Origin of the sequence: Micromonospora sp. NPDC050495, from assembly GCF_040655175.1 — a bacterium.
In the GTDB taxonomy this organism is placed as follows: domain Bacteria; phylum Actinomycetota; class Actinomycetes; order Mycobacteriales; family Micromonosporaceae; genus Micromonospora.
Genome location: NZ_JBFAJK010000001.1, coordinates 423,461 through 535,306 on the forward strand (window position 1 = coordinate 423,461; position 111,846 = coordinate 535,306).

110 protein-coding genes, 1 tRNA gene and 3 pseudogenes (1 of these 114 running past the window's edge) are annotated in these 111,846 nt (G+C 72.5%); 66 read left to right on the forward strand and 48 right to left on the reverse strand.

Annotation, left to right across the window (positions count from 1 at the left end):
* Positions 1-335 precede the first annotated feature (335 nt).
* The 4 genes from AB0I11_RS02050 to wrbA form a co-directional block, all read right to left on the reverse strand.
* A complete protein-coding gene (locus AB0I11_RS02050; protein ID WP_357309159.1) occupies positions 336-656 on the reverse strand; it encodes a hypothetical protein in 321 nt (106 codons plus the stop codon).
* On the reverse strand, positions 653-1,756 hold the full coding sequence (locus AB0I11_RS02055) for a hypothetical protein (RefSeq protein WP_357309162.1): 1,104 nt from the start codon (positions 1,754-1,756) through the stop codon (positions 653-655). The genes AB0I11_RS02050 and AB0I11_RS02055 overlap by 4 nt, the downstream gene beginning before the upstream one ends.
* Positions 1,753-2,085, reverse strand: coding sequence for a hypothetical protein (locus AB0I11_RS02060; protein ID WP_357309165.1), 333 nt, complete (start codon positions 2,083-2,085; stop codon positions 1,753-1,755). Before AB0I11_RS02060 ends, AB0I11_RS02055 begins: the two co-directional genes overlap by 4 nt.
* Before the next feature lie 254 nt (positions 2,086-2,339).
* Complete coding sequence (gene wrbA / locus AB0I11_RS02065) at positions 2,340-2,945, reverse strand: NAD(P)H:quinone oxidoreductase (RefSeq protein ID WP_357309168.1); 606 nt, start codon at positions 2,943-2,945, stop codon at positions 2,340-2,342.
* Between the two features lie 359 nt (positions 2,946-3,304).
* On the opposite strand from wrbA, the gene ssd reads away from it, so the two are divergent.
* The 7 genes from ssd to AB0I11_RS02100 all read left to right on the forward strand — a co-directional run bounded on the left by ssd (position 3,305) and on the right by AB0I11_RS02100 (position 8,488).
* Positions 3,305-4,408, forward strand: coding sequence for a septum site-determining protein Ssd (gene ssd / locus AB0I11_RS02070; protein ID WP_357309171.1), 1,104 nt, complete (start codon positions 3,305-3,307; stop codon positions 4,406-4,408).
* The gene (locus AB0I11_RS02075) at positions 4,405-5,616 is read left to right on the forward strand and encodes a TadA family conjugal transfer-associated ATPase (RefSeq protein WP_357309174.1); all 1,212 of its coding nucleotides are present in this window, start codon (positions 4,405-4,407) and stop codon (positions 5,614-5,616) included. The genes ssd and AB0I11_RS02075 overlap by 4 nt, the downstream gene beginning before the upstream one ends.
* Positions 5,613-6,746, forward strand: a complete 1,134-nt coding sequence (locus tag AB0I11_RS02080; RefSeq protein ID WP_357309176.1) for a hypothetical protein — start codon at positions 5,613-5,615, stop codon at positions 6,744-6,746. The genes AB0I11_RS02075 and AB0I11_RS02080 overlap by 4 nt, the downstream gene beginning before the upstream one ends.
* Positions 6,746-7,504: a type II secretion system F family protein gene (locus AB0I11_RS02085; protein ID WP_357309179.1), complete on the forward strand. Its 759-nt coding sequence runs from the start codon at positions 6,746-6,748 to the stop codon at positions 7,502-7,504. The genes AB0I11_RS02080 and AB0I11_RS02085 overlap by 1 nt, the downstream gene beginning before the upstream one ends.
* Positions 7,505-7,527: 23 nt before the next feature.
* Positions 7,528-7,695 carry a DUF4244 domain-containing protein gene (locus AB0I11_RS02090; protein WP_013283643.1) on the forward strand — a complete coding sequence of 56 codons (168 nt, stop codon included), beginning with the start codon at positions 7,528-7,530 and terminating at the stop codon, positions 7,693-7,695.
* An 80-nt stretch (positions 7,696-7,775) separates the two neighbouring features.
* Positions 7,776-8,093: a TadE family type IV pilus minor pilin gene (locus AB0I11_RS02095; protein ID WP_357310213.1), complete on the forward strand. Its 318-nt coding sequence runs from the start codon at positions 7,776-7,778 to the stop codon at positions 8,091-8,093.
* Positions 8,090-8,488 carry an Rv3654c family TadE-like protein gene (locus tag AB0I11_RS02100; RefSeq protein ID WP_357309182.1) on the forward strand — a complete coding sequence of 133 codons (399 nt, stop codon included), beginning with the start codon at positions 8,090-8,092 and terminating at the stop codon, positions 8,486-8,488. Before AB0I11_RS02095 ends, AB0I11_RS02100 begins: the two co-directional genes overlap by 4 nt.
* A gap of 102 nt (positions 8,489-8,590) precedes the next feature.
* Here the strand turns inward: AB0I11_RS02100 and AB0I11_RS02105 are convergent, their stop codons facing one another.
* From AB0I11_RS02105 to AB0I11_RS02115, 3 genes and pseudogenes are all read right to left on the reverse strand, one after another.
* Complete coding sequence (locus AB0I11_RS02105; RefSeq protein ID WP_357309185.1) at positions 8,591-9,169, reverse strand: hypothetical protein; 579 nt, start codon at positions 9,167-9,169, stop codon at positions 8,591-8,593.
* A 138-nt stretch (positions 9,170-9,307) separates the two neighbouring features.
* Complete coding sequence (locus AB0I11_RS02110) at positions 9,308-9,514, reverse strand: hypothetical protein (protein WP_357309188.1); 207 nt, start codon at positions 9,512-9,514, stop codon at positions 9,308-9,310.
* A gap of 657 nt (positions 9,515-10,171) precedes the next feature.
* Positions 10,172-12,706 (reverse strand): annotated as a pseudogene (locus AB0I11_RS02115) (DEAD/DEAH box helicase); the annotation flags it as partial.
* A gap of 47 nt (positions 12,707-12,753) precedes the next feature.
* On the opposite strand from AB0I11_RS02115, the gene AB0I11_RS02120 reads away from it, so the two are divergent.
* The 7 genes from AB0I11_RS02120 to AB0I11_RS02150 all read left to right on the forward strand — a co-directional run bounded on the left by AB0I11_RS02120 (position 12,754) and on the right by AB0I11_RS02150 (position 21,685).
* Positions 12,754-13,110 carry an STAS domain-containing protein gene (locus AB0I11_RS02120; RefSeq protein WP_357309191.1) on the forward strand — a complete coding sequence of 119 codons (357 nt, stop codon included), beginning with the start codon at positions 12,754-12,756 and terminating at the stop codon, positions 13,108-13,110.
* Positions 13,110-13,544, forward strand: coding sequence for an ATP-binding protein (locus AB0I11_RS02125; protein WP_046565836.1), 435 nt, complete (start codon positions 13,110-13,112; stop codon positions 13,542-13,544). Before AB0I11_RS02120 ends, AB0I11_RS02125 begins: the two co-directional genes overlap by 1 nt.
* Positions 13,545-13,860: 316 nt before the next feature.
* A complete protein-coding gene (locus AB0I11_RS02130; protein ID WP_357309194.1) occupies positions 13,861-16,209 on the forward strand; it encodes a sodium-translocating pyrophosphatase in 2,349 nt (782 codons plus the stop codon).
* A gap of 121 nt (positions 16,210-16,330) precedes the next feature.
* Positions 16,331-16,870 (forward strand): hypothetical protein, encoded by a 540-nt coding sequence (locus tag AB0I11_RS02135; RefSeq protein WP_357309197.1) that lies wholly within the window; start codon positions 16,331-16,333, stop codon positions 16,868-16,870.
* Positions 16,861-17,475: a hypothetical protein gene (locus AB0I11_RS02140; RefSeq protein ID WP_357309200.1), complete on the forward strand. Its 615-nt coding sequence runs from the start codon at positions 16,861-16,863 to the stop codon at positions 17,473-17,475. The genes AB0I11_RS02135 and AB0I11_RS02140 overlap by 10 nt, the downstream gene beginning before the upstream one ends.
* Positions 17,476-17,793: 318 nt before the next feature.
* Positions 17,794-20,622, forward strand: coding sequence for a type I DNA topoisomerase (gene topA / locus AB0I11_RS02145; RefSeq protein WP_357310224.1), 2,829 nt, complete (start codon positions 17,794-17,796; stop codon positions 20,620-20,622).
* A gap of 142 nt (positions 20,623-20,764) precedes the next feature.
* On the forward strand, positions 20,765-21,685 hold the full coding sequence (locus tag AB0I11_RS02150; RefSeq protein ID WP_357309203.1) for a DUF559 domain-containing protein: 921 nt from the start codon (positions 20,765-20,767) through the stop codon (positions 21,683-21,685).
* 66 nt (positions 21,686-21,751) lie between these two features.
* Here AB0I11_RS02150 and AB0I11_RS02155 read toward each other — a convergent pair whose 3' ends face one another.
* On the reverse strand, positions 21,752-23,059 hold the full coding sequence (locus AB0I11_RS02155; protein ID WP_357309206.1) for a D-arabinono-1,4-lactone oxidase: 1,308 nt from the start codon (positions 23,057-23,059) through the stop codon (positions 21,752-21,754).
* A gap of 224 nt (positions 23,060-23,283) precedes the next feature.
* Here AB0I11_RS02155 and AB0I11_RS02160 point away from each other — a divergent pair, with 224 nt between their 5' ends.
* Positions 23,284-23,859 carry a TetR family transcriptional regulator gene (locus AB0I11_RS02160; RefSeq protein WP_046565851.1) on the forward strand — a complete coding sequence of 192 codons (576 nt, stop codon included), beginning with the start codon at positions 23,284-23,286 and terminating at the stop codon, positions 23,857-23,859.
* 226 nt (positions 23,860-24,085) lie between these two features.
* Here the strand turns inward: AB0I11_RS02160 and AB0I11_RS02165 are convergent, their stop codons facing one another.
* Positions 24,086-25,294 carry an alanine racemase gene (locus AB0I11_RS02165; RefSeq protein ID WP_357309209.1) on the reverse strand — a complete coding sequence of 403 codons (1,209 nt, stop codon included), beginning with the start codon at positions 25,292-25,294 and terminating at the stop codon, positions 24,086-24,088.
* Positions 25,295-25,443: 149 nt separating this feature from the next.
* Between AB0I11_RS02165 and tmk the strand changes: the two genes are divergently transcribed.
* The 6 genes from tmk to ricT all read left to right on the forward strand — a co-directional run bounded on the left by tmk (position 25,444) and on the right by ricT (position 31,491).
* Positions 25,444-27,666 (forward strand): dTMP kinase, encoded by a 2,223-nt coding sequence (gene tmk / locus AB0I11_RS02170; protein WP_357309212.1) that lies wholly within the window; start codon positions 25,444-25,446, stop codon positions 27,664-27,666.
* Positions 27,667-27,668: 2 nt separating this feature from the next.
* Complete coding sequence (locus AB0I11_RS02175; RefSeq protein WP_357310234.1) at positions 27,669-28,883, forward strand: DNA polymerase III subunit delta'; 1,215 nt, start codon at positions 27,669-27,671, stop codon at positions 28,881-28,883.
* A 173-nt stretch (positions 28,884-29,056) separates the two neighbouring features.
* Complete coding sequence (locus tag AB0I11_RS02180) at positions 29,057-29,386, forward strand: YbaB/EbfC family nucleoid-associated protein (RefSeq protein WP_046564890.1); 330 nt, start codon at positions 29,057-29,059, stop codon at positions 29,384-29,386.
* Position 29,387: 1 nt separating this feature from the next.
* Positions 29,388-29,693 (forward strand): type VII secretion target, encoded by a 306-nt coding sequence (locus tag AB0I11_RS02185; protein ID WP_357309217.1) that lies wholly within the window; start codon positions 29,388-29,390, stop codon positions 29,691-29,693.
* Positions 29,693-30,361 (forward strand): hypothetical protein, encoded by a 669-nt coding sequence (locus tag AB0I11_RS02190; RefSeq protein WP_357309220.1) that lies wholly within the window; start codon positions 29,693-29,695, stop codon positions 30,359-30,361. Before AB0I11_RS02185 ends, AB0I11_RS02190 begins: the two co-directional genes overlap by 1 nt.
* A gap of 290 nt (positions 30,362-30,651) precedes the next feature.
* Entirely contained in the window at positions 30,652-31,491 is an 840-nt protein-coding gene (gene ricT, locus AB0I11_RS02195; protein ID WP_357309223.1) for a regulatory iron-sulfur-containing complex subunit RicT, read from the forward strand.
* Between the two features lie 107 nt (positions 31,492-31,598).
* Here ricT and AB0I11_RS02200 read toward each other — a convergent pair whose 3' ends face one another.
* Positions 31,599-33,302, reverse strand: a complete 1,704-nt coding sequence (locus AB0I11_RS02200) for a metallophosphoesterase (protein WP_357310239.1) — start codon at positions 33,300-33,302, stop codon at positions 31,599-31,601.
* A 167-nt stretch (positions 33,303-33,469) separates the two neighbouring features.
* Between AB0I11_RS02200 and AB0I11_RS02205 the strand changes: the two genes are divergently transcribed.
* Positions 33,470-33,543, forward strand: a tRNA-Thr gene (locus tag AB0I11_RS02205).
* A gap of 104 nt (positions 33,544-33,647) precedes the next feature.
* On the opposite strand, the gene AB0I11_RS02210 is transcribed toward AB0I11_RS02205, so the two are convergent.
* From AB0I11_RS02210 to AB0I11_RS02220, 3 genes are all read right to left on the reverse strand, one after another.
* Positions 33,648-34,061, reverse strand: coding sequence for a tyrosine-type recombinase/integrase (locus AB0I11_RS02210; protein WP_357310250.1), 414 nt, complete (start codon positions 34,059-34,061; stop codon positions 33,648-33,650).
* The gene (locus AB0I11_RS02215; RefSeq protein WP_357309226.1) at positions 34,054-34,455 is read right to left on the reverse strand and encodes a nuclear transport factor 2 family protein; all 402 of its coding nucleotides are present in this window, start codon (positions 34,453-34,455) and stop codon (positions 34,054-34,056) included. The genes AB0I11_RS02210 and AB0I11_RS02215 overlap by 8 nt, the downstream gene beginning before the upstream one ends.
* Before the next feature lie 383 nt (positions 34,456-34,838).
* Positions 34,839-35,429 carry a GrpB family protein gene (locus AB0I11_RS02220; protein WP_357309229.1) on the reverse strand — a complete coding sequence of 197 codons (591 nt, stop codon included), beginning with the start codon at positions 35,427-35,429 and terminating at the stop codon, positions 34,839-34,841.
* Positions 35,430-35,533: 104 nt separating this feature from the next.
* Here AB0I11_RS02220 and AB0I11_RS02225 point away from each other — a divergent pair, with 104 nt between their 5' ends.
* The 4 genes from AB0I11_RS02225 to AB0I11_RS02240 all read left to right on the forward strand — a co-directional run bounded on the left by AB0I11_RS02225 (position 35,534) and on the right by AB0I11_RS02240 (position 38,491).
* Entirely contained in the window at positions 35,534-36,541 is a 1,008-nt protein-coding gene (locus tag AB0I11_RS02225) for an RNA polymerase subunit sigma-70 (RefSeq protein WP_357309233.1), read from the forward strand.
* A 45-nt stretch (positions 36,542-36,586) separates the two neighbouring features.
* Positions 36,587-37,171, forward strand: a complete 585-nt coding sequence (locus tag AB0I11_RS02230; protein WP_357309236.1) for a dihydrofolate reductase family protein — start codon at positions 36,587-36,589, stop codon at positions 37,169-37,171.
* A gap of 149 nt (positions 37,172-37,320) precedes the next feature.
* On the forward strand, positions 37,321-37,953 hold the full coding sequence (locus AB0I11_RS02235; protein ID WP_357309239.1) for an MBL fold metallo-hydrolase: 633 nt from the start codon (positions 37,321-37,323) through the stop codon (positions 37,951-37,953).
* 175 nt (positions 37,954-38,128) lie between these two features.
* A complete protein-coding gene (locus tag AB0I11_RS02240) occupies positions 38,129-38,491 on the forward strand; it encodes a hypothetical protein (protein WP_357309242.1) in 363 nt (120 codons plus the stop codon).
* A gap of 240 nt (positions 38,492-38,731) precedes the next feature.
* Here the strand turns inward: AB0I11_RS02240 and AB0I11_RS02245 are convergent, their stop codons facing one another.
* Together AB0I11_RS02245 and AB0I11_RS02250 are read right to left on the reverse strand one after the other, a co-directional pair.
* Positions 38,732-39,217: a carboxymuconolactone decarboxylase family protein gene (locus AB0I11_RS02245; protein WP_357309245.1), complete on the reverse strand. Its 486-nt coding sequence runs from the start codon at positions 39,215-39,217 to the stop codon at positions 38,732-38,734.
* 511 nt (positions 39,218-39,728) lie between these two features.
* Positions 39,729-40,178, reverse strand: a pseudogene (locus AB0I11_RS02250) (SRPBCC family protein); the annotation flags it as partial.
* Positions 40,179-40,417: 239 nt separating this feature from the next.
* Here AB0I11_RS02250 and AB0I11_RS02255 point away from each other — a divergent pair.
* Both AB0I11_RS02255 and AB0I11_RS02260 read left to right on the forward strand, forming a co-directional pair.
* Positions 40,418-41,383, forward strand: a complete 966-nt coding sequence (locus AB0I11_RS02255) for a helix-turn-helix domain-containing protein (protein WP_357309248.1) — start codon at positions 40,418-40,420, stop codon at positions 41,381-41,383.
* 162 nt (positions 41,384-41,545) lie between these two features.
* Entirely contained in the window at positions 41,546-44,185 is a 2,640-nt protein-coding gene (locus AB0I11_RS02260) for a S8 family serine peptidase (protein WP_357309251.1), read from the forward strand.
* A gap of 59 nt (positions 44,186-44,244) precedes the next feature.
* Here AB0I11_RS02260 and AB0I11_RS02265 read toward each other — a convergent pair whose 3' ends face one another.
* Entirely contained in the window at positions 44,245-44,865 is a 621-nt protein-coding gene (locus AB0I11_RS02265) for a pyridoxamine 5'-phosphate oxidase family protein (RefSeq protein WP_357309255.1), read from the reverse strand.
* A gap of 162 nt (positions 44,866-45,027) precedes the next feature.
* On the opposite strand from AB0I11_RS02265, the gene AB0I11_RS02270 reads away from it, so the two are divergent.
* The 3 genes from AB0I11_RS02270 to AB0I11_RS02280 are packed head-to-tail and all read left to right on the forward strand — an operon-like array spanning position 45,028 to position 47,238.
* Positions 45,028-45,534 carry a DUF2231 domain-containing protein gene (locus AB0I11_RS02270; protein ID WP_046566382.1) on the forward strand — a complete coding sequence of 169 codons (507 nt, stop codon included), beginning with the start codon at positions 45,028-45,030 and terminating at the stop codon, positions 45,532-45,534.
* Complete coding sequence (locus AB0I11_RS02275) at positions 45,531-46,067, forward strand: Hsp20/alpha crystallin family protein (RefSeq protein WP_357309259.1); 537 nt, start codon at positions 45,531-45,533, stop codon at positions 46,065-46,067. Before AB0I11_RS02270 ends, AB0I11_RS02275 begins: the two co-directional genes overlap by 4 nt.
* Before the next feature lie 7 nt (positions 46,068-46,074).
* Complete coding sequence (locus AB0I11_RS02280; RefSeq protein ID WP_357309263.1) at positions 46,075-47,238, forward strand: glycosyltransferase family 9 protein; 1,164 nt, start codon at positions 46,075-46,077, stop codon at positions 47,236-47,238.
* Here AB0I11_RS02280 and AB0I11_RS02285 read toward each other — a convergent pair.
* Both AB0I11_RS02285 and rfaE2 read right to left on the reverse strand, forming a co-directional pair.
* Positions 47,219-48,085, reverse strand: a complete 867-nt coding sequence (locus tag AB0I11_RS02285; RefSeq protein WP_357309266.1) for a glycosyltransferase family A protein — start codon at positions 48,083-48,085, stop codon at positions 47,219-47,221. The genes AB0I11_RS02280 and AB0I11_RS02285 overlap by 20 nt on opposite strands.
* Complete coding sequence (rfaE2, locus tag AB0I11_RS02290; protein ID WP_357309268.1) at positions 48,082-50,115, reverse strand: D-glycero-beta-D-manno-heptose 1-phosphate adenylyltransferase; 2,034 nt, start codon at positions 50,113-50,115, stop codon at positions 48,082-48,084. Before rfaE2 ends, AB0I11_RS02285 begins: the two co-directional genes overlap by 4 nt.
* Before the next feature lie 128 nt (positions 50,116-50,243).
* On the opposite strand from rfaE2, the gene AB0I11_RS02295 reads away from it, so the two are divergent.
* A complete protein-coding gene (locus AB0I11_RS02295; protein ID WP_357309272.1) occupies positions 50,244-50,792 on the forward strand; it encodes a type 1 glutamine amidotransferase domain-containing protein in 549 nt (182 codons plus the stop codon).
* Positions 50,793-50,844: 52 nt separating this feature from the next.
* Positions 50,845-52,521 (forward strand): MDR family MFS transporter, encoded by a 1,677-nt coding sequence (locus AB0I11_RS02300; RefSeq protein WP_357309275.1) that lies wholly within the window; start codon positions 50,845-50,847, stop codon positions 52,519-52,521.
* Between the two features lie 122 nt (positions 52,522-52,643).
* Here AB0I11_RS02300 and AB0I11_RS02305 read toward each other — a convergent pair whose 3' ends face one another.
* On the reverse strand, positions 52,644-53,135 hold the full coding sequence (locus AB0I11_RS02305) for an NUDIX domain-containing protein (RefSeq protein ID WP_357309280.1): 492 nt from the start codon (positions 53,133-53,135) through the stop codon (positions 52,644-52,646).
* Positions 53,136-53,219: 84 nt separating this feature from the next.
* Between AB0I11_RS02305 and AB0I11_RS02310 the strand changes: the two genes are divergently transcribed.
* Complete coding sequence (locus AB0I11_RS02310; RefSeq protein WP_357309283.1) at positions 53,220-54,869, forward strand: fatty acid--CoA ligase; 1,650 nt, start codon at positions 53,220-53,222, stop codon at positions 54,867-54,869.
* A gap of 185 nt (positions 54,870-55,054) precedes the next feature.
* On the opposite strand, the gene AB0I11_RS02315 is transcribed toward AB0I11_RS02310, so the two are convergent.
* Both AB0I11_RS02315 and AB0I11_RS02320 read right to left on the reverse strand, forming a co-directional pair.
* Positions 55,055-56,071: an NADPH:quinone reductase gene (locus tag AB0I11_RS02315; protein WP_357309287.1), complete on the reverse strand. Its 1,017-nt coding sequence runs from the start codon at positions 56,069-56,071 to the stop codon at positions 55,055-55,057.
* Between the two features lie 164 nt (positions 56,072-56,235).
* On the reverse strand, positions 56,236-56,889 hold the full coding sequence (locus AB0I11_RS02320; RefSeq protein ID WP_357310262.1) for an HAD family phosphatase: 654 nt from the start codon (positions 56,887-56,889) through the stop codon (positions 56,236-56,238).
* 262 nt (positions 56,890-57,151) lie between these two features.
* On the opposite strand from AB0I11_RS02320, the gene AB0I11_RS02325 reads away from it, so the two are divergent.
* Together AB0I11_RS02325 and AB0I11_RS02330 are read left to right on the forward strand one after the other, a co-directional pair.
* Positions 57,152-59,350 (forward strand): hypothetical protein, encoded by a 2,199-nt coding sequence (locus AB0I11_RS02325; RefSeq protein WP_357309291.1) that lies wholly within the window; start codon positions 57,152-57,154, stop codon positions 59,348-59,350.
* 79 nt (positions 59,351-59,429) lie between these two features.
* The gene (locus AB0I11_RS02330) at positions 59,430-59,834 is read left to right on the forward strand and encodes a hypothetical protein (RefSeq protein ID WP_357309294.1); all 405 of its coding nucleotides are present in this window, start codon (positions 59,430-59,432) and stop codon (positions 59,832-59,834) included.
* A 93-nt stretch (positions 59,835-59,927) separates the two neighbouring features.
* Here AB0I11_RS02330 and AB0I11_RS02335 read toward each other — a convergent pair whose 3' ends face one another.
* The 3 genes from AB0I11_RS02335 to AB0I11_RS02345 form a co-directional block, all read right to left on the reverse strand.
* On the reverse strand, positions 59,928-60,785 hold the full coding sequence (locus AB0I11_RS02335; RefSeq protein WP_357310269.1) for a hypothetical protein: 858 nt from the start codon (positions 60,783-60,785) through the stop codon (positions 59,928-59,930).
* A gap of 138 nt (positions 60,786-60,923) precedes the next feature.
* On the reverse strand, positions 60,924-61,580 hold the full coding sequence (locus tag AB0I11_RS02340) for an FKBP-type peptidyl-prolyl cis-trans isomerase (RefSeq protein WP_357309297.1): 657 nt from the start codon (positions 61,578-61,580) through the stop codon (positions 60,924-60,926).
* A gap of 219 nt (positions 61,581-61,799) precedes the next feature.
* A complete protein-coding gene (locus AB0I11_RS02345) occupies positions 61,800-62,828 on the reverse strand; it encodes a Ku protein (RefSeq protein WP_357309300.1) in 1,029 nt (342 codons plus the stop codon).
* 85 nt (positions 62,829-62,913) lie between these two features.
* On the opposite strand from AB0I11_RS02345, the gene ligD (AB0I11_RS02350) reads away from it, so the two are divergent.
* The 3 genes from ligD (AB0I11_RS02350) (at position 62,914) to AB0I11_RS02360 (ending at position 65,932) form a co-directional block, all read left to right on the forward strand.
* A complete protein-coding gene (ligD, locus tag AB0I11_RS02350; protein ID WP_357309303.1) occupies positions 62,914-63,852 on the forward strand; it encodes a non-homologous end-joining DNA ligase in 939 nt (312 codons plus the stop codon).
* Positions 63,842-64,759, forward strand: a complete 918-nt coding sequence (ligD, locus tag AB0I11_RS02355; RefSeq protein ID WP_357309307.1) for a non-homologous end-joining DNA ligase — start codon at positions 63,842-63,844, stop codon at positions 64,757-64,759. Before ligD (AB0I11_RS02350) ends, ligD (AB0I11_RS02355) begins: the two co-directional genes overlap by 11 nt.
* 210 nt (positions 64,760-64,969) lie before the next feature.
* Positions 64,970-65,932: a zinc metalloprotease gene (locus AB0I11_RS02360; protein WP_357309312.1), complete on the forward strand. Its 963-nt coding sequence runs from the start codon at positions 64,970-64,972 to the stop codon at positions 65,930-65,932.
* Between the two features lie 130 nt (positions 65,933-66,062).
* Here the strand turns inward: AB0I11_RS02360 and AB0I11_RS02365 are convergent, their stop codons facing one another.
* Complete coding sequence (locus AB0I11_RS02365) at positions 66,063-66,434, reverse strand: DUF4267 domain-containing protein (RefSeq protein WP_357309316.1); 372 nt, start codon at positions 66,432-66,434, stop codon at positions 66,063-66,065.
* A 186-nt stretch (positions 66,435-66,620) separates the two neighbouring features.
* On the opposite strand from AB0I11_RS02365, the gene AB0I11_RS02370 reads away from it, so the two are divergent.
* From AB0I11_RS02370 to AB0I11_RS02390, 5 genes are all read left to right on the forward strand, one after another.
* Positions 66,621-67,367: a TIGR03089 family protein gene (locus AB0I11_RS02370; RefSeq protein ID WP_357309321.1), complete on the forward strand. Its 747-nt coding sequence runs from the start codon at positions 66,621-66,623 to the stop codon at positions 67,365-67,367.
* A 221-nt stretch (positions 67,368-67,588) separates the two neighbouring features.
* Complete coding sequence (locus AB0I11_RS02375; protein ID WP_357309324.1) at positions 67,589-68,638, forward strand: hypothetical protein; 1,050 nt, start codon at positions 67,589-67,591, stop codon at positions 68,636-68,638.
* A 19-nt stretch (positions 68,639-68,657) separates the two neighbouring features.
* Entirely contained in the window at positions 68,658-69,065 is a 408-nt protein-coding gene (locus tag AB0I11_RS02380; protein WP_357309328.1) for a YbaB/EbfC family nucleoid-associated protein, read from the forward strand.
* The gene (locus AB0I11_RS02385) at positions 69,062-69,715 is read left to right on the forward strand and encodes a hypothetical protein (RefSeq protein WP_357309332.1); all 654 of its coding nucleotides are present in this window, start codon (positions 69,062-69,064) and stop codon (positions 69,713-69,715) included. The genes AB0I11_RS02380 and AB0I11_RS02385 overlap by 4 nt, the downstream gene beginning before the upstream one ends.
* A gap of 235 nt (positions 69,716-69,950) precedes the next feature.
* A complete protein-coding gene (locus AB0I11_RS02390; protein WP_357309335.1) occupies positions 69,951-70,799 on the forward strand; it encodes a GNAT family N-acetyltransferase in 849 nt (282 codons plus the stop codon).
* A gap of 55 nt (positions 70,800-70,854) precedes the next feature.
* Here AB0I11_RS02390 and AB0I11_RS02395 read toward each other — a convergent pair whose 3' ends face one another.
* On the reverse strand, positions 70,855-71,760 hold the full coding sequence (locus AB0I11_RS02395) for an MBL fold metallo-hydrolase (RefSeq protein ID WP_357309340.1): 906 nt from the start codon (positions 71,758-71,760) through the stop codon (positions 70,855-70,857).
* Between the two features lie 91 nt (positions 71,761-71,851).
* Between AB0I11_RS02395 and AB0I11_RS02400 the strand changes: the two genes are divergently transcribed.
* The gene (locus AB0I11_RS02400; protein ID WP_357309344.1) at positions 71,852-72,271 is read left to right on the forward strand and encodes a MerR family transcriptional regulator; all 420 of its coding nucleotides are present in this window, start codon (positions 71,852-71,854) and stop codon (positions 72,269-72,271) included.
* Positions 72,272-72,343: 72 nt separating this feature from the next.
* On the opposite strand, the gene AB0I11_RS02405 is transcribed toward AB0I11_RS02400, so the two are convergent.
* A complete protein-coding gene (locus AB0I11_RS02405; RefSeq protein WP_357309348.1) occupies positions 72,344-72,613 on the reverse strand; it encodes a hypothetical protein in 270 nt (89 codons plus the stop codon).
* The gene (locus tag AB0I11_RS02410; RefSeq protein ID WP_357310279.1) at positions 72,610-72,876 is read right to left on the reverse strand and encodes a DivIVA domain-containing protein; all 267 of its coding nucleotides are present in this window, start codon (positions 72,874-72,876) and stop codon (positions 72,610-72,612) included. The genes AB0I11_RS02405 and AB0I11_RS02410 overlap by 4 nt, the downstream gene beginning before the upstream one ends.
* A gap of 392 nt (positions 72,877-73,268) precedes the next feature.
* Between AB0I11_RS02410 and AB0I11_RS02415 the strand changes: the two genes are divergently transcribed.
* The 5 genes from AB0I11_RS02415 to AB0I11_RS02435 all read left to right on the forward strand — a co-directional run bounded on the left by AB0I11_RS02415 (position 73,269) and on the right by AB0I11_RS02435 (position 79,772).
* Positions 73,269-73,478, forward strand: a complete 210-nt coding sequence (locus AB0I11_RS02415; RefSeq protein ID WP_357310284.1) for a winged helix-turn-helix domain-containing protein — start codon at positions 73,269-73,271, stop codon at positions 73,476-73,478.
* 538 nt (positions 73,479-74,016) lie between these two features.
* Entirely contained in the window at positions 74,017-75,405 is a 1,389-nt protein-coding gene (locus tag AB0I11_RS02420; protein WP_357309353.1) for an Eco57I restriction-modification methylase domain-containing protein, read from the forward strand.
* Positions 75,406-75,469: 64 nt separating this feature from the next.
* Positions 75,470-77,878 carry an ATP-binding protein gene (locus tag AB0I11_RS02425; protein WP_357309356.1) on the forward strand — a complete coding sequence of 803 codons (2,409 nt, stop codon included), beginning with the start codon at positions 75,470-75,472 and terminating at the stop codon, positions 77,876-77,878.
* 56 nt (positions 77,879-77,934) lie between these two features.
* Positions 77,935-79,146: a hypothetical protein gene (locus tag AB0I11_RS02430; protein ID WP_357309359.1), complete on the forward strand. Its 1,212-nt coding sequence runs from the start codon at positions 77,935-77,937 to the stop codon at positions 79,144-79,146.
* A 152-nt stretch (positions 79,147-79,298) separates the two neighbouring features.
* Positions 79,299-79,772, forward strand: a complete 474-nt coding sequence (locus AB0I11_RS02435; RefSeq protein WP_357309363.1) for a hypothetical protein — start codon at positions 79,299-79,301, stop codon at positions 79,770-79,772.
* Between the two features lie 90 nt (positions 79,773-79,862).
* Here the strand turns inward: AB0I11_RS02435 and AB0I11_RS02440 are convergent, their stop codons facing one another.
* Positions 79,863-81,542, reverse strand: coding sequence for a DNA repair helicase XPB (locus tag AB0I11_RS02440; protein WP_357309366.1), 1,680 nt, complete (start codon positions 81,540-81,542; stop codon positions 79,863-79,865).
* Positions 81,543-81,717: 175 nt separating this feature from the next.
* Between AB0I11_RS02440 and AB0I11_RS02445 the strand changes: the two genes are divergently transcribed.
* The 4 genes from AB0I11_RS02445 (at position 81,718) to AB0I11_RS02460 (ending at position 84,579) form a co-directional block, all read left to right on the forward strand.
* Complete coding sequence (locus AB0I11_RS02445; RefSeq protein WP_357309371.1) at positions 81,718-82,596, forward strand: L,D-transpeptidase family protein; 879 nt, start codon at positions 81,718-81,720, stop codon at positions 82,594-82,596.
* Positions 82,597-82,775: 179 nt separating this feature from the next.
* Positions 82,776-82,988 (forward strand): hypothetical protein, encoded by a 213-nt coding sequence (locus AB0I11_RS02450; protein WP_357309374.1) that lies wholly within the window; start codon positions 82,776-82,778, stop codon positions 82,986-82,988.
* A 71-nt stretch (positions 82,989-83,059) separates the two neighbouring features.
* The gene (locus AB0I11_RS02455; protein WP_357309377.1) at positions 83,060-83,626 is read left to right on the forward strand and encodes a sigma-70 family RNA polymerase sigma factor; all 567 of its coding nucleotides are present in this window, start codon (positions 83,060-83,062) and stop codon (positions 83,624-83,626) included.
* Positions 83,623-84,579, forward strand: coding sequence for a CU044_5270 family protein (locus AB0I11_RS02460; RefSeq protein ID WP_357309381.1), 957 nt, complete (start codon positions 83,623-83,625; stop codon positions 84,577-84,579). Before AB0I11_RS02455 ends, AB0I11_RS02460 begins: the two co-directional genes overlap by 4 nt.
* A 111-nt stretch (positions 84,580-84,690) precedes the next feature.
* Here the strand turns inward: AB0I11_RS02460 and AB0I11_RS02465 are convergent, their stop codons facing one another.
* On the reverse strand, positions 84,691-87,159 hold the full coding sequence (locus tag AB0I11_RS02465; RefSeq protein WP_357309385.1) for a helicase-associated domain-containing protein: 2,469 nt from the start codon (positions 87,157-87,159) through the stop codon (positions 84,691-84,693).
* A gap of 84 nt (positions 87,160-87,243) precedes the next feature.
* On the opposite strand from AB0I11_RS02465, the gene AB0I11_RS02470 reads away from it, so the two are divergent.
* Together AB0I11_RS02470 and AB0I11_RS02475 are read left to right on the forward strand one after the other, a co-directional pair.
* A complete protein-coding gene (locus tag AB0I11_RS02470) occupies positions 87,244-87,867 on the forward strand; it encodes an HAD hydrolase-like protein (protein ID WP_357309388.1) in 624 nt (207 codons plus the stop codon).
* 29 nt (positions 87,868-87,896) lie between these two features.
* Positions 87,897-88,283 (forward strand): cold shock domain-containing protein, encoded by a 387-nt coding sequence (locus tag AB0I11_RS02475; RefSeq protein ID WP_132184626.1) that lies wholly within the window; start codon positions 87,897-87,899, stop codon positions 88,281-88,283.
* On the opposite strand, the gene AB0I11_RS02480 is transcribed toward AB0I11_RS02475, so the two are convergent.
* Entirely contained in the window at positions 88,244-89,074 is an 831-nt protein-coding gene (locus tag AB0I11_RS02480; protein WP_357309393.1) for a 1,4-dihydroxy-6-naphthoate synthase, read from the reverse strand. The two genes, AB0I11_RS02475 and AB0I11_RS02480, sit on opposite strands and share 40 nt — an antisense overlap.
* Positions 89,075-89,846: 772 nt before the next feature.
* Here AB0I11_RS02480 and AB0I11_RS02485 point away from each other — a divergent pair.
* On the forward strand, positions 89,847-90,950 hold the full coding sequence (locus tag AB0I11_RS02485) for a GNAT family N-acetyltransferase (RefSeq protein ID WP_357309398.1): 1,104 nt from the start codon (positions 89,847-89,849) through the stop codon (positions 90,948-90,950).
* Here AB0I11_RS02485 and AB0I11_RS02490 read toward each other — a convergent pair.
* Positions 90,922-91,572, reverse strand: coding sequence for a futalosine hydrolase (locus tag AB0I11_RS02490; protein WP_357309401.1), 651 nt, complete (start codon positions 91,570-91,572; stop codon positions 90,922-90,924). The genes AB0I11_RS02485 and AB0I11_RS02490 overlap by 29 nt on opposite strands.
* Entirely contained in the window at positions 91,569-93,188 is a 1,620-nt protein-coding gene (locus tag AB0I11_RS02495) for an MFS transporter (protein WP_357309404.1), read from the reverse strand. Before AB0I11_RS02495 ends, AB0I11_RS02490 begins: the two co-directional genes overlap by 4 nt.
* Before the next feature lie 87 nt (positions 93,189-93,275).
* Between AB0I11_RS02495 and AB0I11_RS02500 the strand changes: the two genes are divergently transcribed.
* Complete coding sequence (locus AB0I11_RS02500; RefSeq protein ID WP_357309407.1) at positions 93,276-94,115, forward strand: DUF3027 domain-containing protein; 840 nt, start codon at positions 93,276-93,278, stop codon at positions 94,113-94,115.
* Positions 94,116-94,144: 29 nt separating this feature from the next.
* On the opposite strand, the gene AB0I11_RS02505 is transcribed toward AB0I11_RS02500, so the two are convergent.
* Positions 94,145-94,405, reverse strand: a complete 261-nt coding sequence (locus AB0I11_RS02505) for a DUF2530 domain-containing protein (protein ID WP_357309410.1) — start codon at positions 94,403-94,405, stop codon at positions 94,145-94,147.
* Positions 94,406-94,493: 88 nt separating this feature from the next.
* On the opposite strand from AB0I11_RS02505, the gene AB0I11_RS02510 reads away from it, so the two are divergent.
* The 5 genes from AB0I11_RS02510 (at position 94,494) to AB0I11_RS02530 (ending at position 99,287) form a co-directional block, all read left to right on the forward strand.
* A complete protein-coding gene (locus tag AB0I11_RS02510) occupies positions 94,494-95,975 on the forward strand; it encodes an NCS2 family permease (RefSeq protein WP_357309414.1) in 1,482 nt (493 codons plus the stop codon).
* Positions 95,976-96,093: 118 nt separating this feature from the next.
* Positions 96,094-96,543 (forward strand): MarR family transcriptional regulator, encoded by a 450-nt coding sequence (locus AB0I11_RS02515; RefSeq protein ID WP_357309417.1) that lies wholly within the window; start codon positions 96,094-96,096, stop codon positions 96,541-96,543.
* Between the two features lie 76 nt (positions 96,544-96,619).
* Positions 96,620-97,906 carry an MFS transporter gene (locus tag AB0I11_RS02520; RefSeq protein ID WP_357309422.1) on the forward strand — a complete coding sequence of 429 codons (1,287 nt, stop codon included), beginning with the start codon at positions 96,620-96,622 and terminating at the stop codon, positions 97,904-97,906.
* 118 nt (positions 97,907-98,024) lie between these two features.
* Positions 98,025-98,534 (forward strand): hypothetical protein, encoded by a 510-nt coding sequence (locus tag AB0I11_RS02525; RefSeq protein ID WP_357309425.1) that lies wholly within the window; start codon positions 98,025-98,027, stop codon positions 98,532-98,534.
* Positions 98,535-98,537: 3 nt separating this feature from the next.
* Positions 98,538-99,287 (forward strand): 2'-5' RNA ligase family protein, encoded by a 750-nt coding sequence (locus AB0I11_RS02530; protein WP_357309429.1) that lies wholly within the window; start codon positions 98,538-98,540, stop codon positions 99,285-99,287.
* Between the two features lie 183 nt (positions 99,288-99,470).
* Here the strand turns inward: AB0I11_RS02530 and AB0I11_RS02535 are convergent.
* Positions 99,471-99,905, reverse strand: a pseudogene (locus tag AB0I11_RS02535) (aldo/keto reductase); the annotation flags it as partial.
* 21 nt (positions 99,906-99,926) lie between these two features.
* Here AB0I11_RS02535 and AB0I11_RS02540 point away from each other — a divergent pair.
* From AB0I11_RS02540 to AB0I11_RS02550, 3 genes are all read left to right on the forward strand, one after another.
* On the forward strand, positions 99,927-100,112 hold the full coding sequence (locus AB0I11_RS02540; protein WP_357309433.1) for a hypothetical protein: 186 nt from the start codon (positions 99,927-99,929) through the stop codon (positions 100,110-100,112).
* Between the two features lie 75 nt (positions 100,113-100,187).
* The gene (locus AB0I11_RS02545) at positions 100,188-100,448 is read left to right on the forward strand and encodes a hypothetical protein (protein ID WP_357309436.1); all 261 of its coding nucleotides are present in this window, start codon (positions 100,188-100,190) and stop codon (positions 100,446-100,448) included.
* Positions 100,445-100,999, forward strand: coding sequence for a hypothetical protein (locus AB0I11_RS02550; protein ID WP_357309439.1), 555 nt, complete (start codon positions 100,445-100,447; stop codon positions 100,997-100,999). The genes AB0I11_RS02545 and AB0I11_RS02550 overlap by 4 nt, the downstream gene beginning before the upstream one ends.
* 112 nt (positions 101,000-101,111) lie before the next feature.
* Here the strand turns inward: AB0I11_RS02550 and AB0I11_RS02555 are convergent, their stop codons facing one another.
* The 13 genes from AB0I11_RS02555 to AB0I11_RS02615 all read right to left on the reverse strand — a co-directional run.
* Entirely contained in the window at positions 101,112-101,288 is a 177-nt protein-coding gene (locus AB0I11_RS02555; protein WP_357309442.1) for a hypothetical protein, read from the reverse strand.
* Positions 101,285-101,620, reverse strand: a complete 336-nt coding sequence (locus AB0I11_RS02560) for a hypothetical protein (protein WP_357309447.1) — start codon at positions 101,618-101,620, stop codon at positions 101,285-101,287. The genes AB0I11_RS02555 and AB0I11_RS02560 overlap by 4 nt, the downstream gene beginning before the upstream one ends.
* Positions 101,617-102,285: a hypothetical protein gene (locus AB0I11_RS02565; RefSeq protein WP_357309451.1), complete on the reverse strand. Its 669-nt coding sequence runs from the start codon at positions 102,283-102,285 to the stop codon at positions 101,617-101,619. Before AB0I11_RS02565 ends, AB0I11_RS02560 begins: the two co-directional genes overlap by 4 nt.
* The gene (locus tag AB0I11_RS02570) at positions 102,282-102,701 is read right to left on the reverse strand and encodes a hypothetical protein (protein ID WP_357309454.1); all 420 of its coding nucleotides are present in this window, start codon (positions 102,699-102,701) and stop codon (positions 102,282-102,284) included. The genes AB0I11_RS02565 and AB0I11_RS02570 overlap by 4 nt, the downstream gene beginning before the upstream one ends.
* 13 nt (positions 102,702-102,714) lie before the next feature.
* Positions 102,715-104,880 carry a hypothetical protein gene (locus AB0I11_RS02575; RefSeq protein ID WP_357309457.1) on the reverse strand — a complete coding sequence of 722 codons (2,166 nt, stop codon included), beginning with the start codon at positions 104,878-104,880 and terminating at the stop codon, positions 102,715-102,717.
* Entirely contained in the window at positions 104,873-105,934 is a 1,062-nt protein-coding gene (locus AB0I11_RS02580; RefSeq protein WP_357309460.1) for a hypothetical protein, read from the reverse strand. The genes AB0I11_RS02575 and AB0I11_RS02580 overlap by 8 nt, the downstream gene beginning before the upstream one ends.
* Positions 105,934-106,344: an HK97 gp10 family phage protein gene (locus tag AB0I11_RS02585; RefSeq protein ID WP_357309463.1), complete on the reverse strand. Its 411-nt coding sequence runs from the start codon at positions 106,342-106,344 to the stop codon at positions 105,934-105,936. Before AB0I11_RS02585 ends, AB0I11_RS02580 begins: the two co-directional genes overlap by 1 nt.
* A gap of 148 nt (positions 106,345-106,492) precedes the next feature.
* Positions 106,493-106,825, reverse strand: coding sequence for a hypothetical protein (locus AB0I11_RS02590; protein WP_357309467.1), 333 nt, complete (start codon positions 106,823-106,825; stop codon positions 106,493-106,495).
* Positions 106,826-106,835: 10 nt separating this feature from the next.
* Positions 106,836-107,240 (reverse strand): hypothetical protein, encoded by a 405-nt coding sequence (locus AB0I11_RS02595; protein ID WP_357309470.1) that lies wholly within the window; start codon positions 107,238-107,240, stop codon positions 106,836-106,838.
* 6 nt (positions 107,241-107,246) lie between these two features.
* Complete coding sequence (locus AB0I11_RS02600; RefSeq protein WP_357309473.1) at positions 107,247-107,591, reverse strand: hypothetical protein; 345 nt, start codon at positions 107,589-107,591, stop codon at positions 107,247-107,249.
* The gene (locus AB0I11_RS02605; RefSeq protein ID WP_357309478.1) at positions 107,588-108,187 is read right to left on the reverse strand and encodes a hypothetical protein; all 600 of its coding nucleotides are present in this window, start codon (positions 108,185-108,187) and stop codon (positions 107,588-107,590) included. The genes AB0I11_RS02600 and AB0I11_RS02605 overlap by 4 nt, the downstream gene beginning before the upstream one ends.
* 43 nt (positions 108,188-108,230) lie before the next feature.
* Positions 108,231-111,236, reverse strand: a complete 3,006-nt coding sequence (locus AB0I11_RS02610) for a phage portal protein (protein WP_357310293.1) — start codon at positions 111,234-111,236, stop codon at positions 108,231-108,233.
* A 39-nt stretch (positions 111,237-111,275) separates the two neighbouring features.
* Positions 111,276-111,846 carry the 3' portion of a hypothetical protein gene (locus AB0I11_RS02615; RefSeq protein WP_357309481.1) on the reverse strand. 971 nt of this gene lie beyond the right edge of the window, so only the last 571 of its 1,542 coding nucleotides appear in the window; its start codon lies beyond the right edge, outside the window; the stop codon is at positions 111,276-111,278.

A 111,846-nucleotide genomic window follows, 5' to 3' on the forward strand; every position in this document is an offset into this window, starting at 1 on the left:
TGGGTGGACCGAACACCACTCGACGTATAAGGGGTCGCTGCGGCATGCTAGTCCGCGACGAGATTTCACTTCTCGTCGCAGCGAGGCCCTCGGCGGTTGCACCCCCCGTAACCGCTGAGTTGGTTCGGCTCGACCCCCCCGGAGCCGAACCTCCGACGACCCCCGTCTCCCCCCGACGGGGGTCGTCCCTATCTGGGAGCGCTGCTCCGCAGCGGGTCACGGCAACTGGTCGGGACGAGGGCGAACGGCTCACACCGGACGAGCGTCGAGACCTTGCAAGCGGGAGGGCTACCCGTCGGCCGGGAACGCCACGGGGCGGCAGCGGACGCCTGGCGTCAGCCGCTCGACCGGACATCGTGTGCTCCGGGCCGCGCTTCGGCGTCCCGGTCGTCACCGTAGGCGGTGGCTTCGAGCTCCTGGCGTTCTTCCGGGTCGAGCTGGCTGTAGTAGGCCCAGAAGCTGCCGAAGGCTTCGCCGACCGCGCCGCCGTACGTGCTGGTGAGGGCGGCGGCCCGGAGCGAGATGTCACCCTTGAGGATCCCGCGCGCCAGCTCGCGGAGTTCCGGTTGGGGGCTGTCGGCGAGCCGGTGGAGGCTGTCGCGCAGGGCCTGGACCCGTCGCGGGTCGTTGCCGGCGATGTCCGCGATGTCGCTCATCGGGCAGCCCCGGCCCCGACGAGGGGATGGTCGTAGCCGTTGCTGCCGGGCAGCGCGGGCAGCTTGACGGATTCGAGGTCACCGAGCCGGTGCGTCAGCGCGGACCGGAACGCGAGGACGGCGGCGCTGGCGTGTTGGTAGAGCTGGGTGGCCTGGCCCCACAGCCGGAGCATGTTGGCGACTTCCACGGCGGCCACGCCGTACCCGATGACGGCGCCGACGCCGGTGGCCGCGGTGATGGTCCCGGCGGCGGCGGAGATGCCGGCGATGATGGCCGCGTCGATGAGGCCCTTGATGATGCCGCCGATCGATTCGCCGATCGACCAGACGGAATCCGCCATGGTCTTGTACTCGTTGCCGATGTCGTTGAGCGGCCCCCGCAGGGCGGCGGTGGCGCCGGCCAGCTGGGTGAAGTAGCTGTGCGCGGCGTCCCCCGCCTGGCCCTGCCACGTCTGGTGCAGCGTCGCGGCACCGGTCTGGACGTTGAGGGCCAGGTCGTGCAGGGCGTTGCCGGCGTTGGCGAGTACCGGCTGCATGGTGGCGAGGGCTTCCCAGTTGCCGAACAGGCGTTCCTGGAGCCAGGAGATCGGGTCGAAGCCGAAGACGGCGTCGAAGCCCTTCATGGCCCAGGACGCCGGGCTGATGTAGTCCATCCAGCCGAGCGCGTTCGGGGGTGAGTCCGGCTCCGGGGGCGGGGTGAGGCTGCCGGTCACATCGCGCAGGTCGACGAAGGGCGGTGGGGGGCAGGTGAGGGTGGTGAGTTCCTGCTCCAGCGCGGTCGGCGGCTGGCAGGGGGCCGCACCCGGGAGGGCGCGATCCAGATCGGACGCTGCCCCGAGGTCGGTTTTCCGGTAGTAGCCGGCGGCGGCCGACAACTCCGGGCCGGAGGCGTCGAGCAGGATGGTCAGCCGCTTCATCGTGTCCGCGATGACGGTGCTGGCGTGCCGGTGACCGTCGGCGGCGATGGCGATCAGTTCGCCGCCGCTGGCCTCTTTCGTGTGGCTACCGATGTAGCCCGAAATCGCGGTCGCGTCGCCGCTCGCGCGGTCCACCTGACGGGCGTAATTGACCAGCGCCGCTGGTTCGACGTGGAAGCTCACGAGTCGAGCACCGTGGCGACGAGAACCAGACCGGCCAGCCCGAGCACCACGAGCGCGCTCGACGCCAGCAGCAGCCTGACCGCCAGTGTGTGCTGGTGGCGGGCCGGGTAGTAGGCGGCCCCGACCAGGCCGGCGAGGACAAGAACGAGCATCGGGATCAGTCGCCGACCGTCCGCCTCGCCGATGACCGTGGCGAATACGCCGACGAAGCCGAAGAAGATCGCCACGTTGGCAATGGCGTTCCGGAGGTTGGCATATGCCGTGACCTGCAGGTCGGCGACCGCGCCCCGGATGTCCTGTTCGGCTTGTGCTCGCTCCTCGGCAGACATGGACTTGCGAGGCTTTCGCCGGCTCTTGTTACTCCCCGTCACGGCAGCGACGATAGCAACACCAGCCGGTGGAGACTGTCCCTGCGACTCGCGCACCAGGGCAGCGCGGAAGTGCCTCTGCGGCGGTGGTGCCCGGCCGGCATTCCGTCACGGCACGGCCATCGGAAGTCCGGGAATGCGGCCATGGTGCCCGCGACGAGATCTCCGCCGGTGCCCGGCTCGCGCGGCGGCGGGCCGGGCACCGGCGGGGCCGGTCACGCGTTGAGCTTGCCGGCGATCCGGACGACCCGCTCGGCCATGTGGTCGAGGGCGGCGAACTGCGCGTCGCCCAGCGGCGCGTCGTTGCTTCCGCCGGTGACGTGCGAGACGCCGTACGGGTTGCCGTCGGCGAACTTCAGCGGGTCGGTGTAGCCGGGGGCGACGACGAGGCCGCCGAAGTGGTGGATCGTGTTGTAGAGCGCGAGCAGCGTGGACTCCTGGCCGCCGTGGGCGGTCATGGACGCGGTGAAGCCCGCGTACACCTTGTCGGCCAGCAGGCCCTGCGCCCACTGCGGGCCGAGGGTGTCGATGAACTGCTTGAGCTGGCTGGCCACGTTGCCGTAGCGGGTGGGCGTGCCGAGCAGCACCGCGTCGGCCCAGACGATGTCGTCGGCGGTGGCCTTCGGCTCGTTCCGGGTGGCGTCGAAGTGCTGGCTCCAGGCGGCGTTGGCGGCGATGGCCTCCTCAGGGGCGAGTTCCGGGACCTGGCGCAGCCGCACCTCGGCGCCGGCCTTCTCGCCGGCCTCGGCGAGCCGCTTGGCCATGGCGTGGATCGTGCCGGTGGAGGAGTAGTAGATGACGGCGAGCTTGGTCTGTGCCATCGGGGCGTCCCTTCCGCAGGATAGTTGCTAGCGATAAATTTGCTCTGTCAACAATAGTGTAGCCCCTGGTCGGACCGGTGTTTACCGGGGTCCGAAAAAGATCACCGCCGATGGCCGGGCCCGTCCGGGCGTGCCGCGCCTTGCCGCGTACGCCCACCTGACCCGGCCCGGTGACATCCTCGGCGCCGTCGTGCGGGCGCCTCGGAGGGGCCGACCGCCCATAGCAGATCCACTCCGGCGGTGGCGGGCCGTCCACAGCCGCCCCCGTCGTCCACAGGCGCGGGCGGCGCGACCGCGGTCCGCCGCCCAGCCCGCCAGGCTTCCCCCAGCACCCCGAGCCCGACCGCTGGAGGCCGCCCATGCCGCCCCGTACGCCGCTCCCGCCGCACCGCCGTCTTCCCCTGCTCGTCACCGCCGACGGTGACCTCCTCGACGAACTGCTCCGGCTCGCCGCGGCCGGTGGCACGGAGGTCGAGCTGGCCGCCGACCCGGCCGGTGCCCGGGCCCGGTGGACCCCGGCCCCGCTGGTGCTCGTCGGCGCCGACCAGGCCCAGGCCTGCCTGCGGGCCCGCCTGCCGCGGCGACCCCGCACCGTGCTGGTCGGCCGCTCCGGCCACCTCGATCCGGGTACGCAGCTCGCCGAGCTGATCGGCGCCGAGCACGTCGCCACCCTGCCGGCCGCCGAGCCCTGGCTGGTCGACCGGTTCGCCGAGTGCGCCGCCGACCCGTCCGACAGCGGGCTCGCCCGGGTGGTGGCGGTGCTCGGCGGCCGGGGCGGCGCCGGCGCCAGCGTGCTCGCCGGTGGCCTCGCGGTCACCGCGGCCCGGGCCCGGCGGCGCACCCTCCTGGTGGACGCCGACCCGCTCGGCGGCGGCCTCGACCTGGTGCTCGGCTGGGAACAACTGGAAGGGCTGCGTTGGCCCAGCCTCACCGGCACCGACGGCCGGGTCGACCCGCCGTCGCTGGTCCGCGCCCTGCCCAGTCGGGGTGACCTCGTCGTCGTCTCCTGGGATCGGGGCGACCTGCTCTCCGTGCCCGCCGAGGCGATGGCCGCCACCATCGACGCCGGCCGCCGGGGCCGCGACGTGGTGGTGCTCGACCTGCCCCGGCACCTGGACGACGCGGCGGTCGTCGCGTTGCAGTCGGCGGACCGCGCCCTGGTGGTGGTACCCGCCGAGCTGCGGGCCACCGCGGCCGCCGCCCGGGTGGTCGCCGAGGCGGCCCCGCACTGCGCCGCCCTCTCCGTGGTGGTGCGGGGTCCCGCCCCCGGCCGGCTCAAGGCCACCGAGGTGGCCCGGGCGCTCGGCCTGCCCCTGGCCGGCGCGCTCCGCCCGGAGCCCGGACTGTGCCGCGGGCTCGAACGCGGCGAGGCGCCGGCCGCCGCCGGCAAGGGCCCGCTCGCCGCGCTCTGCCAGCGCCTCCTGGGCGAGCTGACCGGGTCGCCCGTGACGGGGGCGGCGTGACCGGCCCGGCCGACTCCGGGGAGCTGGCGGTCCGGGTGCGGCACCGCTTCGCCGCCGCGGCCACCCCGGTCACCCCGGCCGCGATCGTCACCGCCGTACGCGCCGAGTCGGGTGCCGCCGTGCTCGGCGACACCGCCCTGCTGCGCCTCGCCGACCGGGTGCACGACGACCTCGTCGGAGCCGGGGCGCTCGCCCCGCTGCTCGCCGACCCGCAGGTCACCGACGTCCTGGTGAACGGCAACCGGGTGTGGGTCGACCGCGGGCGAGGGCTCCACCAGGTGGCCGTGCCGCTCGGCACCGTCGACGACGTACGCCGGCTGGCCCAGCGGCTGGTGGCCGCCGCCGGGCGGCGGCTCGACGACGGGTCCCCGTACGCCGACGCCCGGCTGCCCGACGGCACCCGGCTGCACGCGGTGCTGCCGCCGGTCGCGACCGACGGGCCGTACCTGTCCCTGCGCACCTTCCGGCAGCGACCGTTCAGCCTCGACGAGCTGGTCGAGCGGGGCACCGTGCCGCGCCCGGTGGCGCCGGTGCTCGCCGCTCTCGTGGCGGCCCGGCTGGCGTACCTGGTCACCGGCGGCACCGGGTCCGGCAAGACCACCCTGCTCAACACGCTGCTCGGGCTGGTCCCCGCCACCGAGCGGATCGTCCTCGTCGAGGACGCCGCCGAGCTGCGCCCAATCCACCCGCACGTGATCGGGCTGCAGGCGCGCACGTCGAACGTGGAGGGTGCCGGCGCGGTGGGTCTGAGCGACCTGGTCCGTCAGGCGCTGCGGATGCGGCCCGACCGGCTGGTGGTGGGCGAGTGCCGGGGCGCGGAGGTGGTCGACCTGCTCGCCGCCCTCAACACCGGCCATGACGGCGGCGCGGGGACGCTGCACGCCAACACCCCGACCGACGTCCCGGCCCGGCTCGAAGCGCTCGGGCTGCTCGGCGGCCTGCCCCGGGCTGCCCTGCACGCCCAGGTCACCGCGGCGCTCCAGGTGCTGCTCCACCTGCGCCGCACCACCCAGGGCCGGGTCCTCGAGTCGATCGGCCTGCTGCTTCCCGAAGGCCCGGACCGGCTCGCCACGGTGGTCTCCGCCTGGGTACGCGGACGCGGCCTCGGCCTCGCCGCCCGGCCGCTCGGCGCGCTGCTGCGGGAGCGCGACGTCGCCGTGCCGCCGCTGCTCGGTGCGGCCTGGCCCGGTCCGGCAGGCCCGGCGTGACCGGGATGGCCTGGCTGGTGACCGTGCTCCTGATCGGCGCCGCGGCGGTCGTCGCCTGGCCGGTACGCACCGCCCGGACCCGCCGCCGCGCCGTCCTCGCCCCCTCGTACCGGCCCGGGACGGGCTCGGCGGCCCCGCTGGTGCGTGCCGGGCCGCCGATCGTTCCGCGCGTCCCGGCCGGCATGTCCGTGCTGGACCGACCGCCGGCCGGCCGGCCGCCGAACCGCCGAGACCCGGGCCACCCGGCCGCGGCGCTCCGGCTGGCGCCCGGGCCGGGCCGGTCCTGGACCGCGCGAGACCTGGCCGGTGCCTCGTCGCTGCCGGGCTGGACGGGCGCGCCGGCGGCCGGGCCGGCCCCGACGGCACGGTCCAGCGCACACCCCGGGGACCGGGTGGACCGGCCGGCCGTGAGCACCCGGCGGGACGAGCGGGCCGGTGACCTCCCGCGCGCCCCGGCGACGGGTGCCGGGCACGGCGGAGCCGGCTGGCCGGCAGCGAGCGCGGCGGCTGCCTGGTGGAGCGTGCGGGACCGGGTGGCTGCCCTGCCCGCCCGGCCGGTTCTGCTGGTGGTGGCCCTGCTGGGCGGGGTGACCGGGACGGTGCTCGGCGGCCCGGTGGGCGGGTCGGTGCTGGCCGCCTACGCCGTCCTGGGCGCCCGGGCCGTCCGTCGCCGGCGTGCCGGCGCGGCTGCCGACCGGGCCCGACGGGGCGAGCTGGACCGGCTCTGCGCCCTCGCCGCCGACCTGCGGGCCGGCCTGCCGGTGGCGTTCGAGCCGCTCGACGGTCCGACGCGGCTGGCCAGTCTGGGGCGGGCCGCCGTACGGCTGGCCGACCGCACCGGGGCGCCCCTGGCCGAACTGCTCGAACGGGTCGAGGCGGATGCGCGCGCCACCGACCGTGGCCTGGCCGCGGCTGACGCCCAGGCGGCCGGCGCCCGTGCCACGGCCTGGCTGCTCGCCGCGCTGCCGCTGGGTGGCATCGGGCTCGGCTACGCCATCGGCGTCGACCCCGTGGACGTGCTGCTGCACAGCACCCTCGGCGGCGGCAGCGCCCTCGCCGCCGTCGCCCTCCAGATCGGCGGGCTGCTCTGGGCGGAACGCCTCGGCGCGACCTCGGGACGGGCAGCCTGATGTCGGCCCGGGCGGTGGCCGCCGGCTGCCTCGCCGGAGCGGCGTTGCTCCTGGTCGTGCCGGGTCCGGTGGCCCGACCGGGACGGCGGCTGCGTCGGCTGGCGCCACGGCCGGGGCGCGGGTGGCGGTCCGGTTCGACGCGCGGGCGGCCCCGGCCGGGATGGTGGCCGGATGCGATCCGGCTCGCCTCCGTGGCTGCCGGCGTGGCGGCCCTCGTGCTGGTCGGCGGCGGGGCCGGGCTGATCACCGGGGCGCTGACGGGTGTGCTCGCGGACCGGCTGCTCCGGCGGGTCGAGCCGCCCGCAGTGCGGGACCGCCGCCTGCGTGAGGCGGCGGAGCTTCCACTGGCCGCCGACCTGCTCGCGGCCGCGCTGCGGGCCGGGGCACCGGTCGACCGGTCGGTGCTGGCGGTCGCCGAGGCGCTCGGCGGGCCGCTCGCGGACCGGCTCGGTCGGGTGGGCCGGACGTTGGAGTTGGGCGGCACGGCGGCCGAGGCGTGGAGCCACCTCGGCCCGGTGGCCGGCGCCGACCGGCTGGTGGCCGCCGCGATCCGCTCGGCCGACAGCGGCGCCGCACTGGCCGGCGCGCTCGCCCGCCTCGCCGACGATCTGCGGGCGGACCGGTCCACGGCGGCCGAGGCGGCGGCCCGCCGGGCCGGCGTCCTCATCGTGCTGCCGCTGGGGCTCTGCTTCCTGCCCGCCTTCATTCTCGCCGGTCTGGTGCCGGTGATCGTCGCCGTCCTCGGCGACGTGCTGTGATCCGCTGAGACAAGGAGTACGACATGCGCAAACTCCTCACCCGCCTGCGCGGTGACGCCGGGATGAACACCGCCGAGTACGCGGTCGGCACCCTCGCCGCGGTGGCCTTCGCCGGCATCCTGCTGAAGGTGCTCACCTCCGGCAACGTGCAGTCCGCCCTCACCGCCGTCATCGACCGGGCGCTGAAGTGACGGAACGCCGGTGGGCCGGGACTGTCCGCCCTGGACGGCAGGCCCGGTTCGACGCGGAGCGGGGCTCCTTCACCGCCGAGATGGCGGCCGGCCTGCCGGCGCTCCTGCTGCTGCTCCTCACCGGCCTCACCGCGGTCGACGCGGTGACCACGCGGGCCGGCTGCCTCGACGCGGCCCGGGAGGCGGCGCTCGCCGCCTCCCGGGGCGAGCCCGGCACCGCCGCCGGGACCCGGCACGCCCCCGCCGGCGCCGAGGTCTCGGTCAGCGTCGCGGGCGAGCAGGTCAGCGCCACGGTCCGGGCCCCGGTCCGGGCACTCGGGGCACGACTGCCCCGGCTCACCGTCTCGGCCACCGCGGTGGCCGTCGTCGAACCCGGCAACCCGGGGCCACGACCATGACGGATGGAGCTGCCTGGTCGGGGTCACGCCGGTCGGGGCTCGACCGGCGGGCGGCGGAGCGGGGTGGGGCAACCCTCTGCCTGCTCGCGGTCGGGTTGGTCTTCGTGCTGATCGGGCTCTTCGGCGCGGCGGTCGGTGCCGCCCGGCTGGCGCGACAGCAGGCCCGCGTCGCGGCGGACTTCGGCGCGCTGGCCGGCGCCGGCCAGGTGCTGGACGGGGACGTCGTCGCCTGCGCCCGGGCCGGCGAGGTGACCAGGGCGAACGGTGGGCGACTGATGGCCTGCCGGCTCGACGGGCTCGACGTCCTGATCACGGCACAGGTGGAGGTTTCTCCGCTGCCCGGATTGCGCCGTACCGCCACGGTCACCTCCCGGGCCGGCCCGATCCGCGGCTGACCCGCGGGGTCAGGGCTGGACGGTGCTGAACGTCCGCCCCGACCCCGTCACGTGACGTCGGCTCGGTTCACCGACGGGCCGCGGTGGATCATGTCGGCCGGGTCAGCGGCCCTGGAGGGCGTCCAAGCCGACGGCCATCGCGATCACCAGACGCCGGTCGATGTGCGGGCTCTGGATCTCCACCACGTAGCGGTCGCGCAGGCCCCACTTCTTGATGACCGAGAACACCGGCTGGCCGCCCGCGACGAAGTCGAAGTGGTACGGCAGCCAGGAGAGCGAGTCGACGAACCGCCGCAGCAGCGCCACCGGCATGCTGCGCTCCTGCCCGGTGATCTGCGGCAGGCCGGCCTGCTCGACGTGCCACGTCGAGCGCAGCAGCGACTGGGCGAAGTCTTTGCGGAACAGGCCGATCGGGGTGCCGGCGTGGTCGGTCACGTCGTACGTGGCGCCGAGGTCGAGCCGCTGGCGGGCCTTGAACCCGAGCAGCGGGTACTGCTTGGAGTCGTCGGTGTAGATGGTCACCTGCTCCTTGAACGCGAGGCGCTTCTGCTGCGCGAACGCGAGCAGCGGGCCCTCGGTGCCGTCCGGAGCGACCGCGCGGACCTCGTACTGGTTGACCATCATCCGGATCCGCTGCCGGATGAAGAACTGATGCTGGGTCTGCAGGCTGTCGAGCTGCATGGGATCTCCTTAGAGGGGGCGAACGCCGGAGTCTCGCACAGCCCGGCTCCCGACGTCCGCCCCGCCACGCCACCGGTCCACACCGCGCGACGCGTGACGTCCGCCCCGCCACCGGTCCGCGCGGCCGGCCGGCCGCTCTCAGCGGACGCCGTCGACCGTGGCCTTCATCGCCCAGGAGTTCAACACCTGGTGGATGCCGCGCAGACGCTCGTTGATCTGTTCCAGGCGTTCCGCCTGGGCCAGGTGGGCCATCGCGCTGCCCAGGGCGATCAGCTGGTCGGGGGTGAGGTTCTCCTGGTCGATCGTGTAGAGCAGGTCGACGGTCTCGGCGATGGTGTCGGCCATGGCATCTCCTCCGGCGGGAAGAATCTCAGCTCGGTCGGGGAGCGCCCAGCACGGCCAGGAAGCCATGGAAGCGCTCCCATACGTCAATGCCCACCCGATCACCCGCTCAACCACGCATCCCACCACCCAGACACCCGGCCGCCCCGACCGACCCGAGCACCCTTCCGACCCACACCACCCGCGCACCTGGCGGGCTCAGGCCGGGCAACTCGGCCGGCCCGACCGCCCCGACACCCGGCCGGCGACAACCGCTCGAATGTGTGCGGCACCGGTACCCCGGCTTGGCCGGGTGACGGATACGACGACAGCTACCTCAGCCCACCGAAGGCGGCGTGCTCACTCGGGCGCCGTTCGCTCGGTCGCCCGTTCGTCCTGCCGAGGAAGCACCCGACCACCACCGGCGCCGGCCGAAGCCCCGCCGCCCGAGCCGACCGCCCCGCCGCCCGAGCCGACCGCTCCGCCGCCCGAGCCGACCGTCCCGCTTCCCGAGCCGACCGCCCCGCCGACCGCTCCGCCGACCGAGCCGACCGTCCCACTTCCCGAACTGCCAACCCCGCTGCCCGAACCGGCAACCCCGCCTTCCGCGGGCGCAACCTCCGCAGCCTCCGCGCCGGTGCCGGCGGCCGGGACCGTCGCGCCGTCCGGAGTGGCCTTGGCCAGGTTGGCCAGGACCACGTCGAGGACCTTGACGGCGTCCGGCTTGGAGAGCGGGTTGTTGCCGTTGCCGCACTTCGGGGACTGGACGCAGGAGGGGCACCCCGACTCGCAGCCACACTCGGCGATGGCGTCCCGGGTGGCCCGCAGCCATCCCGCCGCCGTCGCGTACGCCCGCTCGGCGAAGCCGGCGCCGCCGGAGTGGCCGTCGTACACGAAGACGGTGGGGGCCTCGGTGTCCGGGTGCAGGGCGGTGGAGAGGCCGCCGATGTCCCAGCGGTCGCAGGTCGCCATCAGCGGCAGCAGGCCGATCCCGGCGTGCTCGGCGGCGTGCAACGCGCCCGGGATGTCGGCCGCCTCGACGCCGGCGAGCGCCAGCGACTCCGGGGAGAGGGTGAACCAGACCGCGACGGTGCGCAGTTCCCGCGCCGGCAGGTCCAGCGGCCGGGTGTCGATCACCTCGCCGGTGGCGATCCGCCGCCGCTGGTACGACACCACCTGGCTGGTCACGTCCACCTCGCCGAGGAAGAGCCCGACCGGGCCGGCGTCCACGTACGACCGGACGGACACCACCGACAGCGAGGTGACGTCCCGGGCGTGGGTGGACCAGTCCGGCTCCTCGGCGTGCACCAGCGCGCACCCGTCGGCCAGGTCCAGCGAGTCGACCACGTACGAGACGCCCTGGTGCAGGTAGACCGCGCCGGTGTGGAGCAGGAAGTGCGCGGAGCCGCCGTCGACGGTGCCGAGCAGCCGTCCGGTGGACTCCTCCACCACGCAGACCGGGGCTCCGCCCTCACCGCGCAGGTCGACCTCGGGACGTTCCCGGTGCCGCCAGTACCAGCCGGTGGGCCGCTGGCGCAGGGCGCCCGCCTCGACCAGCGAGTCGACCGCCTCCTTCGCGCCCTCGCCGAAGAGTTCCAGGTCGGCGGGGGTGAGTGGGGCCTCGTGCGCGGCGCAGGCCAGTTGCGGGGCGAGCACGTACGGGTTGGCCGGGTCGAGCACGGTCGCCTCGACGGGCCGCCCGAACAGCGCTTCCGGATGGTGCACCAGGTAGGTGTCGAGCGGGTCGTCCCGGGCCACCAGCACCGCGAGCGCCTCGTCGCCGGAGCGGCCGGCCCGGCCGGCCTGCTGCCAGAGCGACGCCCGGGTGCCCGGCCAGCCGCAGATCAGTACGGCGTCCAGCCCGACCAGGTCGACGCCGAGTTCGAGCGCGTTGGTGGAGGCGAGCCCGAGCAGGTCGCCGTGGAGCAGCGCGCGTTCCAGTTCGCGCCGCTCCTCGCGCAGGTAGCCGGCCCGGTAGGCGGCCACCCGGTCACCGAGCCCGGGCACCGCCTCGTCGAGCGCCCGCCGCGCGTTGGCGGCGACCACCTCGGCGCCGCGCCGGGACCGGACGAAGGCGAGCGTGCGTACCCCCTCGACGACGCTGTCGGTCAGCAGGTCGGCGGTCTCCCGCAGCGCCGACCGCCGGACGGACGCCAGGTCGGCGACCTCCTCGTCAGCGGAGGGCGGGGGCAGCAGCGGCGGCTCCCAGAGCGCGAAGGTCACCCCGCCGCGCGGCGAGGTGTCCTCGGTGACGGCCGCGACCGGCAGGCCGGTGAGCCGCCCGGCCGCCGTCGCCGGGTCGCCCGAGGTGGCCGAGGCCAGCACGAAGACCGGGGTGCTGGGCGGGCCGGCGAGCGCCTGACCGGGGGGCCGCCCGTAGCGGGCGCACTGCCGGCGCAGCCGCCGCAGCACGTGCGCCACGTGTGAGCCGAACACCCCGCGGTAGGTGTGGCACTCGTCGACCACCACGTAGGCGAGCCGGCGCAGGAAGCCCGACCAGTGCGCGTGCCCGGGCAGGATGCCGTGGTGCAGCATGTCGGGGTTGGTCAGCACGAACCGGGAGTGCCGGCGGATCCAATCGCGTTCGGCACGGGGGGTGTCCCCGTCGTAGGTGGCGGGGCGTACCCCGTCGAGTTCCAGGCCGGCGACGGCGCGTAGCTGGTCGGCGGCGAGCGCCTTGGTCGGGGCCAGGTAGAGCACCGTGGCGCGCGGGTCGGCGAGCAGCGTGGCCAGCGCCGGCAGCTGGTACGCCAGCGACTTGCCGGACGCCGTCCCGGTGGCCACCACGACGTGCTGGCCCGCGTACGCCAGCTCGGCGGCCTCGGCCTGGTGCCGCCACGGGGCGACCACGCCGCGCCCGGCGAACGCCGCCCGCAGCTCCGCCGGCGCCCAGTCGGGCCACGGCGCGGGCTCCCCGACGCGGGCCGGCACCCGCTCGACGTGGGTGACCGGGTCGGTGGCGTGCCGGAGCCGGAGCCGGCGCAGCAGCTCGGCCGGCGGGCGGCCGGCACGCCCCGGCCCGGGGCCGGTGGACGACGCCTCCCGGCCGGCGACCGGCGGCGCGGGGACGGTGGACGACGCCGTCCGGTCGGCGACCGGCGGCGCCGAGCTGGACTCGTCGAACGTCACGTCCTGCACTCTCGCACTGGTGTTCGGAATTGGGAACCCGGGGCCCTGGGTATGGGAGAGCCACCGCCGGTGACCCGAAGGGGCCACGTGCGGGGATGGTTAGATGCCCAGGAGAGCTTACCGAGGAGGGACCGATGGAGCTGTCGCTGGCGACCCGCACCGTGGGGGAGCACACGGTGCTCGAGGTCGGCGGTGAGGTGGACGTCTACACCGCGCCGCGCCTGCGGGAACGGCTCCTCGAACTGATCGACGGCGGGGCCCGCCGGGTCGTGGTCGACCTGGGCCGGGTGGACTTCCTCGACTCGACCGGCCTCGGCGTGCTGGTCGGGGCGCTCAAGCGGCTGCGCTCGGCCGGTGGCTCGTTCGCCCTGGTCTGCGACAAGGAGCCGCTGCTCAAGATCTTCCGGATCACCGCACTGGACCAGGTCTTCCCGCTGCACCCGACGGTCGACGCGGCGATCAGCGCCGACCCGACCGGTGCCAGCGCGTGATGGCGACCGTCAAGCTCTCCTTCTCGCCGGCGCCGGTGCACGTGCGGACCGCCCGCCTGGTCGGTGTCGCGGTCGCCCGGCGGGCGGGGGTACGCGAGGACCTGCTCGACGAGGTGCGTCTGGCCATCGGTGAGGCGTGCACCCGGGCGGTCGCCCTGCACCGGCAGTACGGGCTGCCCGACCCGGTGTACGTGGAGATGTCGGACAGCGGCGCGTACACGGTGCGGGTGGTGGACCGGGCCCCGATCGAGGCGGGCATCGGGCTTGCCGCGCTGGCCCCGGACGAGTTGGCCCAGGAGTCGCTGAGCGAGGACGCGCTGACCACCGGCGTCGGGTTCGCGCTGCTCGCCGGCTTCGTCGAGGACCTCCAGGTGCGCCCGGTGGAGGAGGGCGTGGGCACCGAGGTCCGGATGGTGTGGCCGGTCCGCCGCTGAGCTGAGGACGGCAGAGGCCGCGTTCCCCGAGGGGAGCGCGGCCTCGTCGTGCTGGTCGCCCCATATATCAGATTTTTTCGTATAGCACAGCGACGAAGATCATCGAGACCGGGTGCCACCTCGCTGTGACCCTCAACACGTCGGAGGGCTACAGTACGCGAGTTGTCAGCAAGTGACCTGTCCCGCAGCCAGCGGGAATGGGTGTTTATCGCTGGTCCGCCGGAGTGGGTTGGCGCACGCTTGCGAGTCCGCATTCCAGGCGTCGGTCCGTGCGTCTCCATGGGCCGGCGCGAGTGTTCGGTACAGGAGGACATAGATGTCCGGGACCTTGGCCGCCGACGGCGGCGCACTGTCCCTTACCGGAGCCAACGTGACGTATGTCGTCATCGCCGCGGTCATCGCGCTGGTGGCGCTCGTCTTCGCCGCCACCCTGACCAGGGCGGTGCTGGCAGCCGGTAAGGGCACCACCAACATGCAGGAGATTTCCGGGGCGGTGCAGGAGGGCGCGTCCGCGTACCTGCTGCGGCAGTTCCGTACCCTGGCGATCTTCGTGGTCGTCGCCGTCGTGCTGCTGTTCCTGCTGCCGGTGCACGACACCGACGGCAACGAGACCCTGGTGAAGATCGGCCGCTCGGCGTTCTTCGTGGTGGGCGCCGGGTTCAGCGCGTTCATCGGTGGCGCCGGCATGTGGCTGGCCACCCGCGCCAACCTGCGGGTGGCCGCGGCCGCCCGGGAGCGGGAAGGCGGGCGTGAGGGCGCCATGAAGATCGCCTTCCGTACCGGTGGGGTGGTCGGCTTCCTCACCGTCGGCCTCGGCCTGTTCGGCGCGGCGCTGGTCGTGCTGATCTTCCGGGGTGACGCGCCCACCGTGCTGGAGGGCTTCGGCTTCGGCGCCGCGCTGCTCGCCATGTTCATGCGGGTCGGCGGCGGCATCTTCACCAAGGCCGCCGACGTCGGCGCCGACCTGGTCGGCAAGGTCGAGCAGGGCATCCCCGAGGACGATCCGCGCAACGCCGCCACCATCGCCGACAACGTCGGCGACAACGTCGGTGACTGCGCCGGCATGGCCGCCGACCTCTTCGAGTCGTACGCGGTCACCCTGGTCGCCGCGCTGATCCTGGGCCGCGCCGCGTTCGGCGAGGACGGCCTGGTCTTCCCCCTGATCATCTCCACCATCGGCGTGCTGGTCGCGATCGTCGGCGTCTTCATCACCCGACTGCGCCCCAGCGACCGCAACGGCCTCACCGCGATCAACCGGGCCTTCTACCTCTCCGCGGTGATCGCCGCGGTGCTGGTCTCGATCGCCGCGTTCGCCTACCTGCCGGCGACCTTCGGCGAGTTCGACAGCGGGCTGACCGACGCCTCGGGCAACCCCCGGCTGGTGGCCATCGGCGCGGTGGTGATCGGCATCGTGCTGGCCGCCGCGATCCAGGCGCTCACCGGCTACTTCACCGAGACCAACCGGCGCCCCGTGCAGGACATCGGCAAGAGCTCGCAGACCGGCGCGGCCACCGTCATCCTCGCCGGCATCAGCGTCGGCCTGGAGTCGGCCGTCTACTCGGCGCTGCTGATCGGTGCCGGCGTGTTCGGCGCGTTCCTGCTCGGCGGCAGCTCCATCACCCTGTCGCTGTTCGCGGTGGCGCTGGCCGGCACCGGCCTGCTCACCACCGTCGGCGTCATCGTCGCCATGGACACCTTCGGCCCGATCTCCGACAACGCGCAGGGCATCGCCGAGATGTCCGGCGACATCGACGAGCACGGCGCGCGGACGCTGACCGAGCTGGACGCGGTCGGCAACACCACCAAGGCGATCACCAAGGGCATCGCGATCGCCACCGCGGTGCTCGCCGCGACCGCGCTGTTCGGCTCGTACACCGACACGCTGCGCGCCTCGTACGAGGACGCGGGTGTGGCCGACGCCGCTGCCGAGATCCTCAACTCGCTGAACGTGGCCAACCCGCGCAACCTGGTCGGCCTGATCATCGGCGCCGCGGTGGTCTTCCTCTTCTCCGGCCTGGCCATCAACGCGGTCTCCCGCTCGGCCGGCGCCGTGGTGATGGAGGTCCGCCGGCAGTTCCGTGAGCTGCCCGGCATCATGGACCGCACCCAGCGGCCCGAGTACGGCAAGGTCGTCGACATCTGCACCCGGGACGCGCAGCGCGAGCTGATGACCCCCGGCCTGCTGGCCATCCTGGCCCCGATCGCGGTCGGCTTCGGCCTCGGCCCGGGCGCGCTGGCGTCCTACCTGGCCGGTGCGATCGGCGCGGGCACCCTGATGGCGGTCTTCCTGGCCAACTCCGGTGGCGCCTGGGACAACGCGAAGAAGCTGGTCGAGGACGGCGCGTACGGCGGCAAGGGCTCCGAGTCGCACGCCGCGACCGTCATCGGCGACACCGTCGGTGACCCGTTCAAGGACACCGCCGGCCCGGCGATCAACCCGCTGATCAAGGTGATGAACCTGGTCTCGCTGCTGATCGCCCCGGCCGTGGTGGCCTGGAGCGTGGGCGACGACCGGAACACCCCGCTGCGCCTCGCGATCGCGATCGTGGCGGCGCTGATCATCGTGGCGGCCGTGGTGTTCAGCAAGCGCAAGGGCATCGCGATGGCCGAGTCCGGCACCGACGCCGGCAGCCCGGACCAGCACCCGGAGCGGGTCAACGCCTGACCCGGCACGGCAACGGCTCCCGGCCGGCGTTCCGCGCCGGCCGGGAGCCCCGCCCGTCGGCGGTCCCGGGCCGGAAACCTGACCGGTGGCACTTCCACCCGGAGGCCGTACGCTGCTTCGCATGCGTACGTGCCGGGCGGCAACCGCCGGAAAGCTCACGGTGGTCCTGGCCACGCTCAGCGTCCTCGTCGCCGGCTGCGGCGGCCCCAGCCCGCGGGCCTGGGCCACCTCGGTCTGCCAGGCGCTCACCCCGTGGCGCGCGGAGATCAACAAGCTGACCAGCAGCACCCAGCAGCAGATGACCGCGCAGACCACCCCGGCGCAGGCCAAGGAGAACCTGGTCCGGCTCTTCGCCGGGGCCGAGCAGGCCAGCGAGACCGCCCGACGCAAGGTAGAGGAGGCCGGCGTGCCGGAGACCGACCACGGCGCGGAGATCTCCGCCGGCTTCCGCGCCTCGCTGAGCAAGATGCGCGACGCGTACGGCCGGGCCCGGGACACCATCGACAAGCTGGACACCAGCCAGGCCGGGCCGTTCTACGCCGGCGTCCGCGCCGCGGTGGACACCCTCAACCGGGAGTACGACGCGAGCGCGCTGGACACCAGCCAGCTCAATTCGACCGAGCTCAAAGAGGCCTTCGACGAGGTCCCGGAGTGTCGCTGACGCCACCTTCCCCGCATCCGGTCCGGCAGCCCTCACTCTTCTCCACCGAGGCGGCCGACCCGGTCCTGCCCGATCTGGCCGGTCTGCTGGCCGGGCCGGGCGAGGTGGTGCGGATGGGTGGCACCGCCCGGATCTCCGTGGTGGTGGACGCCGCCTGGCGGGTGCACGTGCTGGTGGCCGAGTTCGGCGCCCGCGGGGTGCCGGCGAGCTGGGCCCCGACCGGGGACGGGCGGCACCTGGTCCGCACCGCGTACGCGACGACGCTCGCCCCGCTCGCCCGGGCCTGGCTGCTGCGCGGCACGGTGAAGCGGCCCCCGGCCGGGTTCCACCTCAACGGGCGGCGGCTGCGGCTCTGGCTGGCCGCCGCGGGGGCCGCCGACCCGGCCGGCTTCCTGCTCCGGCTCGGCGCCGCCGACGAGGACTGCTGGCCGGCGGTCCGGGCCGCGCTGGCCGCGGTGGGCCTGCCGGGCGCGTTCGTGGAGCCGGGCGAGGGCGGCCCGGCGTACCGGATCGCCGGCCGACGGCGGTTGGCCCGGCTGGCGGAGCTGGTGGGCGACCGCCCGCCCGCGGCGCCGCCCGCCGACTGGCCCGGCCCGCCGGCCTGACCGGCCGGGCCAGGCGCAATCGCACCGGCTGTCCGATCCCGGACACCTCCGGCCGGTGGTCGGCCCGGGAAAACGGCGCGAAGATGGTCGGCCGTGGGGCGTGTGATCGTCACAGTCACCCGCTCGGTGCCCTACCCACGGTGTACGGTGGCGCCGTCCGGTGGCGGTCACCGGTGGCCGCCACCCAGTGATCGTTTGCCGCCCTCGAAACCCGCGAGCCGGACGGCGCGTTACGTTGGACATCCGGACCGCCGACGGTCCGGCCGGTGCAACACGGCCGGAAACGGGCATGGAGCAGGAGTGAGGTCGGAGAGAGACGTGCCGAGCAACGCTGGAACCACCCGTCTGGTCATCGTCGAGTCGCCGGCGAAGGCCAAGACGATCTCGGGCTACCTCGGCCCGGGGTATGTCGTGGAGGCCAGCTTCGGTCACGTCCGCGACCTGCCCCGCAACGCCGCCGACGTGCCGGCCAAGTACAAGGGTGAGCCGTGGGCGCGGCTCGGCGTGGACGTGGACAACGGCTTCCACGCGCTCTACGTCGTCTCCGCCGACCGCAAGCAGCAGATCAGCAAGCTGGTGAAGCTGGCCAAGGAGGTCGACGAGATCTTCCTGGCGACGGACGAGGACCGCGAGGGCGAGGCGATCGCCTGGCACCTGGTGGAGACCCTCAAGCCCAAGGTGCCGGTCAAGCGGATGGTCTTCCACGAGATCACCAAGCCGGCCATCCAGGCCGCGGTCGCCAACCCGCGCGAGATCGACCGTGACCTGGTCGACGCGCAGGAGGCCCGGCGCATCCTGGACCGGCTCTACGGCTACGAGGTCTCCCCGGTGCTGTGGAAGAAGGTCATGCCGAAGCTCTCGGCGGGCCGGGTGCAGTCCGTGGCGACCCGGATCGTGGTGGAGCGGGAACGGCAGCGGATGGCCTTCCGCACCGCCGAGTACTGGGACATCCTGGCCACCCTGGCGGTGGCGAAGCCGGGCGAGGGCCCGCGCACCTTCAACGCCACCCTGATCGCGCTGAACGGCGACCGGATCGCCACCGGCAAGGACTTCGAGCCGACCACCGGCCGGGTCCGGCCCGGCGCGGGCGTGGTGCACCTGGACTCCGGCGGGGCCCGCGGGCTCGTCGCCCGCCTCGAGGGGCGGCCGTTCACCGTCACCCGGGTCGAGGAGAAGCCCTACCGCCGCCGGCCGTACGCGCCGTTCATCACCTCCACCCTCCAGCAGGAGGCGGCCCGCAAGCTGCGGTTGTCGTCGCAGCAGACGATGCGTACCGCGCAGCGGCTCTACGAGAACGGCTACATCACCTACATGCGTACCGACTCGGTGAACCTGTCGGAGACCGCCATCTCGGCGGCCCGCCGGCAGATCGTCGAGCTGTACGGCGAGCGCAGCGTGCCGCCGGAGCCGCGCCGCTACACCGGCAAGGTGAAGAACGCGCAGGAGGCGCACGAGGCGATCCGCCCCGCCGGGGACAACTTCCGCACCCCGGGCGAGGTGGCCAAGGAGCTTTCCGCCGAGGAGTTCAAGCTCTACGAGCTGATCTGGCGGCGCACCATCGCCTCGCAGATGACCGACGCGGTCGGCTCCAGCGTCTCGGTGCGGATCCGCGCCGTCTCCTCCGCCCAGGAGGAGGCCGACTTCGGCGCGACCGGCAAGACCATCACCGACCCGGGCTTCCTGCGCGCGTACGTCGAGTCCAGCGACGACGAGAACGCCGAGGCCGAGGACGCCGAGCGGCGGCTGCCCACGCTGGTCAAGGACCAGCCGCTGACCGCCGACGAGCTGGCCGCGCAGGGCCACCACACCCAGCCGCCGGCCCGCTACACCGAGGCGTCGCTGGTCAAGGCGCTGGAGGAGCTGGGCATCGGCCGCCCCTCCACGTACGCGTCGATCATGCAGACCATCCAGGACCGCGGCTACGTGGTGAAGCGCGGCCAGGCCATGATCCCGTCGTTCCTGGCGTTCGCGGTGATCGGGCTGATGGAGCGGCACTACCCGCGCCTGATCGACTACGACTTCACCGCGAGCATGGAGAACGAGCTGGACGAGATCGCCGGCGGTGACCACGCCGCGGTCGACTTCCTCACCTCCTTCTACTTCGGCAGCACCAACGGCACCGGCGACCAGGCGATCGCCCACGCCGGTGGCCTGAAGAAGCTGGTCACCGAGAACCTCAGCGACATCGACGCGCGCAGCGTCAACTCGATCCCGCTCTTCACCGACGAGGACGGGCGCGAGGTCGTCGTCCGGGTCGGCCGCTACGGGCCGTACCTGCAGCGGGCGCTGCCGGGCGAGCAGCCCGGGCCCACCGGCGAGGGCGAGGAAGGCGGCGGCCAGGGCGACCGGGCGCCGATCCCCGAAGGGCTGGCGCCCGACGAGCTGACCCCGGAGAAGGTGCACGAGCTGTTCCTCGGCGGTGGGGGTGAGCGCAAGCTCGGTGACGACCCGGCCACCGGCGAGCCGATCGTGCTCAAGTCCGGCCGGTTCGGCCCGTACGTGGCCAGTGGCGAGCGGAAGTCCTCGCTGCTGCGCTCGCAGTCGCCGGACACGCTCACCTTCGACGAGGCGTTGAAGCTGCTCAGCCTGCCCCGGCTGATCGGCGTGGCACCCGACGGGGCCGAGGTGTTCGCCAACAACGGCCGCTACGGCCCGTACGTCAAGCGCGGTGACGAGTTCCGCTCGCTGGACTCGGAAGACAAGATGTTCACCGTCACGCTGGACGAGGCGCTCGCCCTGCTGGCCGCCCCGAAGGCGCGCCAGCGCCGGGCCGCGGCGCCGCCGCTGCGGGAGATGGGCAACGACCCGCTCACCGAGAAGCCGCTGGTGATCAAGGACGGCCGGTTCGGCCCGTACGTGACCGACGGCGAGACGAACGCGTCGCTGCGGCGCGCGCAGACCCCGGAGGCGCTGACCCTGGAGGAGGCCTCCGAGATGCTCGCCGAGAAGCGGGCGAAGGGTCCGGCGCCGAAGAAGAAGGCGGCCCCGGCGAAGAAGGCGGCGGCGAAGAAGGCGGCCCCGGCGAAGAAGACGGCGGCGAAGAAGACCGCCGCCGCCAAGTCCACGGCCGCGAAGAAGACCACCACCGCCAAGACCGGTACGCCCAAGAAAACCACCCCCCGCAAGGCCACCAGCTCAACGGAGTAACCCCGGCCGCACGAGATCTTGGAGGGAAACGGCCCCCGGAGGGGCCACGTCCTTCCACGATCTCTGCTCTGTCCACAGGGGCTGCGGCGGGGCCGCCGGCGGCGGCAGCGTAGGAGCGTGGGCACGCGGGAGTGGGCGGGCGTTGCCGGCGGACGACGCAGACGAGCTGACCTGGCTGCTGTTCCGGCAGGAGGACGTGATCAGCCTCGGGCAGGCGTCGCGGTATCTGTCCCGCAAGGCGATCCGGCACCGGGTGGCGACCGGCCGCTGGCGACAGGCACACCGGGCCGTCTTCGTCGCCCACAACGGTCCGATCGGCCCGGCCCAGGTGCGCTGGATCGCCATCCTCGCCGCGGGTCCGGCCGCCCTGCTCGGCGGGCTGAGCGTGGCCCAGGCGGGCGGCCTCCGTGGCTTCCCCGGCCGGGTGGTGCATCTCCTGCTGCCGGCCACCTGCCGCCGGACGGTGCTGCCGCCGGGTGTGCTGGCCCACCGCACGACCCGGCTACCGGACCGGGATGTGCTGGCCATCGGTCAGCCGCCCCGTACGGTGGTGGCCCGGTCGGTGGTTGACGCGGCGCAGTGGGCGAGCACCGACGCGGAGGCCAGGGCGATGATCGCGGCGGCATTTCAACAGCGGCTGGTCGGCGGCGACGAGGTGCACGAGGTCCTCGACCGGATGCCGCGGCTCCGGCGTCGTCGGCTGATCCTGGCCACCGCCTCGGATGCCGCAGGCGGGGCGCACTCCCTGAATGAGCTCGACTTCCTGCGGTTGGTCCGGCGCGCCGGGCTACCCGAGCCGAGCCGGCAGAAGGTGCGCCGGGACGCGGCCGGCCGGCGTCGCTACCTGGACGCGTACTTCGAGGAGTGGCGGGTGCACGTCGAGGTCGACGGCGGTCAGCACCTCGACCCGGCCCACGCCTGGGCGGACATGCGCCGGCAGAACGACCTCTGGCTGGAGGGTGACCGGTTCCTCCGGTTCCCCGCCTGGGCCCTCCGCGCCCACCCGGACCAGGTGCTCACTCAGCTCCGCACCGCCCTCCGGGCGGCCGGCTGGCCCGGCTGAGTGCGACGTCCCGAGGAGATCTTGGAAGAAACTGGCCCCTCCAGGGGCCGCTTCTTTCCAAGATCTTCAGGAGCCGAGGACGCGGTCGAGGTAGGGGTTGGTGAAGCGGCGGTGGGGGTCGAGGCGGTCTCGGACCGACAGGAAGTCGGCGAACCTCGGGTACGCGGGGGCGAGCGACGCGGCGTCGCGCCAGTGCAGCTTGCCCCAGTGCGGCCGGCCGCCCAGGTCCGCAGCGACCTTCTCGAACGCCTGGAAGTACGGCTCGTAGGGCATCCCGACGTACTGGTGGATGGCGAGGTACGCGGAGTCCCGCCCGTAGCCGTGCGAGAGCCAGATGTCGTCGGCGGCGGTGAACCGCACCTCCACCGGGAAGAGCACCTTGAACGGCAGGCCGTCGACGATGCGCCGCAGCGCGGTCAGTGCCTCGGGCAGCGCGGCGCGCGGCAGGCCGTACTCCATCTCCACGAAGCGGACCCGGCGCGGGGTGCAGAAGACCCGGTCGGAGCGGCCGGTGTAGGTGCGTTCGGTGAGGGCCCGGGCGGAGACGGCGCTGATCCCGGGTGCCAGCGCCGGGACGGCCCGGCCGAGCCGGCAGGCGCCGGCGAACACGGTGTTGGCCAGGAACTCGTCGTCCAGCCAGCCGCGCCAGCGGGGCAGCGGCCGGTCGTCGGCGGGTACCCGGTCGTTGGTCTTGACCTGCACCCGGGCGGTGTACGGGAACCAGTAGAACTCGACGTGGTCGTGGGCCGGGACGAGGGACGGCAGGTCGGCCAGGACCGCGTCCAGCGAGGCCGGTCGCTCGTGGGCCCGCAGGGTGAACGCGTCGACGCAGCGCAGGGTCAGCTCGACCAGCACGCCGACCGCGCCGAGCCCGACCCGGGCGGCGGCGAAGACGTCCGGGTGCTCGTCGGCGGAGCAGCGCAGCACCTCGCCGGTGCCGGTGACCAGGGTCAGCGCCACCACGAAGGTGGAGAGGCAGCCGAGCTTCGCCCCGGTGCCGTGGGTGCCGGTGGAGAGCGCCCCCGCTACCGTCTGCGCGTCGATGTCGCCGAGATTGGGTAGAGCGAGTCCGTGCGAGGCGAGCAGCTCGTTCAGGGTGTGCAGGGTCATCCCGGCCGGCACGGTGACCAGGCGGCGGGCGGTGTCGACGCGGACGCCGGTGTCCAGGTCGGCGAGGTCGAGCCGGTGCCCGTCGGTCAGCGCCGTCGCGGTGAACGAGTGGCCGCTGCCCACCGCCCGGATCGTCCGGCCGGCGTCGGCGGCGGCCCGGATCGCCGTGGCCACCTCCTCGACGGTGCGGGGGCGGACGACGAGGGCGGCGGTGCTGCTCTGGTTGCCGGCCCAGTTGGACCAGGCGGCTGGGGTTGCCGACATGGCGCTCCTCGAGGTGAATATGAACTGACTTCATATCAGGAACGTTGTACCTGGTAAATACCGCAATCGTTGCCCGCTCGTTGTACCGGTAGTCACAGTCTGGTGACGTGCAGATATGTTCATCCGTCGAAGGGGGGTGGCGCCGAGTGTCCACACCAGCCGCCACGACCGGGCCGCTGCGCCGGGTACCGGTGCAGGGTCGAAGTGTCGCGCGGGTCCAGCGAATGCTGGATGCCTGTGCCGAGCTCGTCGACGAGGTGGGGTATGAGGGGCTGACCACGACCCTGCTCGCCGAGCGTGCCGAGGTGGCGATCGGGTCGGTCTACCAGTTCTTTCCGGACAAGCGGGCAATCGTGCAGGCGCTGACCCTGCGCACGATGGAGTCCTACCTCCAGCGGCTCGACGAGCGGTTCTCCGCCGACGACCTGACCCACTGGTGGGACGGCGTCGACGCGGCGATCGACGAGTACATCTCGATGCACCGCACGGTCCCGGGCTTCCGTACCCTGCACTTCGGCGACGTGGTCGACCTGCACCTGCTCGACGAGCAGCGGGACAACAACGGGGTGATCGCGGACCAACTGGCCCGCGTGCTCACCGAGCGCTTCGGGCTGGCCGGCGTACCCGACCTGCGGTTCCACCTCGAGGTCGCGGTCGAGGCGGCCGACGCCCTGATCAAGCTGGCGTTCCGCCGCCGGCCCGAGGGGGACGAGCGGGTGCTGGTCGAGGCGAAGGCGCTGATCCGGGAGTACCTGCACCGGCAGGTCGACGCCCGGACCGAGGTCGCCCAGCAGAGCTGAGCGGCGGACCGCCGGCCGCGGCCGGCGGCGATGACCGGTGCGACGCCCGGGTGCGACCGGGCAGAACGACGAGCGGCGGGTTCCCGAGGTGCGCCGGGGCCCGCCGTCGCCATGTGCGGGGGGCCGGCCGGCACCCGCGCGGCCCGCCCGGCCGACGGCGGTGCGGCCCGGACAAACGGTGCGGGCCGCCGGCGGCGGTGCGGGCCGGTCGGCGGTGGCGGAGCCCCTAGAGGAAGGCGTGTCCCTCGCCGCGGTAGGTCGGCACGGTGGCCACCACCGCGTCACCCTCGACGAGGTGCACCTCGTTGACGTGTTCGCACAGCTCACCGGCCTTGGCGTGGCGGAACCAGACCCGGTCGCCGACCCGGAGCGTGTCGGCGGCCCGGCCGGCGAGCGGGGTCTGCACCTCGCCCGCCCCCTCGGCGCCGAGCAGCTTCAGCCCCGCCGGCAGGCAGGGGCGGGGCAGCCGGCTGTCGGCGGCCGGGCCGGAGGCGATCCAGCCGCCGCCGAGCACGGTGGCCAGCCCCGGCCCGGGCCGCCGGACCACCGCGCAGGCGAAGTACGCCGCCGGGGTCGGCCGCCAGGCCCGGTACGCGTCGAAGAGCGTCGGCCCGTACAGGCCGGAACCGGCGGTGACCTCGGTGACCGCGGGATCGGCGCTGGTGGCGGCCACGCTGCCGGTGCCGCCGCCGTTGACGAACTCCAGGTCGGCGTGTTCGCGTACCGCGGCGACCGCCGCCGCGCGCCGGGCCAGCAGTTCCCGGTACGACCCCCGCTGGGCGACCCGGATCGCGGTGCCCAGCATCGCCTGCCCGGGCGGGGCGTCGCCGAGCCCGGCGATCTGGGCCTCGTAGGACATCAGCCCGACCAGCCGGAAGCCGGGCCGGGCGGCGACGGCGGCGGCGAACGCGCCGGCCGCCCGGGCGCTGTGCACCGGGGAGCGGCGCACGCCGACGTGCACCCGTCCGCGCAGCGGTCGCCAGGAGGCGTCCAGGTCGACGCAGAGCCGCAGTGGGGGCCGGCGGCCCGGCGGGCAGACCTGGTCGATCAGGTCGAGTTGGGCGGGGTCGTCGACCATCAGGGTGACCGCGTCGGCGAGCGCCGGCTCGGCGGCCAGCGCGGCGAGCGCGCCGCGGTCCGCTGTCGGGTACGCGACCAGCACGTCGGTGCTGACACCGGTGCGGACCAGCCAGTTCGCCTCGGGCAGGGTGAACGCCATCACGCCGTGCCAGCCGGGCCGGTCCAGCGCCCGGGTGAGCAGGTCCCGGACCCGTACCGACTTGCTGGCGGCCCGGACCGGCTTGCCGGCGGCCCGGTCGACCAGGGCCGCCGCGTTGGCGTCGAAGGCGGCGAGATCGACCACGGCGAAGGGCGGATCGAGGTGTGCGGTCGCCCGTTCGAGACGATCGCGCAGTTTGTCGCTGTCGCTGACCACGTCTGCACGCTAACTGTCTGAGGGACAATGCGAAATACCCTCGCGTCTGTCTGGGCTGCGGGCGACGGTCCCGGCGGCCTAGGCTCGGCGAGCAGGCGAATGTCGCTCCGGGGGCGCATCCCGGGCGCGACTAGAGTGTTCCACCGGGGATGCCCAACTCTGGGCCGGCACGTGGAGGTACGGCCATCGAAAGCCAGAACAACGGCGAGTCGTCCGGCGTGTCGTCGCCCGGCGCCCAGACCGACCGGTCCGGTGCCGCCGCCATCCGCTCGGTGCTGCGCATCCGGCCGTTCCGCCGGCTCTGGATCGTGCTCAGCGCGGCCTCCTTCGGCGACTGGCTCGGCCTGCTCGCCACCGCGCTCTTCGCCGCCTCGCAGGTGTCCGGCAGCACCGCCCAGGGCGCCGCGTTCGGCGGTGTGACCGCCATCCGGCTGCTCCCGGCGCTGGTGCTCGGCCCGGTGGCGGGCGTCTTCGCCGACCGGTTCGACCGCCGGTGGACCATGGTCGTCTGCGACCTGCTGCGCTTCGTGCTGTTCGCCTCGATCCCGCTCTACGCGCTCACCGGCGCGGCGGGCGGCCTGGTGGTCGGTTGGGCGCTGATCGCCACCTTCCTGATCGAGTCGCTCACGTTGCTGTGGATCCCGGCCAAGGAGGCCGCGGTCCCCAACCTCATCCCGCGCACCCGGCTGGAAGTGGCGAACCAGCTCACCCTGATCACCACGTACGGCCTGACCCCGGTGGCCGCGGCCATCGCCCTGGCCGTGCTGACCCGCGGCCTGCCCGGCGCGGTCGGCGGCGACCTGCCCGACTGGGCCCAGCCGGCGCAGCTCGCGCTCTGGTTCAACGCCCTCTCCCGGCTGGCCACCGCGCTCGTGGTGGCGTTCGGGATCAAGGAGATCAGCGAGGCCCAGCGCGGCGAGGCGGAGCGTACCGAGCAGAGCATGTTCCGCCAGTTCTCCGAGGGCTGGAAATACATCGGCCAGACGCCGCTGGTCCGCGGCCTGGTGCTGGGCATCTTCGGCGCGTTCGCCGGCGGCGGCATCGTGGTCGGCACGGGCAAGTTCTTCGCCAACTCGCTCGGCGCCGGTGACGCCGCGTTCTCGCTGCTCTTCGGCGCGATCTTCGTCGGCCTGGCGCTCGGCATCGGGCTCGGGCCGATGATCGTGCGGGACATGTCCCGGCGGCGCTGGTTCGGCATGAGCATCGTGCTGGCCAGCGCCTCGGTGCTGGTGCTCGCCTTCGCCATCCACCTGTCCATGGCCATCATCGGCGCGATCCTGGTCGGCGCGGGCGCCGGCATGGCGTTCCTGGCCGGCACCACGCTGCTCGGCGGCGAGGTCGCCGACGAGGTGCGCGGCCGGGTCTTCGCGGTGGTGCAGATCGGCACCCGGCTGGTGCTGATCCTGGCCATCGCGCTGAGCAGCCTCCTGGTCGGGGTCGGCGGCTCCCGCCAGCTCACCATCGCCGACCTGGGCATCTCCATCTCCTCGACCCGCCTGCTGCTGCTCGTCGCGGGCGCCGCCGGCATCTTCGCCGGGATCAGCGCGTTCGGTCAGATGGACGACAAGAAGGGCGTGCCGGTCCTGGCCGACCTCTGGGGGTCGATCCGGGGCCGCCCGCTGATGCCCGCCGAGCCCTTCGTCTCCACCGGCCTCTTCGTGGTCTTCGAGGGCGGCGAGGGCGCCGGCAAGTCCACCCAGCTCGCGGCGCTCGCCGAGCGGCTGCGCGAGCAGGGCCGGGACGTCGTGGTCACCCGCGAGCCGGGCGCCACCGGGGTCGGCGAGCGGATCCGCTCGCTGGTGCTGGAGAAGTCCGGCGACCAGGCCCCGTCCCCGCGCGCCGAGGCGCTGCTCTACGCCGCCGACCGGGCGCACCACGTGGCCACCGTGGTCCGGCCCGCGCTGGTGCGGGGCGCCGTCGTGGTCAGCGACCGGTACGTCGACTCGTCCCTGGCCTACCAGGGCGCCGGCCGTACGCTGCCGGTGGAGGAGGTCTCCTGGCTCTCCTCGTGGGCCACCGGCGGGCTCAAGCCCGATCTGGTGGTGCTCCTGGACGTCGAGCCGCGCACCGGGCTGTCCCGGGTCGAGTCCCGCAACCGGGACGCCGACCGGCTGGAGGCCGAGTCGCTGGCGTTCCACGAGCGGGTCCGCTACGCCTTCCTCGACCTGGCCGCCGCCGACCCCAAGCGGTACCTGGTGCTCGACGCCGCCCGCCCGGTCGGCGAGATCGCCGAGGCGGTGGCCCGGCGGGTGGACGAGTTCCTGGTCGACCCGGCCGGCATCGTGCATCCCCGCCCGGCCCACGGCCCGGACACCACGGTCCAGCCCGAGTTATCCGACGCGGAGCTGGTGACGATGGAGCGCTCCCCTTGACGGTGGACGTCTTCGCCGACCTGGTCGGTCAGGACGAGGCCGTGGCGACCTTGCGGCGGGCCGCCGCCGCGGCCGCCGCCGTGCTGCGCGCCGGCGCGGAACCGGCGGACCCGACGGCCGGCGGTGACCCCGGTGGCGGGATGACCCACGCCTGGATCTTCACCGGGCCGCCCGGCTCCGGCCGTTCGGTGGCCGCCCGGGCGTTCGCCGCCGCGTTGCAGTGCGTGCACGGCACCGGCTGCGGCCAGTGCCCCGGCTGCCACACCACGCTGACCGGCACCCACGCCGACGTGCGGCTGGTGGTGCCCGAAGGGCTCTCCATCGGGGTCGGCGAGATGCGGGCGCTGGTGCTCCGCGCGGCCAGCACCCCGTCCGGCGGGCGCTGGCAGGTCGTCATCATCGAGGACGCCGACCGGCTCACCGAGGCGGCCGGCAACGCGCTGCTCAAGGCGATCGAGGAGCCGCCACCGCGGACGGTCTTCCTGCTCTGCGCCCCGTCCGTGCACCCGGACGACGTCTCGGTGACCATCCGGTCGCGCTGCCGGGTCGTACCGCTGCGGCAGCCCTCGGCCGACGCGGTGGCCGAGGTGCTGGTGCGCCGCGACGGCATCGCGTCCGACCTGGCCCGGTGGGCCGCGGCGGCCGCGCAGGGACACGTGGGGCGGGCCCGGCGGCTGGCCCGCGACCCGGAGGCCCGGCAGCGCCGGGAGGCGGTGCTCGCCGTGCCGCGCCGGCTGACCGGGGTGGGCGCGGCGTTCGACGCGGCGTCCGCGCTGATCGAGGCGGCCGAGGCGGAGGCCGTCGCGTCGGTCGCCGAACTCGACGAGGCCGAGAAGTCCGCGCTGCAGACGGCGCTCGGGGCCGGTGGCACCGGCCGGGGCGCGGCCGGCGCCATGCGGGGCGCCGCCGGCCAGCTCAAGGACCTGGAGAAGCGGCAGAAGTCGCGGGCCACCCGGGCCCAGCGCGACGCGCTCGACCGGGCCCTGGTCGACCTGGCCGGCTTCTACCGGGACGCGCTGACCATGGCGCTGCGGGCCCCGGTCGCGCCCGTGCACACGGACACCGCCGCGGTGGCCGGTGCCGGGGCCGAGAAGTGGGCCGCCGACGGGTCGCTGCGCCGGCTGGAGGCCGTGCTGGAGTGCCGGGCGGCCATCGAGGCGAACGTCAAGCCGCGGATCGCCGTGGAGGCGATGATGCTCGCCCTCTGGCGGGGCTGAGCCGCCCGGAGGCCGGGCTCGGCGCGGTTCCCGCGCCGTCCACAGGGCATCGACACGCGCAATTGCGGTGCGGTACGGTCCGGTGTGCCGCGGTGACGGTGGCGGCACGCTCAGTGAGGGGCATCGCCGCCGGCAGGCCGGCGGCGCCGTCCAGCAGCCGGGAGGAGCCGCCGATGCCGCGGGGGGAGATCGACGAGGCCTGGATCGAGGAGGCGGTGCGCCGCTACCGGCGCATCGAGACCCTGCAGGCCGAGTTCGACCGGGCCGTGGCGACGGTCGAGGTCACCGTCCGGTCGCCGGACGGGCTGGTCGAGGTGGTGGTGACCGCCGGCGGGCGGATCACCGACGTGCGTTTCCTCGGCCCGCTGCACCAGCGCCACCCCCGGGACGTCGCCGGTTCGGTGCAGGCCGCGGTCACCGCGGCGGCCGACGCCGCCCAGTGGGCGCGGGAGAAGCTGCACAACGAGACGTTCGCGGCGTACCGGCCGCTGGCGGGAGCCTGACATGGAGACCCTTCGCGTGCTGGCCGCCCGGCTCGACGAGGCGGGTGCCAGCCTCGCCACCCTGTCCCGCACGGTGACCGCCACCGACCCGGCCCACCCGGCCTTCGGCGCGCACGCCGCCGGCCGGCCCGGTGAGATCGGCCGGGCGCTGCACCGGCAGTGGACCACCGCCACCGGCGACCGGGCCCGCGAGGCGGCCGCCGCCGCGGCCCGGCTGGCCGCCGCCGCGGCCGCGCTGCGCAGCGCCGCCGACCGGTACGCGGCGACCGACGAGTCTGCCCGGCACCGGTTCCGGCGGGAGGCCTGATGGACGCCCTGGACCGCCTCGCCGAGCCCGGCCTCGACCTGCTCGGCCGGGTCGACACGCTGCTCGCCGCCGGGGCGCCCGAGGGGCACCGGCTCTGGCCGCTGCTGCGCCGCATGCAGGTGCTGCCCGGCGCGGCCGTGCGCGAGTTCCTCGACCTGCACCCGGCGCCGCTGACCGGCGCCGGCCACGCCGTGCGCCGGCTCGTCCGGGGGTACGACGACACCTGCGCCATGCTCGCCGACCCGGTCGCCTGGTCCGGGCCGGCCGCCGGGGCGTACGACGAGGCCCGCGCCGCGCTGCTGCGCCACCTCGACGAGGGGCCGGAGAGCCTGGTCGGGCGGCTGGAGTCCACCGCGGGCTACGCCGACGCCCTCGCCGACTGGGTCGAGGGCAGCCGGCTGACCCTGGCCCGGGCGCTCGCCGACGTGCTGCGCTCGGCGGAGGCGGTCACCGTGCACGCCGCCACCCGCGCGGGCGCGGACGCCGGCCGCCTCGGGGCGCACGCGGCGGCGGAGATCGCCGTCCGGGTGCTGGGCGTGCTGGGCGTGGCCTACGACGGGGCGGAGACGCTGCTGCGCCAGTGGGCCCCGAGCCTGGCGGAGACGACCTGGCGGGAGCAGGCCACCGGCCCGTACCGGCACGGCGGCACCACGCGGATCGGCCACTGAACCGGGCCGGACACGGTCCACGGCGTCGCACGCCGGGCCGGCCGTGGCCGGACCGCGGCGGCGACGCCGTGGCCTTCCCCTGCACCCCCCGCAGGTCTGGCTTCACTCAACGCGGTCCGCGGCCGTTTGTCCTCCGGCTCGTTCATGTTTCAGCCGTCCGGGCGAGGAGCAACGGCCCGACGGGTCGGAACCGGTTCGGTCGAGTCGACATTCGTGAATCGCTGCGCCGGGTGACCGGTTGGCGACCGCCGACCCGGCCGGGACCCGGCCGAGGTCGTAGGGTGGTGGGCATGGGCATGCTCTGCGCGGTCAGCTTCAACCGGTACGGGCGCCTCTACTACCTGGATCCCGGTGAGCTGCGCCCGCAGGTGGGCGACAAGGTGCTGGTGCCGACGGACGAGGGTCCCGAGGTGGCCGAGTGCGTCTGGGCCGCCCAGTGGGTCAGCGAGGACACCGCCGGCTTCCCGAAGCTGGCCGGGCTGGCCGAGGCGGACGACCTGCGCCGCGACGAGCAGTTGCGCCGGCGCAAGGCGGACGCCAAGGTCGCGGCCAAACGGCTGATCCGCGAGCACGGGCTGCCGATGAAGGTGGTCGCGGTCGACCACGTCTTCGGTACGCCGGAGACCGGCAGCGACCGCACCACCATCTACTTCACCGCGCCGCACCGGGTGGACTTCCGCTCCCTGGTCCGCGATCTGGGCGCGACCCTGCACTGCCGGGTCGAGCTGCGGCAGCTCTCCGCCCGTGACTCGGCCCGGGTGCAGGGCGGGATCGGCTCCTGCGGTCGGGACCTGTGCTGCGCCACCTTCCTCAACGACTTCGAGCCGGTGACCATCCGGATGGCGAAGGACCAGGACCTGCCGCTCAACCCGCTGCGCATCTCCGGCGCGTGCGGTCGACTGATGTGCTGCCTGAAGTACGAGCATCCGCTGTACGCCAAATTTGCCGAGTCCGCCCCGGCGATCGGCACCCGCGTCACCACGCCGGAGGGGGAGGGCCGGGTGGTCGGCCACAGCGTCCCGAGAGACGCGGTGACGGTGCGCCTGGACGCCGACGGCTCGCGCTCCATGTGCTCCCGCGCCGACGTCTGCGGCTCCCGCCAGGCCCACGACCAGCACTACACCCCCTAACCACCCACCCCGCCGCGCCCGGGCCCCATGTCCCGGTGATCAAGGAGTTCGCGTCGGACATCGCGCGGCTCCTGACGCAAGCTCCTTGATCAACGCGGCGGAGGGCTTCAGCGCAGGACGACGGGGGGTTCGGCGAGGCGGGGGTGCAGGGGCTGGCGGGGGGTCAGCCAGGAGGCTTCGGGGGACTGGTCGGGGTTGAGCTGCCACGCGTGGGCGACCTTGTCGACCGCGATCGGGTAGATGGTCAGCGTGCCGTCCGGGTCGAACCGCAGGCGCAGGAACGCCTTCGAGTCCTCGATGCCCTGCCCGGCGAAGAGCTCGTTGACGTTCACCCCGAACGCGCCGGCCACCAGCAGATACAGCGCCACCAACTGGCTGGCGACCAGGCCGATCACCGGCCCGTACAGCACCGCCGCGGCGACCGCCGGCAGCGGCCACGGCCAGTCGTAGAAGGGCAGACGCAGCCAGAGCCAGGTGCCGGCGGCGGCCAGCGCCACGTGGGCCAGCCCGTGGCCCACGCCGAGGATCCAGTGCCGGGCGTGCCGCTTGCCGCCGGCGCTGGGCGGCTTGGCGAAGAATGCCGCCCCGAGCAGGGTCATCAGCAGCATGATCACCAGCGGGACGCTGAACAGCCGCTGCTCCGTGGTGCCCGCGTGGTCCGCCGCTACGCCGGCCATGGCCAGCATCAGCAGCGTGTGCAGGGTGCCCAGCAGGGTGGTGAAACCGGGGTTCCGGAACGGCAGCCGGGCGAAGATCCCCCAGCCGTAGCGGCGCGAGCGGGCCTTGTCCGGGTAGCGCGCCGCCAGGGCGTACTCCCGGGTGCGGCTGGCCCGGCGGGACAGCGTGTCGCGCGGCGGCACCTCCAGCCGCTCCGGCAGCTGATGCGTCGGGTAGAGGTAGGCGCCGCCGCCCCCACAGGTGATCAGCTGCCGCTCCGGCCCGGTGTACCGGGCGTAGTGGTGCAGGTCGCCGGAGAGCAGCAACCGCACCTGGGCGCCGGTGGGAGCGATGATCGTACGGATGAAATAGTCGATCGAGTCGTACGCCGTCGGATGATCCGCGGCCTTGACCCAGGTGGGCGCCGGTACCGCCAGAATGATCTTGTCGCGCGGGGTCAGCTTCCGGGCCACCTCGTCGAAGTAGGTGAGCTGCGGGTCGTCCAGGTACGAGCCGGACTGGTCGTCGAGGCCGAGCAGCCACCAGCCGGCGGGCAGCTCCACCGCGAAGTACGACCGGGACTGCCCGGTGCCCCAGCCCGCGAAGTGCCGGTCCCGGGACCGGACGAACAGGCGCAGGAAGGCGGTCAGGCCGTCGTACCAGTCGTGGTTGCCGGGCACCGCGAACAACGTCGGCCGCTCGGGCGGCGACAGCGGCATCGCCGCCTGGTACGGCCCCTTGCACCGGTCCTCGTACGCCGCGTAGGCGGCCGACGGGTAGACCTGGTCGCCCCCCATCACCAGGGTCTGCGCCCGCGGCAGCCGGTGGCCGTCGACGGTCAGCTCCGGCTGCGCCAGCAGGTACGCCACCGAGTAGGTGGCGTCGAAGCCGTCGCCCAGGTCGGCCACGTAGTCCAACCAGAGCCCGCCGTCCGGCCCGACCTGCCGCGAGGTGGCGTCGTCGAAGGCGTTCTGCAGCTCCCGCTTGTCCAGGTACGCCCCGAACAGCATCGCCAGCAGCGTCCGCAGGCCGGTGCTGATCAGCAGCAGCGGCGCCAGCCAGGGCACCGGCTTGCGCGGGGTGAACCCCAACTCCAACGGGTCGAGACTGCGCGGCCGCCGGCCGGCCCGCTCCCCGGCATGCGCCTCGGGAATCGGCCGCCCCGCCGGTACGTGATCGTCGCTCACCCGCCGCAGGGTAGTCGGGGCCGATCGGAACCGCTCTCCGGCGAACGTACCGAACCTTCCTCGATGTCCGGATCGGGCGGGCGGGGGATCCCGTTCGGCGGCCGGCGCGGTGTGCCGTACACTTGACGATCGTTGCCGCCTTAGCTCAGTCGGCTAGAGCGACGCACTCGTAATGCGTAGGTCGACGGTTCGATTCCGTCAGGCGGCTCGGTACAGAAGCCCAGGTCATCGGCCTGGGCTTCGCCGTTTCCCAAGGTCGACAACCTCGCTGCCGGCCGTGCCAGTCCTTGAACAGTCCTTGTCGCGGTGCCGCTACCGCCTCGTCCAGCCGGTTGGCGTCCGCGTCCAGGTCGTCACCGAACAGGCCCGCGTACACGTCCAGCTCATCGACGCTGAGGCGTGCCAGAGCATCCGCTGCACCGCCTTGACATTGGCCCTCGACGCCACGGCCGGGCTTGCCGCCGTGTGTCGTAGGTCGTGCGGAGTCAGCCCGGCCCGGCCCGCCCCGACCGCCGCCGCCAACACCCGGCAGCGGAAGTTGGTGTTGCGCAGCGGCCCGCCGTTTGGGGCAATGAACACCGAGGCGTCCCGCGGCTTTCCGGCGACTTGCGCGGCCAGCTCGTCGATCCTGCATACGTCAGGCCGGACCGCCCCTTGCCACCGAACGAACCTGATCGCGCCGACGAGGAGATCCGCCCTCGCAGACGACAGGGTGAAGTCATGGATGCAGCGGTGCCCGTCGAGGTTTCACCTTCCGATATGCGATCCGCCACCCTGCGGCCTCTCGACGGACGATGTCCTCGTAAACCACACTGCCGGCCGAGCCGTTGGAATTGATGCCAATCCCCTTCGACACAGCCCGGACGGTGCCGTCCGCGTCCTCGGTTACGTAGACGTTCGTGACATGGTGGCCCACAGGATTCCTGTCCCCGAGGGCGAGAGCTGCTTGTTTGATTGCCTCATAGCCGTGCAGCTCGCCGGCTCCGAAGGCTGTCACGTCGTACACCACGTCGACAGCGAACAGCTCGTCCATCCTGTCGAGTTCGCCGGCGTCCATGAGATGCCCGTGCAGAGCTATCAGCTCGTGGACCGCCAACTTGTCTTCCGCCGAGAGCGTCATCAGCGAACTCCTCCCCGTACAGCCATCTGTACAGCCGAGACTGCCGGCAGACGCCGACACGGCCAGACAGCAACAGACTGCGTGACCAGGGGCAGGCTAGCGTGACCACCCGTCCGAGATCTTCTTCTCATCGCCGGCCCAGGACCTTCATGTCGTAACCGCCTGTTACGGTGCGCCGCAGTTGGCCGGTCAGAGCAACCCCACGGGGACAGCCTCGACGACATGCGTGTGCTGCGCAGTGCAGTGCAGGGCTACCGAGCGGCGGCGGGTGCGACCCGGTCGGCGTGCTCCTTGAGCAGGGCCTGGAGCCGTTCGGCTTCCCCGTGTACATCTCACAGTGCCCCCACAATGAGCGCGCTGAGGTTGACGGAGGAGGGCGCTGTTCAGCGCAGCCCGCACCACTTGAGGATGTCGATGATGATCGCCGACTTGCCCTGGACGTAGAGCGCCATGTCCATCGGGTGGTCCCGGGCGACTCGGTGCTTCTCGGCCGCGTAGCGATCGCGATCTTCGGGGTGGGTGCGAAGCCAGTCCCGGAGGATCAGGTGCCGCAGGTACTCATCGCAGTCGGGGCCGAAAACGTGCAGATTCACGCTGTGGCCGTGGTTCCAGAGGCAGCGGTGCTCGTACCAGTCAAGGTCGCGGGTGCGGAGGACGTAGCCGGCGGCCTCCAGCGGCGGCACGTAGGCGGCTTCGTCTGCCGGGTCCGCAACGATGAGGTCGATGTCGAGTCGATTCTTGGCCGCCAGCCCGGGCACGGCGGTCGACCCGACGTGCTCGACGGCAAGAGCCTTGGCGCCGAGTGCAGCCCGGACAACGGCCTCCTCCTTGGCGAACATGGCAGGCCACTCGGGGTTGTAGGCGTCGATCGTGATGGGTGCGGTGACGTTCGCCGGACGGTTGCCGACTGCTCGCTTCGCAGCCTTGTCGCCGGTGAGATCCAGCGATGCCTGAGGCAGAGGTGGAATGCGCATTGGCGGCACGTTAGTGTGGCCGCCCGTGATTCGCCGCCCCGTTCGACCCTCGTGGGGATTCCGTCCGGCGGCCCGACCGAGGCGGCGGCGAACTGCCACGGACCGTGCCTGCCGCTGCCGTTGAGTACGGTCGCCGGATGGACGACGGGGAATTCGCTGCTCTGGTGGAGCGGCACCGGGCCGAGCTGCGGGTGCACTGCTACCGCATGCTGGGCTCGTTCCAGGAGGCCGAGGACCTGGTCCAGGAGGTGTTCCTCCGGGCGTGGCGCGGCCGCGCCGGCTTTCAGGGGCGTTCCTCGGCACGCGCCTGGCTCTACCGCATCGCGACGAACGTGTGCCTCGACGTCCTCCGCAGCCGGGCGCCTCGCCTGCTGCCGTACCAGGCCGGTTCGCCCTCGGGAGCCGGAGCGGCCTCGTGGCTGCAGCCGTTCCCCGATCATCTCCGGGAGCCGGTCGCCGCGCGGTCCGAAGAGCCGGAGGCAGCAGCCGTCGCGAGGGAGACCATGGAGCTGGCCTTCCTGGCCGCCATCCAGCAGCTGCCGGCCCGGCAGCGCGCCGCGGTGATCCTGCACGACGTGCTGGGCTGGCCTGCCCGGCAGACCGCCGAAGCCCTCGACGGAACCGTCGCCTCGGTCAACAGTGCGCTGCAACGCGCCCGCGCCACCCTGCGCGACCACCTGCCGCCGGGCCGCACGGAATGGGCGCCGACCGCACCACCCAGCGACGACGACCGCCGGTTGGTGCGCCGGTACATGTCGGCGGTCGAGCGCGGCGATCTAGTCCAGCTCGCCGAACTCCTGGCCGCGGATGTCCGGGCGACGATGCCGCCGTATCCCGAGTGGTTCTCGGACCGGGAGTCGCTGCTCGACGCGCTGGCGCGAAGCTGGGACCCCGGCTCGGCCGAGTACGTCGGGGCCATGCGAATGCTCGACGTCCCGGTCAACGGTCAGCTCGGTGTGGCGGGCTACGTCCGGGCGGTGGCCGGCCAGCCCTATCTGCCGTTCGCCATCGGGGTGCTGCGGATCGAGGACGGCCGGATCGCCGAGCTCACCGCGTTCCACGAGCCGGCGCTCTTTCCGGCCTTCCTGCTGCCGCCCTCGCTGGACCGATGACCTTTTCCGCCGGCACCCGTCTCAACCCCCATGGTCAACCCAACAATGATCGACACCGCGCCGCAGACGGCGGCCGGAAAGGTGCTCTGGCACTTCACCATGTCCCTGGACGGGTTCGTCGCCGGACCGGACCATGCGATGGGCTGGATGACCGGCACCCTGTCCCGCCCCGGCCTCATCGAGGAGTACGTCGGCACCACCGGCGCCGTGCTCCGTGGCCGCGCCGGATGGGACGCCGATCCGAGCGCCCGCCCCTACGGCGGCGCCTGGGTCGGACCGATCTTCGTCCTCACCCACCACCCGGAGGACGCCACGCCGGCCGAGGGCGTGACGTTCCTGAACTGTGACCCGGCCGAGGCGGTACGGATCGGGCTGAAGGCGGCCGGTGGCAGGAACCTCGAGGTGCACTCGGCGACCATCGGCCGCCAACTGCTCGCCCTCGGTCTGCTCGATGAGATCGACCTGCATGTCGCACCCGTCCTGCTCGGTGACGGCATCAGGCTCTTCGACAACCCCGGCGGCGAACCGATCACCCTCCGGCACGTCGGCGAACGGCTACCCACCGCGATCGTGAACGTGCGGTACCGGCCCGCCACCGGGGCGCCGACCCCGACCGACCGTGCCGACTGATCACCCTTCGGGGCGCACCCGACCGCACAGACCGCACACCCGGATCTGCCGCTGACCGTGGCCCGGCTCCACCGATCGGTGGAGCCGGGCCACCGTACGAGCGAGCGGTGGATTCCACCGGCCGCGACCGTCCCTGCCATAGTGGGCGCATGCGCTTGATCAAATATGGCCACGCCTGCGTGCGCCTGGAGGCGGACGACCGGGTGCTGGTGATCGACCCGGGGACGTTCTCGGAGGCCGAAGCGCTCGACGGGGTCGACGAGGTGCTGGTGACGCACGAGCACCCCGACCACCTCGACATCGCCAAGCTCGTGGCGGCGAGCCGGCGCAACTCCGCGTTCCGGGTGTACCTGCCGTCGGCGGCGATCGAGTCGGCCCCCGAGCTGGGCGGCGCGGCGGTCGCCGTCGATGCGGGGCAGCGGTTCACGGCGGCCGGGTTCGCCGTCGACGTCGTGGGCGGGGCACACGCCGAGATCTACGACGGTCTGCCCGGCTGCGCCAACGTCGGTTTCGTCGTCGACGGTACGGTCTACCACCCGGGCGACTCGCTGTTCGTCCCGCCGTCGCCGGTGGCGACGCTGCTCGTGCCGGCTGCCGCACCCTGGCTCAAGCTCGGCGAGGCGTTGGACTTCGTGCGGGCGGTGCGGCCGAAGCGGGCGTTCCCGATCCACGACGCCACGCTCAACGAGCTCGGCCAGGAGTACTTCGACGGTTGGTTGGACCTCAAGGGCGGCACCGAGTACGCGCGCATCCCGGTCGGGGAGTCGGTGACAATCGGCTAGGAGCATGTCTCAGCGACCGCTTCCTGACCTGCGAAAACGTCGCCGTGGCCGGCGATGATCCCGCCTCGAACCGCGCGTCCTTCCGGAGGCGGTAGGCGGGATCCGTACCCAGGACCGTGGTCCGGGCCGACCTGGCCCGAGGTTTGCTCACCCGGACGGCGGGGAGACTCGGCGCATGGGCCACCCGGACGAGTCCTCCGAGAGCCAGCTCATTCGGCAGGTGACAGCGCTGAGCGGCGAGCAGGCTGCGCTCTGGTTCTGGTCCGGTCTGCAGTACATAACGGATGCGGCCGCCGTCCATCGTGACGAGGAGCTGTACCGGGCGGTCCGCAAGATGGCCATTGCCGCCTTGTCCCAGGGTATGCCGTTGTCGTCGTGCCTCCCGGAATACGTGTCCTGCCCCGTCTGCCATGCCTACACCGGTCAGAACTGCATCAACCTGCCGGGCCGGATCCTGCGCGACAAGCTGCACCCGGAGCGGGTCGAGCGGGTCCGCAAGCTCTGCGAGTTGATGGGCGTCGACGTGACCGAGGCCTAGCCCGCTGCTGTTCCCGCGCGCCCCTGTGCCGCCGCGGACCGGGTCAGGGTAGAGGTGCGGCGACAGGCACGAGGCGAAGACCAACGCGAGGCCCGCGTCGAGGATCGACGGCGGGCACAGCCACGCCAACAGGCCCGGCGGCGGTGGCTTTCGTCGTGCCGCACATTCCCGCCAGTGACCGCCAGCGACCGGCCCGGCCGGGACCTTACGATCCCGGGCCGGGCCGGACTGCGCCGGCGCTCAGCTCAGCGCGGCGGCGAACATGCCGGGCTCGTAGGAGCCGCCCCGCTGGTGCACGATCACGGCGAGCCGGTTGGCCGCGTTGATCAGGGCGACCAGGGAGACGAGCGCGGCGATCTGGTCGTCGTCGTAGTGCTTGCGCACCTGCGCCCAGGTCTCGTCGGACACCCCCTGGTGGGCGTCGGCGAGCCGGGTGCCCTCCTCGGCGAGCGCCAGCGCGGCCTGCTCGGCCTCGGTGAACACGGTCGACTCGCGCCAGGCGGCGACCAGGTTGAGCCGGACCGCGCTCTCGCCCTCGGCGGCGGCCTCCTTGGTGTGCATGTCGATGCACCAGCCGCAGCCGTTGATCTGGCTGGCCCGCAGCGACACCAGCTCCTGGGTGGACTTCGGCAGCGGTGACTGGTGGATCACCAGGCTGGCGTTGGCGAACCGCTTGAAGAACTTGACGGCGATCTCGTTGTCGAACATGTTGAACCGGGCGTCCATGACGTCGTTCCTCCTCGTGCTCTGCGTGCACCGGACGAGCACGAGACCCCGGCGGCCCGATTCCTGTGACAGCGGTACGTCGTGACCCGGACCACTACCGGCTGCGGAGGCCCGCACGGGGGCCGGACGGCTGCGACGAAGCGAGCCCGCGCCGGCCCGGAGGGCTGCGACGAAGCGAGCCCGGCGGGCACGGCTCGGGGCCGGCCCACCGGGCTCGCTCCGGCAGGGAGGTGAAAGGTCAGCGGTCCAAGTGCGGGTCGGCCGGGTCGGGCGGGAAGGTGCCCGCCCGCTGCGCCGGCAGGTCGGTCACCACGTACCCGGTCGTCGGCTCCGCCGGCCCGGTGTCACCGTCGCCGTCCCGGCGGTGCTTGGCCAGCGCGGCCGCGCCGGCCGCCGCGCCCGCGGCGACTGCGCCCGCGGCCACCGCCGTGCCGGACAGGCCGGCCTTGCCGTCGTCACCGACCGAGCCGGCGGCGTGCGCGACGCCGGGCGTGCCGAGGGTGCGGCCGTCGTCGATGGTGCCGCGCCAGGCGCCTGTCGCGGCGCCCCGGCCCTCGATGTACGCCTTGAACTTCTCCAGGTCGGCCTCGGTCCGCTTCTCGACGACGTGCAGCTTGTCGCCGGCCTTCTCGACCAGCCCTTCCGGCTCGTACTCCAGGCAGAGGCGGACCTGGGTGCGGTCGGTGTCGATCGGCTGGAAGTAGACGGCGCCGGCGTTGGTGGCGCCGCTGGTGGCCGCCCAGGCCACCTTCCGGTCCGGCACCTGCTCCAGGACCGTGGCGTCCCACTCGCGCTTCACCCCGCCGATCTCGGCGACCCAGTGCATCCGCCGGTCGTCGAGCTGGCGCACCTCCCGCACGCCGCCCATGAACCGGGGGAACTCCTCGAACTGCGTCCACTGGTTGTACGCGGTGCTCACCGGAACATTCACGTCGATGGACTTCTCGACCTTCGTGGTCATGGACCCTCCTCGTCGTTCAGTCGTCCGCTGAGAAATCCGTACCCCGGGAAGCCGCCCTCAACCTCGGGCGCCCGCGCCGGTCCGTGCCCACCGTGCGGGGGGCCGGCGCCGCCGGATCGGTCCCGGCGGGCCGGCCCCCGCCCGTCCCGGTCTGCGGACCAGGTTTTCCGGCACACCCGAGAGCTGCTGCATAATCGCAGCTCACAGAGTGGGTCGGGCCGCTGAGCGGAGGAGTCGGGATGCTGGAGGCCGTCGGCGTCGAGCCCGATGAGGAGCAGGTCTACCTGGCGCTCGCCGCCCGGCCGGCGGGCGACGCGGAGGAGTTGTCCGGGCGGACCGGGCTCCCCGGCCCCGCGGTCGGGCGGGCGCTGGCGGGGCTGGCCGCCAAGGGCCTGGTGGACCTGCCGTCCGGTCCCGCCGACGCGATCCGGGCGGCGCCGCCCGATCCCACCCTCAAGCTGCTGGCGCTGCGCAGGATGGACGAGCTCCGTAAGGCGCAGACGGTGATCACGGAGCTGGCCGAGCGGTTCCACGCCCGGGAGGCGTGGCGCGGCGCCGAGGCGGTCGAGGTGGTCCGGGGCGCCCGGGCCATCGCCGAGCGGTACGCGATGTTGCAGCGGGAGAGCACCCGGGACATCTCCGCGCTCACCAGGCGACCGGCCGTCGCCGTACCGGCCGCCGAGAACGTCGCCCAGCGGGAGGCGCTGCGGGCCGGCATCCAGTACCGGGTGGTGTACGACCGGGACCTGCTGGACCCGGACAGTCTGGAGATCCCGCTGCTGCTGGAGGAGTGGGCGGCGCTCGGCGAGGAGATGCGGGTGGCCGCCGTCCCGTTCAAGCTGATGGTCTTCGACCGGCGGCAGGCGGCGCTCGTGCCGCCCGACCCGGCCGCCGAGGAACCGGTGCTCTTCGTGATCCACGCCCGCCCGCTGGTGGACTGCCTCGCCTGGATCGTGGACCGGATCTGGGAGTCCGCGCTGCCGGTGCCCGTCGCGCTCTCCGAGGCCGCGGACGGGTCGCTGGCCGCCGACGACCGCCGGTTGCTGGCGCTGCTCCTGGCCGGCTACACGGACCAGGCGATCGGCTCGCAGCTGGGGGTGAGCATGCGGACGGTGCAGCGCCGGGTGCAGCGGCTGCTCACGGTCGCCGGGGTGCAGAGCCGGATCCAGTTGGGCTGGCAGGCCGCCCGCCGCGGGTGGATCTAGCCAACCGCGTCCCAGCGGGTGGGAGGCGGCCGGCGCAGCCGCGCCGAGCGGCTGACGGATTTACGCCATGGCGTTGAACTGCCAGCTCAGAGGGCTGATGAGCCGGGTGCCGCCGGTGGCAGTGTGTGCCCGTCAACCCATCCCAGCCCTGAAGGATGTCGAGTGACCTCCCCTGCCAAGCGCACCCGCCGAGCTGCCGCCGCACTGGCCACGACACTTGTTGTCGGCGGACTCACCCTCTCCTCCCTTCCCGCCCACGCCGAGCCGGCCACCACGCCGGGCAGCGTCGCCGACAAGCTCGGCAGCCACGACCGGGCCCTCATCGCCAAGTACGCCGCGCAGTCCCGGACCCGTGCCGTGCCGGCCGGCGCCGACCAGCCGGCCCCCGACTTCGTCACCCTGATGCTCGCGGTGAAGTCGGGCCGCACCGACGAGACGGCCCGGCAGCTCACCGAGCTCGGCGCCGAGGTCACCCGGACCGACCCGGAGATCGGCTACGTCAAGGCGAACGTGCCGTTCGCCCTGGTGGACCAGGCCATCGCCCTCGACTCCGTGCTCCGGGTGGACGCCGACGAGCTGCTCAAGCTGGACGAGACCACGGCCGGCGCCGGTGGCGTCGGCCAGCCCGGCAACCTGCCGCCCGCGCCGTCGGCGGCGACCCCGGACGACAACCCGTACATGCCGACCCGGGAGACCGGCTCGGTGGCGTTCAAGACCGAGCACCCCGCCTACGACGGCCGCGGCGTGACCATCGGCATCATGGACACCGGCGTCGACCCGACCCACCCGGCGCTGGCCACCACGACGACCGGCGAGCGCAAGCTCGTCGACACGGTCGTGGGCAGCAACCCGACCAACTTCATCGACCTGCTCTTCGACCGCACCTGGATACTGCTCAGCGGCGGCAACAAGGTCACCGGCCCGACGGCCGACCGGCAGGGCATCACCTGGACGATGCCCGACGGTGGCGGCGACGACATGTACCTCTCGGTCAAGAACCTCGCCATCGCCGGCTACGCCGACCCCACCCTCACCGGCTACCTGGGCGTCGCCTTCCGCGAGTCCGACAGCGCGATCTGGATGGACCTCAACCAGGACTACGTCTTCACCGCCGACGAGCTCTACCGGCCCTACCGGGAGAACCACCAGATCGGCTACATCGGCACCGACAACCCGGCGACCGAGGTCAACGAGCGCCAGCCGTTCACCGTCGAGGGGCGGCGGCTCAGCAAGGGGCTCCTCGGTGTCAACATCAACACCCTCGATGAGGCCCACGGCACCCACGTGGCCGGCATCACCGCCGCGAACGGGATCCTCGGCGGGAAGATGAACGGCCAGGCGCCCGGCGCCAAGCTGGTCTCCATGCGGGCCTGCACGCACAACGGCTGCTCCAGCGCCGCCCTCACCGACGGCATGGTGGACCTGGCCACCAACCACCACGTGGACGTCATCAACCTCTCCATCGGCTCCAGCCCGGCCCTCAACGACGGGCAGAGCGCCATGGCGCTGCTGTACGACCGGTTGATCGCCACCACCGGCGTGCAGATCTTCTCCTCGGCCGGCAACTCCGGTGCCGGCACCAACAGCGTGGGCGACCCGTCCTCCGCCGACACCGTGGTCAGCGTCGGCGCCTCGGTCTCCAAGCAGACCTGGTGGGCCAACTACGGCTCCTTCGTGACGCAGGCGCGGGCGGTCTTCCCGTTCTCCTCGCGCGGCCCGCGTGAGGACGGCGGCTTCAAGCCGGACATCACCGCGCCCGGCGCGGCGATCGCCCCCACCCCGAGCTGGATCGCCAACAGCGTGGTTCCCGACGCCGGCTACACCCTGCCGGCCGGGTACTCGATGCTGCAGGGCACCTCGATGGCCTCCCCGCAGGCCACCGGCGCCGCCGCGCTGCTGCTCTCCGCGGCCCGCCAGAACGGCGTCAGCGCCACCCCGGTCGAGCTGCGCCGGGCCATCCTCTCGACCGCCGACTACAACAAGGACGAGCCGGCCATCGCCCAGGGCCGCGGCGAGTTCAACGTCGGGCACGCCTGGCAGTACCTGACCAAGGGCGTCGCCGGCACCGACGAGGTGACCGTCTCCGCGCCGGTCTGCACCAGCCTCTCCGCCAAGCTCGCCACGCCGCACACCGGCAGCGGCCTCTACAACAGCTGCGCGCCGGGCGAGGGCGGCCAGGCCGTGGGCGAGTCCCGCACCTACGACCTCACCCTGACCCGCACCAGCGGCCGGGACGGCGCGCTCGACTACGTCCTCGACCTGCGGGGCAACGACGGCACCTTCACCGCGCCCGGCAAGATCAGCCTGGTGAAGGGCGTCCCGACGGTGGTCAAGGTGACCGCCGCCCCGGGCAGCCAGGGCATCCACAGCGCGGTGCTGGCCGTCGACAACCCCGCCACGCAGGCCGTCGAGCAGTCCGCCCTGCTGGCCGTCGAGGCCGCCGCGCCGCTGACCCCGGGTGCCACCTGGTCCGTGACCGGCACCGTCGACCGGAACGACACGCTCATCTACAGCGTCGCGGTCCCGGCCGGCGCCACCGACCTGACCGTGAACCTCGCCGGCCTGGCCGAGGGCAGCCAGACCCGCTGGTGGGCGTTCGGCCCGGACGGTCTCGAGGCGGAGAAGTCCAGCGCCGGCACCATCTACTGCTACGCCAACTACCAGGACGGCAACGGCTGCGACCCGTTCACCCGCAGCTACGCCAAGCCGAAGCCGGGCGTCTGGGAGTTCGTCGTCGAGGCGCGCCGCACCAGCCCGCTGCTGGCGAACCCCTTCCAGCTGACGGCCTCCGTCACCCAGTGACGAGGCGCTGAACACCCCGTGGGCCCGGGTCGACACCGTCGACCCGGGCCCACGGCGGCTCAGGAGTAGAGGGTCTTCAGGTATTCCGGCCCGTAGTGGTTCTCCAAGCTCGCCAGGCTCGCCTCGGGCGCCTCGAGCTCCTTGACCAGGCGGGGCCGGGACGGCAGCGCGTCCGGCCGCCACGTCTCCGGCCGCCACAGCTCGGAGCGGAGGAACGCCTTCGCGCAGTGGTAGAAGATCTGCTCGATCGTTACCTCGACGGCCAGCACCGGACGGTGCCCCTGCACCATCAGGTCGTCGAACCACGGCGCGTCCCGCAGCAGCCGGGCCCGGCCGTTGATCCGCAGGGTGTCGGTGCGCCCCGGGATCAGGTAGATCAGCCCGACGTGCGGGTTGGCCAGGATGTTGCGGTAGCCGTCGGCCCGCCGGTTGCCGGGCCGCTCGGGGATCGCGATGGTCGTCTCGTCCAGCACCAGCGTGAAGCCGGGCGGGTCGCCCTTCGGCGAGACGTCGCAGCTGCCGTCGGCGCCGGCCGTCGCCACCAGGCAGAACGGCGAGGCGGCCAACCATTCCCGGTCCCGGGCGTGCAGCGCCGTCCGCTCCTTGGCCAGCGCCCGGGGCATCGGCGCCCCCAGCACCTCGCGCAACTCCTCCGGGCCGCTGATCTCCTGTGTCGGCACGCCTGCCTCCCCCGTCGGTCGACCGTGACGGCGATTCCGGCCCGCGCGCGGCCGGTTTCCGTCATCGTCAGCCTAGGGGTGCGCGCCGGACCAGGTTTGCCCCCGGTTGGCCCGGGTACGGGCTAAGCCGCAGCGCGCCCGGACCGATCGATGGAGGCGGAGATGGAGAGCCGGCTGAAGGTGCTCGGGCACCCCGTGCACCCGATGCTGGTCATGTTCCCGGTGGCGCTCCTGGTCACCGCGGTGATCTTCGACGTGGTGGACACCGTCGGCGGCCCGGACTTCCTGGGCGAGGTCGCGTACTGGAACATCGCGGTCGGCCTGATCGGCGGCCTGCTGGCCGCGGCGGCCGGCGCGGTCGACCTGCTGGCCCTGCCGACCGGCACCCGCGCGAAGCGGGTCGGGCTCACCCACGCCGCCGCCAACCTCGCGGTGATCCTGCTCTTCGCCGCGGTCTGGGTGGTCCGGCTCAACGCCGACTCCCGGGCCGCCGGTGGCGCCCTGATCGCCATCGAGGTGGTCGCCGTGGCGATCCTCGGGGTCAGCGCCTGGCTCGGTGGTGAGCTGGTCGACCGGCTCGGCGTCGGGGTGGACCCGGAGCACGACCTGAACGCCCCGAGCTCGCTGCGACCCCCCTCGGCGAACCAGCGGATCGGAGAGGCGCGATGACGGAACAGAGTGGCGGTCGAGGCTGGCGGGGACGCCAGCAGGGCTGGGACCCGATGGGCGAGCTCCAGTCGCTGCGCGCGGAGCTGAGCCGGCTGGTCGGTGGCCGTTCCGGCAGCCCCGACGTGGAACTGACCGAGACCGCCGACGGCTGGGCCGTGGTGGTCCGGCTGCCGGGCGTGGCGCCCGAGGAGGTCGCCGTCGAGCTGGACGACCGGGAGCTGTGCGTACGGGCCCGCTCGGAGGCCGAGGTCAACGCCGATCACGGCATCCCCGGCGGCTTCGAGACGCGCGGCTTCGAGTACCGGGTGGACCTGCCGTCCCGGGTGGACCCCGACCGGATCGACGCGGTGATGGACCACGGCCTGCTCCGGGTGCACCTGCCCCGGGCCGCCCGGCCCGCGCCGCGCACCATCACCGTCGGCCGGTCCGGTCCCCGCGCCGCCACCGCGGACGGCCGGCGGCTGGCCGATCCGGCCGCGGACCGGGAGCTGCACCACCCGGACACCACGGTCGACGAGATCGACCGGCCGTAGGGGTCGCGTGGGCACCCCGGGCGACAACCCCAGCGCGCCGCGCCGCGACCTGCCGCCGTCGCCGGTGCTCGGCCCGGTCGGGGAGCGGGTGCCCGACGTCGAACGGATCGCCGTGCTGCGGGCCAACGCGCTCGGTGACTTCATCTTCATCCTGCCCGCGCTGGAGGCGCTGCGGGCCGCGTACCCGGCGGCGGAACTGGTGCTGCTCGGCGCGCCCTGGCACGCGAAGCTCTGGCGCGACCGCCCCGGCCCGGTGGACCGGGTGCTGGTGGTGCCGCCGGCGCCCGGCATCCGGGAACCGGCGCCGGGCGAGGAACCGGCGGCCATGGCGGACTTCCTGGCCGCGGCGCGGACGGAACGGTTCGACCTGGCGTTGCAGGTGCACGGCGGCGGCGCCAACTCGAACCCGGTCGTGGCCGGGCTGGGGGCCCGGGTCACCGCCGGCCTGCGCGCGGACGACGCGCCGCCGCTGGACCGCTGGCTGCGCTACGTCTACTACCAGCACGAGGTGATTCGGGCGCTGGAGGTGGTGGCCCTGGTCGGGGCGCCCGCCACCACCATCACCCCGGCCCTGGCGGTCACCGACGCCGACCGGGCCGAGGCCGGCCGGGTGCTCGGCGCGCCCGCCCGGCCCCGGGTGGCGCTGCACCCCGGGGCGACCGACAACCGCCGCCGCTGGCTGCCGGACCGGTTCGGCGCGGTGGCCCGGACGCTGGCCGGCGACGGGTACGAGGTGCTGGTCACCGGCACCCCGGCCGAGCAGGAGACGGTCGACGCGGTGGTCGCCGCGGCCGGCGTGCCGGTCAGCCCGCAGGTCGGCACGCTCAGCCTCGGCGGGCTGGCCGCCTGCTACCAGGGCTGCGCGCTGGTGATCTCCAACGACACCGGGCCGCTGCACCTGGCCGCGGCCGTCGGCGCCGCGACCGTCGGGGTCTACTGGGTCGGCAACCTGATCAACGGGGCCACCCCGTTGCGCGCCCGGCACCGGCCGATCGCCTCGTGGACCACCCACTGCCCGGTCTGCGGTGTCGACTGCACCCCCGGGATCTACCCGCACCGCCCCGGCGACGGCGAGTGCCCGCACCGCGACTCGTTCGTCGCCGACGTACCGGTGATCGAGGTGGTGGAGGCCGCCCGCGAGCTGCTCGCGGTCAGGCCGGCTGGTCGGTGAGGACCACCTCCCACGCCTCTACCTCCCGTTCGGTCACCGTGGTCGGCGACTCCAGGTGGTACGCCCCGCTGGGCAGCACGCCGGCGCCGCCGTAGCGCGCCATCACCGCGAGCTGGGCGGCCACGTCCTCGCCCTGGTGCCGCTCGTGCACCCGGCGCCAGAACTCGAAGCCGCCCGCGTCGACCAGCCTGGCCCGGTCGTAGAGCACGCACCCGCCGATCCAGGAGATCTTGTACGCCCGCCAGGCGCCCGGCGGCAGCCGCAGCTTCTCGGTGACGTGCAGCAGGTTCGCGGCCGGGTGGATGGCAGCCCGCTCCCACTGCGGGGTACCGGGGCGGATCCGTTCCGGCACGGGCCGGCCCGGCCACTCCTCGTAGTGCCCGTGGGTCTCCGGCCGGACGTCGTCGGCGTACGACAGGCCGTGCACCGCGTTGCCGACGAACCCGCAGCCCAGCTCCCGGATCGCGGTGACCAGCCGGGACAGCGTGCCGGGTTCCAGCCAGACGTCGTCGTCGAGGCAGAGCACGTACCGGGCGTCCGACCGGCTCAACAGGTAGGCGCGGTGTTCGGCCAGGCCGCGCCGGGGCAGCCGGCGGGTCAGCAGCACCGGGTGACCCCGGTGGCGCAGCGCCCGCACCATGGTGGCCGCGGCCGGGTGGGCGTACGCCGGGTCCTCGTCGGACTGGTCGCTCACCACCACGCCGAAGCCGGGTACGCCCTCCTGGGCGGCCAGCCCGGAGAGGGTGACCGCCAGTTCGGCCGGGCGGTTGCGGGTGGGGATCAGCACGTCGAGCTGCCGGGGGTGGCGGAACCCTGCCGGGTCGCCCAGGTCGAGCGGTCGGTTCACGCCGACCTGCCTTCGCCCACCGCCGGCTGGCCGTCGTCGACCATGGACCGCCCGTCGGCGGCCGTGGGCCTGCCTTCGGCGGCCGCCGGGCCGCCCCCGCCGGCGGACCGGGTGGCCCCGCGGCGGGTCGTCTCGGCGCCGGGCGGGATGGGCGACTGGGCCCGGATCCGGTCGATGATCGCCGAGGTGGAGCGGTCCGGCACGTACCCGAGGGTGCGGACCTGCCCGCCGAGCCGGCGGACCAGGGGCGCCTCGGGAACCATCTCGGGCGGGTAGTCGCCGCCCTTGACGTAGACGTCCGGGCGGACCGCCTCGATCAGCCCCGCCGGGGAGTCCTCCTCGAAGACCACCACGTGGTCGACGCACTCGAGCGCGGCGAGCAGCGCGGCCCGGTCCTCCATCGGGTTGACCGGCCGGTCCGGCCCCTTCAGCCGCCGTACGCTGCCGTCGGAGTTGACCGCCACGACCAGCAGGTCGCCGAGCGCGCGGGCCTGGGTGAGGTAGCGGACGTGCCCCGGGTGCAGCACGTCGAAGCAGCCGTTGGTGAATACGATCGAGCGGCCGGCCCGGCGGTGCTCCGCGACGATCGAGGTCAGCTCCGCGCCGCCGACCAGGGTCGGATGGTCGCCCCCGTCCGAGCCGGTGCCGAGCTCGTCCAGCAGGTCCTCCCGCCGGCACACGCAGGTCCCGGTGTCGGAGACGGTGATGGTGGCGGCGAGCTGGGCGAGCTGGGCGGCGGTCGGCAGGCTCGCCTCCGCCGCCAGCGCCAGGGTCATCGCGGCCAGGTACGCGTCCCCGGCGCCCACCGCGTGGCTGGCCGGGACCGGGGTGCTGTGGCTGCGCCGGGGCTCGCCGTCGGCCCCGCCGACCACCGCGCCCTCGGTGTCCAGGGTCACCGCCACCACGTCCGCGCCGGTGTGCGCGCGCAGCTCGTCGAGGCGCGACTGGGCCAGCACCGCCCGGTCCACGCCCTCGCCGGCCTCGGCGTTCACGGTCACGCCGGTGCCGGTCACGCTCAGCCCGTCGCCGGTGAGCGCCACCCGCTCCTCGCCGGGCGTCGGCTCGCCGGTCGGTCCGGCGGTGGCCGGCGCGGGGCCGGCGGCCGGGTGCGGGGTGCCGGCGGTCGGGTGCGGGGTGCCGGTCGGCCGGTGCCCGGCGGGAGCGGCGCCCATCGCCAGGCGGCTGCCGTCGCGCAGCGGGTCCGGGGCCGGCACGGGCTCACCGGCGCCGCCGGGGGCCGCGCCGACGACCAGCTCGGAGGGGCCGTCGGCCGGGTCGTCCTGGTGGTCCAGGTGCAGGCCGTCCACCCGCCTCGGCGGGTGCCCGGCGCCGTTGAACCCGGCCGCCGCCCGGGCCAGCAGCCGGGTGGCCTCGGCGAAGCTCGGCGTCACCACGGTGGGGTTCAGGCCGCGCCAGTCGGCGAGGTCGTGCGCGTCGAGGGCGACCGTGGCGTAGCGGTCGCGGTTGGCGACCAGCCAGGCGCGGACCCCGCCGGGCAGCGCGCCCAGGCCGTAGTCGCAGACGACCAGGGTGAGCGGCTGACCGTGCGCGGCGGCGTGCAACTCCTCGGTGGCGCAGTGCAGCGCGGTCAGCAGCCGGGCCACCCCGTCGTCGTCGAGCGCGTCGTCCGGGTCGCCGGAGTCCTCGCGGAGCAGGATCTGGTTGCCGGCCAGCATCCGCCGCTTGACCGGGGTCGGCCGGCCCGGCTGGTTGACCGTACGGTCCCAGACGCCGGCCCGGTCGAGGCAGTCGTGCAGTTCGTCGCCGGCCACGTCGGCGCCGACCGGGGCCACCAGGGCGGCCCGCCCGCCGAGCGCGGCGACGTTGACCGCGGTGTTCGCCGCGCCGCCGGCCGCGGAGATGCGTCGGCGCAGGGTGAGGACGGGGGCGGGCGCCTCCCGGCAGAGCCGGTCGGACTCCGCGAACCGCCACTCGTCCAGCATGGCGTCGCCGACCACCAGCACGGGGCGCCCCAGCCAGCTCTCCACGACGGTGGCGAGCCGGCGCTCTTCCGCTGCTGCTCCTGCCATGCCCCTTCGGGTCCCCCGAGCCGGTCCGGCCAAACCTGCCCGGCTGAGGGGCGGGCCACGCCGGGGTCCGGTTTCGCCGCGCCGGCCTCGGGAACGGGTCAAGAACACCCCGGAGAGGAGAAAACACCATGGCAGCGACACTGCGCGGCAAGCGGATCGCTTTCCTGGCCGCCGACGGCGTCGAGGAGGTCGAGTACACCAAGCCCCGGGAGGCGGTGGAGAGCGCCGGCGCCCGGGTCGAGCTGGTCTCGACTGAGCCGGGCGAGATCCAGGCCTTCAACCATCTGGACCACGGCGGGAAGTACCCGGTCGACGTGACGACGAAGGAGGCGGACGCCGGGGCGTACGACGCGCTGGTGTTGCCGGGCGGCGTGGCCAACCCGGACTTCCTGCGGACGGACCCGGAGGCGGTCCGGTTCGTGAAGTCGTTCTTCGCCGCCGGCAAGCCGGTCGGGGTGATCTGCCACGGCCCGTGGACGCTGGTCGAGGCGGACGTGGTGCGGGGCCGCCGGATCACCTCCTGGCCGAGCCTGCGTACCGACCTCACCAACGCCGGGGTCAGCTGGGTCGACGAGCCGGTGGTCACCGACAACGGGCTGGTCAGCAGCCGCAAGCCGGACGACCTGCCGGCGTTCTGCGCCAAGATCGTCGAGGAGTTCGCCGAGGGGAAGCACTGACTTCTCCTTCCCACCGGGGGCATGATCCGCCCCCGGTGGGAAAGGAAGCGGGATGACAGCCCAGGCCCACGGTCGTCCCGTGCTGCACGCCCGCCAGATCCGCCTGCTGATGTTCGGCCTGATGACCGGCATGCTGCTGGCGGCACTGGACCAGACCATCGTCGGAACCGCGCTGCCCACCATCGTCGGCGAGTTGGGCGGGATCAACCACTACTCGTGGGTGGTCACCGCGTACCTGCTCGCCTCCACCGCCTCGACGCCGCTGTACGGCAAGATGGCCGACCTGTACGGGCGCCGCCCGGTCTTCCTCTTCTCCATCGGCACGTTCCTGCTCGGCTCGCTGCTGGCCGGCCTGTCGCAGAACATGACCCAGCTGATCGTCACCCGGGGTGTGCAGGGCCTCGGCGCGGGTGGCCTGCTGACCCTGGCGTTCACCATCATCTCGGACGTGGTCTCCCCCCGGGAGCGCGGCCGCTACCAGGGGTTGTTCGGGGCGGTCTTCGGCATCTCCTCGGTGGCCGGCCCGCTGGTCGGTGGCTACTTCGCGGAGACCAACTGGCGGTGGATCTTCTACATCAACGTGCCGCTGGGGATCCTCGCGATCGTGGTCTGCTACCACGTGATGCGGCTGGTGCCGTTCCAGCGCCGGGAGCACGCCATCGACTGGCTCGGCGCGGGGCTGCTGGTGGCCGCGGTGAGCTGCCTGCTGCTCGCGCTGAGCTGGGGCGGCAACGAGTACGCCTGGGGCTCCGGGGTGATCGTCGGACTCCTGGTGGCCGGCGCGGTGCTCGCGGTGCTCTTCGTGCTTCAGGAGGCCCGGGTGGCGGAGCCGATCCTGTCGCTGCGGCTGTTCCGCAACCGCACCTTCTCGCTGGCCAACCTGGCCGGGTTCGTGCTCGGTCTGGTGATGTTCGGGTCGATCATCTTCATCCCGCTCTACCTCCAGATCGTCAAGGGCGCCTCGCCGACCCGCAGCGGTCTGCTGATGCTGCCGATGATGGCCGGCATCATCGTCACCTCGGTCATCACCGGCCGGGCGATGAGCCGGATCGGGCGGTACAAGTGGTTCCCGGTGGCCGGCTCGGCCGTGCTGGTCGTCGGCATGCTGCTGTTCCGGCAGCTCCAGGTGGCCACCTCGCTCTGGGTCGCGTTCGGCTTCATGGTGGTGATCGGGGTCGGGCTGGGGCTGTGCATGCAGTCGCTGATCCTGGCCGTGCAGAACGCCGTGGACCCGCGGGACCTGGGCGCCGGCACCTCCTCGGCGACCTTCTTCCGCTCGCTGGGCGGCTCGTTCGGGGTGGCCATCCTCGGCGCGGTGCTGTCGTCCCAGCTCACCCGCCACCTCGGCGAACGGCTGCCGGCCGCCATCGCGCAGCTGCCGCCCGACCAGCGGGCGGCCGTGGCGGCCAACGGCGGCACCGACATCTCGATCAACGACCCGGCGACGGTGCTGGCCCTGCCCGGTCCGGTGCGGGCCGCCATCCAGGGCGCCTTCGTCGACTCGCTGCACCCGGTCTTCCTCACCACCGGGCTGATCGCCATCCTGGCCGTGCTGGTGACCCTGCTGATGCCGAACGCCCAGCTGCGCGGCACCGGGCCGCAGGGCGCCACCGGCGGGGCGGATCCGCTCGGCGGCAAGGCCGCCGCGCCGGGCGGCAAGCCGCTGGCGAAGGAGTCGAAGGAGGAGGCCGCCGCCGAGATGGAGGCGAAGTCCCAGACGCTGCTCTGACCGGGCCGGTCAGCCGCGCCGGCCGGGCCCGGTCGGACCGGGCCGGCGCGGGGCCTGGCGGCCCGCCGGGGTCACGGTCACGTCGCGGCGACGCTGCGGCGGGCGGCCCGCCGGGGTCGCCGTCACTTCAGGATCAGCCGGTTGGTCTGCTCGAAGACGTCCAGGTCGGCCAGGGTCTCGTGGACGCTGGCGGAGAGCGGGGTGGGCAGCTCTTCGGGGTGGAAGAAGCCGGCGTCGGTGGTCTCGTCGGTCATCCGGAGCAGCTCACCGTCCCACTCCTCGACCCGGAACGCGGTGGTGAAGATCTGGTAGGTGTGGCCGTACATGTTGGTGTGGGTGCGGTCGGGGCCGGTGTAGAGGGCGAAGGCGCTGACCCGCAGGGCGCGCAGCCCGGTCTCCTCGCGTACCTCCCGGACGGCGCAGTCGGCGATCGACTCGCCCAGCTCCATGGCCCCGGCCGGCAGCGCCCACTGGCCGTTGTCGGAGCGCTGGATCAGCAGCACCCGGGCGGCGTTGTCGCGGACCACGGCCCGGGCGCCCACGAACATCAGGGTGCGGTCACCGGCGAGGGCGCGGAGCTGCCCGACGTACGAGTCGGCCCACGAGATGCTCACCCGGACAATCTACGCACCCTGCCGGGGCACGTCGGCCGTTCCGGGGGTTCCGTACGTGTGACCGGCGACACTACGTTGTTACCCATGCGTAGCACGATGATGGACGCCCCCCTCCAGGTCGCCCGGATCCTCGAACACGGCTCCACCGTGCACGGCACGGCCGAGGTCGTGACCTGGACCGGCGCCAAACCCCGCCGGATGTCGTACGCCGAGGTCGGCCGCACCGCCGCCCGGCTGGCCCACGCGCTGCGCGACGAGTGCGGGGTGACCGGCGACGAGCGGGTCGCCACCTTCATGTGGAACAACAACGAGCACCTGGTGGCGTACTTCGCCGTGCCGAGCATGGGCGCAGTGCTGCACACCTTGAACATCCGGCTCTTCCCGGACCAGGTCGCGTACATCGCCAACCATGCCGAGGACCGGGTGGTGCTGGTCGACAGCACGCTGATCCCGCTGCTGGCCCGGGTGATCGGCGAGCTGGCCACGGTGCGGCACGTCGTGGTGGTCGGCGGCGGCGACCCCGCGCCGCTGCTGGCCGCGGCCGGCGACCGGATCACCGTGCACCACTGGGACGCGCTGCTGGACGGCCGGCCGGAGGTCTACGACTGGCCCGAGGTGGACGAGCGGGACGCCGCCGCGCTCTGCTACACCTCCGGGACCACCGGCAACCCCAAGGGGGTGGCCTACTCGCACCGCTCCATCTACCTGCACTCGCTCCAGGTCTGCATGCCGGAGGGCTTCGGCCTCGGCCCGAAGGACCGCGAGCTGGCCATCGTGCCGATGTTCCACGCGATGTCCTGGGGCCTGCCGTACGCGGCGTTCCTCTCCGGGGCGTCGCTGATCATGCCGGACCGGTTCCTCCAGGCCGAGCCGATCGCCGCGATGATCGCCGCCGAGCGGCCCACCCTGGCCGGCGCGGTGCCGACCATCTGGACCGACCTGCTGGCCTACCTGGACAGCCACGAGGTCGACACCTCCGCCCTGCGGGAGGTGATCGTCGGCGGCTCGGCCTGCCCGCCGGCGCTGATGCACGCCTTCCACGACCGGCACCAGATCGAGGTCATCCACGCCTGGGGCATGACCGAGATGTCGCCGCTCGGCTCGGTCTCCCGGCCGCCGGCCGGCGCGACCGGCGAGACGGCCTGGCGCTACCGCTACACCCAGGGCCGGGTGCCCGCCGGGGTCGCCGCCCGCATCGTCGGCCCGCTCGGGGAGCCGCTGCCCGCCGACGGGACCTCCGTCGGCGAGCTGGAGGTCCGTGGGCCGTGGGTGACCGCCCGGTACGTCGGGGACGAGGCCCCGGACGAGGAGAAGTTCCGGGACGGCTGGCTGCGTACCGGGGACGTCGGCACCCTGTCGCCGGACGGCTACATCACGCTGACCGACCGGGCCAAGGACGTGATCAAGTCGGGCGGGGAGTGGATCTCCTCGGTGGAGCTGGAGAACGCCCTGATGGGTCACCCGGCCGTGCTGGAGGCCTGCGTGGTGGGCGTGCCCGACGAGCGCTGGGACGAGCGGCCGCTGGCCACCGTGGTGATCCGGGAGGGCGCCTCGGTCACCGCCGAGGAGCTGCGCGACTTCCTGTCGACGTCGGTGGCGCGCTGGCAGTTGCCGGAGCGCTGGGCGTTCATCGACGCGGTCCCGAAGACCAGCGTCGGCAAGTTCGACAAGAAGGTGGTCCGGTCCCGGTACGCCGAAGGCGGCCTGGAGGTACGCGAACTGACCGCGCCGTAACACATTCCGGCGTACCGTCGCCAACACGGGTAGGGGCATCGGTCTTTCACGACATCCCTCCCCAGAGGGCGGCCCCGGCGTTCGCACCGCGCCGGGGCCGCCCGCCCTTTGTGCGGGGCGACCCGCACCGTCATTCTCGCGAAACTTGTTCGCCTCTGTCCCGATGATGGCGAAATCTGCTCGGGTCAGCCTGCCTCGCTGGTCGTGATCAGCACCTTGCCGACCACCGAGTTCTCCACCGCCTCGTGCGCCGCCCGGGCCGCCTGCAGCGGGTGGTGGTGCAGCGGCAGGCCGGCCTCCTCGCCCACCCGGATGGCGCCCTGCGCCACCGCCGCCGCGATGTCCGACACCGCCTGCGCCTTCGCCGCCTTCGGCACCGTGTAGATCAGCACGAACTGCCAGCGGGCGTTCGGCATCATCAGCGGCCGGATCGGCAGCGTCACCTCCGTGCCGCCGTCGTCGGCGTACACGCAGACCGCGCCGCCGGTGCGCAGGAGTTGCACGTCGGCGGCGGCGTTGCGGGCCGCGGAGACCTCGACGATCGTGTGCACCCCGTCGGGGGCGATCTTGCGGACCTCCTCGACCACGTCCTGCTCCCGGTAGTTGATCACGAAGCTGGCCCCGGCCGCCGCGGCGAGCTGCGCCTTCTCCGGACTGCTGACCGTGGCGATCACGCAGGCGTCGGCCCAGCGGGCGAGCTGGACCGCCGCGTTGCCCACCGCACCCGCACCGCCCTGCACCAGCACCACATGGTCGCTGAGCGCGCCCGCGTGCAGCTTCTCCGGCATGAACTCGCCGGCGGTCAGGCAGCGGTGCGCGGTCATGAACGGGATGCCCAGGGCCGCCCCGAGGTCGAACGGGGCCGAGCCGAGCCGTACCGCGTGCCGGACCGGGACCACGGTGTATTCGGCGGCCGTGCCCCAGGGCCGCTGCCAGGCCGCCTCCCAGAGCCACACCCGCTCGCCGATCAGGATCTGGTCGACCCCCTCGCCGACCGCCTCGACCACCCCAGCGCCGTCCTGCCCGGGAATCTGCCAGCCCTGCGGCAGCGGCCACGCCCGGCGGGCCTTCCAGTCGGTCGGGTTCACCCCGGCCACCGCCATCCGCACCAGCACCTCGCCGGGCCCCGGCTCCGGGATCGGCCGCTCGACCACCGCCAGCACGGAGGCGTCCCCGTTGCGTTCGTACACGACCGCCTTCATCGCCGTCCCCTCCCCGTCGCCACGTCGCCACCGGCTGCGCTACCCGGACGCTGCCTGATCATTCCGGTCCGGCGCGCCCCCGAAACCGTACAACCAGGCACGGCCGGGCAGGAGGATGGCATGCCGGACGTATCACCGCGTGGACCGGAGGTGCGGCAGGTCGCTCAGCCGAGACCGGCCACCAGCTCCGGGGTGAGCGCGCCGATCGCGGGCAGCAGCACCGCGGCGAGGGCCGCCGCGTCCGGGTCCAGCGGGTACGAGCCGTGCGGCACCGCCACCACCCGCATCCCGGCGGCGGCCGCCGAGCGCACCCCGTTGGAGGAGTCCTCGATCGCCACGCAGCGGGCCGGGTCCACGCCGAGCCGGGCCGCCACGGCCAGCCAGACGTCCGGCGCCGGCTTGCCCCGGGCCGTCTCCTCGGTCGACAGCGTGGCGCCGAAGGCGTCGGTCAGGCCCATCGCGTCCAGCGCCGCCGCGATCAGCCGGGTGGGGGAGGAGCTGGCCAGCCCGAGCGGCCAGCGCGCGGCCATCCGGCGCACCACCACGTCGGCGTCGTCGATCAGCGGTACGCGCTGTGCGTACCGGCGGGTCATCTCGGCCACCACCTCGGCCGCGACCTGCTCGGCGCTGCGGTCCACGCCCAGCTCGCCGCTGAGGTAGGCGGCCCACTCGGCGGTGCTCATCCCCATCAGCCGGCGCTGGGTGTCCGGCTGCCAGGTGCCACCGTGCGCGGCCACGTACGCCCGCCGGACCTCCTCCCAGACCGGCTCGGAGTCCACGAGCACGCCGTCCAGGTCGAAGAGCACCGCGTCCACCACGTACCCATCCTGCCGGATCAACCGGTCGGGTGTCCGCCGCTCGCTCAGGGCAGCCGGGTGGGCGTGCCGGTGGCGCAACCGCGCGGGCGGCGACGCCCGTCCAGATGGCGGGACGCGTCCGATGTGGAGGCGGCTCCGCGCGCAAAGGGGCGGCGAGCGCTCACCCCCGCGGGCTAGTCTGCGCAGGACCTCATCCAATCGATACATGGGAGTATGTATGGGATTCCATGGACGACTACGACGAAGAGGCCTGGCTGCGGCGGTGGCGACCGCCGTCGTGGCGCAGCTCGCGCTCTTCGGCAGTTCGGCGTCGGCGGGGGAGACGCCGCTCTGGCAGACGGAGGTCGGGAAGATCCCGACCGCGAAGTACACCCGCGACGCGAAGCTCTACATCACCGAGTCCGCCGAGGCGTTGGCCCCGTACGTGACCGGTGGGCTGGGTGACAGCCGGCTCGCCCCGGTGCTGGCCGACGTGCAGAGCCGGTACTTCGACGGCGCGCGGCTCAACAGCGCCGCCGACGGCGAGGTCGCCTTCGACAACCTGGAACCCCTGGAGTCGTTCCTCAAGAGCCGGTTGACCGGGGCCAGCCCGCCGAACGGTGAGGCGGAGCAGGCGCACGTCCGGGCACTGGTGGAGACCCTCTCCGGCGCTCGGCTGCTGGCCGACGCGGCGATCCAGGACGCCGAGGCGACCATCGGCCCGTTCCGGGCCAGCCCGCCACCCGCGCCCGCCCCGGCGGGGCTGACCGAGGCGTTCGCGGATCTGGAGGCGGCCAAGGGCAACCTGACCAAGGCCGACGAGATGCTGGTCAAGGCCAACGTCGAGCCGGCGACGATCCAGGCCGGCCGGGCCTGGGCGAGCGGCTTCAACGTGCTGACCCGGCTGGGCATCAGCTACGACGGCGACCACGACTCCGACGGCGTGATCGACGTGGTCGAGCTGCGTTTCGGCTCCAGCCCGCTGCTGGTCGACTCCGACGGCGACGGGCTGACCGACAAGTTCGAGATCACCGAGCTGGCGGGTTGGACCCGGCCGAACCAGGTCGACACCGACGGTGACTCGGTCACCGACGGCGACGAGGACGTCGACCACGACGGCCTCACCAACCTCCAGGAACAGGACCTGGGCACCTCGCCCACCAATCCGGACACCGACGGTGACGGGGTCAACGACGGCACCGAGGTCGCCAACGGCAGCAACCCACTGGTCCCTGACCAGCCCCGCGCCCCGCCGGCGCCCGGCGACGTACCGCCGATCGTGCCGGTGCCGAACGAGGCCGACACCGACGGTGACGGGCTGATCGACGTCGCCGAGGAGGAAGCCCTTACCGACGTCAACAATGTGGACAGCGACGGCGACGGACTGTCCGACGGCACGGAGATCAACGACCTGGGTATCGACCCCCTGGTTCAGGACACCGACGGCGACGGCCTGCGCGACGACTACGAGGTGGCGCACAAGGACGACCAGGGCCTCGACCCGGGCCGCCCGGACGAGCAGGTCAGCAAGTGGACGTACGTGTCCGACTTCCTGCTCGGCATGTTCGCCGGCGACTTCGCCCCGCGCGACTCGATCGCCTGGCTCTCCGGGAACCTGTGCTCCGGCGCGCTGAGCTTCATCCCGGTCGTCGGTTGGATCGTCGGCGGCCTCGCCGACATCCGCGACACCATCGCCGGGCTGATCCACGGCGACTGGATCGGTGCGGGGCTGAGCATCCTCGGCGTCGTCCCCTACGTGGGGGACGCCGTGGCGATTCCGGGGAAGGCCCTGCGGTTCGTCCTCAAGTTCGCGCACCGACTCGAACAGGTCGTCCTGCTCGTCGCCACGTACGAGAGCATTCCGGACAGCATCAAGGAAGCCGCGCTCGAACAGATCCTCGGCGACGACTGGACCGCGCTTCAGGACGCCGGTGTCCCGAGCGCCGGCTTCAGCACTCTCTCCGTGCGGGCCGGCATGCTGCGACTCGCCAAGGGCGAGCGGACGAGTTTCGCCCGGCTGCGGGCCGCGTACCAGAATGCGCTGCACGTCGCGGGCCCGCGGGTCCGCTACATGTACGGCTGGCGGGACGGGGAGGACTTCGTCGCGAACACCCTGCTGACCGGCACCCGACACCGCAACCTGAAGGTGTTGACGCCTCAGTATCCGACGCCGAGATCCGTTTCCCGGAAGCCGGACGTCGCCGTTGAGGATCCGCCGGGCGAACTGACCCTGCACGAGGTGAAGACCGGCGTCCCGAACTACGGCAGCGAATTGGCCGAATGCGAGAAGGACGCCTGGATGCTCAAGCAGGCGTCGGTCGACGTGGTGGACGCGAACAAGCAGACCAGCAAGTACAAGGTTCGCGGGGTCCATTGGCATTTCCTGCCGCATAACGCGTACGACAGCCTGGGCCCGACCCAGGAAGTGCTCGACTGCTTGATCCGGAATAACATCCCCTATACCATCCACTTCCCCGAATAAGCGCTTGAGGAGGTGATCGGGTTGGGTCGACCGGCTGGTCGACCCAACCCGGCCTTTTATGGGTGACCAACTTGTCGTCATGCGATTCGATGAAGCCGGCGAGCCGGGGGCCGACCTGCCGGTCGACGTCGTCCTCGGCAGATTGCGGGAAGTGTTCGGGGACGACCCCGAGCTGGATCTGCCAATCGAGGACGGCGACGTTGTCGAGCTTGAATTCAGTGGAGCGCGGGCCAGCATTGACGGTTATGTCTATGCCGGCGCGCAGGGTGTACAACGGGTGGTCGTCGAGATCGCCGACAGATCCTGGGGCGAGCCGGTGCACGAATTCCGGCAGGAGATCACGCCCGCGCTGGACGCGTTGGTCGCGCTCGCCCGCGACACGGGTGCGCGGTTTTTCGACTCGGTCGATCCCCGCTCGTCCAACCTGACCACGGAGCAGGCGCTCGAGCTGGTCGCGCCGGCCAATCCACCTGGGGCTGGCTGACCGCGACCCGGATGGTCCGTTGGCGCGACGCCGAGGCCCGCGCCAACGGACCATCCGGGCCTCGGCCGGATCAGGAACGGCCCAGCCGCTGGCTCAGCGGGTCGGGGCCGACGCGTCCCGGGCGCTGCCGCGCTGTGCCGGCAGCCCGATCGGGGCCTTCGCCGGGATGATCGTGCGGCACCGGGTGGCGATCGGGTCGAGCAGCTCGCGCAGCCGCGCCGTACGCTCCGCGCCCAGCGCCCGCCACGGGCCGAGCGCGGCCCGGTCGGTGGCCTCCTCGACCACCCGGAACGTCGCGGCGCCGTGCTCGGTGGCGGTCCGCTCGGGGGTCAGCCACCCCTTCGCCACCAGCCGCTCCTCGGCGGCCGTCCACTCCTCGTCGGTCCAGCCACGCGCGGCCTGGTGGAACTCGCGGGACTGGTCGACCCGGCACCGCCAGGCCACCACCTCGACCGGGTCCAGGCCGGTGGTGACCAGCGCCCCCACGTGCCCGTCACCGCGATGCTCGCGCAGCGTGGTGGCGGCCTGCCAGAGCCGGGCCAGCGGATATTCCCCTTGCGGCAGGGCGGCGTTGACCGCGCCGAGCACCCGGCCGGCGACCTCCACCTGGCCGGCGGCCTCCTCCAGCAGGTCGGCCGCCTCGACCAGGTGCGCCTCGGGCAGCTCGTAGGTGAACTCGGCGAGCGCCTGCACCGCCCCGGTGAGCCGGGCGCGCAGCGCCTCCTGCGGGGTGGCCAGCCGCCACACCGAGGGCAGCGCCCGGGCCACCATCGCCGGGGCGAAGCTGAAGAAGGCGGCGACCACCGTCGGCGCGCCGACCGGCCCCAGCGGGGCGGCCCGGCCGGCGAAGTAGCCCCGCCAGTAGCCGCGGAGCCCGACCGCCTCGTAGGCGGCCCGGGCCCGGGGGTGGAAGTACGTCACCGCGTGGACCGGCTCGAAGCAGGTCCACATCACCCGGGCCGTTCCCGGGTCGTCCAGCGCCGCCACGTGCACCTCCGCGTCGTTGGGCAGGTCGCCGCGGGCGATGGACCGCCCGCGGTGACCTTGAACCTACTGCCGCTGGGTGACCGGACGGAAGCCTGCTGTGACCTACTGCGCGGCGAGCACGTCAACGACGAAGCGCAGCGCCCCGGCCGGGTAGCCGGCCGGCGGCTTGGCGCCGTACGCCAGCTCGGCCGGGAGGTCCAGCTGCACCCGGCTGCCCACCGGCACCCCGACCAGGCCCTGGTCCCAGCCCTTGATGACCTGGCCGACGCCGATCGGGAAGGTGGCCGGCTGGCCGTTGTTCCAGGAGGCGTCGAACTCCTTGCCGTCCTTGTAGGTGACGCCCACGTAGTTGGTGGTGATCGTCTGGCCGGACTTGACGGCCGGGCCCTTGCCCTTGATCAGCGTGGTCACGGCGAGCTTCTTCAGCTCGCCCGTGCCGGCCTCGACCTTCGGCCGGGTGCCCAGCGCCGGGTCGGCGCCCTCGGGCAGCGCCGGGGCGGCCACGGTCGGCTCGACCACCGTGCTCGGCGACGTGCTCGCGCCCGCGTCGGCCTTCTTGTCGTCGTCGCCGCTGTTCAGCCAGACGATGCCGCCGATCAGCGCGGCCACCGCGAGGACACCGGCGAAGGCGCCGAGCATCGACTGCCGGCGGCGCCGCTTCTCGGCGGCCTGCTTCGCTGCCAGCTGGGCGGCCAGCCGCCGTTCCGCCTTGGTGGCCGGGCCCTGGCCCGCCGACCGGTTCTCCACGCGCTCGCTCACGTCGACTCCCTGCTGGGTGGGGTGGGTGCGCCCCCGGCGGGCCGCCGCCGAGGCCAGCGCACACGGTACCCGTCCCGACGCCCCCTGTGCTCTCGCCGCCGGGGCCGGATCGGACAACCGGCCGGTCGAGGGCGGTTTCCGGGACTGGTTACGCCGCCACCAGCTGGACGCGGCCCGGCAGCGGGCCCTGCCTGAACCGCCCGGGTCGACGCCGGGCGGTCAGGCCGACTTGCGCGGCGCGGCCTTCTTCTCCGCCGCCTTCTTGGCCGGGGCCTTCTTGGCGGCCGTCTTCTTGGCCGGCTCGGCCTTCTTCTCGGCGGCCTTCTTCGCCGGGGCCTTCCCGGCCGGCGCCTTCTTGGCGGCGGCCTTCTTCTCGGCGGTCTTCTTCGCCGGGGCCTTCGCCGCCTTCTGCGCCGAGCGGGCCGACGAGATCGGGGTGGGTTCGGCCCCGCCACCCGAGGGCGCCTCGCCCCGGGCCGCCCGGGCCCGCTCCACGGACGCCTTCAGCGCGGCCATCAGGTCCACCGCGGCGGCCGGCGCGGCCTCTTCCTCCTCCGGCTGGACCACCTCGCGCCCCTCGATCTTGGCGTCGATGACCTCCTGCAACGCGGCCCGGTAGTCGTCGGTGAAGGCGTCCGGCTCGAACTCGCCGGCCATCGAGTCGATCAGCGAGCTGGCCATCGCCAGCTCGGGCGGGCGGACCTTCAGGTCCTCGTCCAGGAAGCCGAAGTCGGGCTGGCGGATCTCGTCCGGCCAGAGCATCGTGTTGAGCAGCAGCACGCCCTCGCGTACCCGCAGGGTGGCGAGCTGTTCCCGCTGGCGCAGCGCCACCTTGACGATCGCCACCCGCTCCGAGTCGGCGAGCGCGTCGCGCAGCAGCACGTACGGCTTGGTGGCCGAGCCCTCCGGCTCCAGGAAGTACGCCTTGTTGTAAAGGATCGGGTCGACCTGCTCGGCGGGGACGAACTCCAGCACGTCGATCGCGTGCGAGGTGGTCAGCGGCAGGTCGGCGAAGTCGGAGTCGGTGAGGATGACCATTTCGCCGCCGCCGATGTCGTACCCCTTGGCGATGTCGTCGTAGGTCACCTCCTCGCCGCAGACCGAGCAGGTGCGCTTGTACCGGATGCGGCCGCCGTCCTCGCGGTGCACCTGGTGGAAGCGGATGTCCTTCTCCTCGGTGGCCGAGTAGACCTTCACCCCGATCGACACCAGGCCGAACGACACCGCTCCTTTCCAGATCGCCCGCATCACGCGCTCCTCTCCCCGGTTCTGACCAGGATCGCAAACGATCGAACGTCCCGCACGTGCTTCCGGGTGCAACTAGAGTCGAATGGTGCCCGGCGCGCCGATGAAGCCGATGCTCGCGATGACCGGGCAGCTCCCGGCCGGTGCCGGCTGGGCGTACGAGTTCAAGTGGGACGGGGTCCGGGCGCTCGCCGACATCGTGGGTGGCCGCCAGCACCTGTACGCCCGCTCGGGCGTCGACATCACGGTCGCGTACCCGGAGCTGATCCCGCTGGCCGAGCAGGTCGACGACGCCCTGCTCGACGGCGAGGTGGTGCTCTTCACCGACGGCCAGCCGTCGTTCACCGCGCTGGCCGAGCGGATGCACGTGCGCAACGCGGCCAAGGCCGCCCGGCTCGCGGCGACCGTGCCCGTCACGTACATGATCTTCGACCTGCTCCGGTTGCGCGGCGAGGACTTGACCGGCCGCCCCTACCGGGAGCGGCGGGCGGCGCTGGAGTCGCTCGGGCTCGGCGCGGCCCGGTGGGCGGTGCCGCCCAGCTTCGGCGACGGCGCGGCCACCTACGCGGCGGCCGGCGAGCACGGCCTGGAAGGGGTGATGGCCAAGCGGGCCGACTCGGTCTACCGGCCGGGGGTGCGCTCGCCGGACTGGGTGAAGGTCAAGCTGGAGGTGACCGGCGACTTCGTGGTCGGCGGCTGGCGGCCCGGCGCCCGCAGGATCGGCGGCCTGCTGGTGGGGGTGCCCGGGCCGGACGGGCGGCTCATCTACCGGGGCCGGGTCGGCGGCGGGATCGGCGCGGCGCTGGAGCGGGAACTGCTGCGCGAGTTGGAACCGCTGCGCGACGCGGCGTCGCCGTTCGCCGGGGACGTGCCGCGCGAGGATGCCCGGGGCGCGATCTGGGTAGCACCACGGGTGGTGGTGGAGGTGAAGTACGGCCAGCGCACCCCCGACGGGCGGCTGCGCTTCCCACGGATCCTGCGGCTGCGTCCGGACAAGCCCGCCGAGGAGGTCGAGGATGCCGGGTGACCGACTGAAGGTGGACGTCGAGGGCCGCGCCCTGGAGCTGTCCAACCTGGACAAGGTCCTCTACCCGAAGGCCGGCTTCACCAAGGGCGAGGTGATCGACTACTACACCCGGATCGCCCCGGTGCTGCTGCCGCACCTGCGGGACCGGGCGTTGACCCGGATCCGCTTCCCGAACGGCGTCGACGGCGGCTCGTTCTTCGAGAAGAACGCCCCGGCCGCCACCCCCGACTGGGTACGCACCGAGAACCTGCCCGCCCCCGGGTCGAGCAAGGGGCGGGAGACCATCGACTACGTGGTCGCCGACGACCTGCCCACCCTGGTCTGGCTGGCCAACCTGGCCGCGCTGGAACTGCACACGCCACAGTGGAAGATCGGCGAGCTGCCGGACCTGATGGTGGTCGACCTGGACCCCGGGGCCCCGGCGGCGTTGCAGCAGTGCTGCCAGGTGGCGCTGCTGATGCGGGACCGGCTCACCCAGGACGGCATCGAGGCGTACCCGAAGACCTCCGGCAAGAAGGGCATGCAGCTCTCCTGCCCGATCGCCGGCAGCCAGTCCGCCGACGAGGTGTCCGGGTACGCCCGGCGGATCGCCCAGGAGTTGGAGCGGGCGCACCCGAAGCTGATCGTGTCGAAGATGGCGAAGAACCTGCGCCCCGGCAAGGTCTTCATCGACTGGAGCCAGAACAACGCGGCGAAGACCACCGTGGCGCCGTACTCGCTGCGGGCGCAGGCGGCGCCGTCGGTGTCCACCCCGTTGACGTGGGACGAGGTCGAGGCCGGCGCTCGCGGGGGGAGGCCGGCCGTCCGCCAGTTCACCTCCGCCGAGGTCCTGGACCGGGTCGAGGAGTACGGCGACCTGCTCGCCCCGCTGCTGGACGGCGGCCCCGAACTTCCCGCCGGCCGCTGACCGGTCGACCGTCGTCGCTGACTCTGCGCTCGGCCGGCGCGGTCAAACAGCGCCCCGCGATCCGCTTCCGTTACATCGGCATCCACCCTGCTCACCGGGTCTTCTGTCGATGCCGTCGACGTGGTCTCATACCCCCAACGACGACGTCATCGACCGTGGTCAGGGCAACGACGCGTCGATCCGCACCGCCCCGTTGAGAAAGGTGCACCGATGCACAGGAGATCTACTTTCCGACTGGCGGTCCTCACCGCCACCGCTGCCACGCTCCTGGCGTCCGGCAGCGCGTACGGCGCGGCGGGCATGGCCGCGCCCGCCACCACCGCCCCGGGCGGCGCGACGTGCGACCCGGCCGCCGGCGCGCCCAGCGCGGCGCGGGTCGCCGAGGGCGCCACCGCCCAGGAGCCGGAGCTGTACGCGAAGAACGAGGCGAACGCCTACGGGGTGATCAAGGACTCCCCGCGCCTGGCCAACGGCAGCGTCACCGTGCCGACGGTCTTCCACATGATCTCCGACCACCCGCTGAGTGCGGCCGAGCGGACCAGGTGGAACACCCTCATCGCGGCGCAGATGACGGTGCTGAACGACTCGTACGCGGGCCGCACGGCGGCGGACGCCGCCGACACCCCGTTCCGGTTCAGCCTCGTCGACACCACGTGGACGGTGAACAGCGCCTGGTACACGGTGGTGCCGGGCAAGAACGAGCGGGACATGAAGAAGGCGCTGTACACCGGCGACTCGGAGACCTTGAACGTCTACGCGGCCAACATCGGCGGCGGGCTGCTCGGCTGGGCGTACTTCCCCAAGGACTACAACAACGGCCGCGACTACATCGACGGCGTGGTGATGCTCGACGAGTCGATGCCGGGCGGCACGGCGGGCAAGTACGCCCTCGGTGACACGCTGACGCACGAGGTCGGGCACTGGCTGATGCTGGAGCACACCTTCGCGCACGGCTGCTCCGCCTCCGGCGACTTCGTGGCCGACACCCCGCGCGAGGCGGCGCCGCAGTTCAACTGCCCGGTGGGCGCCGACACCTGCACCGCGCCAGGGCTGGACCCGATCCACAACTTCATGGACTACACGCAGGACTCCTGCATGAACATGTTCACCCCGGGCCAGGCGGACCGGATGAGCGATGCCTGGTTGGCGTTCCGCGCGGGCGGCGCCGGCTGACCAGGCCGGCACCCACGCCCCGCAAGGGCGCGAAGCAATCATGAGGTTGCGGCACCGGTCAGGTTGATCGGTGCCGCAACCTTTTGCTCAATATGGCCCGGCCCGGCCCGGGTCGGCTGGGCCTCGCCCGCTACCGGGCGAACAGCAGGGCGGCGTCCAGGAGGACGACGACGGCGGTGGCGAAGTGGATGCCGAAGGCGACCGCCTTCGTCCCGCCGTTGCGCAGCACGACGACGGTGTCTCCGAGCGGGTTGAGCGCGACGATCAGCATGTACCAGGCGACGGCCTCGGCGCTGGTGAAGGCGATGAGGGCGAGGCCGAGCAGGCCGTAGCTGAGGTCCCGCAGGCCCTTGATGGTGAGGTAGGCCGGGTCGCCGTCCGGTTTGGCCGGTACGCCGTAGCCGGCGGCCGAGGCCTGGGGTGCCAGGAGGAACCGGGCACCGATGAAGACGCAGAGAAGGCTGAGGACGACGGCGAGCCCGTAGGCGATGGGGGTGAGCATGTCCGGCTCCAAATTCTAGCGCTGCTAGGTCCGAGAGCGAAGGTAGCAGAGCGTCAGCAGATTGGCTAGCGATGCTAGAGTTCCGGCCTGTCGCGTCAAGCCCGCCGGGAGCGGGAGCGGCCGTCGCCGTGGAAGGCCCGGTTCACCCGGCTAGGGTGAGCTGACCGCCAGGAGGGAGAGCAACCGATGGCCGGACAGCCGAGCGCCGTCGTGGGCGCCGCACCCACCGAGGCCGCGCTGCTCACGTACTGCGACGACGCGACGGGGGAGCGGAGCGCGCTGACCGCGCACCAGCTCGGCGACTGGGCGGGCCGCTGCGCCGCGCTCCTGCGCGACGGCTGCGGGCTGCGCCCCGGCGACCGGGTCGCGGTGCTGCTGCCGCCGCACTGGCGTACCGCGGCGGTGTTGATCGGGGCCTGGTCGGTGGGGCTGTCGGTCTCGTTCCGGCCCCGCGCCCTCGCCGGGCTGCCGGTGCTCGAACCGGGCGCCGACCGGCCGTACGACGCGGTGTTCGTGACCCCGGAACGCCTCGACGACTGGCTGGAGGACGTGCCCGACGGGACGCACCGCTACCTGGTCGGCACCGGCGCCGAGCCGCTCGCCGAGGTGCCGCCGGGCTGGCTGGACTGGTCCGCCGAGGTGCTGCGGCACCCGGCCGCCGCACCCGACCTCGCCGCCCTCCAGCCGAGCGACCCGGCCAGCCCGGACGGCACCAGCTACGGCGAGTGGGGCGCGCTGGCCAAGGCGGTCGCCGAACAGCTCGACCTGCGCGCCGGGGACCGGCTGCTGGTCGACGTGGCCGAGCACGAGCAGCCGCTCAAGTGGCTGCTGGCCCCCCTCGCGGCCGGCGCGTCCGTCCTGCTCTGCGCCAACCTCGACCGGGCGCGGCTGGACGCCCGCATCGCCGCCGAGCGGGTCACCCGGGTGCTGTGACCTCGTCGCTGCGGCATATTCATGCCTCAGCGGCATATCTGCCGCGAGCATCATGCCGCCCAGCCGTCCGCCTGGTGAGCGGAGGCAAACGGCGGCGGGCGGCCCCCGGCGCGAGACCGGGCACCGGGTCCCAGTGCGTTTCGGCCACCGCGCGGGGGGCGTCCCGGCACCCAGTGATCCCCTACGATGCCCGGGAAGCGCAGTGCAGACGGGGAGGCAGCATGGCCGACTTCACAGTGGACCCGGAGGACGTCCGGACGCACGGCCGGACCATCGGCACCACCATCGCGGACGACTACGCGCTCGCGGCCGACGAGCTGGCCCGCGACGGGGCCGTCGACGCGCCCGGGTTCGGTCTCGCCCTGTCGCCGGTGGAGGCGCTGTACATCCAGCGCGTCGACTTCCTGGTCAAGGACGTACGCGGGGCCGCGGACGTGTGCCGGCAGATCGGCTCGAAGCTGGGCGTCGTCGCCGACCAGTACGAGCGCGCCGAGGACCTGCACGTCGGCGGGTTCGGCGGCACGCCCGCGACGATGACCGGCTTCGGTGACGCGTACGGCCGGACCGGCACCGCGCAACTGGCCACGGACCCGGCGGTGCTCGGCACCGCCACGATGGCCGCCACCATCACGCTGGCCGAGATCGGCGCGGTCATGGGCGGCATGTCGGCCTGCGCCGCGCTCTGCCCGACGTTCATCATCGGGGTGGCCGCCGCCGCGCTGTTCGTGGCGAACCCGGTCGGCATCGCCCAGTCCGGCGCCGACCTGATGCGGCACGGCGACAACCTGCAGAAGGCGCTCAACGCGAACTTCGACAAGATGTGTGCGGCGGCCACCGGCACCTGGAAGGGCGAGGGCAGGGACAACTTCGTCATCATGGCCACCAAGCTCAAGGGCCACCTGGACGAGCTGGGCGCGTACATCCGTACCCTCGGGGAGGCGCTGCACTCCCTGGAGATCGCCCTCGGCGGGCTGTGGATCGCGCTGGGCGCGATGACCGTGCCGTTCCTGACCTGGCTGATCGCGATGCGCGCCGCCGAGCTGGTGCCCGGCGCCGCGGTCGTGCTGGAGCCGATCATCGAGGCCGCCGGGGCGGCCGTGGCCGGCTCGGTCACCACCATGGTCGCGGCGGTGACCGCGCTGGGCGGCCTGGTCCTGGCGGTCATCAACGGCCTGGCCAAGGACTTCCTGAAGCTGATGGCGCTGCCGGACGACGGCGCGGCCGGCACGCCCGACCTGACCGAGTTCCGCGTCGGCGAGAACTTCGCCTGACCGGGAAAGAGGAGACATCGTGATCGACCCGGACGCCCGACGCCGCATCGAGGGCATGGCCGAGCAGGCGAACCGGTTCGCCGGCCAGATCCAGGACCTCACCGGCGAGGGCACCGACGACACCGGACTGGTGCGGGCGACGTGCGGCGCGAGCGGCCGCCTCGTCGACATCGAGCTGGCCGCCGAGACCCGGCGGATGCAGACGTACGAGCTGCGCGAGGCGATCCTCGCGGCCACCGGCCGGGCCGCCGACGCGGCCAGCGCCCGGCTGGCTGAGGTGGTCGCCGAGATGACCCGGGGCGCCGCCGACGGGTTCGGCACCGACGCGGTACGCCAGGCCCGGGAGCAGGTCGCCCAGTACCAGCGGCTCGTCGACGCGCAGCGGGAGAAGCTGGAACAGCTGCGCGGCAACCTCGGCCGGTCATGAGCGCCGTCGCGCCGGAGCTGCGCCTGCGGCGGCCCCTGCTGCGGATCCTCGGCACGCTGCGGCCGATCCGGGCCGGCTACCAGGCCCGCCCGGTGACCGCCCTGGGGCTGGTCGGCCTGATCGTTGCCGGCGTCCTCACCCTGCTGGTGACCGCGCCGCTGGCCGGGCAGGTGCCGTGGCTGCCTTTCGTGGCCGTACCCGTGGTGGTGCTGCTCGGTCCGGTGGCGTACCTGCTGCTCACCGTCGCGGCCAGCACCTGGTACGGCTACGGCGCCGGCCACCCGATGCTGGTGGTCGCCGACGGGGAGGTGCGCGGCCGGCTGCGCGGCGTGTGGGCCGACGAACTGGCCGACGCCGACCCCGCCGACCCGGACTGGTGGGACCTGCGGCTGCCGGCCGGCGCGCTCGCCGGGGTACGGGTGGACCGGGACCGCCCTGGCGGCCCGCTCCTCGTCCTCGACGTGCCGCCCACCGTGGCGGAGGCGCTGACCGCCGGCGACGGCACCCGCAAGCTGGCCGGGCACTGGCGGGACCGGGTGGGCAGCCCGGCCGCCTGGCAGGTGGGACTCTACGAGGGACGGTTCGGCGGGGAGCGGCGGCTGCGGGCCCTGCTCGACGCGCTCGCCGCCGCCGGCGCCCCCCGACCCTGACCCGCCTGCTGCCGGCGCGCTGCGATCCTGGCTCGCCGTTCCCAGGTGCCCCGCGACCCTGACCCGCCCGCTGCCGCCGTGCTGCGATCCTGACCCGTCGTTGCGGGTCGGCGGGCCCGGCCGCGCCGAATCCGGTTGACACTCGCCGGCCCCGCAGGGCCTACTGCCCCGGGCGCGCCGACGCGCCGGCCGGTCCTCGGCCGGTTCTCCCGGCGGGCGGAAGGAACGGGCGGACGTGCTGACCTGGCAGGAACTCGGCGAGGAACACCTCCCGGCGCTGACCGCACTGGCCGAGGCGTGCCTGGCCGAAGACGGTGGGCTACCGCTGTTCACCGACCCGCCGCTGCTGCGGGCGCGACTGCTCCAGACCCGTACCCTCGCCGCCTGGCACGGCGGTGACCTGGTCGCGGCGGTCGGGGTCGGCACCGGGCGGACGCCGGCCACCAGCACCGGCCTGGTGCACCCGGCCTGGCGCGGGCAGGGTCTCGGCGGCCGGCTGCTGAGCTGGGCCGGCGAGCAGGCCGGCGACGCCGACCTGCTGCTCACCACCGAGTTGTGGAGCCCGGACGCGGACGCCCTGTTCACCGCGCGCGGCTACGAGCGGACCTTCACCGAGTGGGTGCTCCGGCACGACCTCACCGCCCTCCCCGAGGTCGCCCGCCCTGACGGTGTCACCACCGAGCCCGCGACGCTCGACGCGGAGCTGTTCGAGACCTACCGGGCGAGCTTCGCCGACCGCCCCGGCTTCGCCGAGCCCGACGCCGACGAGTGGCTGGGCGACCTGGGCGACGACGACGGGTACCGGCCGGACCTGTCGCTCGTCGCGCGCGGCCCCGACGGTGCCGCCGTGGGGTTCCTCACCGTCATCGACACCTGGATCGACCAGGTGGGCGTGGTCCCCGGCTGGCGGGGGCGGCGGGTCGGGGCGTACCTGGTGGCGCGGGCGCTGCGGGGCCTGGCCGCCGACGGGGCGCGGGAGGCGTGGCTCTGCGTCAACGACAACAACCCGGCGGCGGGCCTGTACCGGCGGCTCGGCTTCCAGGACGCCGGCCGCCGCGCCCGCTACCTGCGCACCCGCCGCTGACGGTGCGCGCCGCGCTCACCGCCCCCTCGCGCACCGCGCACCCGGCGTGGTCGGCTCAGGCGCTCGGGTCGTGGGTGGGGATGATGCGGACCTGGTTCCGGACGGCGTGCAGCCGGTGCAGGGTACGGAAGGCCTCGTCGCGATCGTCGTCGGCGAGCCAGCCCGGGTACGGCGCCTTCTGCCGGACGTGTTCGATCTGCAGCCCGTGCCACGCGGCGTCCCCGGCGACCAGCACCGGCCCGTCGGAGGTACGCAGCAGCACACCGGCGCTGCCCGGCGTGTGCCCGGCCAGCTCCACCATGAGCACGGACCCGTCGCCGAGCAGGTCGTGACTGCGTTCGAAGGTGAGCACCGGCGGCCCTGTCAGCTCGTAGCTGTCCAGCCGGCGGTCTCGCAGCGCGGCCCGGACGCCGCCCGCCGGTGCGGTGTCGCCGGACATCATCCAGTCCCGCTCCCGCTGACGCACCATGACCGGCAGCCCGGGCAGGTCGAGCAGCCCGCAGACGTGGTCCCAGTGCAGGTGGGTGGGGAGGGCGAAGTCGATCGTGTCGGCCGGAATGCCGGCCCGGTCCAGCGCCGTCGTGGTCGGCAGCACCTGGTAGCGCGGCCGCACCGCCGGCCGCAACGTCCACGGCAGGTCGGCGATCACCCGCTCGCCGACGTCGGTGCAGACGGACGGGTCGAGCAGCACGGTGACCTCGGGATGCCGGATCACGTACGTGGTCAGGGCGTTGCCGACCCGGCGCGGTCGCCGGACGGCCTCGGCGATCAGTGGTGTCGGCACCGACCGCACCGTCTGATCCAGTGCGATCAGCTCGACCTCAACATCTCCGCGCGGGATGCCGGCGTCGGACAGCCCGGCCAGGAAGCGCCGATCGACCGGACGCGGCCGGAGCATGCGATACGGCACCGCCGCCAGCGCGCCGGCCGCCACCGCGGCCTCCCGGACCGTCTGGATCATGAACGTCCCCCTCTTGCCCTGTCGCGTCATGCGGTGTGGGCTGCACCGTAGAAGTTCAGGTCGACCTGAAGTCAATCCGGAAGGAGCCGGCGTGACGACGTGGCGAATCGGAGACGCGGCAGCGCTGGTCAACGTCCCGACGCACGTGCTGCGGCACTGGGAGGAGGTCGGCGCGCTCGAACCGGCCCGGCTCGCCAACGGGCACCGGAGCTACGACGACGAGACGATCACGCGGGCGCGGCTGATCCGGCTCTGCCAACGGGCCGGCATGTCACTGGCCGAGATCCGCGACCTGTATCGCGGCGACGGCGAGCACCGCGCCGCGCTGGTGCGGGACCGACGGGACCGGATCGCCGACCAGATCGGCCGGCTGCACGCCGCGCAGGACTTCCTCGATCACGTACTCGCCTGCGCGCACCCGATCGTGTCCACCTGCCCCGAGTGCAGCAGCTTCGCATCCGACGCAGTCCAGTCAGAGGAAGGGGTTTCGTCCACCCGACGCGACGACTGACGAGGTCGGCGGCAACGCGCTCCTGCTGTAGAGGCCGCGGCCCGCTACCCCGTCCCGCCGCTGGCAGCGCGGTCAGCGGCGGTGCAGCCACGGCGCGCGCCGCGCGCACCCCGAGTTGTGCTCCACCGGCAGCCCGCACCGCCCGCCGTCGTCCGGCAGCGGCCGGTCACAGAAAACCCAATGGCGTACGCACTGCTCGTCCTCGGCCGACACGGTCACCCCGCCCGGCTCGACCCGGGCGCTGAAGTGGGCCAGCACCCGAGCGGCGGTACGCGCGAAAATCCGGGCCCGATGCAGGTCGGGGGCGGTGACCGGCAGGTGGATCACCCAGCGGCCGGTCATCGGTAGAGGCGGTTCGCCGACTGGGCGCTCTGCCAGGCGCGTAGGGCGTTCTTGATGCGCAGGTTCTCCTCCTGCACGGCGCGCAGGCCGGTCTGCGCGACGGTGAGTTCGTCGGCGACCTGGTGCAGGAAGGCGCGGATCTCGACGGGGTCGAGGCCGCGCCGGCGGACGTTGAAGCAGCGCTCGCGGACCTGCCACGGTCGGAGCGGCTGGCTTCTCCTGGCCTCTGCGATCGGCCGTCTCTCGTTGCGTCGGCCCACCAGCCGACGGATCAGGTTGCGCACGGGGGGACCGCCCTTCGTCGGGTCGCGTCGACGTGTGGTGGGGCGGCCTCCGCCGGGTTGCCGCCGGCGGAGACCGCCCTGCCCTGCGGCCTGTTCACGGGTACGGCGGCAGGGCCGCGCCGGGGGAGCGCGGAGGGTGTGAAGTCTCGACGGCGATGCGAGACCGGTACGAGAGGCGCCAACCGACCGCAACAGCACCGCATCACCGAGAGCGACGCTATTGCCACCGAGTCACCTATGTCAAGCATGTCTCTGAGTCAGCTGCCCACCTATGTCACCCGTGCTACGTGCGTTGCCTCTGCCGAAGCTGTTGATCGATACTGGGCGGGCCAACCGACTGCAAGGGGCCTGACGTGCCTATTCCGCCCACCATGGACGAGCTGCTCGACGATCTGCTGAGAAAGATCAAGGACGGGACCTATCCCCCTGGCTCCCAGCTTCCGTCTGGGCGGGAGATGGCGGACGCGTACGACGTGTCGCAGTCCACGATCAGTCGGGCGGTGGCGAGGCTGCGGGAGCAGGGTGTGCTGGTCGGCCGCCCGGGTCGCGGCGTCTTTGTCGCAGAGTCCCGGCGCCGCTGACGGCCACATCTGACGATTGTCTGCCACGGCAGTCAGCCGATGACCATCAAGCAGACGAGGAGCCACGGCGGGTCCGGGCATGATGTCCTACTGCAGGCCGCCAAGCGCAATAGCCAAGGTACCGTGTGCACTCTCGTGACCAGGTGTGTGGACAGCTAAGCTTTGGCGCGTGCGTCGCCTACCGAGCAACCTCCCGGCCCCCGTAGTCAACCTAGTGCGGTGGACCGACGCCAACCAGGGTAAGCCCCTCCCTGCGAGCCTAGTCCCAGGTGCGAGTGAAGACGAACTGAGCCGACTTTCCGCGCTCGGTGCGGTAGCGAAGGCCCTAGCTCCCCGTGCTGTTCGGCATTGGCCCTCTCCGCTAATTGAATGGGCAACCGAAGCCCTGCCTACTCCGGACCGTCAGCTGGTTCAATCAATACGCGAGTCATTCGGTTCCGACCTCGACGTTCTGGCGGAAGCGTATCAAATCCTGGTAACCGGAAAGAATCGTCGGCGGCTGGGCACCTTTTTCACGCCCCCCGCAATCGTTCGCTACATGATTGGCAACATAGGTTCAATACTTCGAGACCGGCCATCTTACATTATTGATCCGGGTGCCGGCGTCGGTGCCTTCACGGTGTCAGCCAGACGGGTTTGGCCAACGTCCACCACTATCGCTGTCGACCTCAATGTCGTAACGCTTGGGTTGCTGGCAGCGCGAGCAGCTTCTCGTGAAGTGGGGGAGCTAGCCAAGAAGCAAGGCCGGGTTGATCTTGTTGTTCAGAACTACCTTGACTGGATTAGCCAAGGCTGGCCGGAACTGAAGGGGCCGCGACTCGTCCTGGGCAATCCGCCCTACACGCGCAATCAGCAAATGACTGCGGACGAGAAGGTGCGAGCACGAGAAGCTGCTGGCCACCTGGTGACGAGCGGATTGGCGGGCCTCTCGGCATACTTCCTCGCTGCAACCATCAACGCTTTGAGCTCAGACGACTCGCTATGCCTATTGCTGCCGGGCTCCTGGTGCGAGACGCGTTATGGCCGCGAGTTGCGAAGTTGGCTGTGGCATTCGCGCAGGCGACGAATCGAGATCGATCTCTTCCCTAGCAAGGTAGAAGTATTTCCGGGAACCCAAGTAACGGCAATGATTCTTTCTGTTGGCGCAGAACAAGGATCGAGCCAGCCTTTCATTTCTCGCGCAGTTGACTTGGCAGACGATAACGGGCGCCAAACCGTGGTCAGAAACTCTGAAGCGATAATCGATCGCAATGGCCCCTGCCCCCCCTCCTTTACGCGACTAGCTACTAGTAAGAGTATGAAGGTGCAGACGGTCCGGGGCCTAAGTCTCGGTAGCGTTGCCAAGATCCGTCGTGGAGTGGCAACCGGCTCAAACCGCTTCTTTTTCCTCTCTGACGGAGAACGGTTGCTCGAAGGTTTGCCTGACAAGGCCCTACGGCCTGCCCTCGTCAAGGCTTCTCACTGCCCCTGGGACACCTTGGACCTCGAAGCCCATGAGGCCATAGGTTCAGCAGGGGCGCCTCGATGGCTCTTGGATATGAACTCCTGTGATGCGGCGGAGACGGATGAAGACCTAAAGGTATACCTGGCAAAGGGAAGATCACTGGGGGTGCATAAAACTCATCTCGCGCTACAACGCAAGATCTGGCATACGGTCGAACTCGTAGCTACCCCCGACATATTCCTGGCTCCAGTCGGAAAGGGTCATCACCGTGTGATCCTCAATGAGGCGGGCGTGGTTGGCAGCAACAATTTGTACGGAATTTATTTGGGCCCGCTAGCGCCGTGGAGCCCGCGGGAACTCGCAGCATGGCTCCGAAGTGGAGACGGACAACAGGCCCTGAATGGCATGTCGCGCCAGTACCAGGGAGGGTCATCTAAACTCGAACCTCGGTCGCTCCGCAATCTCCTAGTGCCCGTGGAATAAGCCCATACTCCGCTCGCTGCCAACCTGAGCATGACGAGCCGAACAATGGATTGAGGTGAGGTCGGTGGCGGGGTTCAGTGTAGATACCCACTTGTTGAGAGAGCTCGGTGAGCTCCTTGTCGGCCGTGACAGCACGGCAATCCTCGAGCTCATTAAGAATGCATATGATGCTGACGCAACTGAGGTCATCCTTCATGCAAGCGGCTTAGGGTCAGGGCAAGCTGTGTTGCGAGTCGTGGACAACGGGAACGGAATGACGTATGACCGTTTCCAGACGGCCTTCTTGCGAATTGCCGGCCGCGACAAAGAGGGTGCAATCCGTCGCTCACCGCTTTACGGTCGTCGTTATACGGGACAGAAGGGGATTGGCCGGTTGGCGGCACACAAGCTTGCCGCATCGTTGAAGGTTGTTAGCGCTCCTCGATCCATGATGCCGGGAAGTGCTAGTGAGGGTGTCTACGCTCTGCTCGATTGGGATTTAATTGAGCAACAAGACACGCTTGACGAATTGAGCGAAGGTCTCCATACAGAGCGTCTGCCCCCCAAGACTTCGACGCCGATGGGTACGTTAATCGAACTCCAACGCCTGCGGTCCCGATGGACCGACCGGCAGCTGGCGATATTTGTGTCGGAGTTGAAGACGTCGCAACCCCCGGAAGCCCTTGCTGACCCTGGGTGGGTCCCCGGAACCATTGCTGGAACTAACCTGATTTCTGCTCCCCTCATCAGGGACGTGTCTGCAGCAGATCAGGGTTTTCAAGTAAAACTAAGCGGCGACCTCGACACTGGAGACGATCTCTGGGATAAGGCCAGCGAGAACTTTGAATGGCTGGTCGAGATTGAGGCGTTAGGCGATACGGTGCGATACCAAATTGCGCCGCTTGCCTCGTATGCTAAGAGGGAACCGGCCGCTCGCGCCTACTACTTCGAAAAGGCCTATCCCGGCAGGGATCGGCCGAGGTTCCAAGCCAGAATCTTCACCAACCCGAACTCAAGCACTCGGCGGGGCCCTCTCGCAGGGTTTGTCAGATCGAACGCTGGCGTACGTGTTTACCTCGAGGGATTTAGAGTGTTGCCTTATGGGGAACACGGTGACGACTGGCTCGGCGTCGACCGAGATTACAGGTCCGGCCCTCGGTTCTACACAATTGACGTAGACCAGAACGTCAGTGATGAGCTTGAGGTTGATCGCCGGGAAGCGCTTTCAGCGACGGGAAATATTGGCTATTTCGGCGCGGTGTTCCTGACTGAGGACCGAACCGGCGGACTCATGAGCCTAGTCAATCGCGAAGGATTTATTCCGAACGCTACGTTCGAGGCCCTCGTGGAACTCGTGAGGACGGGCGTGAACCTCAGCGTAAGAGTACGGCGTGCCGTGGCGAACCAGATTGCGGAGAGAGAACGCCGATTTGCGGAGACGCAGGTCGCGCAGGCTGCCCAGGATGAATCGTCGTCGTCGCAAGGGTCGGACCGCCAAGCGGAGCACCGGATACCGGCCGACCAACCGGATCTGTCACGTCAGCCTCCACCTCCTATGGAGGCTCCGGGCTCGGGTACGCCACCGTCTGCCGTCCTAGTCCCTACTTCTTCCGAGGTCATGGCCAAGGCAGCCATCAGCGAGGCGCAACGGATTGCTGAAGGCCTGCGAACGTCCGCTCTTCCGGCCGCCGACGCCAGCTCGTTGGAGAAGCTTATTGCAGGCTTCACGGTCGCGGCAGCAGAGCTTGAGCGGCTGCGAAGTCTGCAGCCGGATCTGCGAGTGTTGGCGAGCGTGGGCCTTCAGCTAGGCGCCTTCGTGCACGACGTCAATGGGATGCTTGGGCAGGCAAGTACGGTCAAGCAGCTTCTCGAACCATTGATGTACGACCAGACGTTGAATAAAACGCAGTCGCAAAGGATTAGGCGGGTTGGGCGGGCTCTTGACGAGCTGACGCATTCCCTCGCCAGGCAAAGCAGCTACCTGACTGATGTGCTAGTTACCGACCCACGCCGCCGCCGCTCCCGACTAAAAATTAAGGACCGTCTGGCCGTAGTGCAGCGCCTTCTGCATGGTCAGCTGGCGCGACTCGACGTGACGATTGAGGATCTTCTCGATTCTGATGCCGCCACACCGCCGATGTTTCCGGCCGAGGCGGGCGTGCTACTTACAAACCTATTGACGAATGCGGTCAAGAATGCGGGTAGCCCAGGTCGAGTACGTGTCGAGGGCAGAGTGCTAGGGCGGAGGGGACTGACGCTGCTCGTGCACAACACTGGCGTGGCGGTTGATCTCACGGAGGCTGAACGATGGTTTCTGCCCTTCGAGAGCACCACTACCGAGGTTAACGAAGTTTTAGGACAAGGCCTTGGTCTCGGTCTTCCCATTACAAGGGCACTTGTGGAAGACTATCGAGGCACAATTAGCTTCGTCGAGGCTCCCCCCGGCTTCGCCACGAGCGTACGCGTGGACCTTCCTGACCCCCAGGAGCGATGATGCAAGCCAAGTGGCCCCAAATGCCTACTGCGGCCGGTAGAGCCCAGCTGCCTCTCGTGGTAATTATCGACGACGAGGATCAGTCTGCATTTGCAGAGGTACTGCAGGATGAAGGGATCGACGCTCTTTCGCTTCACCCCGATGACCTCGACGGGGATATTTTGGCAAGGGCTACCACCGTGGTAGTTGACCAATATCTCGACCACTGGCCGGGTCGCAACGGATACTCTGTTCCTTTTGCTCTGAAGGTTCCGGATGGTCTCAGCTTAGCCTCAGTACTTCGTTCTCATGTAGAGGCTAGCGGAGCCCGAAAAGGGCCACCGGTTGATGCTGTCTCCTTCGTGCTGCGAACGGGCGAGGCTGAAAAGATTGGCGCCGGGCTGCCGAGGGCCGCCAGAGAGTACTTGCTCGCTGCTCAGTATAACCTTGAGTGGGTATTTGATAAGAGCTACCTGCCGGAACTGGGAAGACCATCCGCCGCCGCGCGGATTGCGCAGTTGGCGAATGCTACAGCTAGCCTCTCGTCGGACTGGGGTCCGGATTCAGGCGATCCGGGATTGCGTTGGCTAGGAGTTCCGGATGCCGATTGGTCTCGCGACGCACGATGGCAGGTGGAGCAATGCAGGCCTCCCCAGCATGTTGTTGCACAGCGGACGGCAGGCCGAGCTTGGCTTCGTTGGTTTCTTCACCGGATTCTTCCCTTCCCAACCTTCTTGATCGATGAGCGCAAACTGGCTACGTCGTTAGGTCTTACGAGGAGAGCGCTGGAAGAGGTGCTGAACTCGAACAGCGATCTAAGGTCTAAGTTGGATGGGGTTCGCTATGGTGGGCCGCTCGATACATTTATGGGCGCGCGCTGGTGGAGGGCGGGGGTCAGCCATGCCATCCATGACATGCTTCAGGAGTGCGGGCTCGACGACGAACTCGACCTTGCCAGCGTCGGATATGCGGCTTCTTCGCTTCACGGAACTCCGCTGTCATGTCTTGACATCGAGGATCCGGTTATGGAGATAGGTGCGGACTACTCGGTCTCGGATGATCCCATTTCGGCATCGGAAGCCGTCCGCCTCCAGCCCGACGATTGGCCGCCCTACGCGGATGAGCCTTGGGCGCATAGGAAGTACCTAGAGCCGGCGGGCGATCCGGAACTCATGGCGCTAGTGGTGTCCGTGGACCGTTGGCAATTGAGGGAAGATTCCGTAAAGGGTGAAGCTTCTCGATCTCCCTCTTCGTTGGCCGCAGACGGCGAGGTTGGGAGCGTGGAATGAGGCATGGGCAGTCCCAAAGACGCGCGATCAGGATCACCGAATCGACTGCGTATGTGGCCGACACGGGACCTCTTCTCTGTCTCGGGCACTCTAAGGCTTTGCGTGAACAGGTCCAACGCCGGTGTGAGTCGCGTACCCACTGGGTAGACGCGGTGCGGCAGGAGCTTGCCAAGCATGCCAAGGGTCGCGACGCAAAAGGGCAAGCTGCTAAGTACTTCGATGGTCCTGATTGTGGCTGGCTCATTATGGCGCCTCCCGTACAGCCTCAAGAGATCCGAGTTTTGGAGGCGCTTCTAGAGCGACTGAAGGAGCTTGAGCTAGAGAAAGCTCAACGATTGGGGCGCCGAGCAAAGTCCCACCCGAAGGCCAATCTGGGGGAAGCTGAAAGCATCCTCCATGCAATTAGACACGGTCATGCATTCTTGGCTCATGACAACACCGCCAAACGAGTAGCCTGGGACGCCGGGCTTCAGGCGGGTACGATCGTCGATGTCGTTAAGTGGATGGTTTCGCGAGGGGCAAATGCTTATCAGCTCGCGGAAGAACTCAAGGAGTTGCAGGCGGTCAAAATTGATACGGGCTTGTGGATAAACAGTGTACTGGACTTGACCCCTGCGCCGCGTTAGTTGGCCGCTGTTTAGCCTACCCGTGACAGGGCGACGCACATCGGCAGGACGGATCGCGTGCGACATACTTACGCGTGGGGTGTTAGCTGCTCAGTCGATCGTTGGCAGCCTCGGTCCCAGGACGTCGTCCGCGTCCACGATCGTGTACGCGTACCCCTGCTCGGCGAGGAACCGCTGCCGGTGCGCCGCGTACTCCGTGTCGATGGTGTCCCTGGAGACCACCGTGTAGAAGTGCGCCTGCCGCCCGTCGGCCTTCGGCCGGAGCACCCGCCCCAGCCGCTGTGCCTCCTCCTGCCGCGACCCGAACGTCCCCGACACCTGGATCGCCACCGCCGCCTCCGGCAGATCGATCGAGAAGTTCCCCACCTTCGAGATGACCAGGGTCTTCACCTCACCCGACCGGAACGCGTCGAACAACCGCTCGCGTTCCTTGTTGGTGGTCGACCCCTGCACGATGGGCGCGTCCAGGTACTCGCCGAGCTGGTGCAACTGGTCGATGTACCCGCCGATGACGAGCACCTGCTCGTCGGGGTGCCGGTTGACCAGTGCCCGCACCACGGGCAGCTTCGTCCGGGCGGTCGCGGCCATCCGGTAGCGCTCATCGGCCTCGGCCGTCGCGTACGACAGCCGCTCGGCGTCCGTCAGCGTGACCCGTACCTCGATGCACTCGGCCGGGGCGATCCAGCCCTGCGACTCGATGTCCTTCCATGGCGCGTCGTACCGCTTCGGGCCGATCAGGCTGAACACGTCGCCCTCCCGGCCGTCCTCGCGTACCAACGTCGCGGTGAGGCCCAGCCGGCGGCGGGCCTGGAGGTCCGCGGTGAACCGGAAGATCGGCGCGGGCAGCAGGTGCACCTCGTCGTAGATGACCAGACCCCAGTCGCGGGCCCCGAACAGGTCCAGGTGGGTGAACGCGCCGCCCTTGCGGGAGGTGAGCACCTGGTACGTGGCGATGGTGACCGGGCGGATCTCCTTGCGCTCGCCCGAGTACTCGCCGATCTCCGCCTCGGTCAGCGAGGTGCGGGCGATCAGCTCCCGCTTCCACTGCCGGCCCGCCACGGTGTTCGTCACCAGGATCAGCGTGGTCGCCTTCGCCTCGGCCATCGCCGCCGCGCCCACCAGCGTCTTGCCGGCGCCGCAGGGCAGCACCACCACCCCGGACCCGCCGGCCCAGAACGCCTCCACGGCCTCCCGCTGGTACGACCGCAGCGTCCACGGCTTGCCGCCGTCCTTGCCGGCCTCGGCCAGGTCGATCTGGTGTGCCTCGCCGTCCACGTAACCGGCCAGGTCCTCGGCCGGCCAGCCGAGCTTGAGCAGCGCCTGCTTGAGCCGGCCCCGCTCGGACGGGTGCACCTGGATGGTGTCGTCGTCGAGCTTCGGGCCGAGCATCCCGGCGAGCTTCTTGCTCTTGGCGACCTCGATCAGCACCATCCGGTCCAGCGCCCGCAGCACCAGGCCGTGCGCCGGGTCGTTGGCGAGCTGGAGCCGGCCGTACCGGTCCATGGTCTCGGCCACGTCGACCAGCAGCGCGTGCGGCACCGGATAGCGGGAGTACTTGATCAGGGTGTCCACCACGCCCTCGGCGTCGTGGCCCGCGGCCCGGGCGTTCCACAGACCCAGCGGCGTCAGCCGGTAGGTGTGTACGTGCTCGGGGGAGCGTTCCAACTCGGCGAAGGGGGCGATGGCCATCCGGCACGCCTGCGCGTCCGGGTGGTCGATCTCCAGCAGCAGGGTCTTGTCCGACTGCACGATCAGTGGTCCACCGCTCACGCCAGTGCCCTCTCCCTCGCCCGGCCCGGGTCGCCCGCACCCCGGCTGACCTGCCGAAGGCGGACCATCCAGTGTTGCACGCCCGGAGCTGTCCGGAAAAAGTCATGCTGGACAGGCAACGTCACACTCTTCCCGTACGTCTAGCAAGCGGGACAACTGTCAGGGGGAGGACCAGATGAAGCCTGTCCGGTTGATCAGCCGGGTCGTCGCCCTGGCAGCGGTCGTGTTGGTCGGTGCCGGTGCGTGCACGCTCGATCCGGAAGGCGACGGATCCGGGGCAGCCGCCCCGGCCCCCGTCAGCGTGACGGAACGAGCATCGGGGGCGAGCGTGACGCCCGGGCCGGACCCCACGACCGGGTCCCCGTCGGCGACACCCAGCCGGGCGGCCACACCGAAACCCAGCCGGACGGCGACCTCGCCCAAGCCGCCCGCCTCGCCCAAGCCCAGCAGCACCGGATACACCGGCTGCCCGCAGGGCGAGCACCAGCGGGCCGTCGAGACGTACCTGGCCCGGCTGGGCGGGTTCGGGCCGGTGACCGTGGACGGCAAGCAGTCCGCCGCCGACTGCGCCGCGATCAAGAAGTTCCAGCGCCGGTACGCGATCAGCCCCGCCGCCGGGCGCGCCGGCGTCACCACGTACTCGGTGGCGAAGCGGCTGGCCAGCACCGACGTGAAACGCTGCAACGCCGGCACCGGGCTCACCTTCTGCGTCGACCTGACCCACCAGACCGTGTGGGCGATGCGCGGCGGCAACGTGGTGCTCGGCCCGACCGTCACCCGCACCGGCATGGCCGGCTACGCCACGCCGAGCGGCACCTACCGGGTAGCCAACCGGAACCTGAAGGAGTGGTCCAACCCGTACGAGGTGTGGCTGCCCTACTGGCAGCGCTTCAACGGCGGCATCGGCTTCCACGAGACCACCACCTACCTGCACAACGGGTCGATCGGCTCGCACGGCTGCGTCAACCTGCTGCACCGCGACGCCGTCCGGCTCTGGGAACTGGGCTCGGTCGGCACCCGGGTGGTCGTCTTCGGCCGCCGCCCCGGCACCTGACCCCGGCCGCGTCACCCCGGCCGCGTCACCCGGGCCACGCGACCTCGGGCGCGTCACCCGGGCCAGGCGAGCCCGGCCCGCGTGACCTTGCCGCCCGGATCAGGGTTTTAACCCCTGGTCGGTACGGTCGCCGCGGTGCCACCCTGGGAGCGGGATTCCGGACGGGGCGGAGGGCTGGGATGGCCGTCGAGCAGGACGAGCAGCACGAGGTGTCCACCGCGGTCCGGATCGGGTACGCGGCCGGCGCCGCCGGCCTGCTCGGCTGGTTCCTCTTCGGCCTGCTCGTGCAGCGGCAGGGCTTCGTCGCCTCGTTCGGCGAGGCCGCCGGCACCGGCTTCGGGCTGCTCCTCGCCGTCTCCGTGATCGGCGCGTTCCGCCACAACGGGCGCTGACCCGGCGACCGTGCGCAGTCCTCGGTAAGAATCGCCCCTCGGCGCGCACTACCTGGTGACGAGACACCTTCATGGCGAAGGAGAAGGAGCCAGTGACGCATGCCGAACCAGACGAGCGGTTCACCGCCCTCTACCGGGCGCACTACCAGCAGGTGTACGCGTACGCGGTGAGCCGGGCGGGCCGCAAGCTCGCCGACGACGTGGTCGGGGACACCTTCCTGGTGGCCTGGCGCAGGCTGGACGCCGTTCCGGCCGCCGCGCTGCCCTGGCTGCTGGGCGTGGCCCGCAACGTGATCCGCGAACGCTACCGCGACGACATCCGCCAGGCGAGCCTCGCCACCGAGCTGCGCGCCTGGGTCGCGGAGGCGGACGCCGACGTCGCCGACCGGGTCACCGAACGGGCGGCGATGCTCGCCGCGCTCGCCGGCCTCGGCGAGGACGACCGGGAGGCGCTGACGCTGACCGCCTGGCATGGCCTGTCCGCCACGGCCGCCGCCCGCGTGGTCGGCTGCTCGACCGCGACCTTCTTCGTACGCCTGCACCGGGCCCGCAAACGCCTGGAACAGGCCATCTCCGACGCCGTCACGGTGGACCGCCACCGCCCCGTCCGCATCCCCGATCAGGAGTACGCCCGATGAGTCACCGTGACACCCTCCAGGCGCTGGCCGACGCCCGCCCGCGCAGCCTCGACCCCTCGGCTCCGCCGGACCCCGCCCTGATCATGGCGCAACCCCGGCCGGAAGCCCTCACCCGTCCCGCCCGCCGCCCGGTACGCCGGCTCGTGCTCGCCGGCGCGCTGCCAGCCGTGGCGCTCGCCGCGGCCGGCGCCCTCCTGCTGGACACCGCGTCCGAGCCCGGGACGCCCCAGGTCCAGCCGGCCGTCTCGTCGCCCGCCCCGGCCGGCGCGCCCGCCGACGCCGGCGGCCTGCTGCTGGTCGCCGCCGCACACAGCGAGTCCGCGCCCGCCGCCGCCGGCCGCTACTGGGTGGTCCGGGCCGAGCACGGCGAAGGCACCCGGCGCGCACAGGACGAGCGCTGGCTGGCCGCCGCCCCGGGCCTGCCCTCGGCCGCGTACGTCCGGGAGGCCGGTGGCTCGTGGACCTCCCGGCCGATGGCGGGCCACACCGCGGCGAACAACTTCCTGCTCGCCGGGAAGCCCCGCTCCGCGCGGGACCTGGCCGCGCTGCCCAGCACCCCGGCGGCACTCGAGGAGAAACTGCTCGCCTGGTACGCCGACACCGGCGCCACCGAGGGACGCGACGCGTTCCTGTTCCACTCCGGCACCGCCCTCGTCCTCGACCTGCCAGTGTCCCCGCAGGTGCGCGCGGCGGCGTACCGGATGCTCGCCGCGCTGCCCGGGGTGACGTCGCTGGGCCGGGTGACCGACCAGCTCGGCCGACCCGGCGTGGCCGTGACCATCACCCGGCAGGGCGACTTCGGCACGGCGCAGACCCGGCTGATCGTCGACCGGACGACCGGACGGGCACTGGCCCAGGAGAGCTGGGTCGCGGACCGCCCGGCGAGCTGGACCGCCGTGCTCGCCGCCCGCTGGTCCGACGCCGGCCTGCCGGAGGCGTCCGCGCTGCGGTGACCGCATGGCGCAGGACACGGGGCGGTGCGGCCTGCCCAGGCCGCATCGCCCCCGGTCCGGTCGCCGGGCCGTCGTCCAGGTTCCCCGCGATGTCCGGCCGATCGGGGTCGGTCAGTTCTCGAGCACCGCCGCGGTGATCCGGTGCAGCGCGAAGGTGTGCAGCATCTCCGTGCGCTCGTCCTCGGCGCGCAGGTAGCCCGCCCCGATCGACACCGGCCGGACCAGCCGGGACGCGGTCGCCCCGTGCGCGTCGACGTAGCCGACCCAGACCAGCGCCTTGTCCCGGACCGCCTGCTGGAGCACCGCGAGGGCCTCGCTGTGGGTGTGCGCCGGCGCCGGACCGGTGCGCGCCGCGCCGCCGCGGACCACCGCCGGGGCCCGCCGGGCCGCCCGCGCCGCCGCGTCACCGCGCCGGATCTGCTCCACCACGCCGAGCAGGCGCGGCAGCGGCAGCCGCGGCGCGGCCAGCGGATCCACCGTACGGGTGGCCGGCATCCGGGCCGGTGCCCGCCGGGTTCTCGGCCGGGCCAGCACCGCCGAGCCGGTGGCGTCCTCCGGCACCGGCGCGTACCCGGCGTCGCGCAGCGCGGCCAGCATCCGCTGCACCAGGTACGGGGTGACCAGCACCGTAGGGGCGAGCCGGCGGAACGCCAGCGGCTCCAGCCGCTTGTCGGCCAGCACCTCGGTGAGCAGCGCCTCGTCGTCGCTGCGCACGTACCCGCCGGCCGAGCCGACCCGCAGGCCGCCGTGCTTGCGGGCCACGTCGTCGATCAGGTAGGTGAGGCCCTGCGGCACCGGGGTGCGGGACCGGCGGCGGAACAGGGTGTGCAGGTCGTCGGCGGAGTAGCCGGCGTCCAGGGCGCGGCGGATGCTGGCCGTGGTGACCCGGTGCACGCTCGCCCCACCGGCCGACTCGTGCTCGGCCACCACGTCCAGTTCGCCGGCGAGTGCCGGGTCGGGCGGGCCGGGCACCACCACGGTCAGGTCGGCCTGGAGCAGGAAGTGGTCGACCGGGGCGGGCAGCAGCGCGTCCAGCGCCCGTACGGCGGTGGACGGCTCCCCGGACTCGGCGTCCGAGCGCAGCCCCAGCGGGTCGTCGGCCCGCTCGTCGGCCTCGGCCACCTCGGTCAGCAGCAGCCGCCCGTACGAGGTGAGCGCGCCGAGCCCGGTCACGCCGAGCTGAGCCGCCTCGGCCAGCACCTCCCGGTGCGCGGCCTCCCGCCCCCGGGCCCGCCGGGGCGTCCGCCAGTCGAGCAGCTCGAGCACCTCCTCCGGGGTCGGCGCGGCCGCCGGCGCCAGGTCGGCCAGCACGTCGAGCACCGAGCGCCGGACGGCCGGAGCGCTGGCCCGCTCCGCCTCGGCGGAGAGCACCGTGATCGGCCGGTCCCGGTCGTCGCGCTGGCCGACCAGGCCCGCCTGGCGGGTCATGGTCAGCCAGGCCCGGGCCAGCTGCTCCCAGCGCTGCGCGAGCGAGGCCGCCCGCCACACCTCGTACCCGGCGGTGGGCAGGATCTGCTGGTCGCCCCCGTACCGGGCGGAGCTGGAACCGGTCAGGTCCAGCTCCCCGGCCAGCCCGGCCGCGTACGCCACCTCGAAGAGCAGCGCGGTCGTGCCGTCGTCCAGCCCGAGGTTGCGGCCCATCCGGCGCAGGTCGCGCACGCCGACGCCGCCGGAGCGCAGCACCGGGGCCGGCTCGGCGGCGAGGCTGTCCAGCAGCGCCTCGGTGTGCCGGACCACCTCCATGGTCTGTCCGGCCCCGGCCGAGTCCACCGACTTCGGCTCGCGGGGCGGGCTCGCCACCACGGGCGGGCTGCTCCGCAACGGGCCCAGCGGGCCGCTGTCCCGGCGCAGCAGCAGCGCCACCTCGCGGGGGAGTTCGACGGTGCCGCCGCCCTTGCCGCCCGACATCCGGACCAGCAGGCGGTGCTCGACCAGCCAGCGGATCGGCGAGCCGGTCGGCGCGCCCCCGTTGACCAGGTCCGGCGGGAGGACGTCCTCGGCGCCGCTGGCCGGGGCGTCCAGCGCGCCCGGTGGCACCGTGCCGACCGGCGGGCCGGCGGCCAGCCGGTCCAGGATCGCCCGCGCCGACGGCGGCGCCGACAGCAGCGTGCGGCGCAGCTTCGCCGGGTCCGTGCAGACCGCCGCCGCCCGCGGGTCCAGCTCCGCCGCCGGCCGGCCCAGCCCCGCCGGGTACGGCGACACCTCGTCGACGCCGCCCACCACCTGGAGGTCGTGCTCGGGCCCGTACAGCAGGAAGAGCGCCCGGAGCCGGTTCACCGCGCCCCGGATGGTGGTGGGTGCGGGCGGCTGCGCGCCGGCGGTGGCCATCGCCAGGATCGCCTCGACGCTGGTGCCGCCGCCGTCCGGGTCCCGGGTGAGCCGGGCGGCGTCGAGGATCTGGAGGGTGAACTGGTCCAGCCCGTCGAGCGCCCGGGCGACGGAGACCCGCGACTGGGCGCGGATGGCCAGGGCGGAGACGTCGGCCGGCACCGGTACGACGAGGTCCGGCCGCAGCTGGAGCAGGGCGGCGAGGGACTCGTCCGGGAGGGTCCGGAGGTGATCGGCGAGTGAGGTGGTCATCGTCGTTCCACGCTAGCCCGGCAGGGGCCGGTCGCGCCCCTCGGACGTGCGGCTGGCTTCGGGTCCGGCGGGTACCTTTCCGGCATGCCCCCGCTCATGGTCGGTTTCGACTTCGACATGACCCTGGTCGACTCGCGTCCCGGCATCGCCGCCTGCTTCCGGGCGTTGACCGCACGGACCGGGGTGCCGGTCGACGCCGAGCTGGCTGTCTCCCGCCTCGGGCCGCCGCTGCGCACCGAGATCGCGCACTGGTTCCCACCCGAGCAGGTGGACGAGGCGGTGACGCTCTACCGGGACCTCTACCCGGCGTACGCGATCACGCCGGCCGTGCCGATGCCCGGCGCGGAGGCCGCGCTCGCGGCGGTGCACGCGCGCGGCGGCCGCGTCATGGTGGTCACCGCCAAGCTGGGCCGGCTGGCCAAGCTGCACCTGGACCACCTGGGGCTGGCCGTCGACGAGTTGGCCGGGGACCTCTTCGCCGAGCAGAAGGCGACCGCGCTGCGCGAGCACGGGGCGACCCTCTACGTGGGCGACCACGTGGCCGACATGATCGCCGCCAGATCGGCGGGAATCCCAGGCGTGGGCGTCGCGACCGGGCCGTGCTCGGCCGACGAGCTGGCGGCGGCGGGAGCTGAGCACGTGCTGAATGATCTCAACGGATTCCCAGGGGCGCTGGACCGGATCATCCGGCTAGCCTGGGAGGGGTAGCGGTCACGAGAGCAAAGCAGGGGTTTCAGGTGCCGACGGGTCGAGTGAAGTGGTATGACGCGGCCAAGGGATACGGGTTCGTCACCAGCGACGAGGGTGGCGACGTGTTCCTGCCGAAGGGCGCGCTACCGGCGGGTGTCACCGACCTGAAGGGCGGCCAGCGGGTCGATTTCAGCGTGGTCGACAGCCGCCGGGGCGCGCAGGCGATGGGTGTGAAGCTGCTGGAGGCGCCGCCGTCCGTGGCGGAGCTGCGCCGCCGGCCGGCCGAGGAGCTGCACGGCCTGGTCGAAGACATGATCAAGGTGCTGGAGGCGAAGGTCCAGCCGGATCTGCGCCGGGGCCGGTTCCCGGACCGCAAGGCCGCGCAGAAGATCGCTCAGCTGGTCCACGCGGTGGCGCGCGAGCTGGAGGTCTGAGGGACGAGCCCGGCGTCGGCGGCCCGGCCCAGCAGCGCCTCGACGGCGGCGAAGCCGGCCTCTCCCAGCTCGGCGGTGAACTCGTTGACGTAGAGGGCGATGTGCCGGTCCACCACGTCGGGCTCCATCTCCTGGGCGTGGGAGAGGACGTACTCGCGGCTGGCCTCCGGGTCGGCCCAGGCCTGCCGGACCGACTCGCGGACCCAGGCGGCGGCCTCGACCGGGTCGACCGCGCCCTTGCGGGCCAGGATCGCGCCGAGCGGGATCGGCAGGCCGGTGTCGCCCTCCCACCACTCGCCGAGGTCGACCAGCGCGGTCAGCCCGTGCCGCGGGTAGGTGAAGCGCGCCTCGTGGATCACCAGCCCCGCGTCGTACCGGCCGGCCGCGACGCCCGGCATGATCTCGTGGAACGGCACCACCTCGATCCGCGCCGGTGCCTGGTCCGCCGCCCAGAGCCGGAACAGCAGGTACGCCGTGGTCCGCTCGCCCGGCACCGCCACCGTGGCGCCGGACAGGTCGGTCCGGTCGCCGCGGGTGAGCACCAGCGGCCCGCACCCCCGGCCCAGCGCGCCACCGCAGGGCAGCAGGTGGTAGTCCTCGAGCAGCCAGGGCAGCGCCGCGTAGCTCACCTTCACCAGGTCGAACGCCCCGCGCTCGGCCGCCGTGTTGGTGACGTCGACGTCCGCGTAGGTGACGTCGACCGCCGGCGCGCCCGGCACCCGGCCGTGCACCAGCGCGTCGAAGACGAAGGTGTCGTTGGGACAGGGGGAGATCGCCAGGGAGAGCGCCACACCCCCACCGTAACCCCGCCCTCCCGACCCCCCCACCACCCCGCCCCTCGCGATGATCCCGCCACACCCTCGCGCCGCTGTCCTGGTCCTGGTCCCGCTCCCGCTCCCGCTCCCGCTCCCGCCGAGCTTCGGGCCGTCCATCCCGCCACGCTCCTTGCCACCAACCACGGTGACCTCGACGAGCGCCCCGGCTCCGTCCCCGGCCTCGGTCCTGGCTCTGGCCTCGGTCCTGGCTCTGGCCTCGGTCCTGGCTCTGGCCTCGGTCCTGGCTCCGGCTCCGGCTCCGGCTCCGGCTCCGGCCTCGGCTCCGGCCCCGGCCCCGGCCTCGGCCCTGGTCCCGGCTCCAGCCTGGCTCCGGTCCCGGCTCTGGTCCCGGTCCCGGCGCCAGCTCCGGCTGAGGCAGCATCGCTCGTCGCTGCCTTTGGAGCTGACGTCAGAAACGACTCAACCGCGCTGCGTACGCCTCCCCGAAACGGTCATCTCGGACCGTGTACCGGTGTTCCGGGTCGGCCCGCGAGATCAGTAACGACTCAGCTCGAAAGCGTGCCGTAGTCCTACGCCGGGCCCGCTGCCGAGGCGTTGTCCACGCGGCGGGTCGGTGCGGAGGGAGTGTCCACGGGGGCGGGCGGGTGCGGAGGGAGTGTCCAGGCGGCGGCCGGTGCGGAGTGGTTGTCCACGGGGCGGGGCGGCGCGGAGAAGTTGTCCACAGGGTTTTCCACAGGCGTGGCGCTCCTGTTGAAACCGCTGGACCGGCCGCGGCAGCATGCTCGGCGTGGCTGAGCCGACCGCTTCGACGGATCGTCCGACGGACCTGGGCGATGTGCTTCGCCGGCTGCGGCGGCGGGCCGACCTGAGTCAGCGGGAGCTGGCCGTGCGCGCGGGTGTGCCGCAGGCCGCCGTTGCGCGGATCGAGTCGGGTCGGGCCGGCGATCCGCGGTATCGCACGGTGGAGCGGCTGGTCCGAGCGGCGGGTGGGGAGCTGCGGCTCCACGTGGGTGCTGCGGCCATGGCGACGTCGGTGCGTCACGAGGAGCAGCGGGGTATGCCGGCGGTAGCGGACCCGGCCACGTCGTCGCCGGACGAGGAGCGGTCGCCAGACGATGAGCAGCGGGACGTGTCGGCGGTGGCGGACCCGGCCGCGTCGTCGCCGGACGACGAGCGGTCGCCGGACGAGGAGCAGGGGATCCGGGCCGGGAGGGACGAGGAGCAGGGGACCCGGGCCGGGCGGGACGAGCCGCTGGCGCCTGTGCCACATGACGGGCTGCGGGACCGGGCGGAGCGCCGTTACCCCGCGCACCTGGACGTGTGGGAGGTCCGCGAGCCCAAGGACTGGCCCGGCGCCTGGTGGGCGGAGTGGTACAACCTGCCGCCGGAGCGGTGGCCGTTGCCGTTGCCGCCGGCCACCTACGAGCTGAGTCGGCGACACCGCGATCGGCGCCGCTGGGCGAACTGGGTGCGCGGGGCGGTCGCGGTGCGGCGGGTGACCGGTCCGGCACTGCCGCTGACCTCCTGGCGGTTCGTGGCGGAGCTGCCGTACGGGGATCTGCTCGGCGAGCTTCGGGCGCACGAGCGCAGCCCACACCTGCAGTGGGGCGGCGCGGAACCGGCCGAGGAGCGGGAGGTGATCATCGACGGCGTGCTCGTCGCCGCGGAGCATCGCCGGCTCGGCATTGGCCGTCGCCTGGTGCGGGCCCTCGTCGCCGAGATGCCCGGGGCCGGCATCCAGGTCGCGCGGGCCATCGCGGACGGGCCGGGCGTCGGTTTCCTGCTCGCCTGCGGGTTCCGGCTGGAGGCGAGCCGGCCGGCGGCGCTGCGGCTGGACCGGCCGGCCGGGTCGGGGCCGGCGGTCAGCGGAGCGCGGCTGCCGCCGCGGTGAGGGCGGCGAACGCCTCGCGCATCCGCCAGGCGCTGCGATCGCGGGGCCCGATCGGGTTGGAGACCGTACGCAGCTCGGCGAAGGGGAGACCGGCCTGCGCGGCGGCGACGGCTACGCCGTACCCCTCCATGGCCTCGGCCACCGCGCTGGGGTGCCGGGCGGCGAGGGCCGCGGTGCTCGCGGCGGTGCCGGTCACCGTGCCGACCGTGAGGATCGGGCCGACCACGGCCGCCGGCAGGGCGGTACGCAGGGTGGCGAGGAATTCCGGGTCGGCGGGCACCACGCTGCCGGCGCCGATCAGCTCGGGCGGCATGCCCAGCTCCTCGATCGGGAGGAAGCCCTCCGGGGACTCGGCGCCCAGGTCGGCGGCCACGCTGTGGCTGCCCAGCACGGTGCCGCCGACCGGCACTCGCCCGACGAAGCCACCGGCGATCCCGGCGCTGACCACCGCCCGGTACGGCCGGCCGGCGGCCTCGGCCAGCGCCAGCAGGCGGGCGGTGGCGGCACCGGCGACGGCGGGGCCCACCCCGACCGGGGTGACCGTCACCGTGGGGTCGGCCAGGCCCGCCCGGACGGCCTCCGCCTCGACCGGTACGGCGGTCACCACCAGCAGCCCGCTCACGCCAGCGGACCCCGGGGCTCACGCCGGTTCTCCTCGTCGGCGCCACCCGGGCCGCCGACCGCCGAGGACGGGCGGTAGATGTGGAAGCCGGGCGGAGTCAGCCCGTCGTCGTCCGGATCGTCCGCCGGGACGCCGGGCGGCGGGGCGGCAGTGGGGCCCGGCGGCGGGGCCGGCGAGGTGGGGGCCGGGTCGGCGAACTCCTCCTCGTGCGCCGCCAACTCGTCGTCGCCGAGCGCCCGCCCGACCAGGTGCTCGCCGCGCAACCGGCTCGCCACCAGCACCCCGCGGGCGGCCACCAGCGCGGCCACCCCGGCGGCCACGGCGACCCCGATCCGGCCGGTGAAGGGGACCAGGCCGAGCCCGCCACCGGCCACGAAGGCCAGCATCAGGACGGTCTCCGAGTGGGCGAACGAACTGGCCCGCAGCCGTTCCGGGATCCGCTCCTGGATCGAGGCGTCGACGGCGAGCTTGGCGATGCCACTGATCAGCGCGGTCACCAGGCAGAGCACGGCCACCAGGGGCAGCGAGAACTTCACCGCGGCGAGCACCGCGACCCCGGCCGCGATGATCGTGCCGCTGGACTGGATCGCGGTCGGCCGGTGGATGCGCAGCCGGGTGCCGATCGCGGTGGCCAGGAAGCTGCCCACCGCCAGGGCCGCGCCGACCAGCCCCAGCGCGGCCTGAGCGCCCAGGTCCCGGCCGAAGAAGATGGTGGTCAGATCACCGGACTTGATCGCGAAGGCGAGGAAGAGCAGCAGGAAGCCGTAGAGCAGGCGCAGCGCCGCGGCGCCGATCAGCGTGGCGATCACCAGGCGACCGGCCGGGCGGCCCCGGCCCAGCGGCCGTTCCCGGTCCCGGCGGCGCAGCGCCCGCAGCGGGTGCGGCACCCGCTCCGGTGGCTCCGAGTCGGCCCTCGGCGGCAGCCGCAACGAGATGACCATGCCGATCAGGAAGATCAGCGACGCCACCCGGAGCGGCCACTGCGGCCCGAACCAGAACGCCGCCAACCCGATCGGGGCGACCAGCCCGCCGGCCACCGTGCCGTAGACGCTCGCCCGGGCGCCCACCTGGGACAGCCCCAACCCCTCCGGCAGCAGCCGGGGCACCGCCGCCGACCGGGCCACCCCGTACGCGCGGGACAGGGCGAGCACCCCGAACGCCGCCGGATAGAGCCCGAAGCCGCCGATGTAGTCGGAGATCAGCCAGGCCAGGAACGCCCGGCCCAGCATGGTGGCGGCCAGCGCGTACCGGCGGCCGTGCCGGAAGTGGTCCAGCAGCGGGCCCACCACCGGGGCGAGCATGGCGAACGGCACCATGGTCACCAGCAGGTAGAGCGCGACCTTGTTGCGGGCCTCGCCGAGCGGCACGTCGAAGAAGATCGTGCCGGCCAGGCCGATGGCGATCAGGGTGTCCCCGGCGCAGGAGACGGCGTGCAGGTCGAACAGGCGGACCATGCCGACCTCGTTGCCGGCGCTGCGGGCCCGGGCGGACCCGGCCCGCCGGGTCATCCACCGGCCGCTGCGCAGCGAACCGCGGAGCAGCAGGCGGGTGGCGCGGATGCCGGTGCCGACGGTTCGCCCGAGGACGGACCGGCCGGAGCGGGAGGACAGCGGCATGCCACCCATCCTTGCCCATTCGCTCCACGCGTGCCCCACCAGCCGGGGATAACGACTCCGGGGAGTCCCTGTCGGCCGGTACCGGGCATGGGGAACAATGGTCGGGTGACCAGGCCCGCCTCCGCCCGTGCCCCCCGGCTCGACCAGGTCTGCGCCGCCGCCGTCGAGGTGGCCCGCGCGGCCGTCACCGAGGTCGACCCGGCAGACGTCGGCGAGCACCTCCAGGTTGTCGCCGAGGGCGACCGTCTCGTCACGCACTACTTCGAGTGCCTCCTCGCCGGCTACCGCGGCTGGCGGTGGGCCGTCACGGTGACCCGGGCGCCGCGCAGCCGCACCGTCACCATCTGCGAGACCGTGCTGCTGCCCGGCGCCGACGCGCTGCTCGCCCCCGGCTGGGTGCCCTGGCAGGAGCGGCTCAAGCCGGGCGACCTGGGCCCCGGCGACCTGCTGCCCACCCCGACGGACGACGAGCGCCTCGCCCCCGGCTACCTACTCTCCGACGACCCGGCGGTCGAGGAGACCGCCTGGGAGCTCGGCCTGGGCCGGCCCCGGGTGCTGTCCCGGGAGGGCCGCACCGAGGCCGCGCAGCGCTGGTACGACGGCGAGCACGGCCCGAACGCCCCGATCTCGGTGGCCGCGCCGGCCGCGGCCCGCTGCGGGACCTGCGGCTTCTACCTGCCGCTGGCCGGTTCCCTGCGGCAGTCCTTCGGCGCCTGCGGCAACTTCTACGCCCCCGACGACGGCCGGGTCGTCAGCGCCGACCACGGCTGCGGCGCGCACTCGGAGACGCTGGTCGAGGCGGCCGACACCCCGGTCGAGGAACTCCCCACGATCTACGACGACAGCGCGCTCGAGGCGGTCTCGGTGAGCCGGGCCCCGGGCTCGGTGGAGGCGACCGAGCCGGCGGAGCCGTACGGCCACCCCTGACGGTCACCCCTGACGGTCAGCCCTGACGGTCAGCCCTGACCGGCGGCGGCCGCCCGGCGGCGACGCCGGTTGGCGTCGTGGCGCATCATCACGGCCAGCCCCGGGAAGCCCCACAGGAAACCGGCCAGGCAGGTCCAGAGCCAGTTCTCGTGCCCGTGCTCGGTGAGCCAGCCCCGGAAGAAGATCAGCAGCACCAGCCCGGCCACCGCCCAGATGATCAATCCGGCGACGGCGAACGGCACCATCGGCGGGTCGAGCGGCTCGGGCCGCGGCGGTTCGTTCTGGGGCACCGGGACAGCGTACGCGATCGTTCTTCCCTGCCCGCCGGTGATCTGGGACGATGCGCGCGACTGCCGTCGATCAATTGCGAGGACACCGATGGCCATAGCGCCGCCGCCGGACCACGGCACGCCACCTGACCCCGCCCACCCGCGCAACGCCTTCGACCGCTGGTTCGAGATCTCCGCCCGTGGCTCGTCGCCCGGCCGGGAGGTACGCGGCGGCCTGGCCACCTTCTTCACGATGGCGTACATCGTGGTGTTGAACCCGCTGATCCTCGGTAGCGCCGTCGACGGCGACGGGCGGAAGCTGGCCATTCCGGCGCTGGCCGCGGCGACCGCGCTGGTGGCCGGCCTGATGACCATCCTGATGGGCGTGGTGGCCCGGTTCCCGATGGCGCTGGCCGCCGGGCTCGGCGTGAACGCGCTGGTCGCCTTCGAGATCGCGCCCGAGATGACCTGGGCCGACGCGATGGGCCTGGTGGTGATCGAGGGTGTGCTGATCGCCGTGCTGGTGCTCACCGGGCTGCGGACGGCGGTGTTCCGGTCGGTGCCGACCCAGCTCAAGACGGCGATCGGGGTGGGTATCGGCCTCTTCCTCACCATCATCGGCCTGGTCGACGCCGGCTTCGTCCGCCGGGTGCCGGACGCGGCGAACACCACCGTGCCGGTCGGTCTCGGCATCAACGGCAAGATCGTCAGCTGGCCGATGCTGGTCTTCGTGGTGGGGTTGCTGCTCACCGTGGTGCTGGTGGTACGCCGGGTCCGCGGCGCGATCCTGGTCGGCATCCTCGCCTCCACGGTGCTGGCGATCGTGGTGGAGGCGGTCGGCCACATCGGTCCGTCGTTCGTCGACGGTCAGCCCAACCCGAAGGGCTGGGCGTTGAACGTGCCGAAGCTGCCGGACAAGATCGTCGACCTGCCGGACCTCTCCCTGCTCGGCCAGTTCAACGTGCTGGGCTCGTGGAGCCGGGTGGGCTGGTTGGTCCCGCTGATGTTCGTCTTCACCCTGATGATCACGGACTTCTTCGACACCATGGGCACCATGGTCGCGATCGGCCAGGAAGGGGACATGCTCGACGAGCGGGGCACCCCGCCCCGGGCCCGGGAGATCCTGCTGGTCGACTCGATCGCCGCGGCGGCGGGTGGCGCGGCGAGCGTGTCCAGCAACACGTCGTACATCGAGAGCGCGGCCGGGGTCGCGGAGGGTGCCCGGACCGGGGTGGCCAACCTGGTCACCGGCGGCCTGTTCCTGCTGGCCATGTTCCTGGCGCCGCTGTCGGTGGTGGTGCCCTTCGAGGCCGCCTCGACGGCGCTGGTGGTGGTCGGCTTCCTGATGATGACGGCGGTCCGGACGATCGACTGGACGGACTACGAGATCGCCATCCCGGCGTTCCTGACCATCGTGCTGATGCCGTTCACCTACTCGATCTCCAACGGGATCGGCGCCGGCGTGATCAGCTACGTGCTGGTGAAGCTGGCGAAGGGGAAGGGCCGGGAGATCCACCCCCTGCTGTACGGGGTGGCGGTGCTGTTCGTCCTGTACTTCCTGCGCGGTCCGATCGAGTCCGCGGTGCTGTGACGCCCACCGGTCGCGGCCGGGGTCCGATTCGGGCTCCGGTCGTGACCAGGGCAGACCTCCTCGTGAGCCTGGTCATATCGCATGTCGTTAGCCAGGCTCATTAGTTAAGCTAACTACTGTGACGGAGCGGACGGTGACGGCGAAACGCGTGCCACCGGCGCAGCTGGCCCCTCAGCTGCGGGATGCGATCACCCGACTCAACCGGCGGGTCCGCCAGGCCCGCCCGGTCGGCGACCTGACGGTCACCCAGCTCTCCGCGCTCACCAGCCTCAAGCTGGCGGGCGCACTGACCCCCCGGGAGCTGGCCGACATCGAGCGGGTGCAGCCGCCCACGATGACCAAGATCGTTGCGAAGTTGGAGGACCGCGGCCTCGTGCAGCGGACCCCCCACCCGACCGACGGGCGGCAGGTCATCCTGGCGGCGACCGAGGGCGGACAGGCCGTGCTCGAACAGTTCGAGCGGGCCCGCAACTCATGGCTGGCCGAGCGGCTCGCCGCGCTGACCGAGGAGGAACGCGACACGCTGCAGCGTGCCGCCGAGATCCTGCAGGGCATCGCTCGCGCCTGAGCGGGTACCCGCGTCTCGCGGTCCGCTTCGTCCGTTGTGGATGAGGCGTACCTGATCGCGAGGAGGCGCACCAAGAGTGCAGGCCAAGTTGAGCACGATGTTCCAGTCCCTACGAGTCCGCAACTACCGACTCTTCGCCACCGGACAGCTGATCAAGTTGATCGGCGTCTGGATGATGTACATCGCCCAGGACTGGCTCGTCCTCGACCTGACCGGCAACTCGGCCACCGCGCTCGGCGTGGTCACCGCGCTCCAGTTCACCCCCGTCCTGCTGCTCACGCTGCTCTCCGGCCGGCTCGCCGACCGGTACGACAAGCGGATGCTGCTCTTCATCGCCAACCTGTTCTGGACCGTGCTGGCGCTGGCGATGAGCCTCCTCGTGGTCACCGGGCTGGTACAGCTCTGGCACGTCTACGTGTTCGCCGCCCTGCTCGGCGTCTTCAACGCGGTCGAGACCCCGGTCCGGCAGGCGTTCGTCTCCGAACTCGTCGGCGTACCGCTGCTGCCGAACGCGCTGTCGCTCAACGCGGCCACCTTCAACTCGGCCCGGATCCTCGGCCCCGCCGTCGCCGGCCTGGCCATCGCCGCCTTCGACGTCGGCCCGGTCTTCCTGATCACCGCGTTCAGCTCGATCGCGCCGCTGATCAACGTGGTCCGGATGCGGACCAGCGAACTGCACCGCAAGGACCTGCCGCCGACCGGCGAACGGGACCAGGCCCGGGTCGTGGACGGCCTGCGGTACGTCTCGCGCCGCCCCGACATCCTGCTGCCGATGGCGCTCATGTCCGTGATCGGGATGAGCCTGTTCAACTTCCAGCTCACCCTCGCCGCGCTCGCCAAGACCGTGTTCCATACCGGCGCCGCCTCGTTCGGGCTCTTCACCACCGCCCTCGCGGTCGGCGCCCTGGTCGGCGCCCTGGCCGGCACCGGGCGGCGCAGCCGCCCCTCGGTCTGGGTGGTCCTCGGCGCGGCGGTCGGGACCGCCACCTTCGGCACCCTGGTCGGGCTCGCCCCGGCGTACTGGCTGGTGGTGACGCTGCTGCTGCCGACCGGGTTCTTCATGGTCTTCTTCGCCCAGGCCGCCAACCAGCGGGTCCAGCTCGGCGTCGACGCCTCCTTCCGGGGCCGGGTGATGGCGCTGTGGGTGCTGGTCTTCCTCGGCACCAACCCGGTGGGCGCGCCGATCATCGGCTGGGTCGCGGAGACCTTCGGCGCCGGGGCGAGCATCTGGACCGGCGGGCTGATCTCGCTGGCCGCCGCGCTCGTCGCGCTCAGCTGGCAGCTCCGCCGCTCCGGCGCCCGGCTGCGACTGCGGATGCTGCCCATGCCCCGCTTCTACGTGGTGTCGCCCGGGGCGGAGTGACCCGTCGACCGTCCGAAGGACCGGTTCCCGCCCCGGGGACCGGTCCTTCATCGTTCATTCGCGTTCGGATGTCGGCAATCAGGTGGCGGGGGGCCCCGGCTCGGCTTAGCGTCGATATGTGGAAGTAGGGCGGGGACTTCTGTTGGCGTTGACGATCTTCGCCGTCTGCTGCCTGCCCGCCCTCATCGCGTTGATGTTCTGCGCCGACGAGATCATCGACCGGGTGGTCTGCGGCTGGTCCGAGTGGCGCGACGAACGCCGGGAACGGCGCACCATCGCCCGGCTGGACCGGGCCATCGAAGCGGACGCCCTGACCCGCGACATCGACCTCACCGAGTTCGACCGGGCCGGCCGCCGACCGCTCGAACAGCTCGCCACCGACCTGCGCCGGCTCGGCGGTCACCGGCTCGCCGCCGCCGACCGGTCCGTGGTCTGGCACGGCGCCGTCATCGACGCGTACGACGAGCGGCTGCGCGCCGCCTGCCGGGCGCTGGGGATCACCGAGCACCTGGCCGAACTCGACGGCGTCGACCGGGAGATCGAACGGGTCCGGGTGGAAGGGCTGCTGCACGCCGCCGGGCTCAGCCTGCCCGCCGCCCGCGCCGCACACCACCAGCGGCACCGCTGACCGGTGCGGCTCTTCGTCGCGGTCTACCCGCCCCGGCCGGCCGTGGACGACCTGACCGCCCAGGTCGCCCGGCTCCGGATCGGCGCCGCCTCGGCCGCCGGCACCAACGTCCGGCTCGCCGACCCGGCGCACGCCCACCTCACCCTCGCCTTCCTCGGCGACGTCGAGGAGAGCCGGCTGGTTGACGTGGAGAGCGCCCTCGGCCTGGCCGCCGAGACGTACCGGAACGGCCTGGATGGCCTGGATGGCCGGGACGGTCTGGATGGCCAGGACGGCGAGGGCGGCCTGGATGGCCTGGATGGCCTGGATGGCCAGGGCGGCCAGGACGGCGAGGACGGCCCGGACGGCGAGGGCGGTCTGGACGGCCTGGACGGCCGGGATGGCCGGAATGACGGGGATCGCCGGGATGGCTCGCTCCGGCTCCGGCTCTCCGGCGGCGGCAGCTTCGGGCGGGGCCGGTTCACCGTGCTCTGGGTGGACGTCCGGGGCGACATCGACGGGCTGGCCACCCTGGCCCGGCTGATCCGGATCGGGCTGCGCCGGGCCCGGCTGCCGTACGACGAGAAACCGTTCCGGGCGCACCTGACCATCGCCCGCCCCGGCGACCGGGTCGACCGCGCCGAGATCCTGGCCGACCGGGAGGCGCTGCACGACTACGCGGGTCCCGAATGGACCGCCGACGAACTTGTCCTGGTCCGCAGCCACCCCGGCCCGAAACCCACCTACGACCGCCTCGCCGCCTGGCCCATCTGACCCGCCCCGCGCCCCGCCTCACCCCGGGGCGGCCCCCCTCCGGTGGCCCCGGGAGCGGGTTGCGGCATGTCGTGCCATCCCTGCGCGGGGAGACCCCAACATGCCGCAATCCGCTCCTGGGAACCCCCGAGGCCGCCCCGAGGCCCGCCCCGAGGCCGCCCCGAGGGCGGGTCGGGCGGGGGGTTACCAGGCCCAGGCCTCCGGGCCGGGGCCGCCGCTGCCGACGGGCGGGAAGAGCTCGTCGAGGCGGGTCAGGGTGTCCTCGTCGAGGTCCACGTCGAGGGCGCCGAGGTTGCGGTCGAGCTGGTCCATGGTGCGCGGGCCGACGATCGGGGCGGTCACCCCGGGGCGGGAGAGCAGCCAGGCCAGCGCCACGTCGGCCGGGTCGTGGCCGAGGTCCGCGCAGAGCTTCTCGTACGCCTCGATGGTGGTGCGGTGCTCGGCGAGCGCGTCGGCCGACCGGCCGCTGGCCCCCCGCGCGGCCCCGCCCTCGGCCATCTTGCGGATGACCCCGCCCAACAGCCCGCCGTGCAGCGGCGACCAGGGGATGATGCCCAGCCCGTAGTGCTGCGCGGCCGGGACGACCTCCAGCTCGACGTACCGGGTCATCAGATAGACCCGGACTAAGAGGTGTAGGACATGGCGCGACGGTTGTACGAGGCCCTGGCCCTGCTGTTCACCGCCGCAGTCATGGTGGTGCTGCTCGTCGCCGCCGCGCTCACCTACAAGGCAACCCGGGACCCGGTCGGCGCCGCGGTCCTCGCGGTGGCGGCCATGTGGATCCCGCAGCAGCTCATCACCGCCGACCGCTACCGGCGGTCCTGACCCAATAAGGCGGGCCGGGCAGGAGTTGGCGCTCCTGTGCTCCCGGCCCTTGATCGGACGCTGGAGGTCCGACCCATGAGCAATCTACCGTTCACCCTGCCCACCTGCGACCAGCCGGCCACCACCCGGGTTGAGCTGTTCAGCACCGACCCGGCCGGCGCTGGCGACAGTCTCGACGCCTGCGTCTACGCCTGCGAGCAGCACGACGGCGACGCGGTCACCGCGGCGTGGGGCGTCGACATGAACGCGTACCGGGTGGTGATGGCACCGGACGTAGTCCGGAAGTGCGGTGAGTCGTACATCTTCCCCACCGGCAACCTCGGCGGCGAGCGGTGAGCGCCCGGAGCGGCCGCCCGAAGCGGTGGGAGCAGTGGAATCGGCGGCCCGCCCGGGTGTCGCTGGCCAGCCGCGGCCGCCGCGAGCGGTACACCTCGGAGCAGCTCGACGCGGTGGTCGACACGTCGATGGACGCCGGTGTGGAGATGGGTCGCCGGTTCGGGGAGCGGGACATGTTCCGGTTCCTCGCCGACGACTTCCTGCTGCGCGAGGACGCGACGCCGGAGGACGTGCTCGACCTGGCCGCGTACATCGGCGGGCAGGCCCTCGCCGCAGAGGTCGACCAGTTCCTGCTCATTGAGGGCACTGTTCGCCGGGACCCGGACCGGATGGGCCAGATCGCCGAGGCGGTCGAGCTGGTCGTCGAGGAAGGCAAGGAGGCGCTGGAGCGCCTGGCCCGGGAGTGGGGCGTCTTCCCCAAGGGTGACGACCTGCTCGACGTGGCGGACGCGGCCGGGGTGACCCCGGAAGCCGACACGGATCCGGTGGTCGTCGACCTTGAGCGGTGGCTACGGGAGCACGGGCGGGACCTGCCCGACGACGAGGACTAGCGGCGGGGTGGGGCCGGCGGGCGTGGTCCCGCCGGCCCCGTCGGCCGGGTCGTGCGCGTCGGCTTGGGCTTCGGCGGCGGGGTCGGCTTGGGTGGCTTCGGCTTGCCCCAGATCACGGGGCGGGCCGGTTGGGGACGGCGTACACGATGCCGAGGGCGGCGAGGGTTGCGACGGCGACGCCGACCCATTCGCTGGCCGTCACCCGGTCGTCGGCCAGGGCGGTGCCCAGCGCGGTCAGGCCGGCGACGGCGCCGCCCACGATCGCCTTGGCGTACGGGTTCCACTTCATGGTGCCCCTCCGTGGTGGGTTCGGATGTGGTCGTCCAGCCGCTGCTCGACCCGCAGCAGGGTCACGGCGACGTCGTCACGCAGTGCGCCGACCGCTTGCGTGAGGGCGGAGTCGCGGCTGTCGCGTTGCTCTTCCAGGCGGGCGAGGCGCTCGGGTACCCCGGGCACGGCTGGCCGGCCGGGGCGGGCGGCGCTGCCGTACCAGTCCTCGCGGAACTCGTCGTTCTGCCGGGCCAGCCGCCGCAGCGGCTTGCCGACCATGACGGCCAGGGTCAGCGCGGTGAGGATGACACCCAACACCACGCCGGCGGCGGCCCACTGCTCAAGGCTCACGACGCCAGTCGGGCGCCGAGCTCGGCGGCCCGGTCACCGAACGCCGCCTTCAGCGCGGTGACCGCGTCGTCGATGTCGACGCCGGCCAGCCCGGCGAGCACGCCGGACACGATGGCCTGCTCGTCGACCTGGTCCACGCCGGCGGCCTCGGCCAGCGCGCCGACGCGGCTGTGGGTCTGCTGCAGCGCCACGCCGATCGTGACGTCGCTGCGGCCCAGCTTCTGCTCGTGCACGGCGGCGGCGATCTTCCGGGCGTCGGCGTCGGTGATCATGTCGTCCTCCAAGAGTCCCCAGGGTCGTCGGTCCTGCTCCGCCGTCCGCGTCTGCCGGATCGACACGTGCAGGTGCTCGGTGTGCGGGCTCGGCCCGTCGTACGGGCGGCGCCGCCACCCGTCGTCGCGGTCGGCGATCTGCCGCCGATAGATCCAGTAGTGCGCCGACGGGTGCCGCTCGACCGCGGCCAGCACCACGTACGGGTCGATGCCGTCGACGTCGACGTCCAGGGCGTTGACGGACCCGCGCCCGTTGGGGTTGTGGTCGCTGGGGGTGGCCTGGTGGCGGGCATCGCCGATCCAGCCGTCCGACGTGTGGTCCCGGCGCGGCCATCGGGTGTCGATCTCGGCGCGGAGCACCGCCAGCGCCGGCGCGAGGTAGTAGCCGCTCATGCCGGCATCGCCCACAACGTCGCCGGGTTGGTGTTCGACGAGTAGAACGTGCACGTCCCCGTACCGCCGGCCCGGCGGGCCCGCACGCTGATCGTCACCGACGACGACCCCGGCGTGTACTCGGCGCAGTGCACCGACCCGTTCGCCACACCGGTGATGCACTCCACGTAGCCGCCGCCGATCTGCGTCCCGGCGGCGAAAATACCGACCTCCACCCGGTCCCCGGTCACGGTCGAGAACATGCCCGGCACGTACGCCGTGATCGAAAACGGGATGGTGGAGTCCCCGGCGATCGACACCGACACCAGGTCGGACCCGAACGACGTCGACGTGAACGCCGACGTGGACGTGCGCGGGGTCGCCCGGTACGGCCGTATCAGCAGCGGGGTGATGACGTCCCCGGTCGCGTAGCCCATCACGCTTCTCCCTTCACAGCGCCAGCACCGCCGGCTGCCACACGTCGACCTCAGCGCCGGCGAACCAGTTCCCGACGATCCCGTTGACGCCGCGGGCGACGATCGTCGCGGACTGCGGGCTGGTGGTGCCGGTGATCGCCGACACGCGGATCTGTTCGTCGCCGACCCGGATGTCCATCGGGAACGCCGCCGGGGTGGTGGTCCACGGCCCGTTGGCGGCGGTGAACGTGAACTCGAAGTGCACGGTGGAGGTGGCCGGCAGGTCGCTGTAGAGCGTGGACCCGGATGCCCCGAACCGGGCGGTGCCGAACTCGGCGACGTCGAACGGCGACGCGGGCACGCACACCAACGTGATCCGCCGGCTGTGCGAGCCGATCACCTCGGTGTAGCCCACCACGAGCAGGTCGGCCGTCGGGTCACCCAGGTCCGCCGGCAGGTCGGTCACGGCGACCCGGTCACCGATGTCCACCGCCGCCGTGGCGGCTGCCACGGCGGGCGACGCGACCAGGTCCACCGTGACGGCCGCCCACCGCACCTCATCGACGGTGCCGCGCCGCAGCGCCCACCCGGCGAAGTCGACCACGCGGCCGTCGTCGGCCGGGTTGACGTCGACCTGCCCCGGCACCCGACCCACCCCGTTCGGCGAAGGCTGCGTCGACATGCGCCCGGAGTCCAGCGTCGCGCGGGCCGCCGCACCGGTCGTGGTGCTCTTCGCGGTGACGTCGTTGCGGACGCCCTGGTCGTCGAGCAGCGGCACCAGGTCGGGCGCGATGTCGGTAAACGCCAACGTCAACGCGGGCGTCTGGTTGTAGAGGCTGTCGATGCTGCGCAGCACCACACCCAGGTCGTCGCGCGGCTCGAACAGGATCCCACCGTCGGTGCGTTCGATCTCGCCCAACAGGTCGTCCAGGGCGACGTCGCCGCGCTGCACACCCAGCGCGGTGCCGCCCGCGCCGATCACCGACACCGTGAGGTCTTCCTCGCCGCCCAGCCGGTCGAGCCGGTCCGCTGCCGTCTCACCGGCGTGCCCGCGCAGCGCCTCCATGTGCCCGAAGATGGGCGCGGACGGCTGCCACACGGCGATGTGCCCCAGCTGCGGCATGCCCTCAATCGAGCCCGCGTCGGCGGACGTCCACTCCTTGACGTTCGGGGTGATCGACGCGACCCAGCCGGGCGGGAACACCAGGTCCGCCGCCGCGATCGTATGGACGGTGCCGTACTCGAAACCGTCGATGTAGATGCGGGCGTCGAGAGCACCCGACACGGTCTGCGCGTTGACCTCCACGAAATGCGGCCGCCCGTCGAACAGGTTCACCGCGAACGTGGACGTGCCGTACCCGGCCACCCCCGCGCTGTCCTGCGCGGTCACGAACAGGCCGCTACTGTCGGCCTGGATCTCCCAGAACGGGTAGGTGCCCTCACTGACCGTCCAGCCGATGAACGTGGTCCCCGAGGCCTGCATGTCGCGTGGGAACACGGCGGCGAACGCGACCCGCCACGACTGCGTGCCCGACGTCGGCCGGGGCAGCTGACCCACCAGCACCCCGCCCTGCGACCAGTCCGGCACCGGCAGCGACCCGGGGATCCCCGACCCGGACGCGAACTCCGGCAGCCCCGCAGCCGGCGCCGGCTGCCCACCCGACCCGGGGATCTCGAACCGGGAGTACCCGTACGGGGCCATCGCCGCAACACCGTCGACGGCGCTCGCCCCCGACGCGGCACCGGACAGATCCTCCAGCGGCCAGTAGGCGGTCGGATTCAGCGACAGGAGTTGCCGGCGCATCGGCGAGGCGAGCGGGTCGGCGTTCTGGGTGTGCCGGCGCAGCACCCCCGCCGCCTCGATCTTCACCCAGGCGTCGCCGCGGCCGGTCGTCGGGTTGAACTCGACGGTGCGGCCCGGCTGCCACGACGACACCTCACCGACGAAGCGGGTATCCCCGGGCAGCAGCACCCGCACGGGCGTGTTCCGGCCGATCAGCCCGTGCAGGTCCGACGACCGGTTGACCGGGTTGTACGCCTCGCTGCGGTTGTCGATGGTGCACGACAGGGTCTGCGGGGTCAGGCCGCCCGCCTCATCGCCCTTGCCCCGCACGATGGTGATGGGGTCGCGCACGTACACCGGCACGGCGTTCCACGCGCCGTTGTAGAACAGCTCGACGGTGACGTTCTGCTTAGCCACCGGCCACCGCCACCCGCTGGCCCTTCACGACCAGCCGCAGGGCGCCGGAGCGCAGCGCGTGGGCGACCATCTCGGCCATCATCCGGTCCGGGCCGGCGGCGCCGGGCGCCACCTCGAGGCGCAGCACGCTGCCGCCGGACTGGCCGCGCGGCACCACCGTCTCACCGGCGAGGGCCATGATGGGCACCTGCTCACCCGGCCGGCCCGGCACGGTACCGCCGGTGTGGAACGTGGGCAGCTTCGGCGCCGAGATGCTGTTGCCGCCGATGCCGGGGATCCAGCCCGGCACCGACCAGGACAGCCGGCCGATGGTGTTGTTCCACGCCTTCGACACCGCGTTGAACGCGGCCTTGAACGGCCCGGAGATGTAGCCGGTGACCTTCTTGAACGCGTTCCAGATCTTCCCCGGCAGGCTGATGTACCAGTCGAACGCCTTCGTGGTGAACTTCTTGATCCAGTCCCAGGCCTTCTTGACCGGGTCGCCGATCTTCCCCCAGATCGCGTGCCACAGGTCCTGGAACCAGGTGGTCTTCTTGGCGATCAGCACGACGATGGCGACCAGGGCGACGATGGCGAGGACCACCAGCCCGATCGGGTTGGCGGACAGGGCGGCGTTGAGCAGCCACTGCGCGCCGGCCCAGATCTTCGACCCGAGCGCCGCCGCTTTCTGCGCCACCGCCGTGGCCACCGTGCCCACCTTGGTGGTCTTCAGCCAGGCGACGCTGCTCTTCAGCGACGGGACCAGGAAGTTGTAGAACGCCGACCCGAGGTCACCGACGCCGGCGCCGAGCAGCAGCAGCGACTCGAAACCGATGTCCCCGCTGCTGATCTTCTTGAGGCCCAGGAAGCTGTCCTGGAGGCCGGTGAGGGTGTCGCGGAAGCCCATGGCGCGGGTGTCGACGGTGTCCGCGGTCTCGCCGACTCGGTCGAACGAGTCCGACGCGGCGGCCACGTCCCGGCCCATGTCCTTCGCCGACTGGCCCACCTTGGAGAACGCGGACTCCAGCTTGGCGGAGTCACCGGCGAAGGTGAGGGTGACGTTGTTGCCGGCCATCAGTCGACCTCGATTCCGGCCTTGCGGGCGGCGTCGAGCAGCGCGTCCTCGGTGACCTTGCGGACCTCGTCACGCTTCGCGGCCAGCCCCGCCCACAGGTAGCGGCCTTCCTTGCGGTACGGCCGGGACACCGACCGTGACGGGCCGACCTTCCCGCCGAAGTCCAGCCACGGGTAGTACGGCACCCGGGTGCCGCCGCCGGCCACACGCACCGCCGAGCGGGTCGAGCGGGCCTTGATGCTGCGGGCGGCCCGCCCGGAGCGGCGCGGCACCCGCGGCTGCGCCCAGTCCACGACAACCTTCGCGGCGCCGTTCATGGCCACCCGCAGCGTCTTCGGCAGGTCCGCGTCGAGCTTCTTGAGGTTGCGGGTGAACTCCGCCAGCCCGTCAATCCGGATCGGGTCGATCACCGCCGCTCACCCCCCTGCCTTCAGCCGTTCCAGCTCTTCCCGCTGGTACTTGCGCGCGTAGAACACCTGCCACTGCACGAACTCGTCGTTGCTCATCCCCGCCCGCAGCTCGCCGACGGTGCGGCCCAGCTTCTGCGCGAGGATGAACTCAAACTCCGTCTCCGGGCTCGCCTCGAAAGGTCTCCACCGCCTCCTTCGGGGCGTTCTCCAGCAGCCCGGACAGCTCGGCGATGCGCAGCGCCACCGGCTGCAACTCGCCCGCCGGCGCGGCCTGCTGCCAGCGGCCCACCTCCGCCTCGGTGAGCTCCGGGTCGACCGAGCCGAGCGACAGGATGACCCGCTCCCGGGCCTCGGTGCCCTTCGTGCCTTCGACCTTCATCGCCTCGGCCCGGTTCAGCGCCCGCACCCGCACCACACCGACGCCGGGGATCTCCACGTCGGCCTCGGTCAGCCGCGGCTTGAACAGCAGCTCCTTGTCCACCGGTTCCCCCTCAGGCCTGCGTGGTTCGGGTGACGTCGCCGGAGTGCTGGAGCTTGCACGTCCACATCACGTAGTCGGCGACCGGGTGCGTCTCCTTGTACTCGCCGACCAGCACGTCCACGGACCGCTCAGGCAGGCCGGCGCCCGTGCCCTCCGGCCGGTACACCAGGGTGACGTTCTGCCCCTCCAGCGGCTCCAACACGGCCGCGGGGCCCGTGGAGGCGGTGTTGTCGTACTTCCCCGACAGGTCGGTGGAGCCGTCGCCCAGACCGCCGCCGTACACGTTGTTGTTCTGGCCGTACGTGGTGAGCTTGTGGGACTCCGGGGCCCGGGTCCAATCGGAGTCGTTGAGGAACTCCGACAGGTCGTTGTCGTCCAGCAGGACGACCGTGTTCTTGCTGTGCACTTCGGCCATGGCCCGTCAGCTCCTACCCGTGATTTCCAGTACGTACATGTCCCCGGCACCGGTGTTCATCAGGGCCGGCTCGGCTGTCTCCGGGTAGATCGGCCCGGCCTGCAACGCGGTGACGATCGCGTCGAAGTGTGCGTCCAGCCAGTCCGAGGCGGCCCGCTCGTCCTGCGGCAGGAACACGTTGACGGTCCAGGTGGCCCGCCACACGATGTCGGCCTGCCGGTCCAGGGTCGGCAGGGTCGGCCAGGCGTCGCCCGGGCGGGGCGTGGTGGGCCGGTACTCGTAGCCCTTCACGCCGGGCACCGTGGACAGGGCGGCGGCGATGGCGGCCCGGTCGGTGGCGACGGTGCTCATCCCACCACCAGCTTCCGATGCGGGGCCTCGAGGCGGCGCACCTCCGGGTCACGGCCGGGCAGCAGCATCGGCCCGGCCTCCGCGTCGCCCTGGTGCACAGCCAGCGGCAGTTGCCGCAGCGCCAGGTTGCGCTGCACGCGCCGCAGCAGGGCTTGCCGCAGGTCGTCCGGGTAGACGGCGCGGACCCGGCACACGGCCCGCTGCGCCGCCGCCTCAGCGTCGAGCGCGTCCTGCAGGTCCTCGGTCGCCCACGACGCGGCGCCCTCACGCAGGTAGTCGGCCACGTCATCCGTGGTGGGCATGCCCGTGCCCGCCGTGGTGGCCAGCGCGTACGCGGCGAAGTCCGCCGCCCCGTAGCCGGCCGCCACCACCCGGGCCACATACCGGCCTGCCGTGCCGACCTCGTACGTCGCCCGGTAGCCGCCGGCGACCGCCTCCACCGTCGGCGTGGCGGTAGAGCCCGCGGGGAGGGTGACCGTCACCGTCGGCGTGGCGTCGACCGTGTTGCCGTCGACGTCCGTGACGGACACGCGGATCTCCCACACGCCGCCGATCGGCAGCAGCACCGCGTCGGCGCTGATCGCCTCCACACCCATGACGGTCACCTCCCCTCCAGGTGTTCAGAACTGAACAGTCGGATCAGACCGACGGGTCGAAGATGACCTGACGGACACCGTTGATGTCCAGGTTCGCCAGCGCGATATCGCCGTAGATGCCGATGGTCACGTGCGACAGCTGCGGGATGTTCGCGGTCTGGACGGTGGCACCGAAGTTCCAGTCCAGCCGCTCCGGCGCCGACGCCCAGCCGCGCACCTTCGCCGGGTCGAACAGCCACGAGTTGGTGGGCGCGGTCTGCCCGCCCGCGCCCAGCGCCCACGCCGGGACCGCCAGGGTGCCGTTGATGTCGAGCGTCGCGAACAGCGCCGACGTGGTGCCGTTGGCGTTGGTCGGGCCCAGCCGCGGGTACAGCGGCCGGCCGGAACCGTCCTTCACCCGGGCCAGCACCTCGTACAGGTCCTGGTGGACGGCGAACGCCCGGAACCGGTTGCCGCCGCGCACGAACTGCAACGCGGTGATGGCCGCCTCCAGGTCGTTGGCGGTCACCTGGTCGTCGCCGTTGTCCGGGGTGGCCGCCGGGGTGCCGGTCAGGGTGATGTCGGTAGCCGCGGTGAGGGTGTTCAGGAAGGTCGCGACGGCGGCCTCCCGGTCCTCGTAGTACTCGCGGAGCATCTGGTCCCAGATGATGCCGGACAGCTGCGGGTTGCCGCCGCGCCGCGCGGCCTGCCGGGTGATCTCGACCTTGCCCCACACCTGCGTGGGGGTGATGGTCTGGTCGGTGACGGTCATCGCGCCGGCGGCCGGCTCGGTGCCCTCGGTCGCGGGGCCGACGAGCCCGGACGAGCTGTTGTACTTGGGGACGTCGAACGAACGCCCGTCGGTGGTGCCGGAGGCGATCATGTCCCACAGCGGGGTGGCGTAGTCCATCTGCGGCTGCCACATGTCCGGCCGGTACGCGTTGGGGTTGAGCGCCGCCGTGTCGGCCCGGTCCACGTCGAACGCCGCCGAGATCAGCGCGTTCACCCGGCCCAGGGCGGCCTGGTCCGCGCCGTTGCTGTTGATCGAGGCGAACAGGTCGGTGGAGAAGTCGTAGCCGCTCGGCCCGGCCTCGAAGACGTGCCGGCCACCCTGGTAGGAGAACCGGTACGGCAGCGGCTCGGACACGCTGGCGGTCAGCCGGGTCGGGTTGACCACCTGCCGCGTCTCCGGCTCGGCGGGGGTACTCACCTGCTGGGCACCCAGCTTGGCGGCGACGGCCGCCGCCAGGTCGTCCATGCTGAAGGTCTGGGCCGGCGCGCCGGCCGGGGCGGTCGCGGTCTGGTCGGTGCTGGTCGGACACGCCACGCCCTCCGCGTGGACCTGCCCGCAGTGGGTGCACTTCATGGCGTTCCCTTCATCTCTGCTCGCGGCCACGGAGGTCACGCGAGAGTCGTCGAACACGGGCATCGGAGTGATCGACACCTCGCGCAGATCGGCGCGGCGCACCAGCACCGCGCCCCTGTTCTTCGGGTCGGGGCTGGTGTCGGCGGACATGTCGAGGTCCACGCCCGGGGAGAGCCCGTCAAGGACGCCGTCCTCGGCCAGCGACAGCGCCTCATCGCCCGCGGCGCCGCGGGCCACCTTGAACTTCACCCGCAGCCCGGCCGGGGTGTCCTTCAGCTCGACTGCCCGGCCGATCGCCTGCGTGGTGTCGTGGCGGACCAGCAGCTTCACCCGGCCCGGGTCCTTCCACTGGAGCGACCCGCGCTCGAACCGGAACGCCATGCCGTTTTTGCGGCCCACCCGCCCGTACGGGACGACCAGGCCCTCGATCGTGCGCGCGGATGCGTCCACGGAGAACTGGAGCACCTCGGCGTCGAAGGTGAGCGTGGATGGGCCGTCGAACGTCATGGCCGGCCGGGAGTCGGCGTCGACCTGCTCCGGCTGGTCCGCCGGCGCCGGCTCGGGTGCGGAGTTCTCCGCACCTGCCGGCAGAGCGGCCCAACCCTCCGCCTCGCGGATCTCGTCCACCGTGATGGCCCCCAGGTTCTTCGCCGCGGTGTACGTCGCCCACCGCTCGGTCGGGTTGCTCTTGAGGTAGTCGTCCAGGCGGAACTCGACCGTGTAGCCGCGCTTCGTCACGTCCCCCATCGACAGCCGGTCGGTGATCGCCCGCATGAACGGGGCCAGGACGTCATTGACTCGGTCCCGCCGCCGGTCCACGTTGTTGGCGTACGTGCGGCTGGTCGTCGAGATGCCCAGGTCTTCCGGGTCCACGCCGAACGCGTTGGCGATCTCCAGCCCGGCCTGCTTCTGCAACTCGACCAGCTGCAAGTCCCGCGGGGACGGGGCGGACACCGGGTTCCACCGCAACGCCGCCGGCACGTACGCGGTGCTGCCGTCCTTGCGGGCCTTGCGCCAGGCGGCCAGCATCTCCCGGATGTCGTCATCGCCGGCCGGGTCGGCACCCTCCGACGGGGTGAACACACCCGTCGGTGCCGGGTCGTCGGCGTACGACGACGCAGCCTCATCGAGCAGGATCGCCCGCCGGATCGCCCGGCCGCCCACCGCCAGCACACCCGGGTTCGGGGAGTCGAAGCGGATCATCTCCGCCGCGGGCACCGGCCGGCCCTCCACGTACACCACCGCGCCGCGCGGGTCGTGCCCGGACGGCAGCGGCGCCGGAGTACGGCGGCTCGGCGGCGTCAGCGACACCGACGACGGGTCGAGCCGGCGGACCTTCACCGGGTAGCCGTCCCACCCGAACGCCAGCACCCGCCACCACGAGATGCTGTCGAATACCAGGTCTTCGATCGTCTGCGACAGGTGCACCACGTTCGGGACGTCCGGGTCGAACTGCGCGAACAGCGGGTTGTCGACCACCGCGCGGTCGGGGCCGCGTTGCACCAGCGGCAGCGTCGCCACCGAACAGATCAGGTTGCGTCCCCGCTGCACGGCCGGCACCGACAGCGCCTCACCGCGGTCCACCGTCAGCGCGCCCGTGCGGTCCAGTCGGGCGAGCAGCAGTTGGTCGACGGGCCGGGGCGTGGACTCGGAGAACGTGACGGTGGGACTGGCGCTGAGCCAGTCCCACGCCCGCCGCAGCATCCCCACATGCGGATTGTCGCACATGGAAACCGTTTTCAACTACGACGCGACGATGATCCGCGGCTTGCCCACCGGCGCCGGCAACGTCCGCGCCAGGTGCACTGCGCCAGCAGCGGCGTACGCGGCGTCGACGTGCCCGCTGCCCTTGCGGGAGAACACCCACGCGTCACCCCGCGCCAGCCGCTCAGCGGCGCCCACGTGCGCGTCGAGCAGCGGGTCACCGGAGTGCGCCACCTTGCCGGCCGTCACCAGCTCGGCGAAGCCCATGCACACCGCCGACGCCTCGCCGCGCACCTCCTCCACCCGCACCCCGCGGGGCGGCCACCCGGCCCGCCCCCGGTCGGCGAGGTCAGCCGCAAGGGACGCCGCCGGGCCGGCCGGCAGCCAGCCCAGCACCTGAGGGCGCACCCGGGCCAGCAGGGCGGGCAGGTCCCGACGCAGCTGGTCCGTGCACCCGGTGCCGTCCCACGCCGCCACCACCTCCACCCGGGCCCGCCCGTCGGCGAGCACCGCAGCCGCCGCGAGGGTCGCGTGCCGCTGGTCCGGGGCCACGTCAAGGAACAGCGCCACCCGCGACCGCACCGCCGCCAGGTCCCCGACCTCGAGACAG

Coding starts and splice junctions, on each gene's coding strand:
- AB0I11_RS02050 (WP_357309159.1), bottom strand. CDS start 656: ATGAGCGACATCGCGGACATCGCCGGCAACGACCCGCGACGGGTCCAG.
- AB0I11_RS02060 (WP_357309165.1), bottom strand. CDS start 2,085: ATGTCTGCCGAGGAGCGAGCACAAGCCGAACAGGACATCCGGGGCGCG.
- wrbA (WP_357309168.1), bottom strand. CDS start 2,945: ATGGCACAGACCAAGCTCGCCGTCATCTACTACTCCTCCACCGGCACG.
- ssd (WP_357309171.1), top strand. CDS start 3,305: ATGCCGCCCCGTACGCCGCTCCCGCCGCACCGCCGTCTTCCCCTGCTC.
- AB0I11_RS02085 (WP_357309179.1), top strand. CDS start 6,746: ATGTCGGCCCGGGCGGTGGCCGCCGGCTGCCTCGCCGGAGCGGCGTTG.
- AB0I11_RS02090 (WP_013283643.1), top strand. CDS start 7,528: ATGCGCAAACTCCTCACCCGCCTGCGCGGTGACGCCGGGATGAACACC.
- AB0I11_RS02095 (WP_357310213.1), top strand. CDS start 7,776: ATGGCGGCCGGCCTGCCGGCGCTCCTGCTGCTGCTCCTCACCGGCCTC.
- AB0I11_RS02100 (WP_357309182.1), top strand. CDS start 8,090: ATGACGGATGGAGCTGCCTGGTCGGGGTCACGCCGGTCGGGGCTCGAC.
- AB0I11_RS02105 (WP_357309185.1), bottom strand. CDS start 9,169: ATGCAGCTCGACAGCCTGCAGACCCAGCATCAGTTCTTCATCCGGCAG.
- AB0I11_RS02110 (WP_357309188.1), bottom strand. CDS start 9,514: ATGGCCGACACCATCGCCGAGACCGTCGACCTGCTCTACACGATCGAC.
- AB0I11_RS02120 (WP_357309191.1), top strand. CDS start 12,754: ATGGAGCTGTCGCTGGCGACCCGCACCGTGGGGGAGCACACGGTGCTC.
- AB0I11_RS02125 (WP_046565836.1), top strand. CDS start 13,110: ATGGCGACCGTCAAGCTCTCCTTCTCGCCGGCGCCGGTGCACGTGCGG.
- AB0I11_RS02130 (WP_357309194.1), top strand. CDS start 13,861: ATGTCCGGGACCTTGGCCGCCGACGGCGGCGCACTGTCCCTTACCGGA.
- AB0I11_RS02135 (WP_357309197.1), top strand. CDS start 16,331: ATGCGTACGTGCCGGGCGGCAACCGCCGGAAAGCTCACGGTGGTCCTG.
- AB0I11_RS02155 (WP_357309206.1), bottom strand. CDS start 23,059: ATGTCGGCAACCCCAGCCGCCTGGTCCAACTGGGCCGGCAACCAGAGC.
- AB0I11_RS02160 (WP_046565851.1), top strand. CDS start 23,284: ATGCTGGATGCCTGTGCCGAGCTCGTCGACGAGGTGGGGTATGAGGGG.
- tmk (WP_357309212.1), top strand. CDS start 25,444: ATGCCCAACTCTGGGCCGGCACGTGGAGGTACGGCCATCGAAAGCCAG.
- AB0I11_RS02180 (WP_046564890.1), top strand. CDS start 29,057: ATGCCGCGGGGGGAGATCGACGAGGCCTGGATCGAGGAGGCGGTGCGC.
- AB0I11_RS02185 (WP_357309217.1), top strand. CDS start 29,388: ATGGAGACCCTTCGCGTGCTGGCCGCCCGGCTCGACGAGGCGGGTGCC.
- AB0I11_RS02190 (WP_357309220.1), top strand. CDS start 29,693: ATGGACGCCCTGGACCGCCTCGCCGAGCCCGGCCTCGACCTGCTCGGC.
- ricT (WP_357309223.1), top strand. CDS start 30,652: ATGGGCATGCTCTGCGCGGTCAGCTTCAACCGGTACGGGCGCCTCTAC.
- AB0I11_RS02215 (WP_357309226.1), bottom strand. CDS start 34,455: ATGACGCTCTCGGCGGAAGACAAGTTGGCGGTCCACGAGCTGATAGCT.
- AB0I11_RS02220 (WP_357309229.1), bottom strand. CDS start 35,429: ATGCGCATTCCACCTCTGCCTCAGGCATCGCTGGATCTCACCGGCGAC.
- AB0I11_RS02230 (WP_357309236.1), top strand. CDS start 36,587: ATGATCGACACCGCGCCGCAGACGGCGGCCGGAAAGGTGCTCTGGCAC.
- AB0I11_RS02235 (WP_357309239.1), top strand. CDS start 37,321: ATGCGCTTGATCAAATATGGCCACGCCTGCGTGCGCCTGGAGGCGGAC.
- AB0I11_RS02240 (WP_357309242.1), top strand. CDS start 38,129: ATGGGCCACCCGGACGAGTCCTCCGAGAGCCAGCTCATTCGGCAGGTG.
- AB0I11_RS02245 (WP_357309245.1), bottom strand. CDS start 39,217: ATGGACGCCCGGTTCAACATGTTCGACAACGAGATCGCCGTCAAGTTC.
- AB0I11_RS02255 (WP_357309248.1), top strand. CDS start 40,418: ATGCTGGAGGCCGTCGGCGTCGAGCCCGATGAGGAGCAGGTCTACCTG.
- AB0I11_RS02270 (WP_046566382.1), top strand. CDS start 45,028: ATGGAGAGCCGGCTGAAGGTGCTCGGGCACCCCGTGCACCCGATGCTG.
- AB0I11_RS02275 (WP_357309259.1), top strand. CDS start 45,531: ATGACGGAACAGAGTGGCGGTCGAGGCTGGCGGGGACGCCAGCAGGGC.
- rfaE2 (WP_357309268.1), bottom strand. CDS start 50,115: ATGGCAGGAGCAGCAGCGGAAGAGCGCCGGCTCGCCACCGTCGTGGAG.
- AB0I11_RS02295 (WP_357309272.1), top strand. CDS start 50,244: ATGGCAGCGACACTGCGCGGCAAGCGGATCGCTTTCCTGGCCGCCGAC.
- AB0I11_RS02300 (WP_357309275.1), top strand. CDS start 50,845: ATGACAGCCCAGGCCCACGGTCGTCCCGTGCTGCACGCCCGCCAGATC.
- AB0I11_RS02310 (WP_357309283.1), top strand. CDS start 53,220: ATGCGTAGCACGATGATGGACGCCCCCCTCCAGGTCGCCCGGATCCTC.
- AB0I11_RS02315 (WP_357309287.1), bottom strand. CDS start 56,071: ATGAAGGCGGTCGTGTACGAACGCAACGGGGACGCCTCCGTGCTGGCG.
- AB0I11_RS02330 (WP_357309294.1), top strand. CDS start 59,430: ATGCGATTCGATGAAGCCGGCGAGCCGGGGGCCGACCTGCCGGTCGAC.
- AB0I11_RS02335 (WP_357310269.1), bottom strand. CDS start 60,785: ATGTGGACCTGCTTCGAGCCGGTCCACGCGGTGACGTACTTCCACCCC.
- AB0I11_RS02345 (WP_357309300.1), bottom strand. CDS start 62,828: ATGCGGGCGATCTGGAAAGGAGCGGTGTCGTTCGGCCTGGTGTCGATC.
- ligD (WP_357309307.1), top strand. CDS start 63,842: ATGCCGGGTGACCGACTGAAGGTGGACGTCGAGGGCCGCGCCCTGGAG.
- AB0I11_RS02360 (WP_357309312.1), top strand. CDS start 64,970: ATGCACAGGAGATCTACTTTCCGACTGGCGGTCCTCACCGCCACCGCT.
- AB0I11_RS02365 (WP_357309316.1), bottom strand. CDS start 66,434: ATGCTCACCCCCATCGCCTACGGGCTCGCCGTCGTCCTCAGCCTTCTC.
- AB0I11_RS02370 (WP_357309321.1), top strand. CDS start 66,621: ATGGCCGGACAGCCGAGCGCCGTCGTGGGCGCCGCACCCACCGAGGCC.
- AB0I11_RS02375 (WP_357309324.1), top strand. CDS start 67,589: ATGGCCGACTTCACAGTGGACCCGGAGGACGTCCGGACGCACGGCCGG.
- AB0I11_RS02385 (WP_357309332.1), top strand. CDS start 69,062: ATGAGCGCCGTCGCGCCGGAGCTGCGCCTGCGGCGGCCCCTGCTGCGG.
- AB0I11_RS02395 (WP_357309340.1), bottom strand. CDS start 71,760: ATGATCCAGACGGTCCGGGAGGCCGCGGTGGCGGCCGGCGCGCTGGCG.
- AB0I11_RS02405 (WP_357309348.1), bottom strand. CDS start 72,613: ATGACCGGCCGCTGGGTGATCCACCTGCCGGTCACCGCCCCCGACCTG.
- AB0I11_RS02415 (WP_357310284.1), top strand. CDS start 73,269: ATGGACGAGCTGCTCGACGATCTGCTGAGAAAGATCAAGGACGGGACC.
- AB0I11_RS02420 (WP_357309353.1), top strand. CDS start 74,017: ATGATTGGCAACATAGGTTCAATACTTCGAGACCGGCCATCTTACATT.
- AB0I11_RS02445 (WP_357309371.1), top strand. CDS start 81,718: ATGAAGCCTGTCCGGTTGATCAGCCGGGTCGTCGCCCTGGCAGCGGTC.
- AB0I11_RS02450 (WP_357309374.1), top strand. CDS start 82,776: ATGGCCGTCGAGCAGGACGAGCAGCACGAGGTGTCCACCGCGGTCCGG.
- AB0I11_RS02455 (WP_357309377.1), top strand. CDS start 83,060: ATGGCGAAGGAGAAGGAGCCAGTGACGCATGCCGAACCAGACGAGCGG.
- AB0I11_RS02460 (WP_357309381.1), top strand. CDS start 83,623: ATGAGTCACCGTGACACCCTCCAGGCGCTGGCCGACGCCCGCCCGCGC.
- AB0I11_RS02465 (WP_357309385.1), bottom strand. CDS start 87,159: ATGACCACCTCACTCGCCGATCACCTCCGGACCCTCCCGGACGAGTCC.
- AB0I11_RS02470 (WP_357309388.1), top strand. CDS start 87,244: ATGCCCCCGCTCATGGTCGGTTTCGACTTCGACATGACCCTGGTCGAC.
- AB0I11_RS02495 (WP_357309404.1), bottom strand. CDS start 93,188: ATGCCGCTGTCCTCCCGCTCCGGCCGGTCCGTCCTCGGGCGAACCGTC.
- AB0I11_RS02500 (WP_357309407.1), top strand. CDS start 93,276: ATGGGGAACAATGGTCGGGTGACCAGGCCCGCCTCCGCCCGTGCCCCC.
- AB0I11_RS02510 (WP_357309414.1), top strand. CDS start 94,494: ATGGCCATAGCGCCGCCGCCGGACCACGGCACGCCACCTGACCCCGCC.
- AB0I11_RS02540 (WP_357309433.1), top strand. CDS start 99,927: ATGGCGCGACGGTTGTACGAGGCCCTGGCCCTGCTGTTCACCGCCGCA.
- AB0I11_RS02545 (WP_357309436.1), top strand. CDS start 100,188: ATGAGCAATCTACCGTTCACCCTGCCCACCTGCGACCAGCCGGCCACC.
- AB0I11_RS02555 (WP_357309442.1), bottom strand. CDS start 101,288: ATGAAGTGGAACCCGTACGCCAAGGCGATCGTGGGCGGCGCCGTCGCC.
- AB0I11_RS02565 (WP_357309451.1), bottom strand. CDS start 102,285: ATGAGCGGCTACTACCTCGCGCCGGCGCTGGCGGTGCTCCGCGCCGAG.
- AB0I11_RS02570 (WP_357309454.1), bottom strand. CDS start 102,701: ATGGGCTACGCGACCGGGGACGTCATCACCCCGCTGCTGATACGGCCG.
- AB0I11_RS02580 (WP_357309460.1), bottom strand. CDS start 105,934: ATGGCCGGCAACAACGTCACCCTCACCTTCGCCGGTGACTCCGCCAAG.
- AB0I11_RS02595 (WP_357309470.1), bottom strand. CDS start 107,240: ATGGCCGAAGTGCACAGCAAGAACACGGTCGTCCTGCTGGACGACAAC.
- AB0I11_RS02600 (WP_357309473.1), bottom strand. CDS start 107,591: ATGAGCACCGTCGCCACCGACCGGGCCGCCATCGCCGCCGCCCTGTCC.
- AB0I11_RS02605 (WP_357309478.1), bottom strand. CDS start 108,187: ATGGGTGTGGAGGCGATCAGCGCCGACGCGGTGCTGCTGCCGATCGGC.
- AB0I11_RS02610 (WP_357310293.1), bottom strand. CDS start 111,236: ATGCTGCGGCGGGCGTGGGACTGGCTCAGCGCCAGTCCCACCGTCACG.